The organism is Streptomyces termitum (assembly GCF_014650175.1).
GTDB classification, from domain to species: domain Bacteria; phylum Actinomycetota; class Actinomycetes; order Streptomycetales; family Streptomycetaceae; genus Streptomyces; species Streptomyces termitum.
This window is the reverse complement of the sequence record NZ_BMUL01000004.1, coordinates 394,740-509,267: the sequence shown is the minus strand read 5'-3', so window position 1 is coordinate 509,267 and position 114,528 is coordinate 394,740. Positions and strand designations below refer to the sequence as shown.

The following is a 114,528-nucleotide window of genomic DNA, read 5'->3' as shown; positions in this document are numbered from 1 at the left end:
CGATGGGCCACCACGGCCGACCAGGTCTCGAAGCTGCGGCGCAGGGTGAGGGTCCAACGGACCGCCGACCAGTTCACATGGTCCTCGTGGGGCGGCTCGACAGCACGATCGATCAGTTCATCGACGGGGGGCAGGATGCGGAAGGCCCACTCCAGCGAGGTGAGGATGGCACCGTGCCCGGCCCGTACGACGAGGCCGCCGAGCGAGACCTGGTCTACCCAGTGGTATTCGCCGTCCTGAACTCGTACCGACGCGGCCGGTCCCGGCGCGCCCGTCCTGCGCCGTAGTTCCTCGGCCTCACCCGTCTCGTACCAGCCCCGGGCCAAGGCGAGAAGTTCTTCACGGGCTGCTTCCGAAAGCCGCAGGCGGGGCTCATTGCCCAGCACCGCGGAGAAGACCGCCAGGGAGCCTCCGTCGACGGCGCGCCACAGCGGTGTGGTCCCGTCCGGCAGCGCCCGGTCAGGGTCCGCGCCTGCCTCCACCAACGCTTCGGCGACCGGCGCGTCATATGCCGCCACGGCCCCGCACAGCACCGGAAGCCCGTCCGCGTCCACCGTGTCCGGATCCGCGCCCCGATCCAACAGGTCCCGCACTGCCTCGGCGTCCCCCGCGCAAACCGCCGATCTGAGGCGAAAGCCCAGTCCAACCTCGCCCATACTCCCGTTCCCCCCACTCCGAATGACGTCGCCGGCCCGCCGAACAGAACCCTAACCACGGGGAGCCCCATCCGGCCGCCGGGTTCGTTGTCGGGATCGCGACCGTCCACCGCTGCATACGCGAAGCCGTCGAGGCCCTGGCAGGCCAAGGGGCCCTGGGGCCCGGCGTCCCCCTGGCCTACCGCGACGGCCCCCGGCCTCGTCACCGTTCGCTCCACGCGCGAGGACCGACGTGCGGCCGATGCCCGGCCGTCCCGTCAGCGCTCGATCCCGCGCAGGTACTCCGCGAACTTCTCCAGGCCGTCGATGGTGCGCGGCCCGCTGATGCCCTCGTTGTAGTCGAGGACGAAGAAGTTGTTCTTCCTGACGGCGGGCAGCCCCTTCGTGCGGGGGGACGTCCGCAGGAAGTCGATCTTCTTCTGTGCGGACAGGTCCCCGTAGTCGAGGATCACGACGACCTCCGGCTCCGCCTCGGCGACGGCCTCCCAGTTCACCTGTGTCCATCGCTGGTCGAGGCCGTCGAAGACGTTCCTGCCGCCGGCGGTCTTGATGATGTCGTTGGGCGGCACCTGGCTGCCCGCGGTGAAGGGCCGGTCGGTGCCCGAGTCGTAGAGGAAGACCGGGACCGGGGTGCCCCCGGGCGCCTTCGCCCTGACGGCCTCCACCCGCTTCTTCAGCCCCGCGACGACCTCCGCCGCCTTCTCCTCGACCCGGAAGATCGCGCCCAGCCGGTCGAGGTCGGTGTAGAGCGCTTCGAAGGGGGTGAGCCTCTCCGGGTACCCGGGGTAGTTGAAGCAGCTCTCGGCGTGCATGAAGCTCTGGATGCCGAGCCGGTCCAGGATCTCCGGGGTGATGCCCCGCTCGTCCTTGAAGCCCGAGTTCCAGCCGGCCAGGACGAAGTCGGCCTCGGCCTCGACCACGATCTCCTTGTTGAGGAGGTCGTCGCTGAGCATCTTCACCTTGGCGTAGTCGGCGGCCCACGGGGACTCCTCCACCGGCGGGTTCGCGGGCGGCATCACGTAGCCGTACACGTGGTCGGCCAGTCCGAGGCTGAACAGCTTGTCGGCGCTTCCGCCCTCGTACGCCACGGCGCGCCGGGGAAGCGTGTAGGAGACCGGCTCGCCGCACCTCTTGACGGAGACCTTCCCGGACGCGTCGGCGTCCGTCTCCACTTGGGCTCCGCAGCCGCCGAGCAGCAGGGCGGCCGCGAGCGCGGTGCCGAGGGCGGTGCGCCGGCGCGCCGGGCGGGGGGTTCGGGTCACATCCATGCTGGTGGTGCCTTTCACGGGGAGGGAGCGAGCGAGTACAGCAGCTGGGGGTCACCCGTCAGCGGGTGGGACACGACGGCGGCCCTGACGCCGAAGACCTCGTGCACGAGGTCCGTGGTGAGGACGGCCTCGGGCGTGCCGGCGGTGACGAGGCGGCCGTCGTGGAGGACCCCGAGGCGGTCGCAGGCGGCCGCGGCGAGGTTGAGGTCGTGCAGCACGATCAGGACGGTGAGTCCCGAGTCCCGCAGGAGCGAGAGCAGTTCGACCTGGTGGTGTACGTCGAGGTGGTTGGTCGGCTCGTCCAGCACCAGGATCGCGGGCTCCTGGACGAGCGCCCGGGCCAGCAGGACGCGCTGGCGCTCTCCGCCCGAGAGCGTCAGGACTCCGCGCCGGGCGAGGTGGCGGATGCCGAGCCGGTCCATCGCGCGTGCGCACAGGTCCCGTTCCCGGCGGCCGAGCGCCCGGTTGCCCCGGAGGTGCGGCGCGCGCCCGAGTGCGACGGCCTCCTCGACCGTGAAGTCGACGTCGACGGCGCCGTCCTGGACCATGGCCGCGACGAGTCGCGCGGAGCGGCGCGCCGTCAGCCGGGACAGGTCCTCGCCGCCCACCCGCACGGTGCCGGTGCTGGGGCGCAGGGCGCGGTAGACGCATCTGAGGGCGGTGGACTTGCCGCTGCCGTTGGGGCCGACCAGGCCCACGACCTGGCCGGTCCCCACGGTCAGGGACAGGTCGCGCACCAGGCTCCTGCCGTCGGTGACCACGGAGAGCCCTTCGAGTCCGAGTTCCATCTCAACTCCCCCCGAACAGGTAGGCCCTGCGGCGCATCAGCGTGAGGAACACCGGGACCCCGACGAGGGCGGTGATGACGCCCAGGGGCAGTTCGCGGGGCGCCATCAGAGTCCGGGACACCAGGTCGACCCCGACCATGAAGACCGCTCCGGCCGGCGGCGCGACGGCCAGCACGCGCGCGTGCGTGGCGCCGACGACCATGCGCACCACATGGGGCACGACCAGTCCGACGAAGGCGACGGCGCCGCTGACGGCGACCATCACGCCCGTCATGAGCGAGACGAGGGCGAGCAGGGCCTTGCGGTGCCGGTCGGGGTCGATGCCGAGGCTCGCGGCGGTCTCGTCCCCGAGGGCCAGCACGTCCAGCGCCCGGCCGTACCGGTACAGCACGACGAGACCGGGGAGGACGACCGCGGACACGACCGGGAGCGCGCCCCAACTCGCGGCGCCGAAGCCGCCCATGGTCCAGTACAGGACCATGCCGGTCGCCTCGCCGTCCGGTGCGGAGTAGATCAGCAGGCTCATCACCGCCTGGAGGCCCAGCGACACGGCGACGCCCGTGAGGATGAGGCGCAGGGGCGAGAGCGCGCCCCGGCCCGCGGAGACGGCGTAGACGAGGACCGACGCGGCCAGGGCTCCGGCGAAGGCTCCGGCCGACACCGCGTAGACGCCCAGCGCCGCCAGCCCTCCGGTGACGGTGACGGCCACGGCACCGGCGGAGGCTCCCGAGGAGACGCCCAGGACGAAGGGGTCGGCGAGCGCGTTGCGCACCATGGCCTGGACGGCCACGCCGACCGCGCTCAGTCCGGCTCCCACGAGGGCCGCGAGCAGCACCCGTGGCGTACGGATCTCCCAGACGATCTGATACGCGGTCACCTCGTGCGCGGCGACGCGGCCGCCGCTCACGGCCGCCCACAGGTACCGGGCGGTCTCCCCCGGCGTGATCACGGCGGCCCCCAGGCCGATGGCCGTCACGATCGAGACCAGGAGAACGGCGAAGAGGGCGGCGCAGACGAGTACCAGCCCCTTGCGGGAAGCGAGCAGACCCCTCGTACCGCTCGGGGGTTCGGGGAGGGGCTCGCCGGCCGACGGGTCGGCGGCGCTGCTCGCCGACGGCGCGGCGATCGCTGGCGGTGACATGGGAATCGACCTTCCGGATCGTACGGAACGGGCGGACGGGACGGGCGTACGGGACGGGCGGCACCCACCCGCGAGAGGGAACCCACTCGGGGCGGGCCGAAGAGGCGGGGCGTGCCGGAGAGCGGGGAAGTCCCGCCGTGCGGCTTCGGCCGGCCGGAATCCTTCTCGTCTCCCACCGGTCCGCACCCCCGCGGGGCGGTTCCGCACGGGCTCCCGTCCGGGATGACAGCGGGAGCTTATATGAAAACGATAACCACTACCAGCCCTCATCGGAGCCGCCGCGAGGGATGCACGGCGGGGGCGGTTCGACACCCGGGCACCTCGCCGCGGAGGGTCATTCCGATGTTGACAATCATTTTCATTATGCTTCATGCTGCTCAGGTTCCTCATCCGCCGCCCCGCACAACGGCGCGGCAGGAGAGGGCACTTCAGCTGTGCTCCCCCGGTGCGGACCAAGGAGCGGCGGTACGCCCCCGACGGCGCCGCGGCCCGTTCGTGCCCCTCGTCCTCATCTCTCCCCAGACCCACGGAGGATCCATGACCGACCGGACCGCCACGTCCCGGAGCGACCTGCGCGCGCTGCTGGACTCCCTGCCCGACACGCTGCCCCGGGACGAGATCCTGGCCGTCAACAGCGGCTCCGGGTCCGACGTCCACACCGAGCGGACGTACGCGTACAACGGCTGGTCCTTCACCCTGCCGCCGGGCGTCTTCGAGCCGGGCGACACCAGCCGCATCGTCCACGACCGCCTCCTGGACGGCACGATCCCGGTGAAGGGCCGCTCCTACGCGGCGATGGGCGTCGGCCTCGGCGTCGAGGCCGTCATCGCCGGCACCCTCGGCGCCCGCGAGATCTACGCGGCCGACGTCCACCCGGACAGCGTGGCCACCGCCGCCGCCCACTACGGGCGCATCGTCGGGGACCGGGCCGGCACCGTCTTCCGGCCGCTGGTGTCCCACCTCTTCGAGGAGTTCCCGGACTCCGCGCGGCTGGACGTCATCACCTTCAACCCTCCCGCCGTCAGCATCCGGACGAGCGACGACCCCACCGTGGTCCGGAACGTGTGCGTGGGCGCCGAGATCGTCCTGCGCTTCTTCGACCAGATCGCCGGCCGGGACCTGCTCGCCCCGGAGGGCGAGATCCACCTCGTCGTGTCCAACACCTCCGAGCTGAAGCGGATCGTCGGCCACGGCATCGACGCGGGCTTCCGTCCCTCCGTGCTCCACCGCCGGACCTGGGAGGGCGACGACTGCCAGGCGTACCTGTTCACGTTCGTCCGCGCCGACACCGCCTGACCGGGAGGGGGACGCCATGCACGAACACATCGCCGAGGCCGTCAAGGAACCCGACGTCGTCACCGTTCCGCCGGGCGCGATCTGCCTCCGCTTCGAGACCATGAAGCTGTACTCCGCGCTCGGCGCGGTACGGCACCTGCTGGAGACCGGGCAGATCCAGCCCGGCGACACCCTCGTCGACAGCTCCAGCGGCATCTACGCCCACGCGCTCGCCCTGGCCTGCCACCGCTACGGCCTGAACTGCCACATCGTCGGCTCGACCACCGTGGACCGCACCCTCCGCGTCCAGTTGGAGGTCCTCGGCGCGACCCTGGAACAGGTACGGCCCTCCAAGGACCTCCGCCTCGACCAGAACCTCCGCGTCCAGCGGATCGGCGAACTGCTCCGCGAGCGTCCGCACTACCACTGGATGCGGCAGTACCACGACGCCGTCCACTACCTCGGCTACCGCGACGTCGCCGACCTGATCCGCAAGGAAGTCCCCGAGGGCCCCCTCTCGCTCGCCGGCGGCGTCGGCACCGGCGCGTCCACCGGCGCCATCGCCACATACCTGCGCGAGGCCGGCCGCGACGTGACCCTCGTCGGCGTCCAGCCGTTCGGCAGCGTCACCTTCGGCTCCGAGCACGTCTCCGACCCGGACATGATCATCGCGGGGATCGGCAGCTCCATCCCGTTCCGGAACGTCCGGCACGACCTGTACGACCGCGTGCACTGGGTCAACTTCGACCACGCCATGTCCGGCGCCGTCGCCCTCCTCCGCGCGGGCGGCATCTTCGCCGGCCTCTCCGCGGGCGCCGCGTACCTGGCGACGCTCTGGGAGCGGGAGCGGGCCCCCGACCGCACGCACGTCTTCCTCGCCGCCGACACCGGGCACCGCTACGTCGACAGTGCCTACGCCCACCACGCCGCGGCACGGGGGCTCGGGACCATGCGGCCCCACGAGGTGACGACGAGGGGCGAACTGCGGCACCCGTGGTCCGTCATGGACTGGCCCCCCGCCGCCGGTGCTCCCCCACGCGGCACGCCCGCCCTCGTGCCCGGCACCGCCCGCCATCCGTGACGAAATACGGCCCCGCACCCGCACGCACCGGAAAACCCACCGTACCCACCAGAAAAGGAGAGCACCCATGCCTCCCGCACCACCGCGGTCCCTGCCGGAACTCCAACAGGCCGTCCTGGCAGGGGTCTTCGGGCCGCCCCCCGGCGAACTGACCGTCACCAGCGCCTTCTGGATCCACCACACCACCCGCCTGCCCGGCGGCCGGACCACCTATCGCAACCAGTACGTGCTGCTGCGCTCCGGGGACTCCTTCGGCGCCTGCTCCTTCGAGGCGGGCGAGATCGCCCCGGACTTCTGCGCCGACGCCTCCGGACGCGCCCTGGACGCCCTGATCCGCCACGCGTGCGCGCCGGTGCGCGTCGCCGCGCTCGACGCCTACCTCGGCCGTGTGCTCCCCCACCGTGACGCGGAGGACGCCGAGGCCGTCACCCTGCCGGCCGGCCCGCCGGAGCTGCGGGCCGGGGCGAGGGACGCGGCCGTCGCCGGTCTCCTCGACGTCGCGCCGGGGGCCAAGGTCGCCTTGATCGGCGTCGTCGACCCGCTGGTGGCCGCGATACGCGAGCGCGGCGGCGTCCCGCTGCCGTGCGACTTCAACCTGCGCGCCACCCGCTGGGGCGACCCCGTCACCGACGACATGGACCGGGTGCTGGCCGGGGCCGACGCGGTCGTCGCCACCGGCATGACCCTCGTGAACGGAAGCTTCGACCGGATCGTCGGACACTGCCGCGAGCGGGGACTCCCGCTGGTGGTGTACGCCCAGACCGGCAGCGCCGTCGCGCGCGCCTTCCTGGGCTCCGGCGTGACCGCACTGTCCGCCGAACCCTTCCCCTTCTCGCAGTTCAGCGCCGACGCCACCACGCTGTACCGGTACCGGGCGGAGCGGGCATGAGCGGCGGGACCGGCGGGCCGGGGCCGACCGCGCGGACGGGCGGGCGGCGGCCGAAGAGCGCGAGCGGCACGGGCCCCGGCACGTCGTCCGGGACCGCCGCCGTCCCCGGCGACCTGGCGATGGTCCGGGTCCTGTGGCCCTTCATGCTGGCCTCCGCCGTGGGTCTGGTGCCCTTCACCGTCTACAGCACCTTCCTCGTGCCGCTCGCCGAGGCGTCCGGCGGCGGTGTCGCGGCCCTGGGCCAGCTGCGCGGGCTCGGCGGCCTGGCCGCCCTCGTGGTGGGCACCGCCCTCGCGCCGCTGGTCGACCGGGTGCGCCGGGAGCGGGCGGCCGCGGGCGGCCTCGCGGTGCTCGCGGTGTCGGCGGCGCTCGGCGCGAGCGGCGAACTCCTGCTGCTGGCCGCGTTCTGCCTGCTGGTCGGCGCCGGCACGGCCGTGCTCAACCCCGCGCTGACCGCCGCCGCGGCGGACCGGTTCGCCGACGACGCCGCGGCGGGCCGCGCCGCCACCCTCGTCACCGCCACCCAGTCGCTGGCCGCGCTGCTCGCCGCGCCGCTCGTGGCCCTGCCCGCCCTGGTGTGGGGCTGGCGGGGCGACCTGTGGGCCGTCGCCGCGCTCTGTGCCCTCCTCGCCCTGTACTTCCTCCTGCGCGGACGCCGAAGGGCCGGACCCGGGGCCGCCGAGCAGCCGGAACGGCCCGGCTACCTGGAGTCCTTCCGGCTGCTCGGCGCCCTGCCGGGCGTGGTGCCGCTCCTCCTCGTCGCCCTGCTGCGCACGGCCGCGTTCATGGGGTACCTCGCCTACCTCGCCGCCTTCTACGACGAGCGGTTCGGGCTCGCCCCCGAGCCGTTCGCGCTCGTGTGGACGCTCAGCGGCGCCGCCTTCTTCCTCGGCAACCTGCTCGCCGGAAGGCTGCTCGGCTCCGGCGGGACCACGGTGTCGGCGGAACGCCTGATGGCGTGCGGGCTGGCCGTGGCACTGGCCTCGCTGGTCGGCGTCTTCCTCGCCCCCACCCTGTGGCTGGCCCTGCCCCTCACCGCCCTGGTGGGCGCCGGCCACGCGACGGCCGCAGCCTGCGTCACCACCTCGCTGGTACGGCGCTGCGGCTCCCTGCGCGGCACGGCCCTGAGCGTCAACGCCGCCGGAATGAGCTTCGGCGTCTTCCTCGGCGCCGGGCTGGGCGGTACGGGCCTGGCCCTCGGCGGATTCGCCGGTACGGCGGGCGCCCTCGGCGCACTGACCCTCGCCGCCCTCCTCCTCGCCCGCACCGCGGCCCGCGCTCCGGCACCCGCCGAGAACTGACCGGAAACCCGCCCCGGCCGAACCCACCCGCGCATCCCGCCGACCAGCCCACCCCCGACGTCACCCGGCGACACCCGACGGCACGACCGTCGCCACCGAACTCAAGGTGAAGGCCCGCCGGACTTGCCCCGGCATCTGTGGATTCCGGCATAAATTCCGCCAGGAATCGGACATTCACTGACGGACGGGTTGCCCGGGCCGGACGCGTCGGCAGACGCTCGCCGGGCGGCCTCCGACCGGCGGGGCGCCCGTACTCAGGGGGGATCGAACGCGATGGCACGTGAACGCGCGATGTGGCGAAAGGCCGTGGTGGGAGCCGCGCTGCTCGCCTCCGTACTCGGAGGGGCATGGCCCGCCTCGGCGGCGACCATGCCGGGGTTCCTGGACCCGTCGGAGATGCCGCCGGACCCGTTCTCCGCCTGGCACTGGTCCTCTTTCCCCTCCGAGGGCTTCTACGAGCCCCTGTGCATGGACACCCTGGCGTTCCCCGCGCAGGACATGTGGAAGGCCGAGTACTCCACCCCGGAGACCGCCGCCGGCGCCCAGGTGTCGGTGGTCCTGCCGTCCGAGGCCGAGGCGGCGCAGTTCGCCGCCCGGGCGGAGCAGGCGGTGGCCGGCTGCGCGGCCCGCCGTGAACAGCAGTACCCGGGCGTCCCCGTCGCCTTCACCGACCACGGCACGGTGGCCGTGGAGGAGGGGGCCCACGTCTACGGCATCGGGTACCAGGGCGGCTGGGGCTACCAGAACCAGTTGATCGCGGTGGGGCGCGACGGCGACACCGTGACGCTGGTGACGTGGGAGAGCAACTGGGGCACGCCCCCGGTCGCCGCCTTCAAGAGCACGGTCACCACGGCCGTGAACAAACTGCGCTGAGCGAGCGCCCGGCCGACTCCCCACCACACGGAGTCGGCCTCGGCGCACTTCACGCCGCCCCCCGTCGTCCAGCACCGGGGCCCGCCGGTGACGCGCCGGCCCCGGAGCCGCGGGCGACGCCGGGCGGGGCGGCGGCGTCGAGCCGGTGATCGACTCTGCCGGGACCGGGTTCGCCCGTGCAGCCGTCGGTGCCGCAGCACTTGGGCGGCTTCCGTATCGGCCGGTCGCGCGAGCCGAGGGCCGCGGTGAGGACCTGCGCCTCGTCCACCGCCAGGGGTTCCTTCGCGGCGGGCCGTGCGACCGGATCGCCCCCGCCGTGGTCGACGCACCGACCGAACCGGGCGCAGGCGGCATTCCAGACGGCGCGGCGGCCCTCGTCGACCAGGTTCCAAGAGCCCGGCGCGCATGAGTTGAATGAAGGCCGCGTCCCGAACTTGGCCGCACAGAACTCATCAAGAGAGCCGCCGATCTCGAAGTCCAAGAAAGTCGATAATCATATTGTTCGAATATTGCACTCGAACTGCACCCTTTCGGGGAGATGCCTCAGCACGAGGGAGATCCTAAGCTTGCATGCGAGACGAGAGGGGTTCCCCTATGGGAATCGTTCCCGTGAAGCTTGAGGGCGGAAGCCCTAGAGGAAAGGGATCTTTCAGGTGACTTTCGAGAACGGCGTGCGTGCCGACGAGATCAAGGGCGCCCGCTGGCGGAAGGCGAGCGCGAGTACCGGTAAAGGGGAGTGCGTCGAGGTGGCCGCACTGGGCAAGGGCGAAGTCGCCATGCGGAACTCCCGATTCCCCTCGGGGCCCGCGCTCGTCTTCACCCCCCAGGAGTGGACCGCCTTCCTTTCGGCCGCCAAGGCGGAGGAGTTCGACACTCTTACGTGACGAAGTGAACGTCGCGTAAGGCGTTGGCCATAATTTGTGGTGGCGGGCGTACTCCAGGCATTCTGGCGGTCAAGTGACGCCTCAATGCACGGAGATCGTATGCCCGCCGCCCGTCAGCAGCCGTTCGGCAGTGACGCTTCTGTCTTCCCGCTGCAGGCCGGCGGTGACCACCTCAGCGGCAGGATGCTCGGGGAAGAGCTTCGCGACCACAGGGTGAGGCGGGGGTACACCCTGGCCGAGGCGGCACGGGTGATCCGCGGGTCGACGTCGAAGGTCAGCCGGCTGGAGAGGGGGGAAAGCCCCGTCAAGTACCGGGACCTGGTCGACCTGGCGCGTTTCTACAACGTCTCACGCGCCGAGCAGGTGCACCTGGACCAGTTGTACCAGCAGACCTCGAACGAGGACCTGCACGCCAGGTTCGCGGACGTCACCCCCCACTACCTCAAGCGCCTCATCCGGCTGGAACGGACCGCGAGCTGGATCACGGTCTACGAGCACCGGGTGATGCCGGGGCTCCTGCAAACCGAGGACTACGCCCGCGCGGTGACCCGTCTGATAGAGATCGACCTCTCGGACGGCGACATCGACCGGGTCGTGCAGCAGCGGATACAGCGCCAGGAGATCCTCCAGTCCGCTCCGCCCGGCTTCGTGGCCCTGATCCACGAGTCCGCCCTCTACACCCAGTACTGCGACCCGGCCGCGATGGCCGAACAGATCCGTCACCTCATCCGGCTGAGGGGCCGTCCCAAGGTCAATGTGTGGGTCTTGCCCATGGAGTACATCGCCCCGCCCACGTCCATCTTCCACATGAAGTTCGACGACGGCGAGCACAAGGAGCTGGCGTACGCCGAGCATGCGGACGGCGCGCACTACATCACCAACAGAAGCCAGCTCGACCGCACCCGGAAGATGTTCGTGAGGCTTCGGGACGCCGCCTACGAAGACGACAGGGGAGGCGCGTCGGAGACCGACCGCAACCTTGAGGCGCTGGAGGCGGCCCTTTCCCACTGGGAGAAGCTGGTTCCTGCGGGGCGCCCGGAGTAGCGGTGCTCACTTCGGCCGCCCCGCGAGAAGTCACCGGGGCCCGGGAATGACGCCGACACCGCCCCACTCGACCCAGTCCTTCGCGCGGCGCTCCAGCGGCGGAGGGGAGGAGTCGGGCATCCAGTCGATCACGTCGACGAGACCGGGAGGCTCTATGGTCTCCAGACCGTCGAAGTAGCGCGCCACCTCGTCGCGTTCGCGGACGCGGCCCCAGTGCCCCGCGGTCGCCTCATCCATGAGGCGAGTGACCTCGTTCCGTACCACGGGGTCGTCGCTCACGAGCTGGCAGATCACCATGCAGCTGCCCGGAGCCAGCCGGCCGGCCACCTCTCTTATCACCGCAGCGGGGTCCGTCTCGTCGGGGCTGTCCGGAATGCAGTGCAGCACGGAGACGAACAGGGCCGCGATCGGCTTGGTCCAGTCGAGGAAACCGCTGGTCGCCCTGTGAATGGCTTCCGTTTCCCGGAAGTCGATGTCCAGAACATGAGTGTTGCTGTTGTCGTTCAGGTACGTCTTGGCGTGCGCGAGGACCATCGGGTCGTTGTCGACGTACACCACCTTGGCGTCGCGGTCGAAACGCTGGGCGACTTCATGCACGTTGTCCTGCGTCGGCAGGCCGCTGCCGTGGTCGAGGAACTGGGTGATGCCCCGTTCCTGCACGAGGTACCTGACGACGCGCCGCAGGAAAGCCCGGTTGTTCCGGGCGAGTTGCTGTGTGCTCGGTGCGATCCTCAGCAGCTCGCCACAGGCTTCACGGTCGACCTGGTAGTTCTCTGTTCCGCCGAGTAACCAGTCGTACATGCGCGCCGCGCTGGCGTAACTGCTGTCGATGGTGCGAGTTTGGGGTTTCTCCCCGTATGCCATATGTGTTCCCTACCCCGACGCGAGCCAACTCCTTCGAGCTGTAAGGGCTCATCGTAGGAGGGGGGAAGTGGGGGCGGCTAGCCGCTCGGAGGGGTGTAACGGTGTTCTACCCGCGAGGGTGTATATCCCGTGCACACCCGGCGCGCACCTGCTAGGAGAGGTGCGCGCCAGGTGCGTGTCAGTTTCCGCCGTCAGCCAGCCGGCGTTCCGCGCCCCGAAGAAGGGCCAGGGCTTCGGGCCCCGCCAGCCCCATCAGGCGGGCGGCACCCGCCAGGGGAAGGTGAAGCTCGTGGTGGAGCAGGAGGATGTCGGCCTGGTCGCTGGGCAGAAGCGAGTGGATCCGCCCCGCGGAGCTTCCTTTCGCCGCGGGGTGCTGTTCGGCCTTGGCGCGAAGTCCTCTCCACACCCATGCCGCTGGTGACACCGTGCCGAGAGCGGTGGTCCACTGTGGCTCCACGGCGTCGAGCGCAGCCTGTACGCAACGTCTGGCCTCGGAGCGGTCAGCCGTCCAGGTTTCGGCGTAGCGCACGTACCAGTGCTGATTCGATTCGCACATGGCTTCGTATGCGAGCCACAGCGATGTGCGGGACCGGCTCACCGTTTCCCGCCCTTCGCCCCTCGAACAACATCGCCGGGATCGCCCTGCGCGTCGTGCGGATCGGAACCCGCCGGGACGGAAGGGCAGCGAGATTCCGGAGGGAAGCCCCTGGCGGCCTTCCGGGCCCGCAGCAGTCGCCGCACCCGATTCCCGCCCCACCTGGCCCTGGCCGAGGCCGCGCTCATGCCGGCGGAACGGCCGATCTCCTCCCAACTCTCTTCCTGTCGGCGCGCGTTGTTGACCGCCACGGCAACCAGCGCCTCGATGTCGCTCGCCGCGGCGTCGGCCAGACGCAGGACGTCTTCCAGCGGCTTCTGCCGCCCCGAACGTAACTGGATCGCACGATCCAGCAGGTCGTCGGTAACCGGCCCCCACGCCTTACGAAGTCCGTCGGGATCGCGCCGGGCCCGGTCTCGATCTCGATCTCGCTGCGCCTCGCGGCGGCACCGGGGCTTGCAATACAGCTTGGGGCGCCCGGTCTTGGGCTGCTTGATAGGACCCCGGCACTGCTCGCACCGGACGGTCGGTGATGGCTGTGCCATCGGTGTCTCCCTTCGCCGCCCGGCCCGCGGGTCGCCCGGCGGGCCGGGACTCGGGCTGCCAAGGCCGGGTGGGGCCCAGAAGGGCCCCACCCGGAGCGGATCTTCAGATCCGGCGAGTACGCGCGAGGCGCAGCATGCTGCGGCGTGCCGTCAGGGCCAGCGGCAGCAGCCCCGGCGCGACCAGGGGCCACAGTTCCGGGGAGGGAGGGCGGGCGGACCACCACGATGACGACGACAACGACCGCCAGGCTGATGACGACCGGCGGACTGCCGCATACACGCGGATCCAGAAGCGTCTTAAAGGTTTCGCCCGGACGCTCGGCAGGGATAATCGGGAGGGGTCGGCCGGGCGGACCCTGTCAGGCACCCGGCTGATTTCACCAGTCACTTATTTCCTCTCCTATGAGGATCGAGTGGCGATACCGGCGGCCCCGGGCTGGACCCCGGGGCTGCCGGCACGCAGCACGGCATAAATCGAGCCGCGTGCCGACGGTCCTACGATATCGCTACCCACAGGCGTTTGCGACACTCCCTTTAAAGATCCCGCCGCGGGAAATAGTGTCCTATGCAAGCCTCCATTTCCGCTCGAATCAGATCCCTGATTCACCATCTCTTGATTAGATGACGCGAATCTCTAGATCGATTCTGATCACATTCGGTCGATCTGGATCGAGCCGATCCGAGTCGACCTCTAGAGGTGAGGTCGGAAGGCTTGAGGCTCTTCCACATGCCGAGATCCTCCCGATGCAAGTGGAGCCTTGCCGTCCCTGGCCGTTCGCCCGTGCAGATGGGAAAAATGCGAACGTGCACAAGCTAATTTTTGAGTGTGATCCACGAAGAGACTGCACGGTACGCCGAAGATGATGCCTTTGCGGATCTGCAGACGTTCCTCCCGTGGGAAGCTACGGGGGCAGCGCTGGGAAAGCGAAGCTTCTTCCGTGCAAGGCGATGATCTGCCAGGTTCTTCTGCCGACTTGCCCGAGCGGGCCGACCCCGGCCACGGCCCGAAGCCCCGCGCCGGACGCCGCTCGACGGCACCCCCGTCGGCGTGCGCCCAGTCGTCAGCGTGCGCCCAGTCGTCGGCGAGGGCGTGGGCCCCGTCCGGGCAGTGCCCGTGCACGCCGGTGATCATGCGGCGGTGCTGCTGCCACGGGAAAAGGGGGGACGATGCCGCCGACGAGGCCGGTGAAAGCGTCGGTGGCGGTGACGGTGACCATGGCGCCTCCTGGTCGATGAGACCGGCAAGGTGGCCTCGGCCGCCGCCTCGGTGGCAATGGCCCGGGCCCGGTCGGGACCGATCCCGGCATGCACCCCTTCGGGAAACGGCGCCGCCCCGCGCGGCCGAACTTCCCGGGAAGGACGACGTCGCCCCGGTACCGCCAGGGGACGAACCACCGGGCGAAGAGCCGGGCCGGCCGGTAGCCGCGTACCCGGGGCTTCACCGGGTGCCCCGCTTCAGGAAGACGTGGGCGGTGGCGATCGTGACCGCGAACTCCCCGTCGAGCAGTACGGGACCACCAGGCCGTGGTGGTCCCGTACGCGCACACCGTGGCGAGCGAATCCGGCACCGGCCGGTGCTTCAAGCCGCCGCCGCGCGGCTCGGCGACGAACGGCGGGACGACCACCACCGTCGGCATCAGCTTCGGGCGGATCTCGGCCAATCAGGGGCTGATGCTCTACCTGTTCGGTCTGCCGGGGCAGACCAGGCTCATGGAGCCGATCGCCCGCACCGTCCTGCACGGCACGCTCGGTGCCCTGGTCCTGGTCGACACCCGCGACCTGGACACCTCGCACCCCGTCCTCGGCCTCCTGGAGAAGCAGCGCGTGCCCTACGGCGTGACGGTCAACCGGTTCGACCACGTCCTGGCCCGCGACCCGCCGCTGGCGAACCACTGCTTCTCCCGCCCGCCCTCCCCCGTCGAGGTCGACGGCCGCCTCTTCCCCGCCCCGGAACACACCGAAGGAGCCACCGCGTGAACACCGTCCCGTCCCAGCCCATCGTCCTGGACCCCACCGGAGCCGCCCGGCACGCCGAGCACGCCCTGCTGCGCTCCCACGGCGCGGCCGTCCGCGTCGACGTCCTGGGCGTGACCGCCTGGTCCGTCTCCGACCCCAAGCTCCTCAAGCGGCTTCTGACCAGCAGCGACGTCTCCAAGGACGCCCGCACCCACTGGCCGGCGTACCAGGAGGTCGTACGGACCTGGCCGCTGGCCCTGTGGGTGGCGGTGAACAACATGTTCACCGCGTACGGCGCCGACCACGCCCGGCTGCGCCGCATGATCGCGCCGGCCTTCTCCGCCCGCCGCGTCCAGGCCCTCGCCGGTTTCGTCGACACCACCGTCCACGCCCTCCTCGACCGGCTCGGCACGCTGCCCGCCGGCGAGCGCGTCGACCTGCGCGAGCACTTCGCCTACCCGCTGCCCATCGCCGTCATCGGCCACCTCATGGGCGTCCCCGCCGACCAGCGCGACGCGTTCCGCACCGTCGTCGACGGCGTCTTCGACACCACCCTCACCGCCGAGCAGGCCACCGCCAACACCACGGCGCTGCAGACCATGCTCACCGGCCTCGTCGCCACCCGCCGCGAAACACCCGGCGACGACCTGACTTCCCTGCTCATCGACGCCCGCGACGAGGAGAGCGAGGACCGGCGGGGCCTGAGCGACGACGAACTGCGCGACACCCTCCTGCTCATGATCAGCGCCGGTTACGAGACCACCGTCAACCTCATCGACCAGGCCGTCGTCCTCCTCCTCACCCACCCCGAGCAGCTCGCCCACCTCCGCGAAGGCCGTACCGGCTGGGGCGACGTCGTCGAGGAGACCCTCCGCATGGAACCGGCCATCGCCCACCTGCCGCTGCGCTACGCCCTGAACGACATCCCCCTGCCCGACGGACAGGTCATCGCCCGGGGCGAGGCGATCCTCGCCTCCTACGCCGCCGCCAACCGCCACCCCAACTGGCACACCGACCCCGACACCTTCGACCTCACCCGCGCGAGCAAGGAACACCTGGCCTTCGGCCACGGCATCCACTTCTGCCTCGGCGCACCCCTGGCCCGCCTGGAGGCCGCCACCGCGCTCCGAGGACTCTTCGACCGCTTCCCCGCCATCGAACTCGCCGTCCCCACCCAGGACCTGCGACCGCTCGGCTCCCTCATCAGCAACGGCCACCAGACCCTCCCCGTCCACCTCACCACCCCACCGGCCTCCTCCCAGGTGTCGTGATGAACCTGGACGCCGTACGACACCTCCTCGCCGCGCACCCCCGCCGGGCCGAGATCGCCCGCGCCCTCCACCCGGAGACCGCGAGCCTCCTCCCCACACGTCCGCCCGGATCGTCGCGGTCGCCCGTTCCCTGGTCGACCAGGGCACGCCCTTGCAGCTGAACGACGTCGCCGGCCGCGCCGGGCTCGGAGTCGGCACCGTCTACCGGCACTTCGCCACCCCCGAGGTGCTTCTGGAGACCGTCGCCACTCCCTGCCGCGCACCACGGAACTCAAAGAGACGCTCCGATCGGTCGGGACCGCGCGCCTCGAAGGACTGCACGTCATGCCACAGCGCGCCTGAGAACACCGCCCCCTCCGCGTGCCCCGGCCCCTCCCCGGTCCCCTCACGACGGCCCGCTGACCGGCCAAGGGCGGCTGGTCCCCAGCCGGTCCCCAAGAACGACCGAAGGGCCGTTTCAGATTGCTCTGAAACGGCCCCTGATCTGCGACTCTCACGAGTCGGGACGACAGGATTTGAACCTGCGACCCCTTGACCCCCAGTCAAGTGCGCTACCAAGCTGCGCCACGTCCCGGTGCGCGTCGGCGGCGGGGTTTCTCCCGCGTCGGCGTGCAGGAGAACATTACCGCACTCCAGGGGTGGAGATCACGCGCCGGGGGTTTCGGGTGGGGCGGAGAATGGGGGGATGGATACGGGAGCGGGGCGGGTGCGGGATCGGGACGCGGAGGGGCGGGCGCGCAGTGCTCGGCCCCGGGACGGGTTGGGGCGGCCGTTGCCGTACGGGGCGGAGGGGGTGCCCCGGCAGCCCGAGGGGGTGGTGCGGGGGCCGGCGGGGACGGTGCGGGAGGCGCAGCGGCTGCTGGACGCGGGAATGCCGTTCCACGCGCACGAGGTGTTCGAGGACGCCTGGAAGTCGGGTCCTGAGGGCGAGCGGGAGCTGTGGCAGGGGCTGGCGCAGCTGGCCGTGGGGCTCACGCACGCCGCCCGGGGGAACGCGGCGGGCGGCGCCCGGCTGCTGCGGCGCGGGGCCGGCCGGGTCGCGGGGTACGCGGCCGGGGGCGGGGAGGCGTACGGGATCGACGTGGGCGGACTCGTCGGGTGGGCCGGGGGGCTGGCCGCGCGGGTGGAGCGGGGCGCCGACGAGGGCGCGGCGCCGCCGGACGCGGGCGTCGAGGCGCCCCGGTTGGCTCTGCCCGGGGGTGGCCTCGGGGCGTGACTCCGGGCGACTCCGCGAAGTGGTTCCGGGCTGACTCCGCGAAGTGACTCCAGAGGCTCCTGGGAGGGGGTGTTCCTGGCGGCCCTGGGAAGCGGCTCCAAGTGGCCCGGTGGAGTGACTCCGGTGGACTCTGGGAGGTGCTTTCCGGATGGCTCGGTGGAGTGGCCCCGGGTGGCTCGGTGGAGTGGCCCCGGCGGGTCCGGCGGTGGTGCCGGGAAGTGGTGCCGGGTGCCCCCGGAGTCATCCGGTCAGTTCTTCCCTGAGGACCGTCGTGTGGCTGGTCTCGGGGTGGCGGGTGGCGGTGAGGAGGGTGAGGGGGCCGGTCTCGGCGAGGGTGCGGAGGTGGTCGAGGGCTTCGGCGGCTTCGGGGGCGGCGAGTTCGGCCTCGTAGCGGCGGCGGAACTCCTCGTAGTCGCCTTGGCCGGGGCCGTGGAACCAGTGGCGGAGTTCCGTGGAGGGGCAGAGGGCCTTGGGCCAGACGTCGATGTGGGCGTCGGCCTTGGCGAGGCCGCGTGGCCAGAGCCGGTCGACGAGGACCCGGGTGCCGTCGCCGGGGGACGGGGGCTCGTAGACGCGGCGGACCCGGACGTCGGGGGCGGGTGCGGGGGTGGTGGGCATGGTTCCAGGGTGCGCGTCCCCGGGCCGTGTCACCCGTCGACGCGCAGGACGGGCAGGAGGACGGCGTCGACGAAGGCGCGGGTGGCGGAGGCGTCGGGGAAGCGGTCCTCCAGGAGCCGTTCGATGCGGAGCAGGCCCATGAGGCTGGGGGCGACGAAGGCGACGGCGGGGTTGTCGGCGGCGACCTCGCCCCGGTCGACGGCGCGCTGGACGACCGCGTCGATGGCGGCGACCTCGGGGGCGATGACGGTCTCCCGGAGGGCCGTGCGCAGATCGGGGTGCTGGAGGTACGCCTGGGCGACGGCCTCCATGAGTTCCGTGTCGCCGGCGTGGCGGGTGGAGGCCATGCGGGCGGCCTCGTGGAGGTCGCCGGCGAGGGTGCCGGTGTCGATGCCGCGGAAGACCGCGCAGCGGCGGGCGGCGAGGGCGGCGGTGACGAGGCCGGGTTTGGTGCCCCACTGGCGGTAGAGGGTGGCCTTGCCGCACTTGGTGCGGGCCGCGACGCCCTCCATGGTCACCGCGTCGTAGCCACCCTCGCGCAGGAGGCGGAGGACGGCTTCGTAGAGCTCCGCCTCGCGTTCCGGCGTGATCTTGCTGCGGCGGGCGGCGGCGGTGGCGGCCTGCGTGGACATCGGTTCCTCCCGGAGATCCCCGGACCGGTCTGCCGTGACGGGCCCGTCGCTCCACTCTCCGCACCTCTGTGCGTGCACCTGCGTGCACAGACGAGAGTAGGGGGCGCACAATCGAGACGCAAACGTATCGAGACGGTTGCGTCTCGATGAATTCGGATCTAGAGTTCCTCCGTTTGTTGCAGATGTGAACGATTGACCGATGAACCGATCGGTCGACGAACGGACGGAGGTCGCGTCATGGCCGGCCGGACAACCGGGGTACGGGGTACCCCTCCCGCCGGTCCGGGGGCCGCCCCGGACGGGACCGACGCGCCGGGCCGGAGACCGCCGCTCCTGCGCGAGCTGCTGCTCGTCGGCGGCCTCTTCCTCGTCTACAAGCTCGGCCGCCTCCTCGCGAACGGCCACGAGACCCGCGCCTTCCACAACGCCGACCGCGTGTGGGACGCCGAGCGGGCCCTCCACCTCCCCGGCGAGGGCGCCGTGCAGCAGCTGCTGCTGCACGGCGGCGAACCGCTGATCCGGATCGCGAACACGTACTACGCGGCCGTGCACTTCCCGGCCACGATCGCCTTCCTCGCCTGGCTGTACTGGCGCCGCCCCGCCCACTACCTGTGGTCGCGGCGGGTCCTGGCGCTGCTCACGGGCGCGGCGCTGGCGCTGCACATCCTGCTGCCGCTCGCCCCGCCCCGGATGCTCGCCGCGGCCGGCCTGGTCGACACCGCGCGGGTCTACGGCCCGTCCGTGTACGGCGCCGCGCCCGAGGCGGACTCGATGGCGAACCAGTTCGCCGCCATGCCGTCCCTGCACTTCGGCTGGGCGCTGATGGTGGCGATCGGCCTGATCGCCGCGAGCCGGTCGCGGCTGAGCCGCTGGTGGCTGCTGCACCCGGCGCTCACCCTGTTCGTGATCGTGGGCACCGCCAACCACTACTGGTTCGACGCGCTGGCCGCGGCCCTGCTGCTGGGCCTCGCCCTGCTGGTGGTGCCGCCGCCGGTGGGCCGGGCCGCCGCGTCCGCCGCGCCGCCCGCGCTCCCCCGGCGGCGGTCCGCCGGGGACGTCGTACCGGCCGGAGTGCCGCGATGAACGCCGCCGCAGGCACCGTGCTCGCGGTGCTCCTCTCCCTCGTCTCGGCCGCCGGGTACGCCCTCGCCGCCGTCGCCCAGGCCCGGCTCGCCGCCGCCTCCGCCGCCGCCGGCCCCTCGGGGCGGGGCGCGCTGCGGGCGCTGCTCGCGCGCGGGCGGTGGTGGGCGGCCGTCGGCCTGAACGCCGCCGGTGCCCTCGCCCACGTGGCCGCCCTCCACTACGGGCCGCTCACCCTGGTGCAGCCGCTCGGCGCGCTGACCCTGGTGGCGGCGCTGCCGCTGGGCGCGTACACGGCCCGGCGCCGGGTGACCCGCGCCGAGTGGCGGGGCGCGCTGTGGACGCTGGCGGGGCTGGTCGGCCTCGTCGCGGTCACCGGGCCCGCCGCGCCGGGCGAGTCGCTGAGCCTGCGCGAGGCGCTGGTCGTCGCCGCGCTGACGGCGCTGCTGATCGCGGGCCTGGCGGCGGGCCGGCTGCCGGGCGCCGAGGGCGCGACGGGCCGGGTCAGGGGCGGACTCGGGCACGCGACCGCCTCGGGGATCGCCTCCGGCGTCGGCTCGGCCCTCACCCAGACCCTGACCGTCGCCCTCGCGACGGGGCTGCCGGGCGGCGGGCCGTCCTGGTGGCAGACCGCGCTGCTGGCGGTGCTGATCTCGGCCTTCGCGATGGGCGGGCTGCTGCTCTCGCAGGCCGCCTACCGGGGCGGGCTCGCCGCGCCGCTCGCGGTGGTCAACCTGGCCAACCCGGCGGCCGCCGCCGTCATCGGCGTGGCGCTGCTCGGCGAGACCTTCCGGGCCGGCGCCTGGGGCTGGGCCGTCGCCGCCGCGGCGGCGCTGGTCGCGGCCCGGGGCGTGATCCTGCTGACCTCGGGCGGGCCCGTGGCACCGGCGGGGGAAGCGGTGCCCGCAGGCCGGGCCGCCGCCGGGGCCGAAGCGGGGCCGGCCGTACGGGCGTCCTCCCCGGCGGCCCCGTCCGGTGGCGCGGCGGCGGGCTCGGGCCGCACCGGCGCGCGGGGCGGCGCCCCCGCCCCCGTACCGCACCCCGATCCCCTGACGGACCTCGTTCCCGCGTCCCGTCCCGATCCCGTGGCGGGCCCTGGCCCCGTACCTCTTCTCGATCCCGTGCCGGGACTCGTTCCCGCGCCCCGGCTCGGGCCCGTGGTGGATCTCGGCCCCCTGGTGGAGGCCGAGCCCGCTCGCTGAGCCCCTTCCGGGCGGTTCGCCGTCCACCCCGAACCCCCTTAGCGTCAACTTGACGAAAAAGAGGAACGCCCTCTACCGTCGTGATGACGACAAGGGGGTTTCTCATGGCCGACATCACCCGCCGGGCCGGCTGGCGCCATCTCCGCTCCGCGCCCACCGCCCACATCCGCCACCACCGGCGCGGAGTCCTCGCGCACGACGGCACCGGCGCGAGCTTCTGGTTCCGGCCGCTCAGCGCCGCGCTCTCCGAGGTGCCGGTCGACGACCGCGAACTCACGATGGCCTTCCACGCCCGCACCGCGGACTTCCAGGACGTGAGCGTGCAGTCCACCGTCACGTACCGGATCGGGGACCCCGAGACCGCCGCCGCCCGGCTCGACTTCTCCATCGACCCCGACACCGGCGTCTGGCGCGGCACCCCGCTGGAGCAGATCGCGACCCTGCTCACCGAGACCGCCCAGCAGCACGCCCTCGACGTGCTCGCCCGCACCCCGCTCGCGCGGGCCCTGGTCGACGGCGTCGCGGCGGTGCGGGAGCGGATCACCGAGGGCCTCGCGGCCGAGCCCCGGCTGCCGGGCACCGGCATCGAGGTGGTCGCCGTCCGCGTCGTCGCCATCCGGCCCGAGCCGGAGGTCGAACGCGCGCTGCGCACCCCCGCCCGCGAGCAGATCCAGCAGGAGGCCGACCGGGCCACCTACGAGCGGCGCGCGGTCGCCGTCGAACGCGAGCGGACCATCGCCGAGAACGAACTCGCCAGCAAGATCGAACTGGCCCGCCAGGAGGAGCGGCTCGTCGAGCAGCGCGGCACCAACGCGCGCCGCGAGGCCGAGGAGTCCGCCGCCGCCGACGCGGTACGGGCCGAGGCCGAGGCGGTCCGCACGGTGCGGCTCGCGCGGGCCGAGGCCGAGGCGGCGCGCGAGGTCGGCGAGGCGCGGGCGAGCGCCCAGACGGCCTGGCTCCAGGCGCACGCGGCGGCCGACCCGGCCGTCCTGCACGCCCTCGCCCTCACCCGGGCCGCCGAGCAGCTGCCCCGGATCGAGCACCTCACCCTCTCCCCCGACGTCCTCACCGGCCTCCTCGCGAAGCTGGGCGGCGGCCCCGGCGGCGGGGCGTGAGCCTCGCGCCCCGGGCGGTCCTCGTCCACCGCAGGACGGAGTACGAGGAGCTGCTCGCCCGGCACGGGACGCACGGCCAGGCCGCCTTCTTCCTCGCCGCGCGCGGGCGGTCGGCCGACGAGGTCCGGCAGCGGCACGAGCGCGTCCACCGGGCGCTCGCCGCCGTCGCCGGGGCCGTCCCCCTGACCTGGCGGCAGACCCGGGTGGAACGCGCCGATCTGGACCGCTTCCTGTTCGGCCCCGAGGACGTCGTCGTGGTCGTCGGCCAGGACGGGCTGGTCGCCAACACGGCCAAGTACCTCACCGGGCAGCCCGTCGTCGGCGTCGACGCCGACCCGGGGCGCAACCCCGGCGTGCTGGTCCGGCACCGCCCGGCCGACGCCCGGCGGCTGCTGCCGTACGCGGCGGGCGGCGGGGCCTCGGCCGACGAGCTGACCATGGTCGCGGCGGCCACCGACGACGGGCAGCGGCTCCTCGCCCTGAACGAGATCTACGTCGGGCCGCCCGGCCACCAGACCGCCCGCTACACGCTCGGCACGGACGGCGGGGCGGACCGGAGCGGCGGGGCCGGTGCCGCGCCGGAGCCGCAGGCGTCCTCCGGGGTCCTCGCCGGCACCGGCACCGGCGCCACCGGCTGGCTCCGCTCGCTCTGGCGGCAGGGCTCGGGCGCCCTCGTCCTGCCCTCGCCCACCGAACCCCGGCTGGCCTGGTTCGTCCGGGAGGCGTGGCCGTCCCCGGCCACCGGCACGAGCCGGGTGGAAGGGCTCCTCACCGCCTCCGAGGGACTCCGCCTCACCGTCGAGTCGGACCGTCTGGTCGCCTTCGGCGACGGCGTCGAATCGGACGCCCTCGACCTCACCTGGGGCCAGACCGTCCGCCTCGCCGTCGCCGACACCCGCCTCCGCCTGATCGCCTGACCGCCGCGCGGAGCGGGGGCGGCGCGGCGGCCGGAAAGCGTCGGTGGTGGTCCCGGGGCCGGGGTGCCCGGCGCTAGGGTGGGGCGCTTTGCCCGGTTCGCCGTACGGGCGCGCCGCGGTCGTACGGCTCCGGCGGCGCCCGGCCCGCGCCCGCGGGCCCGCCCTCCCCCACCGGCACCGGAAGGACCCGCCGTGACCTCCCTCTCCCCCGGCTCGCTCACCGTCGCCCCCGCCACCCGCGACGACTGGGAACTCGTCCGCGCCTGGGCCGCCGAGGAGGGCTGGAACCCCGGCCGGTCCGACGCCGACGCCTTCTTCGCGCAGGACCCCGCGGGCTTCTTCCTCGGCCGGCTCGACGGCACGCCGGTCTCCGCCGTGTCGGTGGTCGCCTACGACGACGCGTACGCCTTCCTCGGCTTCTACCTCGTCCGGCCCGAACTGCGCGGCCGGGGCCTCGGGCTGGCCACCTGGCGCGCCGGGCTGGTCCACGCGGGCGGGCGGACGGTGGGGCTCGACGGGGTCCCCGCCCAGCAGGACAACTACCGGCGCTCCGGCTTCTCCACCGCCTACCGGACCGCCCGCTACGTCGGCGAGGTCCCCGCGTCCGGGCCCCCGGCGGCCGGGATCGTGCCGGCCGAACGGGTCGATCCGGCGCTCCTCGCCGCGTACGACACGGCCTGCCACCACGCCGAGCGGCCCCGGTTCCTCTCCGCCTGGCTCGCCACCCCCGGGCACCGCGCCCTCGCCCGGGTCGTCGACGGCCGGGTCACCGGCTACGGCGTGGTCCGGCCCTGCCAGGACGAGGCGCGCGTGGGGCCGCTGTTCGCGGACGGCCCGGCCGACGCGGCGGCCCTCCTCGACGCGCTGGCGGAGGAGGCCCGCGGGTTCGGCGCCCGGTCCGTCGCCGTCGACGTCCCCGACACCAACCCGGAGGCGGGCCGGCTCGCCGAGGAACGCGGACTGACCCCGACCTTCGAGACGGCCCGCATGTACACGGGCCCGGTACGGCCGGTCGCCCGCGACCGCGTCTTCGGCGTCACCACCCTCGAACTCGGCTGAACCCGCCGCCCCGGCCCGGCCGTACGGCCCCGGCGGCCGCCCGCCGGGGCCGTACGGGACGTGGAGGCGCCGGCGCCCTCGGAGGCGTACAGGAGTCGGGGGACGTTCCGGGGCCCGGGGGCGCGTACCGGGGTCGGGGGCGCTCCCAGGGGCGTACGAGGGGCGCGTGAGCGTCGGGCCCCGGGCCCGCGAGGGGAAGCACGGGACGGGGCGCGGGGTCTCGCGGGGCGTCCGGGCGGTCCCTAGGGCGACCCCCGTGGTCCCTCGCGGGGGGACAAGGGTTTTCCCCGTATCGCGTTCACCCGGCCGTTGCCTACTGTCCTGCCCACCGGCGGTTTCTCCTGCGCGGCGTCCCCCTGGGCGCGGTGCGGGACGGGCCGTTCCGGTGACGGCCTTGACCCGGGCCGTCGGCGCCGGTGGCGGCGCACGGGCCCCCCAGCCCAGGGACCACGACGGCGACCCCACCTCGCCCCGCGACTCCCGCGCCGCCGCCACTGCCCCGCCCCTCGCCCCGCCGACCGCTCCGCACCTGACGCACGCGCGCCCTGTCCGTCCGCGATGTGTGCGTCGTGACATCCGCCGCACCGGCCGCCCGGCGGCCGCCCCCTGAAACCCCGTCTCCTTCCTTCCCGGCTCCGTCGCTCCGACGTCTGCGCTGGTCAGCGGCGTGCGGCCGGTCTATACCACGGGAGTTCCGCCGGAGTCCGGGGAACGTCTCGCGCGTGCGCCCGTGTCCGTATGCCGGACGCGGGGCCTGGACGGGGACGCAGGGCTCCGTATCCTCTGCCCACAGGGCTCATGGGCGGGGCCCGCGGGCGGAGGTGGCTACCAGGTGACGACGGTTCCGCAGGGCCCCCTGCCCGCACGCGCCCCGGGCGCGGCCGGACCGCCCGCCCCGGTGGGCCGCGAGGAGCTCCTCGCCCGCCTCGAAACGGTCCTGCACGCCCGGGGCCGCGCCCTGCTCACCGGCCCCGCCGGGGTCGGCAAGACCGAGGTCGCGCTGGCCGCCGCCGCCCGGGCCGAGGCGCGCGGCGAGGCCGTGCTGTGGCTGGCGCCGCTCCCCGCCGACCGGGCGATACCCGGCGCCGCGGCGGCCGCCCTGGTGGCCTCCGTGGCGGCGCGGGTGGCCCGCCCGGCCGAGGGCACGGGCGCGGGCGGCGCCGGGGTGTTCGCCCCCGGCCTCCTCGACGACCTGCCCGAACCCCAGCGGGCCGCCGTCGCCATGCTCTGCCGCGAGGCACCCGTCCAGGAGGACCGGGACCCGATCGCGCTCCGCCTCGGCATCGCCCGCGTGCTGCGCGCCCTCACCCAGCGGGGCCCGGTCCTGCTGGTCGTGGACGGGGCGCAGTTCCTCGACGCGGACAGCTCGGACCTGCTGCGCTTCGCGCTCCACCTCGCCCCGCCGTCGCTGCGGGTGGTGGCCGTCGAGACGCCGGAGCCGTACGGGGAGACCGCCGAGTCAGGGCCGTACGGGGAGGCGGGGGCCGGGCACGAGGGGCACGAGGTCCCCCCGGGGCGTTCCGGCCGTCTGTGGGTGCCGTCCGAGGCGGACCTGCTGCTGGTGCCGCCGCTGCACGCCGACGAGATCGCCGAACTCCTCATCCACCACCGGCTGCCGTCCCGGATGGCCGGCCGCATCCACCGGGCCAGCGGCGGCAACCCCCGGCTGGCGCTCGCCGTGGGCCGGTCGCTCGCGGACGCCCGCACCCCCGTGCACCACGCGGAGGCGCTGACGCTCTCCGGCCGCGCCCGGGACCTGGCGCGGCAGCTCCTGGGGGCCGCGCCGCCGCCGGTGCGGGCGACGCTGCTGCTGGCCGCGCTGGCGCTGCGGCCGTCGGCGACGCTGGTGCGGCGGGCCGGGCGGCCCAACGCGGAGGCGGACCTGGCGGCGGCCGAGCGGGCCGGTCTGGTGTCGCTCGCCGAGGACGGTTCGGTCGCCTTCACCGCCGGGCTGCTGCCGTCGACGCTGGTGCACGACGCCTGCTGGGCGGAGCGCAGCGCCGGGCACGCGGCGCTCGCGGAGGTCGTCGACGACCCGGTGGAGGCGGTACGGCACCGGGCGCTGGCCGGGGACGGTCCCGACGAGGAGCTGGCCGCCGAGGTGGCGAGCGCGGCGGAGGCCGCCCGGCGGCGCGGGAACAGCGCGCTCGCGGCCGAACTGGCGCTGCTGGCGGCCGAGTCGACGCCGGGCCGGGACGGGGTGCGGCGGATCGCACGGCTGGTCGACGCGGCCGAGGAGGCGGCGCGGGCGGGGCGGGCGGACCTGGCGATGCGGGCGGCGACGGACCTGCTCGCGCGGGACGCGTCCCCGGCCGACCGGGTGCGGGCCCGGCTCGCGGTCCTGGACACCGCCGGGCAGGGGCTGACCGGGCTGGACGACATGTACGTGCACGCGATGGAGGATTCGGAGGAGGAGACCGCGCTGCGGGCCGCCGTACAGCTGCGGCTCGCCCTCAAGTACGTGCTGGCGGACGGGGATCCGGGCCGGTCGCGGCAGGCGGCGGTGGAGTCGGCGGCGCTGGCCGCGTCGGTGGGCGACCCGCTGACCGAGGCGCAGGCGCTGACCGTGCGGGCGCGGATGGAGCGGGCGCTGGGCTCGCCGGAGGCGGAGACCGTCCTGGCACGGGCGCGCGGCCTGGAGCTGGAGGAGCGTCCGCTCGGCATCCACAACGCCGCCCAGATCCTGACGATCCGTCACGCGCTGTTCGACGACCGGCTGTCCGACGCGCGGGACGAGCTGAACGCGCTGCTGCCGCTGGTGCAGCGGCGCGGTTCGGTGGAGGACGCGATCGAGCTGTTCCGCACCCTCGCGGAGATCGAGTCGCGGATCGGGGCCTGCGGGGCGGCCCTCGCGCACGCGGGGCAGTCGCTGGCGCTCACCCTGGAGGCGGGCCTTTCGCCCGGTCCGGCCTGGTACGCGCTCGCGCTCGCCGAGACCGCCGGGGGCGGCCTGGGCCGGGCGGCGAGCTACGCGCGGCGCAGCGTGCAGGCGTCGGAGGAGGAGGGCGACCGGGTCTTCCTGTCCCGCAGCCGCTACGCGCTCGGGCGGGTGCAGCTGGTCAACGGCGACGTGGCGGCGGCCCTGGAGACGCTGCGGCGGGTGCAGGCGGACGAGCGGGCGCAGTCGACGGTGGACCCGTCGATGCTGCGCTGGCACGAGGAGTTGGCGGAGGCGCTGCTCGCGCACGACGCGGTCGAGGAGGCGCGGGCCGTGCTGGACGAGGTGCGGCCGGTGGCGGAGCGGCTGGGGCGGTCGACGGTACTGCTGGGCTGCGACCGGGTGCGGGGGCTGTGCCTGGCGGCGGAGGGGCGGACGGACGCGGCGGCGGAGCTGCTGACCGGGACGGCCGGGCGGTTCGCGGAGGCGGGGCTGCCGCTGGAGCGGGGGCGGGCGCTGATGGCGCTGGCCCGGGTGGAGCGCAAGCGGCGGCGGCGGTCGGCGGCGCAGGCGGCGCTGCACACGGCGGCGACGGTCTTCGAGCGGGCCGGGGCGGCGCCGTGGCTGGCACTGGCCACCGAGGCGCCGGCCGGTGACCTGCCGGGCGCGGCGCCGGGCGTCGACGAGGCGGCTCCGGCGCTCGCGGCGCTGACGGAGGCGGAGTTGCGGCTGGCCCGGCTGGTGGGGCAGGGCGCCTCGAACCAGGAGGCGGCGGCGAAGCTGTTCCTGAGCGTGAAGACGGTCGAGGCGCGGCTGACCCGCATCTACCAGAAGCTGGACGTGCGCTCCCGCTCGCAGCTGGCCACGGCGCTGCGCCCGTGACCTGACCCCGCCCCGCTCCCGTCAGCCGGTGTGCAGGACCCGGAAGCGGGCGGGGTCGGCCGGGTCCCGGTCGGCGACCTGGACCGGCGGCTCCGGCCACTGCCACAGGCCGGTGCCGGGCGTGCGGGCGAGGCGGATCCGGCCCCGGGTGCCCTCGGTGTCGGTGTCCGGCCAGGCGCGGGCGACGGCCGCCCGGTCCGCGCCGTGGGCGCGCAGCAGGTCGGCGAGGACGGCGATCGTGTCGTACCCCTCGAAGGCGACGAAGGAGGGCGCGGCGCCGAGCCGGGCGCGCAGGGCGCGCTCCACGCGGGTGCCGAGCGGGCCGAGCCGGTCGGGGAGGTAGCGCAGGAAGGGGACGGCGGCGCCGTCGGTGCCGAGGAGTTCGGCCCAGGAGGCGAACTCGGGCTGCCCGGCGGGGGCTCCGACCAGCGTCCCGGCGAGGCGCGGGTCGCGGCGGACCGCGCGGACGATCGGCACGGCCGGTTCGGGGTGGCCGGCCAGGAGGAGGAGCGCGGTGGCGTCGCTCCCGGCGAGGGCGTCGCACACGCCGCCGGGGCCGAGGGCGGGGACGTCGAGGACGGTGACGGTGCCGCCGTGCGGGGCGAGGTGGTCGCGCAGGAGGCGGGTGCCCGCGGCCCAGTAGACGCTGGGCTGGGCGGCGACGGCGAGGTGGCGGTGGCCCGCGCCGAGGAGGAAGTCGCCGTACGCGCGCCAGCCCCGGGACTGCGGCGGGGCGAGCCGGGCGACGCCGTGCGCGGGGCTGTCGGTGAGGGCGTCGAGGACGGCCGAGGAGCAGAGGAAGGGCAGGCCGAGGGCGTCGGCGCGGGCGGCGGCGGCGCGGGCGGCGACGCTGTGGTACTCCCCCGCCAGCGCGACCGCGCCGAGCCGGTCGAGCTCGTCCACGGCCGCGGCGGCCCGGTCCGGGTCGGCGGCGGTGTCCCGGACGAGGAGTTCGAGCGGCCGGCCGTCGGCGCCGCCGGCGCCGTTCGCCTCGCGGACGCCCTCTTCGATCCCGGCGAGCAGATGCCGGCCGGCCTCGTCCCAGCCGGGGCGGGTGAGCGGGGCGAGGACCCCGATCCGTACGGTTTCCCGTCCCTCCGTCTCCGTCATCACGGCCTCAGACCGGGTGGACGGTGAGGAAGTCGCCCCGGACGGGGGAGCCGCCGCCGGGCGTCCACGCGGCGGTGACCCGCCCGACGGCCCCTGCCCCTGCCCCGGTCTCGGCGGGCCGCAGCACGCGGTGGAAGCGGAGGACGAGGGCCGTCCCGGACCCGTCCGTCCGGAGCCGGACGTCGGTGCGGTCGGCGCCGTCGACGATGTCCAGCGCCTCCGCGTCCCCGCCGGGGGCCGGGTCGAGGACGGCGGTGACGGTGGGGTCGGGGGTGTCGCTGAGGGACCGGTGCTGGGCGGCGGCGCGGCCGGCAAGGAGCGCGTACGCCTGCGCGACGAGGACCGGGTCGTGGGCGCCGTCGTAGATCCAGCGGGTGCCGAGCACCCCGTGCTCGGAGGTCCCGATGAGCGCGCCCTCCGCGCCGTCGAGCGGCTTGCCCCGGTACGTCATCGGCACCAGGTACACCACCGCGTCCGGGCCTTCCCCGTCGGCGACGGCCATGAACTCGACGCCGACCTCGCCCGCCGGGTCGTCGAGCCGGAAACCGCCGACCGCCACCGGCCGGACCTCTCCCGTCCCTGGCACGTACCACTCCCGGGTCGGCAGCCACGCCGCGACGAGCTCCTGCTTGGTGGGCCGCATGGTGGTGCGGTGGATGAGAGCCATGGACGGAACGCTTCCTCTCCTGGGGACCGGGACCGGCCGTCAACGTAACAGAGCGGCCCGGGGCGGCCGGTGGGTCAGCCGAGAGTGGCCGGGGCGGGGCCGTCGGGGCGGACGGTGATGCCGTAGGAGGTGCGGTCGGGGAGGGAGTGGAAGCGGGGGGCGGGGCCGGGGAGGAGGTGGGCGAGGAGGGTGGTGGACTCGCGCAGGGCGAACTGGAGGCCGAGGCAGGCGCGGGGGCCGATGCCGAAGGGGAGGTAGGCGCCGGGGTGGGCGGGGCGGCGGCCGGGGGTGGTGAAGCGGGTGGGGTCGAACCGCTCGGGGTCGGGCCAGAGTCCGGGGTCGCGGTGGGTGAGGTGGGGGCAGACGATCAGGTCGGTGCCGGCCGGGATCGCGTGGCCGTCGAGGACGTCGTCCTCGACGGCGTGGCGGGGCAGGATCCACGCCGAGGGGTAGAGGCGGAGGGTCTCGTGGAGGAGGGCCTGGAGGGCGCGGTGCCGTTCCTTGGAGCCCTCGGGTCCGGCGGCGAGGGCCTGCTCGCGGGCTTCCGGGTGGCGGTCGAGGAGGAGGTACAGCCAGGTCAGGGTGGTGGCGGTGGTCTCGTGGCCGGCCATGAGGAGGGTGACGAGTTCGTCGCGGATCAGCCGGTCGGTGTACTCGGGGCGGGTCGCGGACGCCTCGACGAGGACGCGCAGCAGGCCGGGGCCGTCGGGGCCCGCGCCGCCGTCCCGCGCGACGGCGACGGCCCGGTCGGCGACGGCGTCGATGCGGGCGATCCCCCCGGCGACGGCTCCGTGGGCGGCGACGGTGCCGGCGGGCAGGCTGGGCAGCGCCGTCATCACCTCGGCGACGGTGGCGAGTTCGCGTTCGGTCTCGGCGTCGAGGGGGTGGCCGGTGAGGGCCCGCCAGATGGTGTCGAGGGCGAAGCGGCGCATCTCCTCGCCGACGTCGAAGACCCGTCCGGTCCGGGCGTGTTCGGCCCAGCGGGCGGCCGTGACGCGGGCCGCGGCGGTGATCCGCTCCTCGTACCGGCGCATGCCCGGTCCGGTGAACTGGGACTGGAGGAGCTTGCGTTGGCGCCGCCACGCCTCGCCGGTGGCGGAGAGGACGCCGTCGCCGATGAGGACGCGGGCGCGGTGGGACCGCTTGACGTACCCCTCGGGGTGGCGGGCCAGGACGTGCTGGACGGCGTCGGGGCCGGTGACGAGCACGGTGGGCGGGGCGGCGGGGTCGAGGCGGAAGGCGCCGAGGCCGCCGGTCTCCGCCCGGACCTCGGTGAGGACGTCGACCAGTCCGCCGCCGTCCGCGAGCCGGCGCGCGACCCGGGCGGGGTCGAGCTCGGGGACCGGCCGGGGCTCCGGTCCGGGGGCCTGCCGGGGGCCGGGGGGTGCGGGAACGGCCACGGTACGGCTCCTGTTCGGCGGCGGCACGCCCGGGGCGCGGGGTGACGCGGGGTGGCGCGGGATCACCCCGCACTGTAGGGGCGCGGGCGCGCCGGACGACACCTCGGCCCGGCCGGGGGTGGCGGGAAAGAGACGGCGCGCGGGAGGGGCGCGTACGAACGGAACTGGTCCGGACCATTGACGGGGTCACAACAGTAAGGAAACCTGCCTATTCATCCGGGTAGGGAGTTCTCGAGGGCCGACCGACCCGGACCTCCACCACCCCCGTCCCGCACGAGGAGACGATCCACCATGCGCAGAGCGACACCGGCCGTCGTCGCGACGGCCGCCGCCGGGCTCATCGCGGCGGGGCTGCTCGCCCCGTCGGCCCGCGCCGACGCCCCCGCCCTCACCGCCTCGGTCGCCCGGGCCGGCACCTGGAGCAGCGGGTACGGCGCCGACGTCACCGTGGCCAACGGCGGCGACGCCCCGGCGAACGGCTGGACGGTCGAGTTCGACCTGCCGGAGGGCACCTCGGTCAGCAGCCACTGGTCGGCCACCAAGACCCAGAGCGGCCGGCACTACACCTTCACCAACGTCTCCTGGAACGGCTCGATCGCACCGGGCGCCACCCAGGGCTTCGGCTTCAACGCGAGCGGCCTGGGGCTGCCCCTGAACTGCACGGTCAACGGCTCCCCCTGCGGCGGCGGCAGCACCCCGACCCCGACGCCCACCCCGACGACCGCACCGCCCACCACCGCTCCGCCCACCACTCCTCCCACCAGCGGGCCGCCCGCCGGGCCCGTGGTGGACGTCGCCACCGCCGCCGAGCTGCGGGCCGCGCTCGCCTCCGCCGTACCCGGCCGGACGATCCGGATGGCGCCCGGCGAGTACCGGGGCTCCTTCGTCGCCCAGCGGCCCGGCGCGGCGGACCGCCCGATCACCCTGACCGGCCCGCGCGACGCGGTCCTCGTCAACGACGGCCCGTCCGGCAGCGGCCCCTCCTGCCCGGCGCCCACCGACGGCTGGGACTCCGGCTACGGCCTGTGGCTGTACCGGGCGCCGTACTGGAACCTGACCGGCTTCACCGTCCGGGACGCGAAGAAGGGCGTGGTCCTCGACGCCTCGCCGCACGTGACGCTGGACGGCCTGTACGTCCACCACGTCGACGAGGAGGGCGTGCACTTCCGGCGCTCGTCGGCCGACGGCGTGCTGCGGAACTCGACGGTGGAGTCCACCGGCCTGGTCCAGCCGGGGTACGGCGAGGGCGTGTACATCGGTTCGGCCGGGTCGAACTGGGGCTGCCACGGCAACCAGGACGGCGTCGACCGCTCGGACCGGGTACGGGTCGAGGGCAACCGGATCGGCCCGAACGTGGCCGCCGAGCCGATCGACGTCAAGGAGGGCACCTTCGGCGGCGTCGTCCGGGGCAACACCTTCGACGGGCGCGGGATCAGCGGCCAGAACTCGGCCGACTCGTGGATCGACGTGAAGGGCGTCGACTACCTGATCGAGGGCAACACCGGCACGTTCGCCGCCCCGGGCACCTTCGCCAACGGCTACGAGACGCACAATCCGGCCACCACCCCGTCCTTCCCCAACGGCTGCGGGAACGTGTGGCGGGACAACTCCTCCGACCTGGGCGGCGCGGGCGCGTACGCGATCCGGATCACCTCCACGTCGAAGTGCGCGGGCCGGCTCAACGTCGTCCACGCCTCCAACACGGTGAAGAACGCCACCGCCGGACTCACCAACATCGCGGTCACCCCCTGAGGACGGCCCCGCCGGAAACCCCTCCGGACCGTGGCGCAAAGTTCTGAAGGGTGGTTCACTTCTTGGGTGGCCTATCGGAAGACACCCGCCGAGCTCCGCCGGCTCGAAGCCGCCCGGGAGCACCTGATCGCCCGCGCCACCTCGGTCGTCGCCGAGGTGGGGTGGGCGCAGGCGTCCGTGACCGCCGTCGCCGACGCCGCCGGGATCGCGGCCGGCTCGGTCTACCAGCACTTCCCGTCCAAGGCGGCGCTCGCCGTGGAGGTCTTCCGGCGGGCCGCCGGGCGGGAGGTGGAGGTGCTCGGCGAGGTGCTGCGCGCGCCGGGCGATCCGGTCGAGCGGCTGGCGCGGGGCGTCGAGGTCTTCGCCCGGCGGGCCCTGGAGAACCCCGGGCTCGCGCACGCGCTGCTCGCCGCCCCGGCCGAGCCCGCCGTCGGCGCCGAGCGGCTCGCCTTCCGGCGCCGCTACCACGCGCTGTTCGCCGAGGTCGTCCGCGAGGGCGTCGCCGCCGGGACGCTGCCCGAGCAGAACGGCGCGATCACCGCCGCCGCGCTCACCGGCGCCGTCGGCGAAGTCCTGGTCGACCCGCTGGGCGCCCCCGGCAGCGCCTCCGCCGACGCCCTGCTCGCCGAGCTCACCGCCCTCGCCCTGCGCTGCGCGGGCGCTCCCTGACCACTCCTTCCGCACCTCGGAAACAGCCGTCCACAGCCGTCCTCAGGAGGCGCCCGTGTCCACCGCCGCCGCACCGCAGAGCCGTCCCGCCGCCACCACCCACGAGGTCGTCAACCAGCCGCCGCCGCTGGCCGGCCACGACGTCGCCGACGATCCGGTCCTCCTGGAGGGCGTGGCGCGCGAGGGCGCGGCCTGGCACCTGGAGGAGCTGCACCGGCTCGGCCGGACCGTCGGCGGCGAGGAGGCGCAGCGCTGGGCGGACCAGGCCAACCGGTACGAGCCCGAGCTGCGCACCCACGACCGGTACGGCCACCGGATCGACGAGGTCGACTTCCATCCGGCCTACCACCAGCTGATGGACCTGTCGGTGGGCGCGGGGCTCGCGGGCGCGGCCTGGGCGGACGGGCGGCCCGGCGCGCACGTGGCGCGCGCGGCGGGCTTCATGGTCGTCTCGACGCTGGAGGCGGGCCATCTGTGCCCGGTCTCCATGACGTACGCGGTCGTTCCCGCCTTGCGCCGCTCCCCCGAACTCGCCGCCGTCTACGAGCCGTTGCTGACCAGCCGGACGTACGACCCCGGGCTGCGGGTCCCGGCCGGCAAGCGCGGGCTGCTCGCCGGGATGGGCATGACGGAGAAGCAGGGCGGCAGCGACGTGCGGGCCAACACAACGACGGCCGAGCGGGCGGCGGACGGGAGTTGGCGGCTGCGCGGCCACAAGTGGTTCACCAGCGCGCCGATGAACGACCTGTTCCTGGTGCTCGCGCAGGCGCCGGGCGGCCTGTCCTGCTTCCTGGTGCCGCGCGTGCTGCCGGACGGGAGCCGCAACACCTTCCGCGTCCAGCGGCTCAAGGAGAAGCTCGGCAATCGCTCGAACGCCAGCAGCGAGCCGGAGTTCGACGACACGGTGGCCTGGCTGGTCGGCGACGAGGGGCGGGGGGTGCGCACCATCATCGACATGGTGACGATGACCCGTCTGGACTGCGTGCTCGGTTCCGCCTCCGGCATCCGCGCCGGGCTCGCGCAGGCCGTCCACCACGCCCGGTACCGCTCGGTGTTCGGCGCCAAGCTGATCGACCAGCCGCTGATGCGCAACGTGCTGGCCGATCTGGCGCTGGAGTCGGAGGCCGCGACGACGCTCGCGCTGCGGCTGGCGGGCGCCGCCGACCGGGCGGTGCGCGGCGACGCGGGCGAGCGGGCGTTCCTGCGGCTGGCGACGGCCGTCGGGAAGTACTGGGTGTGCAAGCGGCAGCCGGTGGCGGTGGCGGAGGCCCTCGAATGCCTGGGCGGCAACGGCTACGACGAGGCGTCGGGGATGCCCCGGCTCTACCGCGAGGCCCCGCTCAACGGCATCTGGGAGGGCTCCGGGAACGTCAACGCCCTGGACCTGCTGCGCGCGCTGGCCCGGGAGCCGGAGGCGCTGGAGGCGTTCGCCGCCGAGGTGGGGGCGGCGGCCGGGGCGGACCGGCGGCTGGACGCGGCCTGGGCGGAGCTGCGGGGCGAGCTGCGGCCCGCCGAGGACGCCGAGCTGCGCGCGCGGCGGATCGCGGAGCGGGCGGCGCTGGTCCTCCAGGGCGCGCTGCTGGTGCGGTACGCGCCGGGGGCGGTGGCCGACGCGTTCTGCGCGTCCCGGCTCGCCGGCGACCGGGGCCTCGCCTTCGGCACCCTGCCGCCGTCGGCGGACCTCGCGGGACTGCTGACCCGGCTCCCGGTCTGATCCGCGGGGCCCGCTGCCGGGCCGGGCCGGCTCCCGGTCCGGCCCCTCCGCGCCGGGCCCGTCACTCCGGCGGGCCGGTGCCGAGGCTGGCGCGGAGCAGAGCGGCCTCCTCGTCGAGGTGGCGCAGGAGGGCTTCGAGGGCGGGCGTGCGGGTGCGGTGGGCGGCCTCGGTGACGCCCACCGTGCGGCCCACCGAGGGGAGTTCGACCGGCAGCGCGGCGAGGTGCTCGTCGTCGCGCAGGACCAGTTCGGGCAGGAGCGCCACCATGTCGGTCTGGAGGAGCAGGGCCCGCATGGTGAGGATGGAGGTGCACTCCACCCGGTCGGCGGGGAGCGGCAGCCCCCGGTCGACGAAGAGGGCGCCCAGCTCCTGCCGCAGGGCGGTCTGCTCGACCGGCAGGATCCACGGGTGGGCGAGCGCGTCGGTGAGCGCGACGGCGCCCCCGGCCGCGCCCTCCGCCAGGAGCGGGTGCCCGGCGCGGACGGCGAGCCGGATGGGTTCGCGGTAGAGCATCCGCTGCCGCAGCGCCTCGCCGCCGCCGGGGGCGGGGCCGACCCGGCCGACGATGAGGTCGAGTTCGCCGCCGAGCAGGGCCGGGTGGAGGACGTCGAGGGTGCCCTCGCGGACCACGACGGTGAGCCGGGGGCGCTCCTTCTTGAGGCGGGCGACGGCCCGGGGCAGCAGGACGTTGGCCCCGGCGAGCAGGGTGCCCACGGTGACCGTGCCGTCCTGGCCCTGGCGCAGTCCGGTGAGGTGCTCCTCGGCCCGCCGGACCTCGGCGACCACCGCGCGGGCGTGGCCGACGAGGGCTTCGCCGTAGACGGTGGGCCGCATGCCGCGCGGGACGCGGGCGAAGAGCGGGAGTTCGGCGACGGCCTCCAGTTCGCGCAGGGTGCGGGTGGCGGCGGGCTGGGTGAGGTGGAGGCTCTCCGCCGCCCGGACGACGCTCCCGTGGTCGTACACGGCGATGAGCAGGGTCAGGTGCCGGAACTTCAGCCGGCCGTCCAGGAGGTCCATCGCCGGGGGCTCCTTCCGGGAAAGCGGTGCGGGCGCCGGGGCCCGCTACCGTGTCATACCAGGATCGCTATACCTCTCGTACCGATCGGCATTGGATCGGCATAGCTGGGTGGGCGCACTATACCGGCACGCCCCGGGGGCGAGTTTCGGACAGCTCCCGGCCCAGCAACGGAGGTCTGCAAGGTGAGTTCACCCGTGCGGCATTACGTAGGAGGCGGGTTCGACGCGTCCGGCGTGCCGCTCCCGCTCGTCGATCCGGTCACCGGCCGCACCGTCGGCGCGGTGCCGGAGGCGTCGCGAGAACTGGTCGACCGGGCGGTGGCGGCGGCCCGCGCGGCGCTGCGCGGGCCGTGGGCCGCGTGGAGCCCGGCGGAGCGGTCGCGGCTGCTGCACCGGATCGCCGACGGGATCGAGGCCCGCTTCGAGGAGTTCACCGCCGCCGAGTGCGCCGACACCGGCAAGCCCCGCGAGCTGGCCGCGACGGTCGACATCCCCCGCGCGGTGGCCAATTTCCGCTCCTACGCGGAGCTGCTGGCGGGCCGGAGCGAGCGGTCCTGGCACACCCCGACGCCCGACGGGCGGGGCGCGCTGAACTACACGGTGCGCAAGCCGCTCGGCGTCGTCGCGGTGGTCTCGCCGTGGAACCTGCCGCTGCTGCTGCTCACCTGGAAGGTCGCCCCGGCCCTCGCCACGGGCAACGCGGTCGTCGCCAAGCCGTCCGAACTGACCCCCGGCACGGCCTGCCTGCTGGCCGAGGTGATGGCGAAGGCGGGCGTCCCGGCGGGCGTGTTCAACCTGGTGCACGGGCGGGGCCCGGACGCGGCCGGCCAGTGGCTGACCGAGCACCCGGGGGTGGACGCCGTGGCCTTCACGGGCGCGTCCCGCACCGGTTCGGCGATCATGCGGGCGGCGGCGGACCGGCTGGCCCCGGTCTCCTTCGAGCTGGGCGGCAAGAACGCGGGGCTCGTCTTCGCGGACGCCGACCTGGAGGAGGCGGTGGCGGGCACGCTGCGGTCCGCCTTCACCCACAGCGGCCAGGTCTGCCTGTGCACCGAGCGGGTGTACGTGGAGCGGCCGGTGTTCGACGCGTTCGCGGCGGCGCTGGCGGCCGGGGCGAAGGAGCTGTCCGGGTACGGGCCGATGGTGTCGGCAGCCCACCGCGACAAGGTCCTGGGTCATCTGGAGCGGGCCGCCGCCGACGGCGCCGAGGTGCTGGCGGGCGGCGGGACGCCGCGCTTCGGGGACGAGCGGGACGGCGGCTTCTGGGTGGAGCCGACCGTGCTGGCCGGGCTGCCGGAGGACCATCCGGCGGTACGGGACGAGATCTTCGGCCCGGTCGTGCACCTGGCGCCGTTCGACACCGAGGAGGAGGCGCTGGCCCTGGCGAACGCGGGGCCGTACGGGCTGGCCGCCACCGTGTGGACCGGCGACGTGCGCCGCGCCCACCGGGTCGCCCCCGCCCTCGACGTGGGCATCGCCTGGGTCAACACCTGGAACCTGCGCGACCTGCGCACCCCGTTCGGCGGGGTGAAGGCGTCCGGCATCGGGCGCGAGGGCGGCGACCACTCCCTGGACTTCTTCTCGGAGCCGATGAACGTGTGCGTGAAGCTGTGACGACTCCCGACGACACGGCGGTGGAGGCCGCCGCCGAACGCCTGGACCGGGCGCGCCGCACCGGGGTGCCCTGCGCCCCCGTGCGGGACCTGCTGCCGGCCGGCGACCTGGACGCGGCCTACGCCGTGCAGTCCCTGCTGACCGGGCGGCGGCTGGCCGCGGGCCGCCGGATCACCGGCTGGAAGGTCGGCCTGACCTCGCCCGCCGTGCAGCGGCAGCTGGGCGTGGACACCCCCGACTTCGGGGCGCTCTTCGACGACACCGCCGTGCCGGACGGCGCGGAGCTGCCCTGGGGGGCGGTGCTCCAGCCGAAGGCCGAGGCCGAGGTGGCGCTCGTCCTGGAGCACGACCTGCCGCACGAGCGGCACACGGTGGCCGACGTGATCCGGGCGACCGGCTTCGCGCTGCCCGCCGTCGAGGTGGTCGGCAGCCGGATCCGCGACTGGGACATCACGGCCGTGGACACGGTCGCCGACAACGCCTCCGGCGGGGCGTACGTGCTCGGCACCCGCCCGGTGCTCCTGCGGGACGTGGAGCTGCGGACCGCCGGGATGGTGCTGGAGCGGCGGGGCGAGCCCGTCTCCACCGGCGCGGGCACCGCCTGCCTGGGCCATCCCCTGCACGCCGCCGTCTGGCTGGCGGACACCCTCGTCCGGCTGGGCACGCCGCTGCGGGCCGGGGACACGGTGCTCACCGGGGCGCTCGGGCCGATGGCGGCCGTGGCGCCGGGCGACGTGCTGGAGGCCCGTATCGACGGACTCGGTTCGGTGCGCGCGGCCTTCGGGCCCGCCGCCGAGGAAGGACAGCCCCGATGACCCTGACGCCCCCGACGACCCCGACGGTCGATCCGGCCGTGCTGGCCGAGGCGCTGGACACGGCCGCCCTGGAGGCGCGCCCGCTGCCCGGCGGCGGCAGCGGCCTGACCTCGGCCCCGGAGGCGTACGCCGTCCAGGAGGCCCTGCTGGCGCGGCGGTTCGCCCGGGGCGAGCGGCCCACCGGCGTGAAGCTGGGCTTCACCAGCGCCGCGAAGATGCGCCAGATGGGCGTCCGTGACCTGATCCACGGGCGGCTGACGGACCGGATGGAGATCCCGGACGGGGGGCGGTACGACGTCTCCGGCCTCATCCACCCCCGGGTCGAGCCCGAGATCGCCTTCCTGCTCGGCGCGGTCCTCGCGCCGGGCGGCGACCCGGCGGCGGCGGTCGCGGCGGTCGCCCCGGCCCTGGAGGTCATCGACTCCCGCTACGACGGCTTCCGCTTCTCGCTGCCCGAGGTGATCGCGGACAACACCTCCGCCGCCGGGTACGCGCTCGGCCCCTGGACCCCGGCGGGCGAGCCGGGCGGACTGCGGTTCCTGGCCAACCTGGGCGTGGTCCTGGAGGTGGACGGACGCACGGCCGAGACCGGTTCGACGGCCGCGATCCTCGGCGACCCGCTGCGCGCGCTGGCCGCCGCGGCCCGGCTGGCCGGTCCGCTCGCCCCGGGGACTGTCGTCCTCGCCGGGGCGGCGACCGCCGCCGTACCGCTGCCGCCCGGGGCACACGTGCGGGCCACCGTGGCCCGGCTCGGCTCCGTCGGCCTCACCACCGGGGAGGCGGCGTGATCGTCCCCGGCGCGGCCCCGCCGCGCGGCCGCTTCCCGCACCTGCGGCGCGCGGGCGACCTGGTCTTCGTCTCCGGTACGAGCTCCCGCCGGCCCGACGGCGGCTTCACCGGGGCGAGCGCCGATCCGATGGGCGTCACCGACCTCGACATCCGGGCCCAGACCCGGGCGGTCCTCGACAACATCGCGGGCATCCTGGCCGCCGCCGGCGGCGGTCTGGACGACCTGGTGTCGGTGACCGCGTACCTGGTCAGCATGAACGACTTCGGCGGCTACAACGAGGTCTACGCCGAGTACTTCGACGAGACCGGCCCGACCCGGACCACCGTCGCCGTCCACCAGCTCCCCCACCCCCACCTGCTGATCGAGATCAGCGCGGTGGCCCATCTTCCGCAGGACAAGGAACAGCACCGATGACCATGAGACCGTTCAACCTCCAGGCGTGGATCGAGGACCACCGCCACCTGCTGAAGCCGCCGGTCGGCAACGTGCAGATCTGGCAGGACGCCGACCTGATGGTGACGGTCGTCGGCGGCCCCAACCGCCGCACCGACTTCCACGACGATCCCATCGAGGAGTTCTTCTACCAGCTCAAGGGCGACATGGTGCTCCGGGTGATGGAGGAGGAGGGCGCGCCGCCGCGCGACATCCACATCCGCGAGGGCGACGTCTTCCTCGCCCCGGCGCACCTGCGGCACTCCCCGCAGCGGCCGGAGGAGGACAGCATCGGCCTGGTCGTCGAGTTCGCCCGGCCGCAGGGCCACCGCGACGCCTTCGAGTGGTACTGCGTCCGGTGCCACCACCTGGTGCACCGCAGCGAGGTCCAGCTCACCTCGATCGTCGACGACCTGCCGCCGGTCTTCTCCGCCTTCTACGCCGACGAGACCGCCCGCACCTGCGGGCACTGCGGCGCCCTCCACCCGGGCAAGGACTGGCCCGAGGAGCTGCGGCCCCGCACCCGGCGCGACGAGGCGGGCGCATGACCGTCGTCGACGTCCACGCGCACGTCTTCCCCGAGATCGGCCGCGCCGAGTCGCGCCGGATCACCGGCTCCGAGGACGGCCCGTGGCTGCGCACCACCGACGGCCCCGACGCCGGGATGATGATGGCCGGGGCCGCCGAGTACCGGCCGGTGCGCCGCACCCTGTGGGACCCGGCCGCCCGCGTCGCCGACCTCGACCGGCTCGGCGTCGACGTGCAGGTGCTGTCCAGCACGCCGCTGATGTTCGGCTACGGCCTGGAGGCGGCGCGGGCCGCCGACTGGTGCCGGACCGTCAACGGGCACCTGCTGCGGTACGCCGCGTACGCCCCCGGCCGGCTGGCCCCGCTGTGCCAGGTGCCGCTCCAGGACACGGAGGCGGCCTGCGCGATGGTCACCGAGGCGATGCGGGAGGGCTTCCACGGCGTCCACATCGGCAACCACCTCGGCGACCGCGACCTCGACGACGGCGCCCTCCTCGAATTCCTCGCGCACTGCGCGCACGAAGACGCGGCCGTCCTGGTCCACCCGTGGGACCTGCCGGCCGGGCCGCGCCACTCCCGCTACATGCTGGCCTGGCTGGCGGGCATGGCGGGCGAGACGCACCTGACGATCCTGTCGCTGATCCTCTCCGGTGCCTTCGAACGGCTCCCGGCGTCGCTGCGGCTGCTGTTCGCGCACGGCGGCGGCAGCTTCCCGTACCTGCTGGGGCGGGCGGAGAACGCCTGGCACCGGCGGGACATCGTGCGCGCCGACAGCCCGCACCCGCCGTCGCACTACACCGACCGCTTCGCGGTGGACTCCGCCGTCTTCGACCCGGGGGCGCTGCGGCTCCTGGTGGACGTGATGGGCGCGGAGCGGGTGCTGCTCGGCTCCGACCACCCGTTCCCGCTGGGCGAGGAGTCCATCGGCCGGCTGGTGCGGGAGAGCGCCCTGACCCCCGCCGAGCGGGACGCCGTCCTCGGCGGCAACGCCGTCCGCTTCTTCGGACTCACCCCCCTGCTGAAGGAGGCCGTGCGGTGAAGGCCGCCGTCATCGGATCGGGCAACATCGGCACCGATCTCCTCATCAAGATCCTCCGTGGCCGGGGGGTCGTGACCGCCGCCGCGATGGTCGGCATCGACCCGGACTCGGAGGGGCTCGCACGGGCCCGCCGGCTCAAGGTGCCCACCAGCTCCGACGGCGTCGCCGGGCTGATCGCCCTGGACGGCTTCGACGGGATCGACGTCGTCTTCGACGCCACCTCGGCCGCCGCCCACCACCGCAACGCCGCCGCGCTCGCCCCGTACGGGAAGACCCTGATCGACCTCACCCCGGCGGCCGTCGGCCCGTACGTCGTCCCGTCCGTCAACCTCGACGAGCACCTGGCCGCGCCCAACCTCAACATGGTCACCTGCGGCGGGCAGGCCACCGTCCCGGTCGTCGCCGCCGTCTCCGCCGTCACCCCCGTCCACTACGCGGAGATCGTCGCCTCGATCGCCTCCCGGTCCGCCGGGCCGGGCACCCGGGCCAACATCGACGAGTTCACCGAGACCACCTCCCGCGCCCTGGAGCGGGTCGGCGGCGCGGCCCGGGGCAAGGCGATCATCGTCCTCAACCCGGCCGAACCGGCGCTGCTCATGCGGGACACCGTGCACTGCCTCGTCGACGACGCGGACACCGGCCGGATCGCCGACTCGGTGCGCGCGAAGGCCGCCGAGGTCGCCGCGTACGTCCCCGGCTACCGGCTCAAGCAGGAGCCGCAGTTCCGGACCCTCGCCGCCGACGACCCACTGGTCCGGCTCGGCGGCGGCGCCCGGCTCCTCGTCTCGGTCTACCTGGAGGTCGAGGGCGCCGCCCACCACCTCCCCGCCTACGCCGGGAACCTCGACATCATGACCGCCGCCGCGCTGCGCACCGCCGAGCGGCTGGCCGAACGGAGCGGGAACCGATGACCCGGGTCTACGTCCAGGACGTCACCCTGCGGGACGGCATGCACGCCGTCTCCCACCGCTACACCCTCGACCAGGTGCGGGCCGTCGCCGCCGCCCTGGAGGCGGCCGGCGTCGACGCCGTCGAGGTCGCCCACGGCGACGGCCTCTCCGGCTCCTCCGTCACCTACGGCCCCGGCGCCCACACCGACTGGGAGTGGCTGGAGGCGGCCGCCGAGGTCCTCGACCGGGCCCGGCTCACCACCCTGCTGCTGCCCGGCATCGGAACCGCCGCCGACCTGCGCCGCGCCCACGCGCTGGGCGTCACCTCGGTCCGCGTCGCCACCCACTGCACCGAGGCGGACGTGTCCGCCCAGCACATCGCGCTCGCCCGCGAACTGGGCATGGACGTCTCCGGCTTCCTGATGATGTCCCACCTCGCGCCGCCCGCCGAACTGGCCGCGCAGGCACGGCTGATGGAGTCGTACGGCGCGCACTGCGTGTACGTCACCGACTCCGGCGGCCGGCTCACGATGGACGGCGTGCGGGACCGGGTGCGCGCCTACCGGGACGTCCTGGACCCGGCCACCGAGATCGGCGTCCACGCCCACCACAACCTCGGTCTCGGCGTCGCCAACAGCGTCGTCGCGGTGGAGGCGGGCGCGCACCGCGTCGACGCCTCCCTCGCCGGGCAGGGCGCGGGCGCGGGCAACGCCCCGCTGGAGCCGGTGATCGCGGTGTTCGACCTGATGGGCTGGGAGCACGGCTGCGACCTCTTCCCCCTGATGGACGCCGCCGAGGAGCTGGTCAGGCCGACGCAGGACCGGCCCGTGCGGGTCGACCGGGAGACCCTCACGCTCGGCTACGCCGGGGTGTACTCCAGCTTCCTGCGGCACGCGGAGGCGACGGCCGCCCGGTACGGCCTCGACACCCGGGACCTGCTCGTCGAGGCGGGCCGGCGGCGGCTGGTCGGCGGGCAGGAGGACCTGCTCACGGACCTCGCCCTGGACCTCGCCCGGACGGGTGCCGGTGCCGCGCCCGGCGCCGGTGCTGATGCCGGTGCCGTGCCCGGTGCCACGCCTGGTGCCGGTGCCGCGCCCGGTGCCGTGCCTGGTGCCGCGCCCGGTGCCGCCGCCCCTTCCTCTTCCGACCACGGAGCCCCCGCATGCTGACCGACCTCGCCGATCTCACCGCCTGTGCCGCCGCGCTGGACGCCGCCGACCCGCTCGCCGCCGTCCGGGACCGCTTCCTCCTCCCCGACGGGGTGGTCTACCTCGACGGCAACTCCCTCGGCGCGCTGCCCGCCGCCGTCCCGGCGGCCGTCGAGGACGCCGTGCACCGCCAGTGGGGCACCGACCTGATCCGCTCCTGGAACGCCAACGGCTGGTGGGAGGCGCCGGTGCGGACCGGCGACGCGATCGGCCGGCTGGTCGGCGCGGCCCCCGGGCAGGTCGTCGCCGGGGACTCCACCAGCGTCCAGCTCTTCAACACCCTGCTCGCCGCCGCCCGTTCGCGCCCCGGCCGCCGGCTGCTGCTGACCGACCCGGACCACTTCCCCACCGACCAGTACATCGCCGACTCGGTGGGCCGGCTCCTCGGCCTCGACGTCCGCCGGGTGCCGGCCCGGGACGCCGCCGCCGTGCTGGCCGCCGAGGCGGGGAACGTGGCCGTCGCCGCGTACGCCCCGGTCGACTACCGCACCGGCGAGCTGTACGACATGGCCGCGCTCACCGCCGCCGCGCACGCCGCCGGGGCCCTGATGCACTGGGACCTGTGCCACGCGGCGGGCGCGCTGCCGGTCGAACTGGACGCGGTGGAGGCGGACTTCGCGGTCGGCTGCGGCTACAAGTACCTGTCGGGCGGGCCGGGCGCCCCGGCCTTCGCGTACATCGCCCACCGCCACCAGGAGGGCTTCGACCATCCGCTGACCGGCTGGCACGGGCACGCCGAGCCGTTCGCGATGGCGGGGACGTACACCCCGGCGGCGGACGTCACCCGGGCCCGGATCGGCACCCCCGCCCTGCTCTCCCTGATCGCCCTGGAGGCCGCGCTCACCGCCTTCGACGGGGTGGAGATGACCGCCGTGCGGAAGAAGAGCCTGTCCCTGACCGGCTTCTTCCAGGAGTGCGCCGACCTGCTCCTCGACGGCCTCGGCTTCACCCCGGCCACCCCGCGCGAACCGGAGCGCCGGGGCAGCCAGGTCGCGCTGCGCCACCCGGAGGCGTACCCGCTGGTCGCCGCGCTCACCGCCCGGGGCGTGATCGGCGACATGCGCGCCCCCGACCTGCTCCGCTTCGGCTTCAACGCCCTGTACGTGACGCACGCCGACGTACTGCGCGCGGTACGGGAGTTGCGCGACATCGCCGTCACCGGAGCGCACCTCGCCCCCGAGTTCCGGCAGCGCCCCACCGTCACCTGATCCCTCTCCCCTCCCCCGCCCGTCCCGCCTCCCTCCCCTTCGAAAGGACCGTCCGATGCGCTTCACCCGCAGGAACACGGCTCTCGCCACCGTCGCCGCGGCCGCCGTCACCGCCGGCCTGCTCGTCCCCGGTGCCTCCGGCGCGTCCGGCGCGGCCGCCGCCACCGCGGGCGGCGACCCGAACGTCCCCGCCGCGTGCGCCGACCGCCGTCCCGGGCCCGCCGACCCGGGCGCGTACGGCATGCAGCTCGACGGCACGTTCCGGCACCCCGCCCTCACCCCCGTCGACGAGGAGTCCGACCACCCCTTCCCCGGCCGGAACGCGGCCTACGACACCCGTTCGTACATCAAGAACATGAAGGTCGAAGCGGCCTACGAGGGCGCCGACTTCACCCCCGACTACTTCCACACCTGGCAGAACGTCGTCGACTTCGACGGCCGCCGCTACCTCTTCCAGTACGACCGCTCCGAGGGCCGCGTCTACGACATCACCGATGTGCGGAAGGTGCGGGTCGTCGAGAAGATGAGCCGCGAGGACGTCGACGGCGACGAGACCCGGGCCAACGGCGACTGGGCGGCGCACGACTACTGGGGCGCCTCGACCGTCCAGTGGAACAAGAAGCTGAACGCGTACGTCATGGTGCAGAGCTTCGAGAGCAAGCGGCAGATCTCCGAACTCTCCGACCACCCGCCGCTCGACAAGTACAACAACCCCGACGGCGTCCGGAAGTTGCGGGAGAAGCCGGGGCTCAAGGGCTTCAAGGTGTACCGCCTCGACGGCCCGCGCAAGAAGGACTGGAAGCTCCTCGCGACCGTCTCGACCGACTCCACCCAGACCGACCCGCTGCGCAGCGACCCGGCCACCGCCCAGCAGGGCTCCGGCTCGATCGACGTGCCGTACTGGACGGGCGAGAAGTACATGTTCATCGCCACCGCGCCTGACGACACCTACTCCGGCACCGAGTACCCCACCAACCTCCACTCGGCCGGCTACCAGTCCTGGGACATGTCCGACCCGGCGCACCCGAAGCTCCTCGACACCTGGCACCTGCCGGGCCAGCGCACCGGCGAGGACGCGGCCTACCGGCAGAACCCGCGCTGCGGCAACCGCACCAGCTGGATGGGGGCCCGGATGCCCCTCTTCCTCCCCAAGCCCGTGGAGAAGGGCGGGCGTTACGCCTTCGCCGCGATGGGCGGTTACGGCCTGACGGTCCTCGACGTCTCCGACCCGTCGAACCTGCGGACCGTGAGCCACCTGGACCTGCCGGCGTCGGTCTCGGGCACCGAGGGCGACAACATCGACGTCTCCCAGTACGAGAAGACCGGGATGATCTACTACTCCGGCTACCCGCTCACCGAGGACTGCTACGAGCCCTACAAGGACGTCTACCAGATCGACGCGAAGGACCCGAGGAAGCCCCGCGTCGTCGGCGCCCTGCCCCGCCCGGTGCCGCCCAGGTCGGCCGGGTTCACCGACTACTGCCAGCGGCGCGGCAGCTTCGGCCCCAAGCGGACCGGCTACTACACCAACCCGGGCAAGCACGACGCCGGTGTCCTCGGTTACGGCTTCTACAACGCGGGCGTGCAGTTCTTCGACGTGTCGGACCCGGCCGACCCGGAGATCTCCGCGTACTTCGTGCCGAAGGCGTACGGCCGCGACACGGCGGACTACGCGTACGGCAACCAGACCCACGGGGTCTACGTGGAGTGGGACCGGAACATCGCCTGGGTCCTGACCAACCACGGCATCTACGCCCTGTCGTCGAAGGTCCTGGGCAAGCCCGACCTCGACGCGCCCGCGAAGCCGTTCCGCAACAGCGAGTTCTGACCCTCCCCCTCCCCCTCCTCCCCGATCCCCCGTGCAGAAGGGCCCCACCGCCATGGCCGCACCCAGCGACTCCGCACCCCCCACCCCGGCCGCCGCCGACGGCGCCAGACCCGCCACCGCCCCCGGCTCCGACTCCGGTGCGGGACTGGTCCGTTCCCTCACCCACCGGCAGACCACCATGATCGGGCTGGGCTCGGCGCTCGGCACCGGCCTCTTCCTCGGCTCCGGTTCGGCGATGTCCGTCGCCGGACCCGCCGTGATCGTCTCGTACGTGATCGGGGCGGTCCTGGTCGCGATCATCGCCGTGCTGCTCGGCGAGATGTCCGCCGCCCACCCCGTCCAGGGCTCGTTCGGCACCATCGCCCGCCGCTACCTGGGGCCTTGGGCGGGCTTCCTCAGCAGCTGGCTGTACTGGTTCAGCGCGGTCGTCGTCATCGGCACCGAGGTCGTCGCCTCCGCGCTCTACATCCGCTGGTGGTGGCCGGGCGTGCCGATGTCGGTGGCGATCCTGGCCGTCGCGGCGGTCGTCCTCGCGGTCAACGTGATCAGTGTGAAGTCCTTCGGCACCACCGAGTTCTGGCTCTCCACCGTCAAGGTGACGGCCCTGTGCGCCTTCATCCTCTGCGCGGCCCTGCTGGTCTTCTTCGGGCTGCCGGACACCGAGGCCAGCGGCTTCGCGCACCTCACCGACGACGGCGGCTTCCTCCCGCACGGCGCGAGCTCGATCTGGCTGGCCATGTCCGTGGTCATGTTCGCGTACGCCGGCTTCGAGGTCGTCGCCATCGCCTCCGCCGAGGCCGCCGACCCGCAGCGCACCATACGCACCGCGATGCGCCAACTGGCCTGGCGGCTCAGCTTCTTCTACCTGCTCTCCATCACCCTGGTGCTGGCCCTGATCCCGTGGCGCCGGATGGCGGACGGCGACGGCAGCGTCGAGGCGAGCCCCTTCGTCCGGGTCTTCTCCGAGATCGGCGTGCCCGCCGCCGCGACCGTCACCAACGCGGTCGTGCTCATCGCCGCCATGTCCGCCGCCAACGCCCATCTGTACGGCGCCTCCCGGCTGCTCCACTCGCTCGGCGACGACGGCCTCGCGCCGAAGCCGCTGGCCCGGCTCAACCGCCGGGGCGTCCCGGCGGTCGCGATCGGCGCGTCCACCCTGGGCATCGCGGCGGCGGCCCTGCTCGCCTTCTACGACGTCAGCGGCCTCTTCGGCGTCATGATGTCGATCGCGATCTTCGCGGTGATGCTGGTGTGGCTGCTGATCCTGGCCTCGTACGTCGCCTTCCGCCGCCACCGCACCGCGCACCCCGAGGAGTTCACCGGCTTCGCCGTCCGGGGCGGCGACAAGCTCGCGGTCGTCGCGGGGCTCGGCGTCCTCGCGGTCGCGGCGACGGCGGTGAAGGTGCCCGACATGCGGCAGGCGGCCGCCATCGGCATCGCCTTCACTCTCGCCCTCCTCGCCTGCTATGCCCTGACGGCCCGGCGGCGGCGCGCCTGACACCTCTCCCCGCACGCACGGAGCCCACGACGTCCGATCCACTGGACGTCGTGGGCTCCGTGCGTGCGGGAACCGGTCAGGAGGCGGGCTCGGGCTCCGGCTCGGTCTTCGCGGGGGCGTCGGCCGCCGGGGCGGGGGCCCGGTGGGACGGCAGGAGCGCGGCGCCGAGGAGGGCCGTGGCGACGCCGAAGAAGGCGACGGCGGTGGCGAGGCCGCCGACCGCTCCCTTGGCCGCGAGCAGCACCAGCGGGCAGAGGAACTGGCCGAGGAAGAAGGACGCGGTCCACAGGCCCATGCCGCGCCCCCGGTCGGCGAAGGCGAGGCGGCCCATGGCGCGGGTGACCAGCGACGGCAGCAGCAGACCGGTGCCGACGCAGTTGACGACGGCGCCGACCACCAGGAGCGGCAGCCCGTCGGCGAGGCCCATGATCAGGAACCCGGCGGCGCAGAGCGCGAAGAGCGCGGGCAGGTGGTGCCGCAGCCGCTGGGGGACGCGGGTGAAGAGGACGGAGCCGAGGACGGTGGCCGCGCTGGCACCGGCGGTGACGGCGCCGATGACGCCGGTGGACTCGACGCCCACGTCGTCGAGGAGGTAGGCCATCTCCACCGGCACGGTGTAGAAGACGGCGGCGCCGAAGACGGTGATCAGGCAGACCCCGGCCATCCGGCGGATCGGGAAGGGCCGCCGTACGGCCTCCGGCTCCCCGGGCGCCTCCCCGTGCGGGGAGCTCGGGGCCGGCAGGGCGCGGGCCATGACCGGGGCGATGAGCAGGCCGACCGCGTACAGCCAGAACGGGGCGCGCCAGTCGGCCGCGCCGAGCGCGCCGCCGACGACGAAGAAGAGGGTCGCGGAGATCGCGGCGCACATGGTCTGGAGGGCGAGGTAGCGGTCGCGGAGCTCGCCGCTGTAGTAGTCGCCGATGAGCGTGGTGCAGGCGGTCATGATGGCCGCCTCGGTGATGCCGACGAGAACGCGGCTGGCGATGATGGCGGGGAGCGAGTCCAGCCACAGCGGCGCGGTCCCGAACACCGCGTAGAGCGCGGTGGCGGCTATGAGCAGCCGCTTACGGCCGAGCCGGTCGACGATCACACCGGCGAAGGGCGCGAGCAGGGCGAGGGAGAGCGCCGGGATCGTCAGCATGACGGGGACCAGCGCCTCGCTGCCCGGCACGTGCGCGAAGTGGTCCTGGATGCGGGGCAGCACGGGGGCGAGGAGCACCGCGCCGAGGACGGGCAGGCAGCTGCCCACCATGAGGAGGACGGCCGGGAGGCGCCCGGCGGGGGCGGTGCCCCGGTGCGGGGACGAGACGGCGGACGATGCGGACATGCGGGACTCCGAAGCACGGGGACGGGGACGGCGGCACCCCGGTCGGGGGCGGCCGGCCCGTGCCGGTGGGCGTCGGGGCCGGGAGCGGACGCGGTCTCGACCGTGGGCGCCCGTGGAGGCGATGCCCGCCCCGGGGGTCGTCAGGGTTCGCGATGGGCATGATCCACTGGAGGATGATAACCGGCCAAGCCCTTACGGGAAGGGCCGATCGCCCACGAGTTCGAAAAGCCGTCAGATGGTCACCCCGGGGCCACTTCACCGGCCTGTACACCGGATCGCGCGCCGGATCTCACACCGAGGGCCTCCCCGGGGAGTGGCCGATTCGGTACGCCGCCGTCCCGGAGCGCACGGAAGGGGCGAGAGGGCGCCGTATGCCCCGGATGCCCGTTCCGCCGCACGGAGGCGCACACTGGCAGGAGGGAGCGGGAAGCCGGTCCCGCCCACGCGTGGGAAGAGGGTGCGCGCATGACCAGGACCCGGCCGTCGTCCCGCTCGCGCTACGCCCCCGACCGGGGACTCGCGGCCCGCATGGCGACGACGATGTTCCTGATCGGGCTGCTGTACGTGGTCTTCGTCGGCGTCCTGCTGGTGCTGCTGCGCGGTTCCTGGCCCGTCATCCTGCTGATCGCGGGCGCGCTGTTCGTCGGGCAGTTCTGGTTCAGCGACCGGATCGCCGCACTGGGGATGGGCGCGCGCGAGGTGTCCCGCGAGCAGGCGCCGGAGCTGCACGGCACCGTGGACCGGATCTGCGCGCTGGCCGACATGCCGAAACCGAAGGTGGCGATCGCCGAGAGCGACGTGCCGAACGCCTTCGCCACCGGCCGGGGCGAGCGGACCGCGCTGGTCTGCGTCACCACCGGACTGCTGCGGCGGCTGGAACCGGACGAGCTGGAGGGCGTCCTCGCGCACGAGATGGCGCACGTGGCGCACCGGGACGTCGCGGTCATGACCATCGCCTCCTTCCTCGGCGTCCTCGCCGGGCTGATGACGCGGGTCGTGCTCTACAGCGGCCTCGGGCGCAGCCGGGACAGCACGATGGGCGCCGCCGTGATCCTCGTCCCCGTCGTCAGCGCCGCCGTCTACATCGTCAGCTTCCTCCTCACCCGGGTGCTGTCCCGCTACCGCGAACTGGCCGCCGACCGCGCCGCCGCGCTCCTCACCGGCCGCCCGTCGACGCTGGCCGCCGCGCTCACCAAGGTGAGCGGCGAGATGGCCCGGATCCCGGGGAAGGACCTGCGCAAGGCGGAGCCGTACAACGCCTTCTGGTTCGCCCCCGCCTTCTCCTCCAAGGAGAGCCTGGGCCGGCTGCTCTCCACCCACCCCACCCTGGAACAGCGCCTCGACCAGCTCGCGCGGATCTCGGCGCGGCTCGGCGAGGAGTGACGGCATGGGCCTCCTCGACAGCATCCTGGGGCGCAGCCGCCCGGTGCGGCCCGACCTGGACCGCCTCTTCGGCCTCCCGGCCGCCGCGCTCACCCTCCAGGCGGGCACGGGCCTCACCCCGGCGGGGACGGGCTCGGTGTGCTTCGCGGCGGTGGAGGGCGGCGCCTTCGCGCGCCTGAAGGAGGAGATACGGGACCTCCTCGGCACCGGGGCGGCCCCGGGCCCGCCTCCCGTGGCGTACGTCCCGGACGCGTACGGCTACACCTGGATCACCGTCCGGCGCCCCGCCGACGACCTGATCACTCTGGTCAACGACCTGCACGCGGTGAACTCGCTCCTGGAGGAGGCCGGCTTCGGCCCGAACCTGCTCTGCTCCCTGACCGCTTTCCGGGACCCGGAGACGGGGACGGAGCTGGGAGCGGAGGCAGGAGCGGGAACGGGCACGGGGGCAGAGGCGGGGGCGGGGGCTCGTGAGCTCGCCCTCGTGTACCTCTACAAGCGCGGCACCTTCTACCCCTTCGCCCCGCTCTCGGACCGTGCCGAGACCCGTGACGGCGCCCTCGAACTCCAGGTGCGGGGCCTCCTCGCGGACGACCTCGCGATGGAACCGGACCTGGAGCGCTGGTTCCCGGTCTGGGACGCGCCGGGCCTCCGTCCGGACAGCGGCGCATGATCGCATACGGACAGTGACACCGCAGCTTTTGGCGAACCCTCGCCAGACCTTTCCCGGGAAACTGCCACGAAGAATCGTTTCACTCTCCCGATCACTCAACCCACCAGGAATTATGCGAAGTTGAGATGATCTCCGGTGGTGAGCCAGGGGCGCGCGGGGAGCGCGGAACGAGCGCCCGCTGCACCGCGCGCCGGGGGGCAACCGGTTGCTGTCCGTAATCTCGTGGCTCCATACTGGTGATCACGCCCCCGTTCGCGCCATGGCTGGGAGCGCTCTCATCCACCCCCTCGCCCCTCCCCCCGTGCTCCCGCACGCTCCCGCGTTCTCGTCCTGCCCGTGAGAACCCGTGAAGCCCATGAAGACCCGTGAAGCCCGTCATGCCTGCGAAGGAGGAACGACATGCCCCGGCCATCCGCGCGAGACGCGCTCACCGTCGCCGTGCAGCCGGCCCTGCTGCTCGCCACCGGCACCGTCTTCGCCCTCACCCAGTGGCGCGGCTGGGACCCGGGCACGGCCGTCTTCCTCTTCCAGTTCACGGTGCTCGGCCTCCTCGTGGGGCTGGAGTTCCTGATCCCGTACGACCCCGCGTGGCGGCCGAACCGGCGGGAGTGGGGGTACTACGCCGTCTACTACGTCCTCACCGCCACCGGCGGCGCGCTCGGGCAGAACCTGGTGATGCTCGGCGTCGGCGCGCTGGCCGACCCCCGGCCGCTCTTCCCCCTGTGGGCCGAGATCCCGCTGGCGCTGCTGGTCGGCTCGCTCGCCAGCTACGCGGTGCACCGGGCCGGCCACACCTACCCCTGGCTGTGGCGGCTGCACGGCGTGCACCACGTCCCGGAGAAGGTCAACGTCGCCAACAACGGCGTCAACCACGTGGCCGACGTGCTCATCTCCCAGGGGTTCGTCCAGCTCGCCCTCGCGCTGATCGGCTTCTCCGAGCGCGCGGTGTTCGCCGTGGGCCTCTTCGTCGTGGCCCAGGGGTACTTCGTGCACGCCGACATCCGCGTCCGGCTCGGGCCCCTCAACCACGTCCTCGCCGGTCCCGAACAGCACCGGCTGCACCACAGCACGGACCTGTCCGAGGCCGGCCACTACAGCTCCGACCTGTCCCTGTGGGACAGGGTCTTCGGCACCTTCACCTGGCGTCCCGGCCGCGAACCGGCGGCGGTCGGCCTGACCGACCCCCGCTCCTTCCCGGCCACCGGGCGCATCCTCACCACCCTCGTCCACCCCTGGCGCCGCTCCGCCGGGTGACCGGACCCCCGCTCCCCGCTCCCCGTTTCCCCTTTCCCCTCTCTCCCCTCCCGCTCTCGTCCGTACGGCGCGCGCCCGCTCACGCGCGCCTGCTCCGCGGCCCTCAAGGAAGGCTCATGTCCACACACGCCCGCACGTCCCCGCCGTCCCCGCCGTCCACTTCCCCCGCACCTCCCGAGAAGGTCGCCGTCATCGGCATCGGCTGCCGCTTCCCCGGCGGAGCCAACGACCACCGTTCCTTCTGGCGCAACCTGGTCGACGGGAAGGACTGCATCACCCCCACCCCGGCCGACCGGTACGACGTGGCGAGCCTGGGCAGCGGCGACAAGGCCAAACCGGGCCGGCTGGTGGGCGGGCGCGGGGGCTACATCGACGGGTTCGACGAGTTCGACCCGGCGTTCTTCGGCATCAGCCCCCGCGAGGCGCACGCCATGGACCCCCAGCAGCGCAAGCTCCTGGAGGTCGCCTGGGAGGCCCTGGAGGACGGCGGGCAGAAACCTGCCGAGCTGGCCGGGCGGGACGTGGGCGTCTTCGTCGGGGCCTTCACCCTCGACTACAAGATCCTCCAGTTCGCCGACCTCCGCTTCGACACCCTCGAAGCCCACACGGCGACCGGCACCATGATGACGATGGTGTCGAACCGGCTCTCGCACTGCTTCGACTTCCGCGGCCCGAGCCTCTCCATCGACTCCGCGTGCAGTTCCTCCCTCGTCGCCGTCCACCTCGCCTGCGACAGCCTCCGCCGCGGGGAGAGCTCGCTGGCCCTGGCCGGCGGCACCCTGCTGCACCTCACCCCGCAGTACACGATCGCCGAGACCAAGGGCGGCTTCCTCTCGCCGCAGGGCCGCTCCCGGACCTTCGACGCGGGCGCCGACGGCTACGTGCGGGCCGAGGGCGTGGGCATCGTGGTCCTCAAGCTCCTCTCCGAGGCGCTGCGCGACGGCGACCCGATCCACGCCGTCGTCACCGAGACCGGGGTCAACCAGGACGGCCGGACCAACGGCATCACCGTGCCCAGCGCCGAGGCGCAGACCGCGCTCATCGAGCAGGTCTGCGCCCGCGCCGGAATCACCCCGGGCAGCCTCCAGTACGTGGAGGCGCACGGCACCTCCACCCCGGTGGGCGACCCCATCGAGGCCAACGCCCTGGCGACCGCCCTGGCCGTCGGCCGCGAGCCCGGCGCCCGGTGCTACGTCGGCTCCGTCAAGACGAACATCGGGCACACCGAGTCCGCCGCCGGCATCGCCGGCCTCATCAAGGCGGCGCTCAGCCTCGAACACCGGCTGATCCCGCCCCACATCAACCTGGAGCGGATCAACCCGGCGATCGACCTGGACGCCGCGCCCTTCGAGATCCCGGACCGGCCCACGCCCTGGCCCGCGCACGAGGGCCCCGCCCGCGCCGGCGTCAACTCCTTCGGCTTCGGCGGCACCAACGCGCACGTGCTCCTGGAGGAGGCCCCCGCGCGCCCCGCCGAAACCTCTCCGGAGCCCGCACGGGTGCCCGCGCCGGAGTCCGTGCCGGAGGAGCCCGCCGCCGCCGACGGCCTCCCGTTCCGGGTGCTCCCGCTCAGCGCCCACGACGCCGCGGTCCTCCCCGCTCTCGCCGACGCCGTCCGCGCGGAACTGGCCCCCGGCGCCCCCTCCCCCGTCGCCCCGGCCGACCTCGCGTACTCGCTCGCCCGCCACCGGCAGCACCACGACGCCCGCCTCTCCGTCGTGTACGGGTCCGCCGCCGACCTCGACGAGGCGCTGGCCGCGTGCGCCCGGGGCGAGGAGCACCCCCGCGTCCTGTCCGGCAGGCGCCGCGAGGGGCAGCGGGCCGAACCCGCCTGGGTCTTCACCGGCATGGGACCGCAGTGGTGGGCCATGGGCCGCGAGCTGTTCGCGGCCTCGCCCGTCTACCGGCGGGCCGTGGAGGCTGTCGACCGGGAGATCACCGCCCAGGCCGGCTGGTCGCTGACCACCGAGCTGAACGCCCCCGAGGAGACCTCCCGGATGGCGGAGACCTGGCTCGCCCAGCCCGCCAACTTCGCCGTGCAGGTGGGCCTTTCCGCCCTCTGGCACGCCCACGGGGTGCACCCCTCCGCGATCGTCGGGCACAGCACCGGCGAGATCGCCGCCTTCCACGAGGCCGGGGTCTACGACCTGCGGGACGCGGTGCGGATCGTCCTGGCGCGCAGCCGCCTCCAGCAGCGGCTGGCGGGCACCGGCACCATGCTGGCCGTCGGGCTGCCCGAGGCCGAAGCGGTGCGGCGCGCCGCGCCCTTCGGCGACCGGCTCTCCGTGGCCGCCGTGAACAGCCCCGGCGCCCTGACCCTGGCCGGGGAGCGGGAGGCGCTCGCCGCGTACGCCGAGGCGGCCCGCGCGGACGGCGTGTTCGTCCGCTTCCTCGACGTGGAGGTGCCGTACCACAGCGCCGTCATGGAGGAGATCCGGGACGAGCTGCTGGCGGAGCTGGCCGGGATCGAGCCCCGGCCCGCCCGGCTGCCCCTGTACCTCACCGGGCGGGAGGGCCGCGCCGAAGGGCCCGAGCTGGACGCGGCGTACTGGTGGGGCAACGTCCGCGACACCGTGCGGTTCCGGGCGGCCGCCGACGCCCTCCTCGACGACGGGCACCGCACCTTCCTGGAGATCGGCCCCCACCCGGTCCTCGGCCACTCCCTCAAGGAGTGCGCCGCCGCCCGGACCGACGGGCCCGTGAGCGTCACCGCGCTGCCGTCGCTGCGCCGCGCCGAGGACGAGGCCCTGCGCTTCACCACCTCGCTCGCCGCGCTGTACGCGCACGGCTGCGCCGTGGACTGGACGGCGCTCCACCCGGGCGGGCGCCGGGTGCCGCCGCCCCGCTACCCGTGGAAGCGGGACCGGTACTGGACCGAGCCCGCGCCCGTCGCCCAGGTGCGGCTCGGCCGGACCGACCATCCGCTCCTCGGCCGCCGCCTCGCCACGGCGGAGCCCGCCTGGGAGGTCGCGCTCGACGTGGAGACCGCCCCCTACCTCGCCGACCACCGCATCCAGGGACAGGCCCTCTTCCCCGGCGCCGGATACGTCGAGATGGCGTACCAGGCGCTCCGGGCGCTGACCGGGGGCACGGACGCGGAGCTGGGGGACATCGAGCTGCGCAAGGCGCTGTTCCTGCCCGAGGACGCCGCCCGCTCCGTGCAGGTGACGCTCTCCGCGCGGACCTCGGCCTTCACCGTGGCCACCGACGGCGACACCCCCACCGTGCACGCCCTCGGCGTGGTGCGCGCCGGGCCGCCCGCCGACCGGCCTGCACCGCTCGACCCGGAGGCCGTCCGGGCGCGGGCCGGCCGGCACCTCGACGCGGCCGGCTGCTACCGCGCGCTGGGCGCCCTCGGATACGACTACGGCCCTGCGTTCCGGGGCATCGCGGAGGTCTGGCGGACCTCCGGCGAGGCCCTGGCCCTGATCCGCCCGACCGTGGACGGCGCCGCCGGCCACCACGTCCACCCGACGCTCCTCGACGCCTGCTTCCAGGCCCTCCTGGTGGCCGGCCTCCCCGACCCGGCGGACGGCCCCGGGAGCGGCGGGATGCTGCTGCCGCTCACCATCGAGGCGGTGCGCACCGTCCCGGTGGGCGACCGACCGCTGTGGGCGCACGCCACCGTCACCCGCCGCGCGGACGACGAACTCGTCGGCGACATCGCCCTCTACGCGGAGGACGGCGAGCCGCTGGGCCACGTGCGCGGCTTCCGCGCCGCCGACGTGGAGCAGGTCTCCTCGACGGTCGCGGTCTCCACCATCGACGGCTGGCTCGCCGAACTCGCCTGGACGGAGGCGCCCCTGGAGGAGGGTGCCGACGCCGCACGGGGCGACTGGCTGCTGTTCGCCGACCGGCCGGGCGGGGTGGCGGACCGGCTGGCCGCGCTCGCGGCGGCGGACGGCGCCCGCTGCCACCTGGTCCGGCCCGGCGACCGCTACGCCTTCGACCCGGCCGGGCAAGACTCCCGGGTGGTCCCGGGCGACGCCGGGGACCTGCGCCGGCTGCTGGCCGACCTGGCCGGGGCCGACCCGGACCGGCCCGCGCCGGACACCGTCGTCCACCTGTGGAACCTGGACCTGCCCGCCCTGGAGGACGCCCGGCGCGAAGAGCTCGACGCACACGCCACGCGGGGCGCCTACTCGGTGATCGCCCTGGCCCAGGCGCTCCAGGACGATCCCCGGCAGGAGGCCGCGCCCGCCGTGCTGCACCTGGTCACCCGGGGCGCCCAGGCGGCCGTCCCCGGCGAGCCGGTGGCACCGCTCGGCGCACCCGCCTGGGGCGTCGGCCGGGTCCTGCGGCACCACGAACTGACCGCCCACCGGGGCAAACTCGTCGACCTGCCGCTCCGGCCGGCCACGCGGACGGCCCCGGGCGCGGACACGGACACGGAGGCCGACGCCGGGGCACTGTTCCGCGAGCTGCTCGCCCCGGACGCCCCCGGCCTCCCGCAGGACGAGGTGGCGCTGCGCGACGGGCGGCGCCTCGTCAGCTCCCTCGTCCGCCCCGAGGGCCTCACCCGGCCCTTCCCGCCCCGGCTCCGCCCGGACGGCGCGTACCTGGTCACCGGGGCCTTCGGCGCCCTGGGGCGGCTGCTGTGCCGCTATCTCGTCGAGCGGGGCGCCCGGCACCTGATCCTCGTCGGCCGCACCCCGCTCCCCGACCGGTCCGGCTGGCGCGCGCTCGCCCCGGACTCCCCGGCGGCCGGCGCGGTGGGCTTCGTCAAGGAGCTGGAGGCCCTGGGCGCCCACCCCGTCCACGCCGCCCTCGACGTCTCCGACGAGGAGGCGCTCACCCGCTGGCTGGCCGCCCGCCGGGACCGGGACGCGCCCCCCGTGCGGGGCGTCTTCCACCTCGCCGGCCACGTGCGGGACACGCCCGTCCGGGCCATGGACCGGGCCGCCTTCGGCGCCGTCCTCGACCCGAAGGCGGCGGGAGCCTGGCTCCTCCACCACCACCTGCGCGACGAGCCGCTGGACCACTTCGTCCTCTTCGCGTCCGTCGCCTCCCTGCTCACCACCACGGGCCAGACGAACTACGCGGCGGGCAACGCCTTCCTCGACGCGCTGGCGCACCACCGCAGGGCCCTGGGGCTGCCCGCGCTGAGCCTGGACTGGGGCCCGTGGGCGACCGGCATGATCGAGGAGCTGAGCCTGGTCGAGCACTACCGCGCGGTCCGGGGCATGAGCTCGCTCTCCCCGACGGCCGGCACCGCCGTCCTGGAGCGGGTCCTGGGCCAGGACCGGGCCCAACTGCTGATCGCCACCGTCGTCGACTGGCCGACCTTCCTCGCCTGGTACCCGTCGCCGCCGCCACTCGTCCGGGGCCTGGCCGCCGAGGCCGAGGAGGCCGCGGACCCGGCGGCCGGGGGCGGGGAGCGGGGCGGCTACCTGGACCGGTTCCGCGCCGCCGCGGACGAGGAGGAGCGCACCGCGCTGGTCTCCGGGGTGCTGACCGGCTGCGCGGCGGCGGTGCTGCGGACCGGCGCGGACCGGCTCGACCCGGAGGCGGGCCTCGGCGCGCACGGCCTCGACTCGCTCCTCGCCATGGAGCTGCGGGCCCGGCTCCAGGCGGCGACCGGGGTCGCGCTGCCGGTCGTGGCGCTGCTGAGCGGGACCCCGCTGCGCGAGCTGGCCGCGCAGCTGGGCGAGGCGACCCGGGAGCTGGCCGCGCGGGCGGCGGGCCCCGGGACCGGGGCGGAGGTGGAGGTGTACGAGGACGCGTCCCGGCATCCGCTGACGCAGAACCAGAAGGCCCTGTGGTTCCTGAAGCAGCTCCACCCGGACGGCTTCGCTTACAACATCGGCGGCGCGGTGGAGGTGCGCACCGCGATCGATCCGGAGCTGATGGCCGCCGCCGTGCGGACCCTGGTGGCCCGGCATCCGGTGCTGCGGGCCAACTTCGTCATGGAGGACGGCCGGCCGGTCCAGGTGGTCTCCGAGGACGTGGAGCCCGACCTGCGGGTCTTCGACGTCGAGGGCCGGGAGTGGGAGGAGATCCGCGCCCTGATCGTGGAGGAGTACCGCAGGCCGTACGACCTGGCGCGGGACCGGCTGATGCGGTTCCGGCTGTTCCGGCGCGGGCCGGACCGCTGGGTGCTGATGAAGGCGGTGCACCACATCGTCTCGGACGCGATCTCCACCTTCACCTTCATCGAGGAGCTGCTCGCCCTCTACGAGGGGATGCGCGCGGGCCGTCCGGTGGAGCTGCCGCCGGTGCGGGGCCGGTACGTCGACTTCCTGAACCGGCAGAACCTCTTCCTGGCCTCGCCGGAGGCGGACCGGATGCTGGAGTACTGGCGCGGCGCGCTGCCCGCCGAGGTGCCGCCGCTGGCGCTGCCGACCGACGGCCCCCGGCCCGCCGTGCAGAGCCACAACGGGGCCTCGGAGTTCTTCGTCCTGGACGAGGAGCTGAGCGCCCGGGTGCACGCCCTGGCCCGTGAGCACGACGTGACCGTCTTCATGGTGCTGCTGTCGGCGTACTACCTGCTGCTGCACCGGTACTCCGGCCAGGACGACCTGGTCGTCGGCAGTCCGGTGACCGGCCGCACCGACGGGGACCTGGCGTCGGTGTACGGCTACTTCGTCAATCCGCTGCCGCTGTACGCGAGTCTGGCGGGCGACCCGACCGTGGCCGAGCTGCTGGCGCAGGTGCGGGGGACGGTCCTCGGGGGGATCGACCACCAGGAGTACCCCTTCGTGCTGCTGGTGGAGAAGCTGGGCCTCCAGCACGACCCGAGCCGGTCGGCCGTCTTCCAGGCGATGTTCATCCTGCTCGCCCACAAGGTGTCCTCGCAGCAGTACGGATACCACCTCGACTACATCGAACTACCGGAGGAGGAGGGCCAGTTCGACCTGACGCTGTCGGCGTACGAGGACGAGTCCGAGCACCGCTTCCACTGCGTCCTGAAGTACAACACCGACCTGTTCCGGCCGGAGACCGCCGCACGGCTGGCCCGGCACTACCGCAACCTGCTGGACGCGCTGACCCGCGCTCCGGGCGCCGGTCCGGTGGCGGATCTGGAGCTGCTCGGCGAGGAGGAGCGGCACGAGCTGCTGCACGGGCCGGCCGCCCGGGGCCCGGTGCTGGCGCCGGAGCCGCCGGTGCACGAGCTGTTCGCGCGGGCGGCGGCCCGCACCCCCGGGGCGGTCGCGGTGACCGTCCCGGCCCCGGCGGAGGGCGGCGACGCCCGGCGGCTGACCTACGCGGAGCTGGAGCGGGCCTCGGCCGTGCTGGCCGGGCGGCTGCGGGCCCGGGGCGCGGGCGGCGGCGTCGTCGCGGTGTGCCTGCCGAAGTCGCCGGAGCTGATCGTCGCGCTGCTCGCCGTGCTGCGGGCGGGGGCGGCCTATCTGCCCCTCGACCCGGACCATCCGGCGGAGCGGCTGGCCTTCATGGCGGGCAACGCGTCGGCGCGCCTGGTCCTCACCGACCCGGCGGGCGCGGAGCGCCTCGACGTGCCGGGGGCGGTGTTCCTCACCGACGTCCTGGCCGGGGAGGCCGGCGTACCGGCCGCGTCGGGCGAGGAGTCCGGCGTACCGGCCGGCGGCGGGGACGTGCCGGTGGCGGCGGAGGATCTCGCGTACGTCGTCCACACCTCCGGTTCGACGGGCCGGCCGAAGGCCGTCGAGGTGTCCCACGGGGCCCTCTCGGCGCTGTGCGCGGCCTGGCGGGAGGAGTACGGCCCGGACGGGGAGCCGGGCGTCCACCTCCAGATGGCCGGGGTGTCCTTCGACGTGTTCACCGGCGACCTGGTGCGGGCCCTGACCTCGGGCGGCCGGCTGGTCCTCGCCGACCGGGACCTCCTGCTCGACCCGGCCCGGCTGTACGGGGTGATGGCCGCGGAGGGGGTCGACCGCGCCGAGTTCGTGCCCGCCGTGGCGCGCGCCCTGATGGCGCACTGCGAGGAGGGCGGCCACCGGCTGGACTTCATGCGGCTGGTGATCGTCGGCTCCGACACGTGGAAGGTCGCCGAGTACGACCGGCTGCGTGGGCTCTGCGCGCCGGACGCCCGGGTGGTCAACTCGTACGGGCTGACCGAGGCCACCGTGGACAGCGCCTGCTTCGACGGCCCCACCACCGGTCTCGATCCGAACGGCGCGGTCCCCGTCGGCGCCCCGCTGCCCAACTGCGTACTGCACGTCCTCGACGCCCGGATGCGGCCCGTGCCGCCGGGGGTGACCGGGGAGCTGTGGGCCGGCGGTGCCGGGCTCGCCCGGGGGTACGCGGGCGATCCGGAGCAGACCGGGCGGCGGTTCCTGACCCTCGCGCTCGACCCGGGGCCCGGGGCCGTTCCCGAGCGGCTGTACCGCACCGGGGACCTGGCGCGGCGGGACGCCGGGGGCCGGCTCCACCTGCTGGGCCGGGCCGACGCCCAGATCAAGCTGCGCGGCCACCGGATCGAGCCGGGGGAGATCGAGTCGCTGCTCACCGCGCTCCCGGAGGTCGCCGAGGCGTACGCCCTGGTGCGGACCGATCCCGGCGGGGAGCCCGCGCTCTGCGCCTACGTGGTCCCGGCGGCCGGGGCCGAGCCCGATCCGCGGGTGCTGCGCCGCCACCTGGCCGCCCATCTGCCCACGTACCTGATCCCGTCCTTCCTGGAGACGGTGGGGGCACTGCCCCTGACGCCGAACGGGAAGGTGGACCCGAAGGCGCTGCCGGCGCCGCGCGCCCAGGCGGTGCGGGAGGACCACGAGCCTCCCGTCACGCTCTACGAGGAGCGGGTGGCGGCGCACTGGAGGGAGGTGATCGGGCTCGACCGGGTCGGCCTGCACAGCGACTTCTTCGAGTCGGGCGGCAGTTCCATCACCCTCATCGCGCTGATCCACCGGCTCCAGAAGGAGTTCGGCATCGCGATCCCGGTGGGCCTGCTGTTCAAGGTGACGACCCTGCACGGGATGGCCAGGACCGTCGAGTCGATCGTCACCGGCCGGGTCTCGGGGAACCTGTCCCACCTGTCCTTCAACACGGGCGAGGGGCCGCTGCTGTTCTGCTTCCCGCCCGCGGGCGGGCACGGCCTGGTCTACCGCCACTTCGCCGCGCACCTGCGGCCGTACGAGCTGATCGCCTTCAACCACGTGGACGGGGACAAGGGGGTGCGGTACGCCGACCTGGTGGAGTCGCTCCGGCCCGAGGGGCCCTGCCTGCTGCTGGGCTACTCGCTCGGCGGCAACCTGGCCTTCGAGGTGGCCAAGCGCCTGGAGGAGCGGGGCCGGGAGGTCGCCCACGTCGTGATCATGGACTCGTACCGGATCGAGGAGGAGTACGGCATCTCCGACGAGCACGCCGAGGCGTTCGAGCACGAGCTGCGGGACCACCTGCGGCGCCACACCCACTCCGAGACCGTCACCGCGCAGACCCTCGAACAGGCCAGGGACTACCTGGAGTACTGCGGGCGGACCCCGAACCACGGCGCGGTCGCCGCTCCGGTGACGGTGATCGCCGACGAGGCGAAGGCGGCGCTGTACGGGGCGGGCCGGCGGGGCAGCTGGCACACCGCCTCCACCGGCCTCAGCCGGGTGGTGCGCGGGGCGGGCCTGCACGCGGAGATGCTCGACGAGAAGCCCGCCGGGCGGAACGCGGCACTGGTGCGCTCCGCCCTCACCGACGAGGCCCTCACCGGCGGAGCGTTCACCGGCGGAACGGCCTCCGGCGAAGCGGCTGTCCACGGAACGAGCACGGACGGAGCGGCCGATGACGCGTGACGACAGGCCCGTGTGGGAGGACCGGGGGCCGTGGCGGCCCGGGGGCCGCACGCCGGGTGAGGCGCCCCGGGTGATCGTGATCGGCGCGGGCATCGGCGGCCTGTCCACCGGCTGCTACGCGCAGATGAGCGGCGCGGAGACGCGGATCTTCGAGCGGCACGTGCTGCCCGGCGGCTGCTGCACGGCGTGGGCGCGGCAGGACTACGTCTTCGACTACTGCATCGAGTGGCTGACCGGCACCGGGCGGAACAACGACGCCAGCCGGGTCTGGCGGGAGCTGGGCGCGCTGGACGGCAAGACGATCGCCAACTTCGAGATGTTCAACACCGTCACCGACGAGACGGGCCGCTCGGTCACCTTCTACAACGACCCGGACCGGCTGGAGGCGCACCTCCTGGAGCTGTCGCCCGGCGACGCGCGGCCGATCCGGGCGTTCTGCCGGGACCTGCGGCGCTTCACCCGGATCAACCTCTACCCGTTCCTGACGCCGCCGCCGCTCCAGTCGGCCGGCGAGAAGCTGGCCGCGCTGCGGGCCGTGCTGCCCTCCTTCGCGCTGCTGTGGCGGACGGCGGTGACCCGCATGGAGTCGTTCTGCGAGCGGTTCGAGGATCCGCTGCTGCGGCGGGCGTTCCCGTTCATCTTCTTCCAGGACCACGAGGTCTTCCCGCTGCTGCCGTACCTGTTCAACATGGCGAGCGCCTACCACCTCAACGCCGGTTTCCCGCAGGGCGGTTCGCTGGGGCTGGCGCGTTCGGTGGAGGAGCGCTACACGGCGCTCGGCGGGCGGGTCGACTACCGGGCGCGGGTGGAGCGGATCCTGGTGGAGAACGACCGGGCGGTCGGGGTGGAACTGCGGGGCGGCGAGCGGCACTTCGCCGACCACGTGGTCTCGGCCTGCGACGGCGTCACCACCATCGAGCGGCTGCTCGGCGGCCGCTACAGCAGCCCGAAGATCGACAAGCTGTTCAAGGAGATGATGACGACCGGCCCGGACGTGCTGTACCCGGGGGTGGTGTCGGTCTTCGTCGGGCTGGACGGCGAGCTCGATCCGGCGGCCCGGCACAGCACCACGTACCTGCTCTCCGACGAGGACAGCGCGGCGCTGCCGGGCGTCCTCCAGAAGAGCCTGGTGGTGCAGATGCGGTCGCGGTACTCCGACGGCTTCGCGCCGCCGGGCAAGTCGGTGGTCCACTGCACCTACTTCAGCGACTACGAGTCGTGGAAGAAGCTGCGGACCACCGACCGGAAGGCGTACTGGGCCCGCAAGCAGGAGGCGGCCGACTTCGTCCGGGCGTTCCTGGAGCGGCACCATCCGGGGATCGGCGCGTCCATCGAGGTGGTGGACGTGGCGTCGCCGACGACCACGGAGCGGTACACCGGCGTGCGGGGCGGCAGCATCCTCGGCTGGAAGTCCTTCACGCCGGCCGACGACGTGATCACCGGCCTGATCAACAAGGACCGGATGCGGCTGCCGGGGCTGGACGGCTTCTCCCTGGCCGGGCAGTGGTTCGGCGGCGGGAGCCTGATCCGGGCCGCCGCGAGCGGCCGGTTCGTCACCCAGTACCTGTGCCGGGAGCTGGGCCTGGACTTCCGGGCCTGGGAGAGCGGCGGCACGGTCCCCTGGCATCCGGACCGGCTCGGCCGGCTGCCCCAGCTCGAATCCCGCAGGGTGAGGTGACGGTCGGGTGACCGCGACGACGGCACGCAGGAAAAGCATGATCATCATCGGGGGCGGGCTCGGCGGGCTCTCCACCGGTGCGTACGGGCAGATGAACGGCTACCGCACCCGGATCTTCGAGATGCACGAGATCCCGGGCGGCTGCTGCACCGGCTGGGGGCGGGGCGAGTACACCTTCGACGCCTGTATCAGCTGGCTCCTCGGCAACGGGCCGGGCAACGAGATGCACCAGATCTGGCTCGAACTCGGGGCGCTCCAGGGCAAGGAGATGCGCCACTTCGACGTCTTCAACACGGTGCGCGGCCAGGACGGGCGGACCGTCTACTTCTACTGCGACCCGGACCGGCTGGAGCGGCACCTGCTGTCGCTCTCCCCGGCCGACGCGCGGACGATCCGGAGCTTCTGCGCGGGGCTGCGCAAGTTCATCGCCTGCCTGCCCTCGTACCCCTTCCTGAAGCCGGTGGGGCTGATGGGGCGCCGGGAGCGGTGGCGGATGCTGGCCGGCTTCCTGCCGTACTTCAACCTCTTCCGCACCTCGATGTCCGTGCTGATGACGGAGTACTCGACCCGCTTCAAGGACCCGCTGCTGCGGGACGCCTTCAACTACATCCTGTACGAGAGGCACCCCGGCTTCCCGGTGCTGCCGTTCTACTTCCAGATGGCCGCGCAGGCGCACCGCTCGGCCGGGGTGCCGGAGGGCGGCTCGCTGGGCCTGGCGCGCTCGATCGAGCAGCGCTACCTGCGGCTCGGCGGCGACATCACGTACAACGCGCGGGTCGAGGAGATCCTCGTCAAGGACGACCGGGCCGTCGGCGTGCGGCTGTCGAACGGGGAGGAGCACCACGCGGACATCGTCGTGTCGGCCTGCGACGGCCCGGCGACGCTCCTCGGTCTGCTCGACGGGCGCTACCTGGAGGGCGAGTACGCCACCCTGTACCGGGAGACGCTGCACCGGCCGGGCATGGTCTTCCCCGGCTACACGAGCGTCTTCCTGGGGCTGCGGCGGCCCTTCCCGGACGCCGATCCGACCACCACCCACCTGCTCGACGAGGAGACGGCGTCCCGGCTGACCGGCATCCGGCACCCCAGTCTCAACGTACAGTTCCGCAACCGCTTCTATCCGGAGCTGTCGCCCGAGGGCACCGGCGTCGTGTACGCCACGTACTTCTCCGACACGGCGCCCTGGCGGGAGCTGGCGGAGGGGCCGGAGCGGCTGAGCCGGGTCCGCCGGGGCACGGAGCTGCACACCCTCCCGGTCAAGCGCGGCAAGCCGTACGTCCTCGCGAAGCGGCGGACCCTGAACGCCGTCGTCGACTACCTCGACGGGCTGTACCCCGGTCTGCGGGACGCGGTCGCGGTCCGCGACACCTGCACCCCGCTCACCCAGATCCGCTACACCGGCGCCTTCGAGGGCACCTTCCTGGGCTGGCAGCCCTTCGTGGAGAGCGGCGAGGCGATGGAGGAGCTGGTCAAGAAGAACGGGCCGGTCCTGCCCGGTCTGCGGAACTTCTACCTCTCCGGGGTGTGGGCGACCACCGGCGGCCTGATCCGCGCGGCGGCCGCCGGACGCCAGGTCATGCAGTTCATCTGCCGGGACGACGGGATCGGCTTCACCGCCTCCGTCGACACCAGCGCCCCCCTCCCGACCCACGTCGACGTGCCCGTCGGCCCGCACCGCTGAGAAAGGCGACCCCGTGTCCCTGCCCCCCGACGTCCGCACCGCACCGCCCGCCGCCGCCGACCCCGGCCAGGAGCCCCTCGCGTACCCCTTCTGGACGAGCGGCGGGCTGGGCCTGTCCGAGGGGTACGGGCCGCTGCGCGACCGGCCGCCCGTCCGCGTCCGGCTGCCGTACGGGGACGAGGCCTGGCTCGCGACCGGCTACGACGACGTGCGCGCCGTCCTGTCGGACCCCCGCTTCAGCCTCGCCGAGGCCGTCCGCCGCGACCAGCCGAGGATCGGTCCGATGCCCCGGGCCGGCGGGGGGCTCATCGCGCTCGACGCCCCCCGGCACACCCGGCTGCGCGCGCTGCTCGCGAAGGAGTTCACCGCCCGCCGGGTGGAGCCGCTGCGCGGCCGGATCCGCGAGGTCGCCGACGGGCTCCTGGACCGGATGGCGGCGGCGGGCCCGCCCGCCGACCTGGTGGAGGACCTGGCCTTCCCGCTGCCCATGACGCTGATCTGCGAGATCGTCGGGGTGCCCGAGGAGGACCGGCCGCTGCTGCGGACCTGGGCGGACGCGGTGTGCTCGGGCGGGGTGACGCCCGAGGTGGTGGGGCGGCACGCCCAGGACTTCTTCGCCCGCATGGCCGGCTGGGTGGAGGCCCGCCGCCGGGTCCCCGCCGACGACCTGATCAGCGTCCTGGTGCGGGCCGTGGACGAGGGCGCGCTGACCGGCGAGGAGCTGACGGGGCTGCTGAACGAGGTCCTCATCGGCGGCTTCGTCACCACCACCAACCAGATCGCCAACTTCTTCGCGGTCCTGCTGCTGCCCCGCGAGGCGGGCGGCGGCGGGGCGGAGCTGTGGGCGTCCCTGCGCGCCCGGCCCGAGCTGGTGCCGCGCGCGGTCGAGGAGCTGCTGCGCCTCGTCCCCCTGCTCAACGGCCTGACCCTGCCCCGGTACGCGGAGGAGGACGTGGAGCTGGGCGGGGTCCTGGTGCGGGCGGGCGAGCCGGTGGTGGTCTCCCAGGCGGCGGCCAACCACGACCCCGCCGCCTTCCCGTCGCCCGGACGGATCGTGCTCGACCGGCCGGGGACCCCGCACATCAGCTTCGGCCACGGCATCCACTACTGCCTGGGCGCCCATCTGGCCCGCCTGGAGCTGCGGACGACGCTGGAGCGGGTGGCGGACCGGCTGCCGGAGCTGCGGCTGGCCGTGCCGGAGGAGGAGCTGTGCTGGCGCTCGAAGGAGTTCTTCAGCGGCCTGCGCTCCCTGCCGGTCACCTGGTGACCGGGCCCGGGTCCGGCCGCGGGGCCGGACCCGGGGCGGGGGCTACAGGGGGGTGTTCAGGGGGATGGTGACCTGCTTGATCCAGGTGCCGGCGGCGAAGTCGCGGGCGCCGACGGTGACCCGGTCGCGGTGGACCGTGACCTGGAGGCCCTGGTTGAAGGTGCCCGGGACGGCGACCTCGCCGCCGCTGCCGTCGTCCGTGAAGCCGGTCTGGACCGCGCCGGTGTTGAGGACGTTGAAGCCCTCCAGGTTGCCGGTGCCGGGGACGACCCGGCGGACGTACCAGTCGGAGAGGGCCAGGTCCCAGTGGGTGTGGCCGCAGAAGAGGAAGACGTCGCGGTGCCGGCCGAGGATGCCGAGGAGGCGCTCGGCCTGGAGGTAGTCCCGCGCGTACAGCTTGTTGTGGCTGCCTGAGACCGTGTTGGGCAGCGGGTGGTGGGTGACGACCATGACGGGCCGTCGGCGGCGCGCCCAGTGGGCGAGCCGGTCCTCCAGCCAGGCGAACTGGGCGTCGCTCAGCCACACCTCGTCCCACAGCTTGGGGTCGTGGTAGTGCATGTACTTCTCGGTGCCGATGCTGAGCACGGGGATGCCGCCGAAGGAGTGCTCGGCGTGGACGGTGCTCCGGCCCGCGAAGCGGTAGAAGCTGCGGAAGAGGGAGTCCTCGGTGGTGCCGTTGGGCCAGGTGGCCTGCGCGAGGGTGTCGGGGTCGCGGTACTTCGGCACGTAGAACTCGTGGTTGCCGATCGCCCAGGCGACCGTCGAGGGCCGCGCGTGCTTGCGGAACTCGGCGGTCAGGGCCGCGTATTCGAAGTCGTAGCCGCGCGGGGTGAGGTCCCCGGCGACGGCGAGGCCGGCGCTGTGGGGGTTGGTGGCGCGCATGTCCTCCATGGCCACGCCCAGGTCGCGCAGGTCGCCCTGGATGTCGCTGATGACGTTGAACGTGGCGACCGGGCGGTCCGGGCGGCCGTGGCCGTGCGGGGGCGCGGCCGGGGAGGGGCCGGGGGCCGCGGCGGCGGGCGCCTGCCCCGCGGCGAGCAGGCCCGCCGCTCCGGCCGCGGCGGTGGTGGTGAGGAGGGATCGGCGATCCACGGGGTTTTCCCTTCACGTGCGGAGGCCCGCCCCCGGACGGGACGCCGGACGCGGGACCCCTTCGGTCCAGACCCGTTATGGATACGAGTTCGAACCGAACCCCCGTGGGGCGGCACGTGGCCGCCCGGTGAACACCGTCCCCGGAGTGCGGGGCCGACGGTCAGGAGGGGGAGGCGACGGGGGACGGGACCTCCTCGGGGCGCTTCGGGACCGCCAGCGGGAAGGCGAGCAGGAGCAGGAGGACCAGGGCAGACAGGCCGGCGCCGACGAGGAAGCCGGTGCCGATGGTGGTGGCTCCGATGACCGGGCCGAGGACGAGGGGGGCGACGAACTGGCCCGTGAAGTTGGCCGTTCCGGACAGGGACATCGCCTGGCCGCGCCGGGCCGCCGGTGCCGTCTCGCCGATCATCATCGCGAGCGCGGGCACCACGACGCCGCTGCCGAGGCCGAAGACCAGGGCGGCCAGGGTGAGGAAGACCCACTGCCCGCTCAGGCCGATGAGCAGGAAGGCCAGCGCCCAGGCCACGGTGGCGGTGCGGAGCAGGTTCGCGTAGCCGAGGCGGGCCTTCATCTTGGCGTAGAAGAGGCCGATGAGGGTGCCGCCGACGGAGGTGCTGACGGTGATGAGCGCGATCAGGAAGGGTTCCTCGACGTCCACCTCGGTGAGCCGCTGGGGCAGGAAGACCGCCAGCACGTAGAGGAGGAAGGAGGCGAAGAAGGAGAAGGCGTAGAAGGCCAGGAGGTTCGGGTGGCGGCGCAGCAGATCGACGATGCCGCCGGCCTTGGCCCGGCCCTCGGCGGGCAGCCGGGGCATCACGAGGAGCGTCAGGAGGCCGACCGGGACGCCCAGCAGGTAGACGGCGAACGGGGCGTGCCAGGAGATGCCGCCGAGCGCGCCGCCGATCAGCGGCCAGACGATGCCGCCGAGGCTGAGGGCGGTGGAGCGCCAGCCGGCGACCCGGTCGCGCTCCTCGCCCTGGTAGAGCGCGAGAAGGGCCACGGTGGTGCCGATGAAGACGGCCGCCGCGCCGACGCCGAACACGAACCGGCTGATGATCAGGGCCGGGTAGGAGTCCGTGACCAGTCCGGCGCCGCCGGCGACGCCGTACAGCAGGAGTCCGCCGACGAGCGGGGCGCGCAGGCCGAAGCGGTCGACGGCCCGGCCCACGAGCGGACTGACGAGGGCGAGCGAGAGGCCGTGCGCGGTGAGGATGAGGCCGGCGCCGGTGCCGCTCACCCCGAGGTCGTCGCGGATGACGCCGACGACGGGGGCGATGACGGCGCCGGCCATCAGCGTGAGGGTGGAGGCGAGGAGCAGGACGAGCAGCATGGAGCGGTGGGGCGTGGGCGGTGCGGGGCGGGGGGCGGGGTCGGGTAAGGCCATGGCGGTTCTCCTTGGGCGGGGTTGCCGGAGGGGGCGACGCGGTGCGGTGTCGCCGTGATCGCCATCGTGCAACCTGAAGCGCGGTTCAGGTCAACCGCGGGGGTGGCGGCCTCGACGGGGGTTCGAGCCGGGCTCCAGCGTTTCTCGTCCGGCCCGTTCAGGAGTCCAGCAGGGGCTTCCACCATCCCGGGTTGTCGCGGTACCAGGCGACGACCTGCCGCAGCCCCTCGTCCAGGGGGCGGCGCGGGGCGTAGCCGAGTTCGGCGCGGATCTTGCCGTCGTCGATGGCGTAGCGCAGGTCGTGGCCCTTACGGTCCTCGACGTGGCGGACCAGCGACGGGTCGGCACCGCACAGGTCGAGCAGCCGGTCGGTCATCTCGCGGTTGGTGAGGGCGGTGGCGCCGCCGATGTTGTACGTCTCGCCGGCCCGGCCGCCGGCCAGGACGAGCTGGACGGCCCGGCAGTGGTCGTCGACGTGCAGCCACTCCCGGACGTTGCTCCCGTCGCCGTACAGCGGGACGGGCAGGCCGCGCAGCAGGTTGGTGACGAACAGCGGGATCAGCTTCTCCACGTGCTGGTGGGTGCCGTAGTTGTTGGAGCAGCGGGTGACGCGGACGTCGAGGCCGTGGGTCCGGTGGTAGGCGCGGGCCAGCAGGTCGCTGCCGGCCTTGGACGCCGAGTAGGGCGAGTTGGGCAGCAGGGGGGACTCCTCGGTCCAGGAGCCCTCGGCGATCGATCCGTACACCTCGTCGGTGGAGACGTGGACGACGGTGGGCACGCCGGTGTGCAGGCAGGCGTCGAGGACGCTCTGGGTGCCGAGCACGTTGCTGTGGACGAAGGCGACGGAGCCGTCCACGGACCGGTCGACGTGGGACTCGGCGGCGAAGTGGACGACGGCGTCGTGGCCGGGCAGCACGCGCCGCATCAGCGCCTGGTCGCAGACGTCGCCGTGGACGAAGGCCAGCCGGTCGTGGCCCATCGGCAGGTTCTCCGTGTTGCCCGCGTAGGTGAGCTTGTCGACGACGGTGACCTCCGCGTCGCCGTAGCCCTCGTAGCCGCCCGCGAGCAGGGTGCGCACGTAGTGGGAGCCGATGAATCCGGCCCCGCCCGTGACCAGGATCCTCATGCCGGTACCTCCGCCTGGGTGTGGTCTCCGATGATCAACCGATTGTGCGTGCCGCCGTCACGGGCGCGGACCTGGGCCCAGCGGCCGATCACGCAGCCGCTCAGGTCGGGGACGTCGGTGATGGTGGCGCCCTCCAGGATGATGGAGTTGCCGACACCGGCCGACTCCAGGACGCAGTCCCGGCCGACGGCCACGTCCGGGCCGATCCGGCAGTCCCGGACGACGCTGCCCGCGCCGATCACCACGGGGCCGGTGAGGTGCGAGCCGGTGACGCGGGCGCCGGGCTCGACGACCACGTGGCCCTCCACCACTGTCGTGGCGTCGACCTCGCCGGCGGCCGCGGGGGCGGCGGTGCCCAGGCGTTCCAGCAGCACCCGGTTGCACTCCAGCAGGTCGTCGATCTTGCCGGTGTCCTTCCAGTACCCGTCGTACGCGCGGGCGGTGACCGTCCGGCCGTCCTCGATGAGGTGCTGGAGGGCGTCGGTGATCTCCAGCTCGCCGCGGGCGCTGGGGGCGATGGCCCGGGTGGCGGCGTGGACCGCGGCGGTGAAGAAGTACACGCCGATGACCGCCAGGTCGCCGCGCGGTTCGGCGGGCTTCTCGACCAGGGCGCTCACCACGCCGTCGGCGCCGACCTCGGCCACGCCGTACTGCCGGGGGTCGGGGACCTTGGTGACGAGGAGCTGCGCGGCGGGGCGGACCCGGCGGAACTCGTCGGCGGCGTCCGCGATGCCCTCGGCGAGGACGTTGTCGCCGAGGTACATCACGAAGTCCTCGTCGCCGAGGAACTCCTCGGCGAGCGTGACGCAGTGGGCGAGTCCGAGCGGCGCCTCCTGACGGAGGTAGGTGATCCGCATGCCGAAGCGGGAACCGTCGCCGATCGCCTCCTCGATCTGCGCGCCGTGGCCGCCGACGACGATTCCCGTCTCCTTCACTCCGATATCGCGCAGGTTCTCCAGGCAGTGCACCAGGACGGGTCTGTTGGCCACGGGAACCAGTTGTTTCGCCATCGAGTACGTGAAGGGACGTAAGCGCGTCCCCTCGCCTCCGGACAGTACGAGCGCTTTCATGGGCTTCCCAGCGGTTCTCGAACGGAGATGCGGTCAGGGACAACCTCCGGTCCCCCGCTCGACTCCGGTTCGAGCCACCGTCGAATCGCGCCTGACAGCGTCCGTGGCACCACGCACCGGACGACAAGGAGCAGAGTCGATGGCGGAGAAGGCCCTGACCCCCGACGAGGTCGGCGAGTTCTACGACGACCGGGGGTGGCTCTGGGAGATCTTCATGGGGCAGAACCTGCACATCGGTTACTGGGACGACGCCGATCCGGACGTCGACCCCAAGGACCGGCTGACCGACGTGCTGGTGGAGCGGGTGGCGCTCGGGCCGGGGCGGCGGCTGCTCGACGTGGGCTGCGGCCAGGGCCGGCCGGCGATCCGGCTGGCGGCCGCCACCGGCTGCGACGTGCTGGGGATCACGGTGAGCGCCGACCAGGTGGAGACCGGCACCCGGCTGGCGCGGGAGGCCGGCGTCGCCGACCGGGTCCGCTTCGAGCGGGTCGACGCCATGGAACTGCCGTACGAGGACGGGTCGTTCGACGCCGTCTGGGCGGTCGAGACGCTGATGTACCTCTCCGACCGGGGGGCCGCGCTGCGGGAGATCGCCCGGGTGCTCGCGCCGGGCGGGGTGTTCGTCCTCGCCGACTACACCGAGACCGGGACGCTGACCGAGGAGTGGCGGGCGGTCCTCACCGAGGGCTTCACCGTCGACGGACTGCCGACGGCGGAGGCGTACACCCGCATGATCGGCGAGGCGGGGCTGGAGATCGCGCACCACGAGGACGCCACGCCGCACCTGCGCCGGTCGGCGGCCCGGATCGACCGGCTCGTCGCCGACAACTACCCGAAGGTCGTGGAGAAGGGCGGCCGGGAGTTCGCCGAGGAGTTCCGGGCGATGATCGGCAAGATCTCGGAGCTCGAACGGAACCTCCTCGGCTACGTCATCACGACCGCGCGCAAGCCGGTGTCCTGAAGCCCGGTGCCGGGCGGGCGGGTCCAGCGGGTGTCGAGCGGCGTTCGAGGCCGGTTCCGGACGATCCGACGCATGAGGATTCTCTTTGTGGCGGGCGGCACCTCCGGAGTCATCTTCGGCGTCGTCCCGCTGGCCCAGGCCGCCCGCAACGCCGGACACGAGGTCTTCATGGCCGCGCCGGAGAACGTGATGCCCACCATCACCCGGGCGGGCGTGCCCGGCGTCGCCGTCTCGTCGAAGGTGATGCACGACGCGCTCGTCGACCGCCGGGGCGTCCGGGTGCCCATCCCCGAGGACCTGCACGAGCGCTACCTCTTCAACGGCCGGACCTTCGGCCGGTACGCGGCCTCCTGCCTGGACGGACTGCTGGAACTGGCCGACCGGTGGCGGCCCGACGTGGTGGTCGGCGGGGCGCTGGCCTTCGCCGCGCCGCTGGTCGCCGCGTACGCGGGCGTGCCCTACGTCAAGCAGGCCATCGACATGGGCGAGCCGCGCACCATCGACCTGGGCGCGGCGGCCGAACTCGGACCCGAGCTGGAGCGGCTCGGCCTGTACGACATGCCGCGCGCCGACCTGTTCGTCGACATCTGCCCGCCCAGCCTCCGCCCGGCGGACGCGCCGCCCGCGCAGATGATGCGCTACGTGCCGTACGCGACGCAGAAGCGGGTCGAGCCCTGGACGCTGGCCCGGGGCGACCGGCCGAGGGTCCTGGTGTCGGCCGGCAGCCGCGTCACCCCCGAGTCCGACTTCGACATCCTGAGCGGGCTGGTGGAGAAGGTCGGACGGCTGGACGTGGAGCTGCTCGTCGCCGCCCCGGAGACCGTGGCGGAGAAGCTGCGGCCGCTCGCGCCGCACGTGCGGGCCGGGTGGATCCCGCTGCACCTGGCGGCGCCCACCTGCGACCTCGTGGTCCACCACGCGGGCGGCAACACCACCATGGGGTACGTGTCCTACGGCGTGCCGCAGGTCCTCGTCCCGTACCTGCCCTACTGCGTCGACTACAGCAGGCGGCTGAGCGAGTACGGCGCGGCCCGGATGGTGGATCCGGCGGACGACTCCGCCGGGACGATCGCGCGGGTCTGCGCGGAGATGCTCGCCACGCCGTCCTACCGGGAGCGGGCGCGGGAGCTGGCCGACGAGGTGGCCGGGCTGCCCGGGGCGGCCGAGGCCGTAACGGCGATCGAACGGCTGGCGGCCTCCGGGCGGTGACGTCCCGGCGGCCCCGGCCACCCCTTCAAGGACACCAGAGGGCGAGAAAGGCACTCACGTGATCAATCTGTTCCAGCCCGCCGTCGGCGACGAGGAACTCGCCGCCGTCGAGGCCGTGTTCCGCGACAACTGGCTCGGCCACGGGCCCCGGACCAAGGCGTTCGAGGCGGCGTTCGCCGAGCACCTCGGCGTCGCGCCGGACCGGGTCGTCTTCCTGGCCTCCGGCACCGCCGCCCTCTTCCTCATCGCCGAGTCCCTCGGCCTCGCCGCGGGCGACGAGGTGGTCATGCCGTCGATGAGCTTCCTCGCGGCGGCCAACGCCGTGCTGGCGGCCGGCGGGCGGCCGGTCTTCTGCGACGTCGACCCGCGGACCATGAACCCGGGCCGGGAGGACGTCGAGGCGGCCCTCACGCCCCGCACCCGGGCGGTGCTGCTGCTGCACTACGGCGGCCAGCCCGGACAGGTCGCGGAGATCGCCGCGCTCTGCCGCGAGCGGGGCCTGACCCTGATCGAGGACTCGGCCTGCTCGATCGCCTCGACGGCCGGCGGCCGGGCGGCGGGCACCTTCGGCGACCTCGCCATGTGGTCGCTGGACGCGGCGAAGATCCTGACCACGGGGGACGGCGGGCTGCTGTACGTGCGGGACGCCGAGCAGGCCGCCCGGCTGCGGCGGCTGGCCTACCACGGCCTCGCACAGGCCACCGGCTTCGGCTACGCCAAGGTGTCCCACCGGTGGTGGGAGCTTGAGGTGCCGGAGATCGGGCGGCGCGTCATCGGCAACGACCTGACCGCCGCGATCGGCGCGGTGCAGCTGCGCCGGCTGCCGGAGTTCATGGCCCGCCGACGGGAGGTCGTCGCCCTCTACGACCGGGAGCTCGCCGACGTGCCGGGGCTGCGGCTGCCGCCGCCGCTGCCGGAGGGCCACGTCTCCTCGCACTACTTCTACTGGGTGCAGATGGACGCCGCGATCCGCGACGGCGTCGCCGCCGACCTGCTCGCCGCCGGTGTCTACACCACCTTCCGGTACGCGCCGCTGCACAAGGTGCCGGCCTACGGCTCCGACCGGGTGCTGCCCGCCACCGACCGGGCGGCCGGCGAGACCCTGTGCCTGCCGCTGCACCACGGGCTGACCGACGACGACGTCCGCACGGTCGCCGGGCGGGTGCGCGCGGCGGTGGCGGAGCGCGGCCGGGCCGCCGGGGCGGCCTGAGCGGGCCCGGGCACCGCACGGGACCACCGGAGAAAGGGAGACGGGAGAAGGACATGCGCCTGCTTTTCATGGCGACGCTCGGGCAGACCCTGCACGAGGTGACCCTCGGCCTCGACCTGGCCGCGCAGCTGAAGGACGCCGGGATCGCGTCGCACTTCGTCGTCGACCGGTACAACGAGGGCCAACTGGCCGCCGCCGGGCATCCGTACACCCTGGTGGACACCTCCCTGGGGCCCGGGGTGCGCGAGGTCGTCGCCCGCGCGGTGCGGGAGGCGCGGCCGGACGCGATCGTCCTCAGCGACTACATGGCCCACTGGCTGACCCACGTCGTGAACTACGGGATCGACCCGTGGTTCGTCGACGACTTCGGCCTGCCCGTCATCGCCCTCGACTCGGTGCACCTGGAGGACACCGATCTGGAGGTGGAGGTGCTCGGGCGGACCACCCGGGTCAGCGACCGCATCCTGACCGCCCCCGCCCATCTGCTGCCGGTGCCCGCCAACCGGCCGGACGCCGGGGGCGGGCGGGGCCTGCCCTACCGGGCCGACCGGACCCTGGCACCGCCCTCCGCGGCCGCCCGCCGGGAGCTGCGCCGGTCGCTGGGGGTGCGGGACGGCGAGCGGCTGCTGATGCTGCCCACCCTGCCGTGGCAGCGGATCATGCAGACGCAGGCGGGGCCGCGCACCCGCGAACTGGCCGTCCGGGTGCCGGAGCTGGTCGGCCACTACCTGCGCAGGCTGCCGCCGGAGACCCGTTTCCTGGCGGTCGGGCCGTACCTCGACGGCTTCGGGCTGCCGTCGGACCGGCTGCACGTCGAGGAGACGTACACCGCCGGCCGGTACACGGACCTGCTCGGGGCGGCCGACGGGGTGCTCGGCCTGTTCCTGCCCTCCTTCGCGCTGGAGCGGGCGGTCCTGGCCGACGTGCCGGGCCTCTTCACCGTCAACACCTTCGACGTGGACGGCGAGCCGGGCGCGCGCCGGCTGGCCGGTGCCTTCGGCGGCCTCACCCCCGCCGTCCGCTCCTGGCTGGCCGCCTTCCCCGGGCCGGTGCCGCCGTTCCACATGTGGCCGCTCCAGTGGAACGCGGTGGTGAGCCGCCTGCTGGAGGACAATCCGCTGACCACGACCGCGCTGCGCGCCGAACTCCTCGACGAGGAGTCGGTGGTCGCCGGGCTGTCGGCCGTCCTGTACGACGACGGGGTGCGGGACCGGCTCGCCGCGGCCCGGACCGACTACCGCGACGCGCTCGCGCGGCTGCCGGAGACCGCCGAGGTGTTCCTGACGGCGGCCCGGCGGTGCGGGGTCGGCGTCTGACGGACGGGGGAGGCCCGGAACGGCGCGTGCCGTTCCGGGCCTCCCCCGTTCCCGCCGCCGCCCGGCTGCCGCGTCAGGCCCCGGCGAGCAGGGCGCGCAGCGAGTCGTCCAGGCCGCGGCGGGGCCGCCAGTCGAGGAGCCGCCCGGCGAGGGCGACGTCCAGGGCCTGCCAGGCGGCGGCGGAGCTGGCGGAGCCGCCGGGCCCGGCGCCGGGCGCGGGCGGCGCGGTGGCCGTCCGGCGGACCGGGACGCCGCTCAGCTCGACCAGGCGGTCGATCACGTCCTCCACCAGGACGGCCCGCCCGCTGCCGACGTTGACGATCCGGCCGGTCACGCGCGCGCGGGGGGCGCGGGCGCAGGCGACGACCGCGTCGGCGACGTCCCGGGCGTCGACGAAGTCCCGCCAGGCGGTCGCCGGGGGCAGGTCCAGCTCCATCGGGCCGGGTCCCCGGTGCGCGGTGAGCCGGGCGGCGAGGGCGCCGAGCAGGCTGCCGGGGGGCGCGCCGGCCCCGCAGACGTTGGAGATCCGCAGGACCACGCCGTCGGCGCCCGGGGTCCCGGCGGCGTCCAGCACGGTCCGGGAGGCGCGCAGCTTGGTCCGCCCGTAGGCGGTGTCGGGCGCGGGCGGGCCGTCCTCGGCGAACGGCCGGCCGGCGGTCCCGGGGCCGTACTCGTGGATGGTGCCGAGCTGGATCAGGCGGGGGCGCCGGGGGACGGCGGCGACGCTGTCCAGGAGCAGTCCGACGAGGTCCGCGTTGGCGGCCTCCTGCTGGCGCGGGGTGGCGCCCCAGACCCGGCCCGCGGCGTTCACGACCGTGTCGGCCGCGACGTCGTCGAGGAGCCGGGCGAGCCGGTCCGGCGGCCCGTCCAGCGGGTCGAAGTGCTCCCGGCGCCGCGCGGGCGGCGGGGCGGAGCCGTCGGGGGGCCTGCGGGAGACCGCCGTCACCCGCGCGCCCGCGGCGTCGAAGGCGGCGCAGAGGTGCCGTCCGAGGAAGCCGGTGGCGCCGAGGACGACGACCGAGGTGCCCGTCACCGGCTCACCCCCGCCACTCGGCGAGGACGCCCGCGGCGAGCGTCTCGCGCAGCGAGGCCGCCCCGGCGTCCCGGTCGGAGATCAGCGGCGGTTCGGTGAAGCCCCACGGCAGGTCCAGGTCCGGATCGAGGGGGTCGATGTTGATCTGCGTCCCCGGTACGTAGGTGGTGGAGACGACGTAGCAGATGCAGGTGTCGTCGGCGAGGCTGAGGAAGCCGTGGGCCACCCCCTCGGGGATGAAGAGGCAGCGGCCGGACTCCGCGTCCAGCTCCGTCACGGCGTGGGTGCCGAAGGCGGGCGAGCCGGTCCGCAGGTCGACGATGACGTCCCGCAGCGCGCCGCGCACGCAGGAGACGTACTTGGCCTGGCCGGGCGGGAGGGCGACGCCGTGCAGTCCGCGCAGGACGTTGCGGTGCGAGACGGAGTAGTTGATCTGCCGGGGCAGGAAGGGGCGGCCGATCGCCTCGGCGAGCAGGTCGGTCCGCAGGGACTCGTGGAACGTCCCCCGGTCGTCGGCCAGTCGGTCCGGGGTGATGACGTAGGCGCCGGGCACGGCCGTCGGTGCGACACGCACGGTGGGGCCCCCTCACTTCGCGGCCGTGGATTCCCGGTGGGCGGCGGCCAGGCGTTCCAGTTCCTCCACCACCCGGGCGGGGGTGGGCATCGCGGCCGTCTCGTCGCGCAGCCGCCGGGCCTCGGCCCGGTACGACGGGTCCTCCAGGAGGTCGCGGACGGCGCCGGCGATGTCGGCCGCGCCGTGGTCGGCGGGGTCGACCAGCCGGGCGGCGCCCCGCTCGGCGATGCGGGCACTGTGCTCCTCCAGTCCCGGCAGGTACGGGACGAAGACCTGCGGCACCCCGTTGGCCAGGCAGGTGAGGGTGATGTTGCCGCCGGCGTGGTGGACCATCACGTCGCAGGTCGGGGCGAGGACGTCGACCGGCAGCCAGCCGGCGCGGGCGCCCGCGGGGAGGTCGAGCCGGGCGGCGACGTCGTCGGGGGTGGCGATGAGCAGCTCGATGTCGAGCGGGGCCACCTTTTCGACGAGGCCGCTGAGCAGCTCGAAGTCGTCGTCGGGGGTGACCCGGCTGCCCGCGCTGACCAGGACGCGGGGCCGGTCGCCCTTGGTGTACATCCAGGGTTCGAGGGCGCTCTGCGTGCTGCACGGGATGTGGCGCAGCGGCAGGGCCACGGGGGCGGTGGGCGGGCGGACGCTCTGCGGCATGACGGTGACGGAGAAGGCCGGCGGCGGGGTCGCGGTCAGGCCGAGGCGCTCCATCTCGGGGGCGAGTTCGGCGGCGGCGGCGAGGTCGATGGAGAGGGGTTCGCCGATGTCGGTGGCGAAGCGGACCCAGGGGACGCCGGCGTGGTGGGCGACGAGGGGGCCCGCGTAGGCGAGGACGTTGCTGACCACGAGGTCGGGGCGCCAGCGGTCGGCCAGTTCGAGCAGGCCGTCGAGCGAGTGCGCCGCGAGCCTGCCGAACATGCGCCCGATGGCGATGTTGCGTTCGGGGCCGCCGGCCGGTGTCGGGACGAGGACGCCCTCCCGGTTCACCCGGCAGTCCTGGATCGTGCGCTCGGTCACGGAGACGGCGGGGATGCCCGAGCCGAGGATGGCGGACATGGTGATCTCGGGGCCCGTCATGATCACTTCGTGGCCCGCGTTGCGGGCCGCCTGGGCCAGCGGCACGTCCGGGAAGATCGTCCCGGCGCCGTTGCCTCCCACGAAAAGAATCTTCATGGGCGCATCGTCGGCGCCGCCCTTCGAGCCTCGCTCGAACCCGCCCCGCGCGGCGCCCCGTACCCCTGTCCCCCCCTCGTAGGCGGGGCGCGACCCGGGCCCACGCGCTTTCGAGCGGATCTCGAAGGCGGTGGCGAACCCTGGGCGGGACCGAGGGAGCCGCGAGCCGCCGCCCGGCCTCCCCTCACGAGAACGCACCCCATCCTTCGAGGAGGCTGCCGTGTTCCGGCACTTGTCCGAAGTCCACGGCTGGTTCGCCGAGCGCGGGCGGGCCCAGCGGCACGTGGTCACCCTGACCCGGCTGGACCGCCTCGACGGCTGGTCCTTCGACCCGGTCACGCACGACCTGCGGCACTCCAGCGGACGGTTCTTCACCGTCGAGGGGCTCGGGGTGGAGACCGACCACCGGGAGGTCGGGTCCTGGCAGCAGCCGATCATCGTGCAGCCGGAGTCCGGCATCCTGGGCATCCTGGTCAAGGAGTTCGGGGGCGTCCCGCACTTCCTGCTCCAGGCCAAGATGGAGCCGGGGAACATCAACCTGCTCCAGCTGTCGCCGACGGTGCAGGCGACCCGGAGCAACTTCACCCGGGTCCACCGCGGCGGCTCGGTGCCCTACCTGGACCACTTCCTGGCGCCGCGCCGCGGCCGGGTCGTCTTCGACTCCCTCCAGTCCGAGCAGGGCTCGTGGTTCCTGGGCAAGCGGAACCGCAACATGATCGTCGAGACGACGGAGGACATCCCGCTCCGGGACGACTTCTGCTGGCTGACGCTGGAGCAGATCGGCGGGCTGCTGCGGGAGGACAACCTCGTCAACATGGACACCCGGACCGTCCTGTCCGGCCTGCCCGGCGCGTACGGGGGGCGGTTCGGCCCGGAGGGCGCCGAGGACCGCGGGCTGCACCGGATGGCGGAGCTCCTCAGCTGGTTCACCGAGGAGCGGGTGACGCGCCGGCTGGAGCGCCGCCGCCTGCCGCTCTCCGAGGTCGCGGGCTGGTCCGTCGGCGGCGGGCGGGTGGAGCACGAGGAGGGCCTCTACTTCTCGGTGGTCGGCGTGGACGTGGAGGCGGAGGGCCGCGAGGTGAGCCGCTGGTCGCAGCCGATGCTCGCGCCCGCCTCCCGGGGCGTCGTCGCCTTCCTCACCCGCGCCGTCGACGGCGTGCCGCACGTCCTTGCGCAGGCCAGGACCGAGGCCGGTTCCCGCGACGTGCTGGAGCTGGGCCCGACCGTGCAGTGCGCCCCGGAGAACCACCGCCGGCTGCCCGCCGGGCGGCGGCCGCGCTTCCTCGACGACGTGCTCCACGCGCCGCCGTCCCGCGTCACCCTGGACGTCGTCCACTCCGAGGAGGGCGGCCGCTTCCACCACGCCGAGAACCGCTACATGGCGGTGGAGGCCGAGGACGTGCCGCTCGACCCGGGCGACGGCTTCGTCTGGATGACGCCCGAGCAGCTCGGCGCCCTGATCCGGCACGGCGGCCAGGTCAACGTCGAGGCCCGGAACCTGCTGACGTGCCTGCGGTACCTGCGGTGAGCGGGGCCGCCGTGACCGGCCGGCCGGTGCGCCTGGGCGTGCTGGGCTGCGCCGACATCGCGGTCCGCCGGGTGCTGCCGGCCCTGGCGGGCGTGCCGGGGGTGCGCCTGGCGGCGGTGGCCAGCCGGGACGGCGCCCGCGCCGCCCGCGTCACCGGCGTGTTCGGCGGCGATCCGGTGGAGGGGTACGGGGCGCTGCTCGCCCGCCCCGACGTGGACGCGGTGTACGTCCCGCTGCCGGCCGCGCTGCACGCCCCGTGGGTGGAGCGGGCGCTGGCGGCCGGCAAGCACGTGCTGGCGGAGAAGCCGCTGACGACGCGGGTGGCGGACACCGTGCGGCTGGTCGGCGCGGCCCGCGCGGCGGGCCTGGTGCTGCGGGAGAACGTCATGTTCGTCCACCACCCCCGCCACCACCGGGTGCGGCGGCTGCTGCGGGAGGGCGCGATCGGCGAACCGCGCGCGCTGATCGCGGCGTTCGCGATCCCGCCCCGGCCCGCGGACGACATCCGCTACCGGCCGGAGCTCGGCGGCGGCGCGCTCCTCGACGTCGGGTCGTACCCGCTGCGCGCCGCCCGCTTCCTGCTCGGCGACGGGCTCGGCGTGGTCGGCGCGACCCTGCGGACCGACGGCGCGCGCGAGGTCGACGTGTCCGGCACGGCGCTGCTGGCCGGGCCCGGCGGGGTGACCGCGCAGGTGTACTTCGGCATGGAGCACCACTACACGTCCCGGTACGAGGTGGTGGGCAGCGCCGGACGGCTCACCGTCGACCGGGCCTTCACCCCGCCCGCGGACCTCCCGACGACCGTGGTCGTGGAGCGCGCCGACGGCACCGAGCGGCTGGAACTGGAGCCCTTCGACCAGTGCGCGGGCACCGTCGACGCCTTCGTACGGGCCGTCGCGGCGGGGGCCGGCACGACCGGCGACGCGATCGTCCGGCAGGCGGAGCTGATCGCAGATGTCCACCGGAGCGCGGGCCGCGAGGCGCGGCCCGCTCCACGACCGGCGCGAGACGCCGCGGAAGGCGAGGACCGATGAAGGACGCCAAGGCCCGCATCCTGGAGCAGGTGCGGGACTACCACGGCACGGAGGAGAAGGAGTTCGAGCCGGGCGTGACGGCGGTGTGGCCCTCGGGCGCGGTGTTCGACGCGGCGGACCGGGTCGCCCTGGTGGAGGCCGCGCTGGACATGCGGATCGCGGCCGGGGTCAGCTCGCGGCGGTTCGAGCGGGAGTTCGCCCGCTACTTCCGGCTGCGCAAGGCGCACCTGGCCAACTCGGGCTCGTCGGCGAACCTGCTGGCGCTGTCGGCGTTCACCTCGCCGCAGCTGGAGGACCGCAGGATGGTGCCCGGCGACGAGGTGATCACCGTCGCGGCGGGCTTCCCTACCACCGTGAACCCGATCATCCAGAACGGCATGGTGCCGGTCTTCGTCGACGTGGAGCTGGGCACCTACAACACCACGGTCGAGCGGATCGAGGCGGCCATCGGCCCCCGCACCAAGGCGATCATGATCGCGCACGCGCTCGGCAACCCCTTCGCCGTCGAGGAGGTCGCCCGGCTCGCCGAGGAGCGCGGCCTCTTCCTGATCGAGGACAACTGCGACGCGGTCGGCTCGACCTACCGGGGCCGGCTCACCGGCACCTTCGGCGACGTCTCGACCACCAGCTTCTACCCGGCCCACCACATCGCGATGGGCGAGGGCGGCTGCGTCCTGACCGACAACCTGGCGCTGGCCCGGATCGTGGAGTCGATGCGCGACTGGGGCCGCGACTGCTGGTGCGAGCCGGGCGAGGACAACCGCTGCTTCAAGCGGTTCGACTACCAGATGGGCACGCTGCCGCACGGCTACGACCACAAGTACATCTTCTCGCACGTCGGTTACAACCTGAAGTCCACCGACCTCCAGGCCGCGCTCGGGCTGAGCCAGCTCTCCCGGCTCGACGCGTTCGGCGCGGCCCGCCGGGCCAACTGGAGCCTGCTGCGGGAGGCGCTGGACGGCGTGCCGGGACTGATCCCGCCGCGCGCCACCGAGGGCGGCGACCCGAGCTGGTTCGGCTTCGCGCTGACCGTCGAGCCCGGCGCGGGCTACACCCGGGAGGGCCTGGTGGCCTTCCTGGAGAGCCGCAAGATCGGCACCCGGCGCTTCTTCGCCGGGAACCTCACCCGCCACCCGGCCTACCTCGACCGGCCGCACCGGGTCAGCGGCACGCTCACCAACAGCGACATCGTCGCCGGGCACACCTTCTGGGTCGGGGTCTACCCGGGCCTGACCGAGGAGATGGTCCGCTACATCGCGGAGTCCGTCCGCGACTACGCGAGGAAGAACTCCTGACGCCCGCGCCGGGCCGCGACGTCGCGGCAGAAAGGTCCACCATGCTCCAGGCACACGAGTCGGCCCTGACCACGGCGGCCCGCGGCATGGCGCCGCTGGCCGCCGCCCACGCCCCGGCCGCCGAGGAACGGCGCCGGCTGCACCCCGAGGTGGCCGAGGCCCTGACCGACGCGGGTTTCCCGCACCACTTCGCCCCCGGCCCGCCCGGCCACTCCCCCGGCACGTTCGCCGAACTGGTGGAGGCCGTGGCCGTCCTCGGCGAGGAGTGCGCGTCGGCGGCGTGGGTCGCCTCGGTCACCGCGAGCGCGGGCCGGATGACGGCGCACCTGCCGCCGGAGGGCCGGGCCGCCGTGTGGGAGAAGGGCCCCGGCACGGTGGTGGTGGCCGGGCTGATGCCCGCCGGGACGGCCGAGCGGGTCCCCGGGGGCTGGCGGGTCCGGGGCGAGTGGGCCTACGTCAGCGGGGTCGACTTCGCCGACTGGACCCTGGTCGCGGCGCGCACGCGGGAGGCGGACCATCCGACCGTGCGGGTGCTCGCGGTGCCCCGGGCCGACCACGCCGTCGTCGACGCCTGGTCGGTGGTCGGGCTGCGCGGCACCGGCAGCCACACCGTGGTGCTGGAGGACGTCGTCGTGCCGGACGAGCGGTCGGTGCCGCTGGCCTCGGTGCTGCGGGGCGACGCGGAGGGGGCGTCCGCGCCCTGTCACCGGGCGCCGCTCAAGGCGGGCAACGGGCTGACGCTCGCGGCGCCGCTCCTGGGGGCCGCGCGCGGCGCGCTGCGGCGCTGGCGGGAGCTGACCGCGGCGAAGCTGGCGGCGCCGGGCGGGGCGATCTCCGGCGGGCCCGATCCCGGCCCGTACGAGCAGGCGCTGGCGCGGGCGGAGGGCGAGCTGGACGCGGTGGGGCTGCTGCTCGGCCGGGCGGCGGGCGTCGTCGACCGGGGCGCGGTGTCGGGCCTGGAGACGGCGCGGAACGCCCGGGACTGCGCGCTGGCGGCCGAGCGGCTGGCCGGGGTGGTCGACGGGCTGCTGCGCACCGCCGGCACCCGGGGCCAGGCCGAGGCGGAGCCCCTCCAGCGGCACTGGCGCGACGTGAACTGCGGCGCGGGGCACAGCGGTCTCCAGTGGGCCCCGGCCGCGAGCGCGTACGCCCGGCTGGCCGGCGGACCGCGCGTCTAGGCCCTGTCCGGCACGGGCCGTCTCCTCACGGGGCGGCCTGGTTCCGGGTACGCCGACGGCCACGGCCGGCCCCCCGCGGGGGCGGTCGTGGCCGTCGGCACGCCCGGCGCCAGGCCGGTGGTGCGTCTCATACGGCGGTGGCCGTGCGGTGGCCGTGCGGAGAGGGGACACGGCGCGCCGGGGAGGGGTGGGGGGACGACGGGGGGTTCAGCACCGCGAGCTGGAGCCGCTGGAGTTCCGGCGAGGGTTCCAGGCCCAGTTCGCGGTCGAGGATGCGGTGCAGGGTGCGGTAGGCCTGGAGCGCCTCGGCCCGGCGGCCCGACTGGTTGAGGGCGGAGATGAGCTGGCCGTGGAACCACTCGTTGAGCGGGTACTCGTTGACGAGCACGGAGAGTTCCGGAATCGCGTCGCGCTGCCGGCCGAGCTGGGTCTCGGCCTCGATGCGGAGCTGGAGGGCCCTGATGCGCAGCTCCTCCAGGTGGACGATGCGGCCGGTGAGGACGTCCCCGGCGGGGATGTTGGAGAGCGCGGGTCCCCGCCACAGGGCGAGCGCCTGACGCAGGAGTCCGACGGCCCGTTCCGGTTCGCCCGAATGCAGTGCGGTCTGTCCGCGCGTGATGAGATTCTCGAATATCTTGACGTCCACCTCGTCGTCATCCACCTGAATGACGTATCCGGGCGCCCGGGTTACGAGGAGGGTACGTTCAGGTGCCATCACCCCTTCGCTGACAAATAATTTACGCGCGTGATAGATATAGGTCTGAAGGGTCGTCAGAGCGCTTTTCGGAGGTGCTTCGCCCCAGATTTCCCGGATGAGAAGGTCCGAGCTCACCGTCTCGTTGGGCCTGGTGAGGAGCAGAGCCAGGGATTGACACACTTTCGGTGTGCTGGGCAGATAGGAGCGGCCTTCATCCGTGATGATCTCGAATGGCCCGATTAGGTTGAACCGCATTGGATGACTCCCATGGTGTCGTTCAGTCGACCATGCCATTCAGGTTTCTCCCGACCTCTCAACAGTAGATCAGCCCGCGCACACCCGAAGTGCCGCGCGGGCAAAATGTCATGTCCTTACGGCCTGAGGTGTCAAAAGCGCCAGAGCTCGCGAGATCCGGCCGTTCTTCCGCCGCCGAGGAATTTTTCCGGCCCGCCCCCGGTTCCGCCGGGGACGGGCCGGGTGGCCGGGCCGTCCCCGGCGGATCTTCGTGGATCAGCCGGACAGGGCCTACGCGTGGCAGGCGGGGAGTCCGCCGTGGTGGGCGACCATCTCGGAGAACAGCAGGCCGACGTCCATCGGTTCGCCGGGGGTCGCGCCCCGCGCCTCGGCGTACGCCCGGTGCAGGTTGGGCACGATCCGCTCGGAGTCGAGCAGACCGGCGTACGGACCGAGGTCCGCCCCGCGCGCCGCCTCCAGCGGGCCGATCCCGGCCCCGATGCCCTCCGCGGCCAGCTCCTGGACGCGCCGCAGGTACCCCTCGGTGGCGTCGAGCAGTTCGGGACCGCCCACGGGGCCGTGCCCGGGCACGACGGTCTCGGCCCCGAACCCCCTCAGCCGCGCCATCACGTCGATGGTGCCCGCCACGGACCCCATCAGGCAGAACGGCGTCGCCCCCGACATCACGAGGTCACCGGCGAACAGCACCTTCCGCTCGGGGAGCCAGACGACGGTGTCGCCCGCGGTGTGCGCGGGCCCCAGGTGGACGAGTTCGGCGCGGACCGCGCCGACGTGCAGGGTGAGCCGGTCCCGGAAGGTGAGGTCCGGCAGGGTCACGGTCGGCCCGCCCCACTCGACGCCGGGCCACAGGCCGGTCAGGTGCAGGCCGGCCGCGGCCATCTCCGCACGGGCGGCCTCGTGGGCGACGATCACGGCGTCGGCGGCGAACAGTTCGTTGCCGAAGGTGTGGTCGCCGTGCGAGTGGGTGTTGACCACGTGGGCGGGCGGGCGGGGCGAGACCCGGGCGACGGCCTCCTTCAGGGCCCGCGCCCGGACCCGGGTGGCGGCGGTGTCGACCAGCGCGGCCCGCCCGTCGGAGACGACGAGCCCGGCGTTGTTGAGGCACCAGCCGCCGTCGGGCTGCACATAGGCGAAGACGCCCTCCGCGACTTCCTGGAGCCGCGCGGCCGAAGGACTGGTGGAACGGGTGGTCACTGCGGACTCCCTGGGATGCGGCCGGCCCCCGCGCGGGCGTCGCCGCCGCGCGGATCACCGGGACGGGATACGGAACGGGGGTGGGAAAGGGAAAGGGGAAGGGGATGAGGAAGGGGGTGCGGGACGGGGCGCGGGGGCGCGGGATCCGGCCGTACGGGCCCCGGGGATCGGAGTCGTACGAGATCCGGTCGTACCGGCTCCGGGGGCGGTGGGCGCGCGGGCGGCGGGGCCGCGAGGGCCGCGCCGACGCTCCAGCCGCAGGGGGTGCGGTGGGTGACGAAGCGCCAGCCCCGGTCGGCGACCGGGGTGCCGTCCGGGCGGTGCAGCGGGACGGTGGTCCCGGCGGTGGCGGGGACGGCGAAGCCGAAGGACCGGGCGGGCAGCCTCAGGCCCAGTCCCCACGCCTTGCCGTACGCCTCCTTGAGGGTCCACAGGCGCACCGCCGCCGCGTTCCGCCCGGCCTCGGGGAGGCGGCGCAGCGCGGCCCGCTCCGGCGCGGTGAACACCTCGCGGGTGACGGGCCGTCCGTACAGCGGGCGGTCCTCGGCCTCGGCGTCGACGCCGATCCGGCCGAGGCGGCTGAGGCCGAGGGCGAGGAAGGCGCCGGAGTGGCTGAGGCTCACCTCCAGGCCGGGGCAGCCCCGCAGGTACGGTTTCCCGCCCGGCTCGCGGGCGAGTTCGGGCACGTCGGGCGCGACCCGCAGGACGGTCGCGGCGGCGTGCGCGAGGAAGGCCCGCGCGGCGGTGCGGGGGTCGGCCGCCGGCCAGTCCCCGGCTCGGCCGTACAGCAGGGCGTACCCGTCGTCGTCCAGGTGCCGGAGCAGGGCGCCGGTCCAGGCGCCGCCGGGTCCCGGCGCGTGCAGCGGCGGCGGGGCCGTCATGGGGCCGCGGCGGGCCGCCGGCCCCCGGCCGACGGCGCCGCGCCCAGGCCGAGGGCGAGCCCTCCCCGGACGCGGGCGACCGCTTCGGCGAGGAGGAGGCGGGCCCGGTCCGGGTCCGGGGCGGCGGGGCGTGGCCCGTCGAGGCCGAGGCGGGTCGCGGTCCGGTCGAGGGCCGTGAGCAGCCACGCCGGGTGGGCGAGGAACCCGGCCCCGTCACGGGCCGTCGCCGCGGCCCAGACGCCCGCGCAGGACGCGGCCGAGACGAGCAGGGCGTACCGCTCCCCCAGCGCACCCGCCCGGACCGGGTCCCCGTCCCCGTCCCCGTCCCCGAGCCCGTCGAAGGCCGCACCGAGGAGCGCGAACCGGTCGCGCAGGGCCGGCGCGTGGGGCCCGGCCGCCCGCCGGGCGGCCATGCGCAGCGCTCCGGCGAGCGGATCGGGACCGGGCACGGCCCCGGGCCGGTGGGGGGCGGGCGGCGGCAGCGGCCCGCCCGGGGTGAAGAGCGCGTCCGGCGGCTCCCCGGCCGCGCGGGGCGGCGGAGTGGGCGGCGGGCCGGGCCTGACGGTGGTCTCCAGGTGCTGGAGGTGGCGGTGGAAGACGCCGTGCCGGTGCTCCTGGCGGAGCCAGTCGGCGCCGAGGGCGGCGAGGAGGCCGGCGGTGGCGCGCGGGAGCAGCCGGGGCACCAGGTGGTCGGCGGCGGTGGTCCACGGCCCGGCGGCGCCGGGCAGCAGGTGTCCCCCGCGCGCGGCCGTCCGGACGAGGGCGTCGGCGGCCAGGAGGTCGGCGAAGGCCCCGGCGACGGCGGTGCGGGTGCCCGGGGAGCCGAGGGGCCGCTCGCCGCCCCGCCCGGCGAGGACCGCCGCCAGGACGGCCCGCAGGGCGCTGTCGGCAAAACCGGCGGCGGCCGCCGCGCGGGCGGGCAGGCGCGGGTCCGCGGCGGCGGTGCGGGCGAGGGCGGGCGGGAGGTCCCGGCGGGCGGCCGCGCGCAGCAGCGCGGCCGCCGTGTCCAGGCGGGCGGGCCGGCCGGTGCCGCCCGGCGCACCGGGCCCGCGCTCCGGCACGACCGGCGAGGCACCGGGTCCCACGGGTCCTGCCGGTCCTAGGGGTCCCGTCGCCCCCGCCGGTTCCGTCACGTCCGGGTCAGAAGACCTGGTCATGGCTGATGGTCCGGGACTTGAGCGCGGGCCTCCCCCCGTCGAGGACCAGCACGTCGTGGACCGTGCAGCTGGGGCTGATCTCCGGCTTGCCGCCCGGACGGACGGTGACGACGAGCGCGTACACGGTGGAGCGGACGGTGCCGTCGGGGCGCGGGTCCAGGGCGGTCTGGTTGAACCAGTGCCGGCGGCGCACCGGGTCGCCGTCGAACTTCTTGTGGAACCGGACGAGTTCGTCGACGATCCCGGCCCGGCCCCGGGCGGGCTCGACGCCCGGGGAGTGCTGGAACTCGCCGTCCTCGGTGAAGGTGGCGGCGTACTCCTCGAACCGGCGCTCGTCCAGGTGGTGCATCTGATGGGCGTAGAAGTGCTGGACCAGGGAGTGGAGTTCGGTGAGGGAGGCGAAGTCTGCGGTGATGCTCAAGGGATCTCCTCGGATGGGGGCGTCAGGCCGAAGTCCCGGCCCCGGACGCGGACTCGGACGCGGACTCGGACGCGGACGCGGCGAAGGCGGCGGCGTGCCGCAGGGTGGCGAGGCTGTTGCGGCCGAGCGCGTCGCGGACGTGGGCGCGGGCGTCGGCGAGGGTGCGGCCCGCGCCGAGGACCTCGGGCACGGCGGACGGGTCGAGGAGCACGGTGTGCCGGGCGGTGGCGACGGTGGTGCCGTCCCCGCCGGGCGCGAACTCCCACAGTCCGCTGTGCCCGAGCAGCAGGCGCGGGGTGATCCGCTGCTTGTACGCGATCCACGACGGCTCCTCGCAGACCCGCACCGAGCGGGTGGTGTGCGCGGAGCCGTCCGCCGTGACGGTGTCCATCTCCAGGTCCTGGACGCCGGGCGGCTCCTCGGTCAGCCGGACCCGGCTGACGTGCGGCAGCCGCCGCGCCCACAGGTCCGCGCGGTGCACGAAGGCGTACGCGTCGGAGACCGCGCCGGGGAAGCGGAGGGTGTCGGTGAAGGTGAGGACCACCTCCCGGGCGGGGTGGCCGAGTTCGGCCACCCGGGCCAGGGCGTCCAGTTCCGCGGCGCTGTTGCGGTCGAGCGCCGCCCGGATCCACCGCACCGTCTCCGGGTCGTCGTCCTCGGCGGCGAAGTCGTGCAGCAGCACGAGGCGGGTGCCGCCGCCCGGCCGGGGTTCGAAGCGCCACTCCCCGCCCATGGCGGCGATCGGGGCCCGGCTGCGCTCCTGCCGGAAGGTGACGCGCAGGCCCTCCGGGTCCAGGGTGCGGCGGGAGGTCCAGTCGGAGACGGCGCCGTTCACGGTGGCCCAGATCCGGAACCGTTCGGCGCGGTCGCCGCGCTCCAGGTGCCGTACGTGCACGGTCGGGCCGAAGACGGCCGGCCAGGCGGCGGCGTCGGCCACCAGCTCGTACAGGACCTCGGGGCGGGCGGCCACGTCCAGGGTGTGCTCGGCGGTGTGCCGTCGCGGTGTCATGCGGTCGCGCTCCTCGGGCGGGCTCGGGGAAGGGGAAAGGTGCGGACGGGGTGTCAGGCGGCGCGGGTGACGAGGCCGTTGACCAGGTCGGCGAGTTCCTTGGGGGTGGTGACCTCGGTGATCTCGTCGTCGGAGACGTCCACCCCGAAGTCCTGTTTGATCTGCGCGGCGCTCTCCATCAGGGCCAGCGAGTCGTAGCCCAGCTCCTCGAAGGTGAGGTGGGTGATGTCGGCGTCGGGGCCGAGGCCCTCCATGCCGCCCGCGCACGCGACGAGGATGCGGCGGATGTCGTCGACGGTGATCTGTGCCATGGGTGTTCTCTCCTTGGTCGGTACGAAGGGCTCACGACGGGCTCTCGAAGGGCCCTGAAGGTTTGCGAAGGGTCCGTGGAAGGGCCGGACTACCGCTCGCCGGCGGCGCTGACCACGACGGCCGAGTTGAAGCCCCAGCGGCCCCGGGCGAGGACGAGGGCGTGGCGGACCCGCCGTTCGCGGGGTTCGCCGCGGACGACGTCGATGCCGTAGCCGTCGGGAACGGGGCCCGCCGCCGGGGTGGGCGGGACGACGCCGTCGCGGATGGCGAGGGCCGCGGTGACGACGTCGAGCGGGCCGCCGCCCGCGTACAGGCGCCCGGTGAGGGCCTTCGGCGCGGTGACGGGCACCCCGTCCGGGCCGAAGACCGCGCGCAGGGCGTCGGCCTCGGCGGCGTCGAGTTCGGGGGCGCCGGCGCCGTCGGCGAAGACCGCGTCGATGTCGGCGGGGGCCAGTCCGGCGTCGGCGAGGGCGTTCTCGGCGGCGCGGCGCAGTCCCGGCGGGCGGCCGGAGCCGGGCGCGGGGTCGAAGGTGGAGCTGTAGCCGGTGAGCGCGGCGTGCACCCGCTCGGCGCCCCGGGCGCGGGCGCGCTCCTCGTCCTCCAGGACGAGCATCGCGCCGCCCTCGCCGGGCACGTGCCCGGAGGCCAGGCTGTCGAAGGGCAGGTAGGCGCGGGCCGGGTCGGTCTCGGCGGTGACGCGGCCGTCGGAGAGCTGGGCGACGTATCCCCACGGGTCGAGGGCGGAGTCGACGCCGCCGGCGAGCATGAGGGGGGTGCCCCGGCGGATGCCCCGGCGGGCGTAGCCGAGGGCGTCGAGCCCGCCGGCCTGTTCGCCGACGAGGGCGACACCGGGGCCGCGCATGCCGTGCCGGATGGATATCTGGCCGGTGTTGACGGCGTAGAACCAGGCGAAGGACTCGTAGACGCTGACGAACTCGGGTCCCTTTCCCCAGAGTTTGGCGAACTCGCGGTGGGTGAAGTCGAAGCCGCCCAGCGCGTTGGAGGTGACGACGCCCATGTCGTAGTCGGCGAGGTCGCCCGGGGAGACGGCGGCGTCGGTGAGGGCCCAGGCGGCGGCGGTGAGGCCGAGCCGGGTGGAGTGGTCGGTCTGCGGCAGCAGCCGGCTGGGCAGGTGCTCGGCGGCGTCGAAGTCGTCGATCTGCCCGGCGAGGGTGGCGGGGTAGCCGGAGACGTCGAAGCGGGTGACCCGGCCGATGCCGCTGTGGCCCGCGAGGACCGACTTCCAGTAGGTCTCGGTGCCCAGGCCGTTGGGGGCCGTGACGCCGATTCCGGTGATCACCGTGCGGGCGGTCATGCGGCGGCTCCTTCCGGGGCGCGCAGCACCATCGCGCTCTGGAAGCCGCCGAAGCCGCTCCCGACGGTGAGGACGGTGTCCACCCGCTGTTCGCGCGCGGTCAGCGGCACGTAGTCGAGGTCGCACTCGGCGTCCGGGTCGTGCAGATTGGCCGTGGGGGGCACGACGTTGTCGCGGATGGCGAGGGCGCAGGCGGCGATCTCCAGGGAGCCGATCGCGCCGAGGGAGTGCCCGACCATCGACTTGATGGAGCTGATCGGCACCCGGTGGGCGTGGTCGCCGAGGCTGCGCTTGAAGGCGGCGGTCTCGTGGCGGTCGTTCTGCTTGGTGCCGGAGCCGTGGGCGTTGACGTAGTCGATGCGCGTCGGGTCGATGCGGGCCTCGTCGAGCGCGACCCGGATCGCCTCGGCCATCTCGCGGCCGTCCCGCTTCAGTCCGGTCATGTGGTAGGCGTTGCAGCGCGTGGCGTAGCCGGTGATCTCGGCGTAGATCCGCGCGCCGCGGGCCCGTGCGGTGGCGTACTCCTCCAGGACGAAGACGGCGGCGCCCTCGGCGAGGACGAAGCCGTCGCGGGAGGCGTCGAAGGGCCGGGAGGCGTGCGCGGGGTCGTCGTTGCGGGTCGTGGTGGCCTTGATGGCGTCGAAGCAGGCCAGCACGATCGGGGAGATCGGGGTGTCGGCGGCTCCGGCGACCATGACGTCGGCGCCGCCCTCGCGGATGAGCTGTACGGCGTGGCCGACAGCGTCGAGTCCTGAGGTGCAGCCGTCGGAGACCATGGTGACCGGGCCCTCGGCACCGGCCACCCAGGCGATCTCGGCGGGCATCACGCCGGGGCTGAGGTAGTCGAACATGTGGGGGGACAGGTAGCCGGGGTCGACCCGCCACTGGCGTCCCCGGTCGGACATGACCAGGTACTCGTTCTCCAGGCTGGTCGCGGAGGCGACCGCGCTGCCGAGGCTGACGCCGATCCGGTACGGGTCGACGCCGCCGAACTCCAGGCCGCTGTCGGCCACCGCCTCCCGGGCGCAGGCGACCGCGAACTGGGTGGCCCGGTCCATCCGGCGGATCTCGCGCGGCGTCAGGCCCTCGTCCTCGGGCCGGAAGTCGACCTCGCCGGCCACCTGGGACCGGAAGGGGGCCGGGTCGAAGAAGGAGATGCGCCGGGTGGCGGTGCGCCCGGCGGTGAGCAGGTCCCAGAACGCCTTCGTGCCGGACCCGCCGGGGGCGCGGACCCCGATGCCGGTGATCACCACGCGGCGGCTCATCGGAGGCCCCCCGCAGGGCCGTTCGCCCCGGATCCACCGTGCCTGCAGCTGAACGTCACGTCTCTTCCCTCTCGTCTCGCGCGGCGGTTCCGCCCCGCCGCTCCCGTGGGGAGGGGGGACCGCCGTCGGCTTCTCACACCCTGCGGACAGGGCCTGGAAAACGGCTCGAAGCCCGGTCACCGGGGCCGGGGCGGTGCGTGGTCAGGCGACGTACGGCCGCCGGGCGCGGGCCTCGCGGAGCGCGTCCGCCCACCACAGGAGCTGGTCGAGCAGCTTCTTGGCGGCGGCTTCGGCCTCCGGCGCGTCGACCGGTTCGCCGTCCTCGCCGAACCGGCCGTACACGTGCGGGAAGTTGACGCTGTCGCGCAGCGGGACGGCGTGCAGTTCGGCGAAGACGGACCGCAGTTGCTCGATGGCGCGCATGCCGCCGGAGAGGCCGCCCGCGTAGCCGACGAAGGCGACGGGCTTGGCCTGCCACTCCGTGTAGAGGGAGTCGACGGCGTGCTTGAGGGCGGCGGGGTAGCCGCGGTTGTACTCGGGGGTGACGACGACGAAGACGTCGGCGGCGGCGACGCGTTCGGCGTAGGCGCGGAGTTCGGGCGAGGCGTGGCGGCCGTGCTCGTCGGGCGGTGTCAGGACGGCGGGCAGCCGGGCCTCGGCGATGTCGACGACGTCGACGGCGATGTCGTCGCGGGCGCGGGCCCGGCGGGCGATCCAGTCGGCGACCACGGGGCCGACGCGGCCCTCGCGGGTGCTGCCGACGATGACGGCGAGGCGGACGGGTGCGGCGGACGGCATGGGTGTGCTCCTAGCGTGGGAAAGGCGGCCGGGGGCGGGGGCGCGGGGCGGTTCAGCCGGTCCGGCCCGTCAGCAGCACCACCCGGCCGGTGTGGGCGCGGGACTCGACGGTCTCGTGGGCCTTCGCGGCCTCTTCGAGGGGCAGCGCGGCGTGGACCGCGTGCCGGACCGTGCCGTCGGTGAGGTGGCGGACCAGCGTGTCGTGGTGGTCCAGGTAGGTCCGGCGGCGGCTGGTGCGCCACTGCCCCAGGGCGAAGCAGGTGAGGGACCGCATGCCGATGAGTTCCATGGGCGAGACGGCGGGCAGCGCGCGGCCGCCCGCGGAGGAGCCGTAGAAGACGAGCCGGCCGAAGGGGGCGAGGAGGCCGATGCCGGTCCGCAGGCCCTCGCCGCCGACGCTGTCGAGGACGATGTCGACGCCCTGGCCTCCGGTGGCCTCCCGGACCCGGTCCGGCCAGTCGTCGCGGGAGTAGTCGACGAGGACGTCGGCGCCGAGTTCCCGTACGAAGTCGAGCTTGGCCGCGGAGCCGGCGGTGGCGATGATCCGGCCCGCGCCGGCCGCCCTGGCCGCCTGGACGGCGAGGTGGCCGATGCCGCCGGCGGCGGCGTGCACCAGGACGCTCTCGCCGGGCCGCAGGGCGGCGGTGGCGAGGACGCCCATCGCGATGGGGCCCGAGCCGGGGAGGGCGGTGGCCGTGGCCGCGTCCATCCCGGCGGGGACCGGCAGGACGGTGTCCGCGTCCACGGCGACGTACTCGGCGTACGCGCCGTGCAGGGTGAAGGCGCCCACCCGGTCGCCCTCCCCCAGGCCGGTCACTCCCGCGCCGAGGGCGGCGACCGTGCCGACGACGTCGCCGCCCAGCACGATCGGGAAGGACGGCCGCCACATGGGGGCGGGGAAGGCGTCCCGCCGCATCTGGGTCTGGGCGAAGCCCACGCCCACCGCCTCGACGGCGATGAGCACCTGCCCCGGGCCGGGGCTCGGGACGGGGGTCTCCTCGGCCCGCAGGACCTCCGGGCCCCCGAACGCGTGGATACGGACGGTGCGCATCTTTTCCTCCGGTCGTCGTCGCCGGGACCAGCCTCCCGAGCCGGGCTTGAGCACGGCTCGGGGAGGACTCGGGGAGGGCTCGGGAACGGATCGAGGGACGCGCGGGGGCGGGTCAGCGCACGGTGCGGGGCTCCGGGCGGTCCGAGCAGCGCTTGAGCTCGAAGAAGGCGGGGTCGGTGGCGAGGGTGTGCAGCGCGTCCCACAGCCGCAGGGCGCGCTCGCCGGTGGGGATCTCGCTGAGGACCGGCCCGAAGTGCGCGGCGCGGCCGTTGACGGAGACGGCGGGGACGCCGATGAGTTCCCGGCGGAGGCCGTCGGACGGCACCCGGGCGTGGGAGGCCCGCAGCGCGTCGTCCCAGCGCTCCGAGTCCGCCTCCTTCGCCAGGGCGGCGGGGAGGCCGGCGTCCCGGAGCGCGGCCTCGACGACGGCGCCGACTCCGGCCATCGACTCGGCCATCACCTGCTGCCAGGTGTCGGCGGTGGCGTCGCGCACGGGGGCGAAGATGCCGTCGGGGGCGTGCAGGCGGCCGCCGAGGGCGGTGTAGAGGCGGCCGACGGCCTCGTCGCCGTGGGCGTGCCGGGTGGCGGCCACGACCCGTATGGGGCCCCAGTAGGCGTCCAGCATCCTGCGGCGCTGTTCGGACATCTCCGTGCCGCTGTTGAGGAGGGCGAGGCTCATCTCGTGCCAGCGCACGGTGAGCGGGCGGAGCGCGGCGACCTCGGTGATCCAGCGGGAGGTGATCCACGCCCAGGGGCAGAGCGGGTCGAACCAGAAGTCGACGGTGTCCCGGCCGACTTCGGCGGCCGGCCCGGTCGCGGTGGTCGCGGCGGTCTCCCCGGTCCCCGCGACCCCGGCGGCCTCTGTGGGCTCGGTGGTCCCTGCGGTCTCGGTGGGCTCGGTGGTCCCTGCGGTCTCGGTGTGCTTCATGAAGGGCCTTTCCCCTGTCGCTGTTCCGTCGGGGCCGTCGCCGGGGGCACCGGCGCGGGCCAGGGCCTCCAGGACGGCGTTCTGCCGGGCGTCGCGGGCGGCGGCGCGGTGCGCGTACCCGTCCTTCCCGTAGGTCTGGTCGGCCGTGTCGGCGAGGTGCTCGACGGTCCGTGCCGTCATGCGGGGGCGGCCGAGGTCCCGCCAGGCGCCGTCCATCCCGGGTCCGGCCGCCGCCAGCCAGCGGCGCAGACCGCCCTCGCCGCCGCCGAGGTGGAAGGCCTCGAAGGGGCCGACGGCGGCCCAGCGCACCCCGAGTCCCCGGGAGACGACGGTGTCGAGTTCGGCCATGGTGACGACGCCCTCCTCGACCAGGTGGACGCTCTCCCGGAGGACGGCGGCCTGGATCCGGTTGGCGACGAACCTCGGCACCGGCCGGCGCAGCACGACGGGCGTCCGGCCCACCGACCGGTAGAAGGCGGCGCACGCCTCGACCGTCGCCGGGTCGGTCCGGCTGCCGCCGAGGACCTCCACGAGCGGGACGACGTGCGGCGGGTTGAGGGGGTGGCCGACGACCACCCGGCCGGGGTCGGCCATCGCGGCGCCCATGGCGTCGGGCAGCAGCCGGGAGGTGGAGGAGAGCAGCAGGGCCGCCGGGGGCGCGGCGGCGCCGACGCGGCGGAAGAGGTCCCGCTTGAGTTCCAGGTCGTCGGGGAGGTTCTCCTGGACGGCGTCGGCGTCCCGGACGGCCCGTTCGAGGTCGGGTTCGATCTCCAGCAGGCGGGTGAGCCGGTGCGGGTCGCGGCCGCCGCCGGGCAGCCCGGGGGCCATCCGCTCCAGGGCGGCGGTGACGGTCGCGCGGGCGTCGGCGCGCCGGCTGTGGACGCGGACGCGCAGGCCGTGGGCGAGGAAGAGGGCGGTCCAGGAGAGTCCGATGACGCCGGCCCCGAGGACGGCGACCGTGCGCGGGGCGGGGCGGTCCGGTGCGGTGTTCATGTCTCACCCGTCGTGGTCGGTGGGGGGGGACGGCGCCGGGCGTCGGGGCCCGTACGTCCGGCGACGGCCGCCGGAGCGGTGCTCCGGCGGCCGTCGGGTTCATCCGTTCCGGCCCGTCAGGGCTGGACCGTGGTGGTGGAGAAGACCACCGGCTGGGCCGGGTCGGCGTAGCACTGGAAGGGGTCCCACTCGTTGGTGGTGGGCTGCAGGCGGTACCAGTAGAACGACGGGTCGTCGAAGCCGGTGCCGCCGGCCGTGGTCGTGAGCGTGCCGGAGCCGGGGGCGCGCAGGACGACCTCCAGGTTCGGCAGGTCGTACTCGACGCCGCCCTGGAAGGCGTCGTCGGACCGGACGACGAAGGTGTCGCCGTGCCGCTCGACCCACTGGCCGCCGCCGAGGTTGGAGCTGCCGCCGGTGAGCCGGTAACCCAGCACGGTGGCGCCGGCCGGCACCCGGTAGGCGATCCGCACGTCGGTCAGCGTCTTGTTGTAGGCGGCGACCGCGTTGATCGGCGCCGAGTCGAACGTGACCTTGAAGGTCTTGTTCGGGGCGACGGTGGCCGGCGCCGTCACGGTGAACGTACGGGAGTAGTCCACCGGGATCCACGAGCCCGTCACGCGGGTCTGGCACACGTACGGCAGCGTGCTCGTGGTCGTGGTGGCGGTGCCGCCGCCCGCCGCCGAGGCGGAGCCGCTCGACGCCAGGACCCCCGTGACGGCCATGCCCACCGAGGCGAGGAGGCCGGCTGCCTTCTTCCAGTTCGTCTGCACTGAGTTCCCCTGTTCTTCGCGCCTGGACGCTCCGGGCGCGCCTGGCCCAATCTGATCGGTCCGGCTGGAGCCGCGATCGAGCCCGCGTCCAGGCGCCGCGTCACGCCCCGGCGCGGGACCGGGCGCTCTCCAGGTGCTCCGCGAGCGCGGCGGGGGCCATCACCCCGGAGACCGGGGGCCGGCCGTCGATGACGACGGACGGGACGCCGGAGACGCCGAGTTCGCGGGCCCGCTCCTGGTCGGCGCGGACGTCGTCGGCGTAGGCGTCACCGGCGAGGACCGCGCGCGCCTCGGCGGCGTCGAGGCCGGCCTCCTCGGCGAGGCGGATCAGCACGTCGTGGTCGGTGATGATCAGCGCCTCGGTGTGGTAGGCGTGGAGCAGCCGCTCCACCATCGCGTCGGTGCGGCCGTACTTCCCCGCGAGGTGGGTGAGCCGGTGGGCGTCGAAGGAGTTGACCGGCCGGGAGAGGTGCATGTTGAGCTCCAGGCCCTCCTGCCGGCCGTGGCCCTGGATCTGGGCGACCCGGGCGGGGACGGCGGCGGGGTCCATCCAGGTCTCCATGACCTTCGCGGCCGTCGGGCCGGGCTCGCGCTCGGCCTCGGGGCCGAGCTCGTAGCTGCGCCAGACGACCTCGACCTCGTCCTGGTGGCCGAAGAGGTCGAGGGCGGCCTGGATGCGGCGCTTGCCGACGAAGCACCAGGGGCAGAGGATGTCGGAGAAAATCTCGATCTTCACGGGGGTCTCCTCGGAGGGGTCGGGCGGGTTTTCCCGGGGTGGTACGGGGGTGCCCCGGGAGCGTTTCCGGGGTGGTCCCGGGGGCCCGGGAGGTTCCCGGGGCGGGCGTTTCCCCCGGCCCCGGGGGCGGGTGGCGTCCCGAGGGGTCAGTCGATCGCCAGGACGATCTTTCCGCGCACGTGCCCGGTCTCGACCTCGTGGTGGGCCTCGGGGGCGGCGGCCAGCGGGAAGACCCGGGAGACCTCGACGCGGATCCGGCCCTGGGCGTAGAGCCCGGTCAGTTCGCGCAGGCGCTCGGCGGACCGCTGGCTGAAGATCGCCCGGACGCCGAGCTCCTCGACGCGGGCGAAGTCGACGAGGGTGCCGATCCGGCCGCGGTCCTTGACCAGCTCGACGGAGACGTCGAGGGCCGGGCCGCCGATGCCGTCGAGGGCGGCGGTGACCCCGTCGGGGGCGAGGGCGCGGACCCGGTCGGCGAGCCCGTCGCCGTAGGTGACGGGGATCGCGCCGAGGGAGCGGAGGTAGTCGTGGTTGCGCTCGCCGGCGGTGCCGATGACCGTGGCGCCCCACTCCTTGGCGAGCTGGACGGCGATCGTGCCGACGCCGCCGGCGGCGGCGTGCACGAGCAGGGTGTCGCCGGGGCCGACCTCCAGCGCCCGCAGGGCGGTGTGGGCGGTCTGCGCGGAGGCGGAGAAGGCACCGGCCTCCTCCCACGGCATGTTCGCGGGCTTGGCCACGACCTGGTCGGCCGACACGACCAGGTACTCGGCGTAGCAGGACAGCACGGCCCAGCCCAGGACCTCGTCGCCGGGGGCGAAGCCGGTGACGCCCTCGCCGAGTTCGTCGACGACGCCCGCGAAGTCGTTGCCGAGGACCTGGGGGAAGGCCAGGGTCATGCCGGGCGGGTTCCAGCCGGCCCGGACGGCGCAGTCGTAGGCCTGGACTCCGGCCGCCCTCACCCGCACCCGCACCTCGCCGGGGGCCGGACGGGGGGTGTCGAGCTCCGTCACCTCGATCGCCTCGGGGGCGCCGAAGGCTCGGATGGCTGCTGCCAGCATGGGTGGTTCCTTCCTCGTACGAATGGGGTCACGGGCGTGCCGGGGTTCTCCGGCGGGCCCGTGACCCCATCGTGCAACCTCAACCGCGGTCGAGGTCAATTGCCTTGATCAGGAAGGGAGTTGTTCCCGAGCGAACGTCGAGCGGACTTCGAGCGGACCTCGACCGGAGCCCGACCGCCCTTCGAGCGGACCTCAAGCGGACCGCGGTACGGCTCCGATCCGCACGGTCCCGGCCGGACCGTCCGTCGCCGCGCCGTCCGCGTCCCCCGCCGCCGCACCGTGCGCCCGGCCCTCGGCGGGGTCCGGGGGTGTGGCCCGGGCGAGGGCGACCGCCGCGATGACGGCGTTCTGCACCGCGTCGCGGTCGGCCGCGAGCTCCTCGTAGGAGCGGTCGCCGAACGCCTCGTCGGCCTGGGCGATCACCGTGCCGACGGTGGCCTCGTCGACCGGCGGCGCGCCCAGCCCGGCCCAGCCGCGCTCCAGGCCGACCCCGAGGTGCTGGAACCAGTGGCGCAGTCCGCCGGGACCGCCGCCGAGGTGGAAGGCCCGGAAGGGGCCGACGGCCGCCCAGCGCGGTCCGATGGAGGCGGTCACGATCCCGTCCAGTTCGGCCACCGTCACCACCCCCTCGCGGACCAGGTGGACGCTCTCGCGGAGCAGGGCCGACTGGAGCCGGTTGGCGACGAAGCCGGGGACGGTCCTGCGCAGCACCACGGGCGTCTTGCCCAGGCCCCGGTAGAAGGCGACCGCGTCGTCCACGGCCGCCGGGTCGGTCCGCTCCCCGGCGACCACCTCGACCAGCGGCACGATGTGCGGCGGGTTGAAGGGGTGGGCGACGAGCAGCCGGGACGGGTCGGCCGTCGCCGCGCCGAGGTCGTCGGGCGACAGGGTGGACGTCGAGGAGAGCAGCAGCGCGCGGGGGCCGGCGGCGGCACCGGCCCGCGCGAAGAGGTCCCGCTTGAGCGCGAGGTCCTCGGGGGCGTTCTCCTGCACGGCGTCCGCGCCCTCGACCGCCCGGGCGAGGTCCGGTTCGAAGCGCAGCCGGGCGGCGAGCTCCTCGGGGTCCCTCGGCCCGTCGGGCAGGGTGGCCGCGTACCGGCCGAGGGCGGCGCGCACGTGCCGTTCGGCGTCGGGGCGGCGGCTGTGGACGCGGACCGCGAGGCCCGCCGCGGCGAAGAGGGCGATCCAGCCGAGGCCGATGGTGCCGGTGCCGATCACCGCCGCCGTCCGCACGGCACCGGTCCCGGTGCCGCTGCCGGTGTCCGTGCCTGTCGTCTCGCTCACGGGTGCTCCTGGGATACGGGGGGAGGGCGCGGATCAGTAGGTGCCGAGGGCTCCGCAGACGTTCATGGCCTGCGCGGTGACGGCCCCGGCGGCGTCGGCGACGAGGTAGTCGACCATCGCGGCGACCTCCGTGACGTCCACGTAACGGCCGATCGGCACGCGGGTGGTGACCTTCTCGGCGGCCTCGTCCTCGGTGATGTCCCACATGTCCGCGTAGTGGCGGCGGACCCGCTCGGCCATCGGGGTCTCGACGAAGCCGGGGCAGACCGCGTTGACGGTGATCCCGGTCCTGGCGAGGTCCAGGCCCAGCGCCTTGGTGAAGCCGACCACGCCGTGCTTCGAGGCGGAGTAGGGGGCCGCGGTGACCGCGCCCTGCTTGCCGGCGGTGGAGGCGATGTTGACGATCCGGCCCCACTCCTTGCCGAGCATGCCGCCGCCGGACAGGACCTCGCGGGTCACCAGGAAGACGCTGTTCAGGTTGGTGTCGATGACGTCGTACCAGAGCTCGTCGGTCATCTCGGCGATGGCGCCGCCGCCGTTGCGTCCGGCGTTGTTCACGAGGATGTCGATCGTGCCGTACCGCTCCACCGCCGCGCGGACGAAGCCGCGGACGTCCTCCTTGTCGGTGACGTCGCAGCGGACCCCGTCGACCTCCAGCCCCTCGTCGCGCAGGGACTTGACGGTCCCGGCCAGCCGGTCCTCGTCCCGCCCGCACACGAAGACCCGGGCACCGCCCCGGGCCAGCCGGGCGGCCACGGCGAGGCCGATCCCGCTGGTCGCCCCGGTCACCACTGCCACCCGCTGCTGCCGCTCGGCCATTGTTCCTCCGTAGAACCGTCTGCTCGAAGCACGCTTGACGGTGCCCAGAGTCGGTTCCGGCCCTCGACGGGCGGTCGAAGAGGAGTCCAGCCGGACCCGACGCGCGCGCCGGCCCCGGAGCCGTACCGCTTCGTGCGGCTCCGGGGCCGGTCGTCGTAGTCGCGGGTCAGCCGCCGCGGGCCGCCGGGAGGGCGGCGGCGCGGGTCGCCGGGAAGGTGCGGGGGCCGGCGAGGACGGCCGCGAGGTGGGCCACGGAGGCCATCGTGACGTGCCGGTGCCAGCCCTGGAAGGAGCGGCCGCCGAAGTCCCGCAGGCCGACGCCCTCGGCGATCGGGAGGAAGTCGCGGGTGACCGTCTCGGCGAGCTCGACCAGGGCGATCACGTCGGCCGGCGGGAGGTCGGCGGCGTTGGTGAGCCACATCTTGGCCGGCCGCCGCTCCCGGCCCTGCCAGTGGGCCATCAGCAGCAGCTGGCGGCCGGGCTCGCGCCGGGGTCCCGGCATGCTCGCGGGCACGACCGGGATGACGGACACCACGGCGTCCTGGAGCGGCCGGCCCCGCGCGTCCTGGCATTCGAGGGGGCGGCGCATCCGCTTCATCGACTCGACGAGCTGTTCCGCCTGGATCTCCCGGTCGCTGTAGCCCTGGAGGGCCGTGCAGTCGATCCGCAGCGGGGTCGACGGACAGACCCGCATGACGAGGGGCACGCCGGCCCGGTCGAAGTGCCGGAGGCACTCCGCGACGTCGAGCCCCTCGCTGTCGACGACCACCGGCCACGGGGGCACGCCCCAGTCGCGGAGCGGTTCGAGGGCGGTCTCGCTCGCGCACGCCTCCAGGGTCTCCGGCCGGACCGTCTCGGGGATGCTCGCGCCGCGCCGCCGCGCGGCGTCCTCCGTCCACTCCGGGGGCAGGACCAGCCGCCAGTTCACCGGCACCGCGGCTTCGGCCGACGCCAGCCACGCCCCGTACGACTGCTGGCCGAGGACGGTCTGGCGCAGGTGGGGGACGAACTGCTCCCCGACCCCCACCGAGCGGGTGCCGACCCTCGGGACGACGGTCGGCAGCACCACCAGGGCGCGCGGTTCGGTCATCCGTCCGGCCGTGGCGGCGAGGGCGCGCCGGACCCGGGTCCATTCCCAGGAGGAGCCGCTGATGAAGTGGTGGGTGCTCTGGCGGGCGGCCTCCCCGCCGACCTGGTCCGCGATGTTGCGGAGGGTCTTGCGGCCGGTGGCTCTGAGCAGCCCGCGCGTGTACCGCTCGGCCTGGATCCGCTGGTCCCGTCTGCCCAGGGGGGCGAAGACGGAGTCGCCGAGTCCGGCCACCCACGCGTCGACGTCATCGGGTCCGGTGGAAGGTTCCTCGCCGACCGGGGCACCCCGGTCTGGCCGTCCGCCGTTCATGGTTCTCCCCCTGCTCATGACAATCACATGCCGCTTGAACATTTTCGGCATAAAATCCAATCGGCTGCATTCAAAAAACGACACAAGCAACCGAATTTGGCTAGAAACCAACATCGGCCGCTGTGGCGCCCCAGCCGCCGACGGCCTCGGGGACGACGGCCGCTCCCCCGCTCCCCGGATCTGGCCGGATCCGCACCGTCCCGGTCGGCGCGGACCGCACCGGCCCGCCGCTCGCCCCGCCGATTGGCCCCGGACCGGCCCGGTGAGGTAGAAAGCCCCGTCGATCAATCATGATCACGTCAGTGCGCCGGCTTCCGGCGCCGTCTCATTCGGGGGAATGAAGCAATGACATCGACTCGCCGCGCCCTCGGCGCGCTCGCCCTCCTCGCCGCGCTGAGCGGCGTCACCGCCTGCGGCCCGGACGGCTCCGAGGCCGCCGGCACCACCGCGGGCACCGGCGGCGGAACCTCGGCACCGGCCGCTCCGTCGGCCACCGCGTCCGGGACCCCGGCCGCCGACCCGGCCACGGGCGGCGAACCGACCGACGACGTCAACGGCGACGGAAAGGGCGGGGACTGCGGCAACCCCCCGGTCCTGCCCGCCGGGATCCAGAAGGTGAAGATCACGCTGATGCGTGACGCCGGCGGCTTCGAGGCCGCCGAGGCCACGCCGCACTGCACGCCGAACGACTGGATCTACGGCGCCGAGAAGGACGCCCCGACCAAGCACTACGTGCTCCCCACCAGCGTCACGGCGGACCTGGCCCTGGCCGACGGCCCCGGCCGGTGGAAGCGGGTGAACCACGAGCAGCTGGCCCTGCACGTCGACCGCTGCCTGGCCCGGGAGATCGGGGCGCCCGACGACTACCCCAAGGTGGAAGCGCCCTTCGGCTGCTTCGGCAACGTCTACGAGATCACCCTCGGCGCCCAGGGCGAAGTGAAGACGATCAAGGAGATCTGGAGCGTCTAGACCCCCCTCCCGGTCCGTGCCCCGGGGCGATCCGACGTCGCCCCGGGGCATGCGCCGCATCAGGCCCGCCACACCTCGGCCGCGGCGAGGAACGCCGACGACGACGGGCGCTCCGGGGTCCCTCCCCGGCTGATCGCACCGGGCAGGAGGCGGCCGTCGACGTGGGCCCGGGCCCGCTCGCACGGGCCCAGCACCAGGCTCAGGCTGTGTTCCGTGTCGCCCAGCGGGAACCGGTCGGTGGCGAAGGCGCGCCGGTCGAGGACCCCGGCCATGCTCACGTCGACGCCGCCGCCCCGGGCCCGCAGCCCGGACGCGAGGTCGATCCCGACCAGGACCTCTGACCGGTGGAACCGGGGGGCGGACCACGGCAGGCCGTCGAGTTCGGGGAAGTGGCGGACGAAGTGGTCGGCCAGCCAGAGCGCGAGGCGCGGGTCCTCCCCGACGACCCGCACGCCGTCCGGCCGCCAGAGCACGAGGACGTTCCCCGCCCCGTGGGTGGACCAGTCCACCTGCCAGGTCGAGAGGTAGGCGGTGCACGCGCCGGCCCCGTCGAAGAGCTGGAGGCCGGGGTTGGCGCCGACCAGGATCGGCTTGCGCGCCGCGGGATCGCCGGCCGTCGGCACCGGCGCGGCACCGGCCGCCGACGCCGGGGCGGCGGCGGCCAGGAGCCCCAGCGAGCCGAGGACGGCGCCCATGCGCACGATGCCGCGGCGGCCGACGGAGGCGGCGGCGGAAGGACGGTCCCAGCCGGGATCCGCGGCCGTCCCACGGGTGCTCTCGGTGCTCTCGGTCGTCAGGTCGGAGCGCAAGGCGCCTCCTCGGTCGGGGTGACACGGTCGCGGCCCACGATCCGGTGAGCACGGCGGCGGCCTCCACGCATTCGAGGGTCTTCGAATCCATCGGCCCGCCCCGGCCGCGGTGGGACACTCGCGGGATGGCGATGAGGGTGCGGCTGGACGCACGGGCTTGGAGCAGGTCGCGCTTCGCCACGTCCGCGGCCATGGAGGTGCTCGGTGTGCTGCGGCACCGCGGCCGGCATCCGGCCGCCCACGCGCGGGAGTGGCACGCCCGCGCCCGGCGGGCGCTTCCGCCGGGGCGGCTGGCGCTCCTCGAAGCCCTGGTGCCCGTCGACCACAGCTACATCCCGGACTTCCTGACGCCCGTGCCGCGCCCCGGCGAGTCGCTGCCTGAGGTGGTCGCCCGCATCGCGGCGACCCCGGTCGAGGAGGTCGACTACCAGCTCGACATCGCGATACGCGGCCGGCGCGTGTGGCCCCAGGTCCTCGCGCTGCACCCGAGCGCGGCGGTGTACGAGCGGTGGCGGCGGCCGATGCCCCCGGCGCTCGCGGCTCCGGCCCGCGACGGCGGCGGCGCCGTGGCGGCCGCGGCGGCGGAGGCGATGGCGGTCCTCTTCGAGGCCGTCCTGGCGCCGGACTGGCCGCGGGTCCGGGCGGTCCTGGACGCCGACATCGGCAACCGCGCCGACCGGATGGCGGCGCACGGCGCGGCGGCGGTGCTCGACGACCTCGGCGAGCGGATGCGCTGGACGGGCACCGAGCTCGTCCTGGAGCGCGCCTACTCCGGGGTCATCGACTGGGCCGACGAAGGGGTCCTCTTCGTGCCGACCACGACGCACGTCGGCCCGGTGCTGTTCGCCGCCGAGTATCCGCACACGCCGGTGCTGTTCTACCGGGCGCGCGGCATCGGCGCCCTCGGAGAGCGCCCGGCGAGCCCGGCGGAACCGGCCCTGACGGGACTCGTGGGCACGACCCGGGCCGCGCTCCTGACCACGCTGGAGACGCCCGCGTCCACGGTCGAGCTGAGCCTGCGGACCGGCTGGAGCAGTGCGACCGTCTCGTACCACCTCGGCATTCTGCTGCGGGCGGGGCTGGTCGACCGGCACCGCCGGGGCCGGGTCGTCCGCTACGCGCGCACCGGCCTCGGCACGGCGCTCGCGGCACCCCGGGCGGACCCGTAGGCGCCGCGTACCCCCGCGACCGCCACCCGAGCCCCGTACCGACCTGTCCGGCCGGATCAGCCCGTGCCCTCGGCCCTCCGCTCCACCGCCCGCGCACCGGCGCGGTGCAGCATCCTGAGCGCGACCAGCAGGACGCCGATGTCGTCGAGGAGGACGGGGTCGGGCAGCAGGTCCACCGGGCTCACCAGGTAGACCAGCGCGCCCCAGAAGAGCATCTTGCGGGACATCGGGATGCCGGAGTCGGCGAGGAGCCTGCGGGCCCGGAACAGGCGCACGGCCAGGACGGCCGCCACCGCCAGGGTCGCGGCGACGAGCACCCACCAGAACACACCCGTGCGGTCCGTACCGACCACCTCCTCCTCCGTACCCGGGGGCGCGCCCCGGCCGACCCGTCCCCTCCAGGGTACGTACGCCCCCGGTCCCGCCCCCCGTCCCGTGATCGGATCGCACCGCGCGGCACCGGTCCGGCACCTTCGGGACCGGGGGTCCCCGCGCCGTTCCGCGTGCCGCGCGCGGGTCCGACCGATCCGGTCCGGAACGATCGGGCGCGGCCCATACCCCCGCCGCCAGAGTGGGAACCGCAAGGAAGAAGGAGGCCCCATGATCGCGGCACTCAACCGCCTCGTCGATCTCGTCGAGGAGCACCTCGGCGAAGAGCTCGACGTGGACGCGCTGGCCGGGACGGTCGGCACCACCGGGTACCACCTGCGCCGGATGTTCTCGTCGCTGGCGGGCATGCCGCTGTCGGAGTACGTGCGGCGGCGGCGCATGACCGTGGCCGCGGCCGACCTCGTCCGGGGCGAGCGGGACCTGCTGGGCGTCGCCGTCCGGTACGGGTACGGCTCGACCGAGGCGTTCGGCCGCGCGTTCCGGGCGGTGCACGGCGCCGCACCCGGCGACGTGCGCCGGGACGGGGGCCCCTTGAGGACACAACCACGGCTCAGGTTCCGCCTGACCGTCGAAGGGAGCACTCCCATGGAAACCCGTCTCGTCGACCGCCCCGCGTTCCGCCTGGTCGGCCACGCGGCCCGCGTCCCCCTCGTCCACGAGGGCGTCAACCCGCACATCCAGCGGCACATCGCCGCGCTGCCGCAGGAGGAGCACGCGCGACTGAAGGCCCTCGGCGACACCGAACCGGCGGGCCTGCTCCAGGTCAGCGACGGCGTCGACCCCGACGCCCGGGAGGGCAGCGAGCTCACCTATCTGCACGGGGTCGCCCTGGACGGGGCCACCCCGGTCCCGGACGGGCTCGACTCCGTCGAGACGGCGGCGGGGACGTGGGCGGTCTTCCGCACCAGCGGCCCCCACCCGCAGGCCCTCCAGACCGCCTGGGCGGCGACCGCGACCGAGTGGTTCCCGTCCAACCCGTGGCGGCTGCGGCCGGGCCCGTCGATCGTCGCGTTCCTCGACCGGTCGGCCGACTTCACCACCGCGACCTGCGAGCTGTGGCTGCCCGTCGAGCCCGCGTAGGACACCGCCGGCCGCCCGTCCTTCCGGCCGTCACCGGGAGGCGGGCGGCCGGACGCCGTGTCCGAGCAGCCCGGCCCACAGCCGGGCCCTGCCCCGGCCGTCGAGGGCCTCGTGGGCGGCGAGCAGGCCGCCGGTGACCGCGCCGAGGAAGCCTCCGGCCAGACAGTCCTGGCCGGCCAGGTAGAGGCCGGGGACCCCGGTGCGCGGGCGGATCCAGTCCGCGAGGCCGGGGCCGCGGCCGTCGCCGAAGGCGGCGACGTCCTTGGCGAGGCCGTAGAGGCTCCCGCCGGGCCAGCCGGTGAAGTGCTCGGCCGACAGCGGCGTACCGAGCTCGTGGTACGCCACCCGGCCCCGGGTGCGCGGCAGTCGGCGGTGGAGCACGGCGAGGAGTTCCGCGCTCAGTTCGTCCTTCAGCCGGAGGTAGGCGGGGTCCCGGTGGCGCGGGCGGGAGCCGTGGAAGGGGGCGAACAGGTCCGGGCGGACGTACGCGAGGACCTCGCCGGTGGACCGGCCGGGGTGACGCGCCTCCCAGGTGGGGTCCTTGGCGCAGGAGAAGGAGAGGAAGCATCCGCTGACGCGTCCGGCGGGGCCGTCGAAGAAGGCGTCGCAGTCCCCTTCGGTGACCATCATGTTGTGCCGGGGCAGGCCCAGTTCCCCAGGCGTGCCGTCGAGGCCGAGGAAGAGCACCACGAACGGGAAGCCGCGCCGCATGCCGTCCAGCCGCTCCGCCCCGGCGGCGGGCGGGCCCGGCAGCAGGGTGCGGTAGGTGTGGTGGGCGCCCGCCGCGCCGACCACGACGGGGGCCCGCACCCGGGTGCCGTCGGCCAGGACCACCCCCGTCGCCCGCGCCCCGGCGCGCTCCCCGTCCCCGTCCCGTACGATCCGGGCGACCGGGGCCCGTACGAAGACCTCGCCGCCCGCCTCCCGGATCGGGCCGAGCATCGCGCGGGCGATGGCGGCGCTGCCGCCCACCGGATACCAGGCGCCGGTGCGGAAGTGCTCGAACAGCACGGCGAGGAGGAAGAACGGCAGCCGGCGGGTGGAGTCGGCCAGCAGCAGCGCGCTCTGTGTGAGCAGCACCTGCCGCAGCCGCGCGTCGCGGACCTTCTCCTCCACCACCTCGCGGGCGGGGCGCAGTGCCTCCGGCGGGACGGCCACCGTCCGCAGGACCCGGGCGAGCCGCCGCGCCACCGGCCCCGACAGCCGCCCCAGCGCGAGCGCGGGCAGCACCCCCCGGCACCGCCGGATCAGCGCGAACAGCTCCCGTACGCCGTCCCGTTCGGCCGGGAAGCGGGCGATCAGGGCGGCCTGCTGGGCGTCGAGGCCGACGGGCACGGGGTGGTCCTCCCCCGCGATGCGGTACTCGTCGTACGGGTCCCCGAGCGGCGCCCACTCCAGCGCGCCGCCGGTCAGGTAGTCGGACAGCACCCGTACCGGCTCGCCCCTCCCCAACTGGCCGACGTAGTGGATGCCGACGTCCCACTCCCAGCCGCGCCGCCGGTAGGCGTGGGTGTAGCCGCCGGCGGTGTAGTGCCGCTCGAAGACCGCGACCCGCCGCCCCTGCCGGGCCAGGCAGACCGCCGCCGTCAGCCCGCCGGCCCCCGACCCGACCACCACCGCGTCATACGCCCCCGCCACCCCGCCGGCCCCCCACGGCCGCCCCACCAGCACCCCTCGGGGCGGGGCACCGGAATCACGGCGGGGGGACCGGGGCGGAAGGGAACTGACCATGGGTACGACTCCGGAGACGGGACGAGCGGAAAGGACGAACGACACCCGATCGAACGCCCCGCACCCACCCGGGTTCCGGCCCCGCCCCCACCATCACCTGGACGGCCCCGGCCGAACACCGACCGCCCCCGCCCCCTGCCCCACCGCTCCCGGCCAGATCCCCACTGCTCCCGCCCCGCTCCCGGCCACTCCCGACCGCTCCCGACCGGCTGCCGGTCGGCTCCCGGCCGCTCAGAGCGCGATGAGACCCGCCGCCGTCGGCCTGAACCCGCAGGCGTCGAGGTAGAACGGCCGCAGGTCGTCCTCGAAGTCGACGTGGAGCCACCCGCATCCGGCCTCACGGGCCCGCCGCACGGCCTCGGCGACGAGCCCGGCCCCGATCCCGGCCCGGCGGCGCCCTCCCGCGACCACCGTGTCGAGGAGGAACGCGTGAACTCCGCCGTCCCACACGACGTTGACGAACCCGACGAGCTCGCCCTCCTCCCACGCACAGACCCACCCGAGGCTGTACCGCCGCACACGGGCCACCCAATCGACGCCCGAAGCCGCCCCGCCGAACCCCTCCGCGTGCAACGCGTCGACCGCGACGTTGTCGAAGTCGCCCCGCCATTCATAACTGATCGCCATATGCCGAGCGTAGAACGCCCCTTCACCGCGATCCCGCGGTCACCTTCCGCAACTCCCTTGGCCGACGGGCGGGTCAGCCGAGGGCGGGGGTCGTGAGGTCAAGGGTCAGCAGGTTCCCCCAGTCGTTGGTGAAGACGGCCCGCATGCCCTCGTAGCGCACGCCGACGAACGGGTTGGAACGAAACATGACGGCGACCCACCGCAACGAGGAGTCAGCGTCGAGGCGGGCGAGATAACCGATGTTGCCCATCCCGCCGCCCCCGCCGGACATCCACCCCGATCCGTCCGGCAGCGGCACCTCGAAACAGGGATCCACCTCGTCGACGTGGTACTCCTCAAGGGCCCGGGCCACATCGAGCACCCCTCCGACACGAAAGGGAATCGGCTGCCCGGCATCCGGGTGATGCGCCCCCGGTCCGTCGACGTGCAACTCCAGCCCGGTGTCGTCCGGTCGATACAGACCGTCCCGAAGCGGGATCTCTCCCGCTTTCCAAAGCCTCTCGACCATTCCCATGCCCGACTCCACCGCCCCTCAACGATTCTCCCGGCTCGCCGGAGGATTCGAACGTGGCAACGTGACCTGCCGCACCCCTACACCACGGACTCGGGCCTCGTCCGCAGATACCGACCCCAGACCTGGGCCTTGCGATAGGGGCCGTCCCCGTCGCTGTCGTACTGCGGTGCGTCAAAGGTGACCCAGTACAGCAACTCGCCGCTGAACGCCTGGGCGTGTTCGTTGGGCACGGCTGCACCCACGGCATCGATCGTTCCGGAGAACTCCGCCTGCCAAGGGCCGTCCCAGTCAGGATCCCGAACGACCGTGACCCGGGTGCCCGGCGCCCATGCACCCGCCGGCCACGCCCGGCTCAAGGGACGGCCGAGGACGTGCTCCACGGCCTGGCGATCTTCTGCCTCCGCGGGAACGGATGCGGAGCGTCCTGTCATGCCACCCACCCTGCCCGCACCGCTTCGGAATCGCCAGAGAATAAGACGTCGTTTCTTATGGTGTGAGAGTTCGTTGATCCGTGCATGACGGATCTCGTGGAGCGACTGGTGCCGGACGAGTTGTGGGTGCTGTTCCGGCGGGTGGTGCCACCGACTGAGGTGATACGCCCCCAGGGCGGTGGCCGACGCCGGGCCGGTGACCGCGAAGCCCTGGCCGCGATCATCTTCGTGGCGACGTCGGGCTGCACGTGGCGGCAGCTGCCGCCGGTGTTCGGCCCGGCCTGGCCCACGGTCTACCGCCGGTTCGCCCAGTGGAGCCGGGACCGGGTCTGGGCCAGGCTCTACCGCGTGATCCTCGACGAACTCGGAGCGCGGGGCGAGCTGGACTGGTCGCGGTGTGCGATCGACTCCGTCAGCCTGCGGGCGACAAAAGGGGGCCACTGACGGGACCGAATCCGACCGACCGCGGCAAACTAGGATCGAAAATCCACCTGGTCTGTGACCGCAACGGGCTTCCGCTGTCCTTGGGCATCTCCGGCGCGAACATGCACGACAGCTTGGGCCTGGAGCCGCTCGTCCGGGGCATCCCGCCCATCCGCTCCCGCCGCGGACCCCGGCGCCGGAAGTCGGCGAAACTGCACGCCGACAAGGGGTACGACTACGACCACCTGCGGCGATGGCTACGCCAGCGGGACATCCGTCCTCGCATCGCCCGCAGGGGGGTCGAGTCCTCACAGCGGCCGGGCCGGCACCGGTGGGTGGTCGAGCGAACCGTGTCCTGGCTGGCCGGCTGCCGAAGGCTCCACCGCCGCTACGAGCGCAAGGCCGAACACTTCCTTGCCTTCGTCGGCATAGCCGCAGCCCTCATCGGCTTCCGAAGACTGGCAGGCTGAGACGCCGGTTATCCGATGAACTGTTCCGTCGTCTGGCGATACTGCTTTGATCGATCTTCCGTCAGTTTCCACAGAGCAGGAAGACCGCCCTCCCGCATCTGGGCTTCCGCCTCTTGCTGGCACGCTGCCTCGAAGCGGAGCAGGCTGTCGGAGGAGCCGATACGGACGGCAATCGGCCAGGATGCCGCCGCCTTCGAGGCAAACTCCAGGGTCTGCGCTGACGTAATGTCCTGCTGCTTCGGCCGGGTCAGCACCACCGTGCCGAAGACCAGAGAGGACCATCCTGCGACAAAGGCGTGGCCGGCGAGCTCTGCCGGATACCTGGCATCCAGGGACCAGCTCTCGGCGAACGCAGAGCCGAGCAAGTCGTCATCGAGCCCTCGACCGTCGAGAAACGCTGTGATGTTCTCCAGCCCCGCCATGATCGGGCTGTAGTGGTCAAGCAGGCCAGATCGCGTGGTCAGTACCTGCACGGCTCCGCCCAGCCGGATGGCTGCGGCGCAACACAGCGCCGTTCCCGCAACGTCAAACGCCTCGTCCACGAGCCCCCACCCCTTGCCCAACCCCAACGATGGCCCCCTCCGGCACGATAACCGCAAGAGCGCCATAAGAAACGACGTCTAAGCACCGTTGCAGTACTAGACGCCCCCCTTCTGCGAGGTGCCGCCGCCGGTCAGGGGCCCAACCGGGGTCAGCCGAAGCGGGGTTCGAGCGCCTGTCGACCGAGCAGGAGGAACAGCGCGGCAGCGTGGTGTGATAGCCATATGCGAGCCCGCTTCCACCGTTGAACGGAGCCGAGTCCGCCGCGAGGCCGGGAGGGGCCTGCGGCGGGGCGTTCTCCCCAACCGCTCGACCTGCTCCTGGAGTTGACGATGGCTGATTCCGCGACGTCCGAAACCCACGCCCATGCCCCACCCGTCGGCACCGCCTCCGGCGGGGACTTGGCGCTGCGTCCGCCCAGTCATGCACCGGACCGGCGCTCGATCGGCTGGTGGACCGTCCAGGCACTGGTCACCGTGCTCCCGCCGACGCTGATCCTGGTGCTGCTAGGGGTGCTGATCACACCGGCCCGCTACTGGCTGATGCTGGCGGCGGCCGTGATCGGCGCGCCCGGCCTGCTGTACACGGCCGTGATGCCAGCCTGGCGGTACCGGGTGCACCGCTGGGAGACCACTGAGGACGCCGTGTTCACCCGGGCCGGGTGGGTGCGCCAGCAGTGGCGGATCGCGCCGCTCTCGCGGATCCAGACCGTCGACACCGTACGGGGCCCGATACAGCAGATGTTCGCGCTGTCCACCCTTGTCGTCACCACCGCGTCGGCCGCGGGGGCGGTGCGGATCGACGGCCTGGCACAGGACAAGGCCCGTGATCTCGCGGAGGAACTGACCCGGATCACGCAGGCCACTCCCGGAGACGCGACATGAGCGCCCGGGGCCGGAACGGCACCGCGGACTCGCCACAGGCGGGCGCCGTGCCCGGCGATCCCACGAACGCCGCGCAGTCCGGTGCGGGACGGGCGGACGCGGAGGCCGCGTGGCGCCGACTCGACCCGCGGATCATCGCCGTGACCAGCACCGGGAGCGGGCTGCTGATCATCACCGCCGCCGTCATCATGTGGTGGCGGGACGCACCGTGGTGGCTGCACGCGGCGGTTCCGCCGCCGCTGCTCTGCTTCCCCGTGTACGAATGGTGGCGCTGGCTGAAGACCACCTACCGGCTCACCCCGGAACGCATCGAGCTGCGGACGGGCGTCCTGGTGCGCAGCCACCGCTCCATCCCCCGGCATCGGGTGCGCAGCGTCGACGTGTCCGCGAACCCGCTACGCCGGATCTTCGGCCTCTCCACCGTGAAGGTGGGCACGGGCCACCGGGTCGGCTCCGCGGACAACGCCGTACTGACGCTGGACGCGCTGTCCCGCCGGGACGCCGAGACACTGCGCCAGGACCTGGTGCGCCGTACGGCCGTGGAGGAGGACCAGGACACCATCGGGCGGATCGACTGGAAGTGGCTCCGGTACGCACCCCTGTCGAGCTGGGCCGTCTTCCTGGGGCTGAGCGCGGTCGGCGGAACGTACGAGGTGCTGGACACGGTGGGCGCCGACCCGGATGCGGTCCTGATCCCGCAGCTGTTCTCCTGGCTGAGCCGGGCCGACCTCCTGCCGGTGATCGTACTGGGGCTGCTGGGCCTCGTGGTCGTCGGAGCCTGCGGTGCGACGGGCCTGTACGTGGAGATGTGGTGGGACTTCCGCCTGCTGCGGGAACCGAACGGCGCACTGCGGGCGACTCGCGGTCTGTTCGTGACCCGGTCGGTGACGCTGGAGGAGGAGCGGCTGCGCGGGATGGAGATCGCGGAGCCGCTGCTGCTGCGCTGGGGCGGAGGGGCGTACACCTACGCGGTGGCAAGCGGCACCGGCTCGGCCGAGGAGGAGATCAGCAGCTACGTCACGAGCGCGATGCTGCCGCCCGCCCCGCTCGCGGAGGCACACCGGGTGGCCGCGGCCGTACTGCGCGAAGAGGAGGACCCGACCGCTTCCGTACGGCTCGTTCCGCACACCCGCCACGCGCTGCTGCGCAGGCTGCGCTGGGCGTTCTTCACGGGCACGGGGCTGGGTGGCCTGCTGGTCCTGCTCGGGGTGCTGCTGACGGACGTACTGATCCACATCGGCTGGACCACGGCGTTGGTGGCGTACGCCGCGGGGGCCCTGTTCGCGCGGGACGCGGCCCGCAGTCTCGGGCACGGCGTCACCGGGCGGTACCTGGTGACCCGGCACGGTTCCGTGAAGCGCCGCACGATCGCGCTGCGCCGGGACGGGGTGATCGGATGGAACGTCACCCAGTGGGCCTGGCACCGCCGTTCGGGCCTGTGCACCCTGACGGCCACCACGGCCGGCGGGCGCGGGGCCTACGACGTGAAGGACGTGCTGATGCCGGAGGGGCTGCGCTTCGCCGACGAGTCGGTGCCCATCCTGCTGGACCACTTCGTGACCCGCGGACAGGACCGGACCGGGACCGCCCCGTGAGGGCGACCGAGGACAGCGGCGGCCGGATGCTCCCGGGCCTCCGGCCGCCGCCGTGCTCGGACGTGCCCGGCTCAGACGTCGTTTCCTTTGGTGTCTTGGCGTGAGAAGGCGTTCTTGTTTGGGTGTGATCCCTGGGTGAGGATCGGTTCCATGAGCCGTGTCTATGACGATGAGCAGCTGGCCGGCGCCTACGAGCGTGGCAACGA

General features: G+C 74.3%; 99 protein-coding genes, 1 tRNA gene and 1 pseudogene (2 of these 101 running past the window's edge). 52 read left to right on the top strand and 49 right to left on the bottom strand.

Annotation, left to right across the window (positions count from 1 at the left end; genetic code table 11):
• The 4 genes from IE219_RS10865 to IE219_RS10850 all read right to left on the bottom strand — a co-directional run.
• Positions 1–656, bottom strand: partial view of an ankyrin repeat domain-containing protein gene (locus IE219_RS10865; protein WP_189976382.1) — the 5' end (the start) only. It extends 694 nt beyond the left edge of the window; only the first 656 of its 1,350 coding nucleotides appear in the window; it begins with the start codon at positions 654–656; its stop codon lies beyond the left edge, outside the window.
• Positions 657–913: 257 nt separating this feature from the next.
• Complete coding sequence (locus IE219_RS10860; protein ID WP_189976381.1) at positions 914–1,924, bottom strand: ABC transporter substrate-binding protein; 1,011 nt, start codon at positions 1,922–1,924, stop codon at positions 914–916.
• A gap of 14 nt (positions 1,925–1,938) precedes the next feature.
• Positions 1,939–2,712: an ABC transporter ATP-binding protein gene (locus IE219_RS10855; protein ID WP_189976380.1), complete on the bottom strand. Its 774-nt coding sequence runs from the start codon at positions 2,710–2,712 to the stop codon at positions 1,939–1,941.
• A gap of 1 nt (position 2,713) precedes the next feature.
• Complete coding sequence (locus IE219_RS10850; protein ID WP_189976379.1) at positions 2,714–3,853, bottom strand: FecCD family ABC transporter permease; 1,140 nt, start codon at positions 3,851–3,853, stop codon at positions 2,714–2,716.
• A gap of 537 nt (positions 3,854–4,390) precedes the next feature.
• Between IE219_RS10850 and IE219_RS10845 the strand changes: the two genes are divergently transcribed.
• The 5 genes from IE219_RS10845 (at position 4,391) to IE219_RS10825 (ending at position 9,272) form a co-directional block, all read left to right on the top strand.
• The gene (locus IE219_RS10845; protein ID WP_189976378.1) at positions 4,391–5,149 is read left to right on the top strand and encodes a class I SAM-dependent methyltransferase; all 759 of its coding nucleotides are present in this window, start codon (positions 4,391–4,393) and stop codon (positions 5,147–5,149) included.
• Between the two features lie 16 nt (positions 5,150–5,165).
• On the top strand, positions 5,166–6,209 hold the full coding sequence (locus tag IE219_RS10840) for a pyridoxal-phosphate dependent enzyme (protein WP_189976377.1): 1,044 nt from the start codon (positions 5,166–5,168) through the stop codon (positions 6,207–6,209).
• Positions 6,210–6,276: 67 nt separating this feature from the next.
• Entirely contained in the window at positions 6,277–7,098 is an 822-nt protein-coding gene (locus IE219_RS10835) for a Rossmann-like domain-containing protein (RefSeq protein ID WP_189976376.1), read from the top strand.
• Complete coding sequence (locus IE219_RS10830) at positions 7,095–8,399, top strand: MFS transporter (protein WP_229849699.1); 1,305 nt, start codon at positions 7,095–7,097, stop codon at positions 8,397–8,399. Before IE219_RS10835 ends, IE219_RS10830 begins: the two co-directional genes overlap by 4 nt.
• Before the next feature lie 273 nt (positions 8,400–8,672).
• A complete protein-coding gene (locus tag IE219_RS10825; RefSeq protein WP_189976375.1) occupies positions 8,673–9,272 on the top strand; it encodes a hypothetical protein in 600 nt (199 codons plus the stop codon).
• Between the two features lie 49 nt (positions 9,273–9,321).
• On the opposite strand, the gene IE219_RS10820 is transcribed toward IE219_RS10825, so the two are convergent.
• Positions 9,322–9,753, bottom strand: coding sequence for a hypothetical protein (locus IE219_RS10820; RefSeq protein ID WP_189976374.1), 432 nt, complete (start codon positions 9,751–9,753; stop codon positions 9,322–9,324).
• Positions 9,754–9,925: 172 nt separating this feature from the next.
• On the opposite strand from IE219_RS10820, the gene IE219_RS10815 reads away from it, so the two are divergent.
• Positions 9,926–10,156 carry a DUF397 domain-containing protein gene (locus tag IE219_RS10815; RefSeq protein WP_189976373.1) on the top strand — a complete coding sequence of 77 codons (231 nt, stop codon included), beginning with the start codon at positions 9,926–9,928 and terminating at the stop codon, positions 10,154–10,156.
• 99 nt (positions 10,157–10,255) lie between these two features.
• On the top strand, positions 10,256–11,200 hold the full coding sequence (locus tag IE219_RS10810) for a helix-turn-helix domain-containing protein (protein WP_189976372.1): 945 nt from the start codon (positions 10,256–10,258) through the stop codon (positions 11,198–11,200).
• 30 nt (positions 11,201–11,230) lie between these two features.
• Here the strand turns inward: IE219_RS10810 and IE219_RS10805 are convergent, their stop codons facing one another.
• From IE219_RS10805 to IE219_RS10795, 3 genes are all read right to left on the bottom strand, one after another.
• On the bottom strand, positions 11,231–12,064 hold the full coding sequence (locus IE219_RS10805) for an SAM-dependent methyltransferase (RefSeq protein ID WP_189976371.1): 834 nt from the start codon (positions 12,062–12,064) through the stop codon (positions 11,231–11,233).
• 178 nt (positions 12,065–12,242) lie between these two features.
• A complete protein-coding gene (locus IE219_RS10800; RefSeq protein ID WP_189976370.1) occupies positions 12,243–12,662 on the bottom strand; it encodes a hypothetical protein in 420 nt (139 codons plus the stop codon).
• Positions 12,659–13,204 carry a hypothetical protein gene (locus IE219_RS10795; RefSeq protein ID WP_189976369.1) on the bottom strand — a complete coding sequence of 182 codons (546 nt, stop codon included), beginning with the start codon at positions 13,202–13,204 and terminating at the stop codon, positions 12,659–12,661. Before IE219_RS10795 ends, IE219_RS10800 begins: the two co-directional genes overlap by 4 nt.
• A 1,548-nt stretch (positions 13,205–14,752) precedes the next feature.
• Between IE219_RS10795 and IE219_RS10790 the strand changes: the two genes are divergently transcribed.
• Both IE219_RS10790 and IE219_RS10785 read left to right on the top strand, forming a co-directional pair.
• On the top strand, positions 14,753–15,181 hold the full coding sequence (locus IE219_RS10790; protein ID WP_189976368.1) for a hypothetical protein: 429 nt from the start codon (positions 14,753–14,755) through the stop codon (positions 15,179–15,181).
• Positions 15,178–16,431 (top strand): cytochrome P450 family protein, encoded by a 1,254-nt coding sequence (locus tag IE219_RS10785; RefSeq protein WP_189976367.1) that lies wholly within the window; start codon positions 15,178–15,180, stop codon positions 16,429–16,431. Before IE219_RS10790 ends, IE219_RS10785 begins: the two co-directional genes overlap by 4 nt.
• A 500-nt stretch (positions 16,432–16,931) precedes the next feature.
• On the opposite strand, the gene IE219_RS10775 is transcribed toward IE219_RS10785, so the two are convergent.
• A tRNA-Pro gene (locus IE219_RS10775) sits at positions 16,932–17,005 on the bottom strand.
• Positions 17,006–17,116: 111 nt separating this feature from the next.
• Here IE219_RS10775 and IE219_RS10770 point away from each other — a divergent pair.
• The gene (locus tag IE219_RS10770; protein ID WP_189976366.1) at positions 17,117–17,647 is read left to right on the top strand and encodes a DUF309 domain-containing protein; all 531 of its coding nucleotides are present in this window, start codon (positions 17,117–17,119) and stop codon (positions 17,645–17,647) included.
• Positions 17,648–17,887: 240 nt separating this feature from the next.
• On the opposite strand, the gene IE219_RS10765 is transcribed toward IE219_RS10770, so the two are convergent.
• Both IE219_RS10765 and IE219_RS10760 read right to left on the bottom strand, forming a co-directional pair.
• Positions 17,888–18,265 carry a DUF488 domain-containing protein gene (locus tag IE219_RS10765; protein WP_189976365.1) on the bottom strand — a complete coding sequence of 126 codons (378 nt, stop codon included), beginning with the start codon at positions 18,263–18,265 and terminating at the stop codon, positions 17,888–17,890.
• 29 nt (positions 18,266–18,294) lie between these two features.
• Positions 18,295–18,897 carry a TetR/AcrR family transcriptional regulator gene (locus tag IE219_RS10760; protein ID WP_189976364.1) on the bottom strand — a complete coding sequence of 201 codons (603 nt, stop codon included), beginning with the start codon at positions 18,895–18,897 and terminating at the stop codon, positions 18,295–18,297.
• Positions 18,898–19,134: 237 nt separating this feature from the next.
• Between IE219_RS10760 and IE219_RS10755 the strand changes: the two genes are divergently transcribed.
• The 6 genes from IE219_RS10755 to IE219_RS10730 all read left to right on the top strand — a co-directional run bounded on the left by IE219_RS10755 (position 19,135) and on the right by IE219_RS10730 (position 28,030).
• Positions 19,135–19,980, top strand: a complete 846-nt coding sequence (locus IE219_RS10755; protein WP_189976363.1) for a phosphatase PAP2 family protein — start codon at positions 19,135–19,137, stop codon at positions 19,978–19,980.
• Positions 19,977–21,179 (top strand): DMT family transporter, encoded by a 1,203-nt coding sequence (locus IE219_RS10750; RefSeq protein WP_189976362.1) that lies wholly within the window; start codon positions 19,977–19,979, stop codon positions 21,177–21,179. The genes IE219_RS10755 and IE219_RS10750 overlap by 4 nt, the downstream gene beginning before the upstream one ends.
• A gap of 104 nt (positions 21,180–21,283) precedes the next feature.
• Positions 21,284–22,294 carry an SPFH domain-containing protein gene (locus IE219_RS10745; protein WP_189976361.1) on the top strand — a complete coding sequence of 337 codons (1,011 nt, stop codon included), beginning with the start codon at positions 21,284–21,286 and terminating at the stop codon, positions 22,292–22,294.
• On the top strand, positions 22,291–23,211 hold the full coding sequence (locus IE219_RS10740; protein WP_189976360.1) for a hypothetical protein: 921 nt from the start codon (positions 22,291–22,293) through the stop codon (positions 23,209–23,211). The genes IE219_RS10745 and IE219_RS10740 overlap by 4 nt, the downstream gene beginning before the upstream one ends.
• A 192-nt stretch (positions 23,212–23,403) precedes the next feature.
• A complete protein-coding gene (locus tag IE219_RS10735) occupies positions 23,404–24,270 on the top strand; it encodes a GNAT family N-acetyltransferase (RefSeq protein ID WP_189976359.1) in 867 nt (288 codons plus the stop codon).
• A gap of 832 nt (positions 24,271–25,102) precedes the next feature.
• Entirely contained in the window at positions 25,103–28,030 is a 2,928-nt protein-coding gene (locus IE219_RS10730; RefSeq protein WP_229849698.1) for a LuxR family transcriptional regulator, read from the top strand.
• 21 nt (positions 28,031–28,051) lie between these two features.
• On the opposite strand, the gene IE219_RS10725 is transcribed toward IE219_RS10730, so the two are convergent.
• The 3 genes from IE219_RS10725 to IE219_RS10715 all read right to left on the bottom strand — a co-directional run bounded on the left by IE219_RS10725 (position 28,052) and on the right by IE219_RS10715 (position 31,207).
• Positions 28,052–29,140: an ABC transporter substrate-binding protein gene (locus tag IE219_RS10725; protein WP_189976358.1), complete on the bottom strand. Its 1,089-nt coding sequence runs from the start codon at positions 29,138–29,140 to the stop codon at positions 28,052–28,054.
• 7 nt (positions 29,141–29,147) lie between these two features.
• A complete protein-coding gene (locus IE219_RS10720) occupies positions 29,148–29,807 on the bottom strand; it encodes a maltokinase N-terminal cap-like domain-containing protein (protein WP_189976357.1) in 660 nt (219 codons plus the stop codon).
• A gap of 74 nt (positions 29,808–29,881) precedes the next feature.
• A complete protein-coding gene (locus IE219_RS10715) occupies positions 29,882–31,207 on the bottom strand; it encodes a cytochrome P450 (protein ID WP_229849697.1) in 1,326 nt (441 codons plus the stop codon).
• Between the two features lie 291 nt (positions 31,208–31,498).
• On the opposite strand from IE219_RS10715, the gene IE219_RS10710 reads away from it, so the two are divergent.
• The 3 genes from IE219_RS10710 (at position 31,499) to IE219_RS10700 (ending at position 35,342) form a co-directional block, all read left to right on the top strand.
• Positions 31,499–32,959 carry a cellulose binding domain-containing protein gene (locus IE219_RS10710; RefSeq protein ID WP_189976356.1) on the top strand — a complete coding sequence of 487 codons (1,461 nt, stop codon included), beginning with the start codon at positions 31,499–31,501 and terminating at the stop codon, positions 32,957–32,959.
• A gap of 66 nt (positions 32,960–33,025) precedes the next feature.
• A complete protein-coding gene (locus IE219_RS10705) occupies positions 33,026–33,628 on the top strand; it encodes a TetR/AcrR family transcriptional regulator (RefSeq protein ID WP_189976355.1) in 603 nt (200 codons plus the stop codon).
• A gap of 55 nt (positions 33,629–33,683) precedes the next feature.
• A complete protein-coding gene (locus IE219_RS10700; protein ID WP_189976354.1) occupies positions 33,684–35,342 on the top strand; it encodes an isovaleryl-CoA dehydrogenase in 1,659 nt (552 codons plus the stop codon).
• 61 nt (positions 35,343–35,403) lie between these two features.
• On the opposite strand, the gene IE219_RS10695 is transcribed toward IE219_RS10700, so the two are convergent.
• A complete protein-coding gene (locus tag IE219_RS10695; protein WP_189976353.1) occupies positions 35,404–36,360 on the bottom strand; it encodes a LysR substrate-binding domain-containing protein in 957 nt (318 codons plus the stop codon).
• A 195-nt stretch (positions 36,361–36,555) separates the two neighbouring features.
• Here IE219_RS10695 and IE219_RS10690 point away from each other — a divergent pair, with 195 nt between their 5' ends.
• Genes IE219_RS10690 through IE219_RS10640 form a run of 11 tightly spaced genes read left to right on the top strand, consistent with a single transcriptional unit; the run spans position 36,556 to position 48,210 of the window.
• Positions 36,556–37,974, top strand: a complete 1,419-nt coding sequence (locus tag IE219_RS10690) for a 2-hydroxymuconic semialdehyde dehydrogenase (RefSeq protein ID WP_229849696.1) — start codon at positions 36,556–36,558, stop codon at positions 37,972–37,974.
• Positions 37,971–38,789, top strand: coding sequence for a 2-keto-4-pentenoate hydratase (locus IE219_RS10685; RefSeq protein ID WP_189976351.1), 819 nt, complete (start codon positions 37,971–37,973; stop codon positions 38,787–38,789). The genes IE219_RS10690 and IE219_RS10685 overlap by 4 nt, the downstream gene beginning before the upstream one ends.
• Complete coding sequence (locus tag IE219_RS10680) at positions 38,786–39,577, top strand: 2-keto-4-pentenoate hydratase (RefSeq protein WP_189976350.1); 792 nt, start codon at positions 38,786–38,788, stop codon at positions 39,575–39,577. The genes IE219_RS10685 and IE219_RS10680 overlap by 4 nt, the downstream gene beginning before the upstream one ends.
• Entirely contained in the window at positions 39,574–39,993 is a 420-nt protein-coding gene (locus IE219_RS10675) for a RidA family protein (protein WP_189976349.1), read from the top strand. Before IE219_RS10680 ends, IE219_RS10675 begins: the two co-directional genes overlap by 4 nt.
• A complete protein-coding gene (locus IE219_RS10670) occupies positions 39,990–40,559 on the top strand; it encodes a 3-hydroxyanthranilate 3,4-dioxygenase (protein WP_189976348.1) in 570 nt (189 codons plus the stop codon). The genes IE219_RS10675 and IE219_RS10670 overlap by 4 nt, the downstream gene beginning before the upstream one ends.
• Positions 40,556–41,578 carry an amidohydrolase family protein gene (locus IE219_RS10665; protein ID WP_189976347.1) on the top strand — a complete coding sequence of 341 codons (1,023 nt, stop codon included), beginning with the start codon at positions 40,556–40,558 and terminating at the stop codon, positions 41,576–41,578. The genes IE219_RS10670 and IE219_RS10665 overlap by 4 nt, the downstream gene beginning before the upstream one ends.
• Complete coding sequence (locus IE219_RS10660; protein WP_189976346.1) at positions 41,575–42,489, top strand: acetaldehyde dehydrogenase (acetylating); 915 nt, start codon at positions 41,575–41,577, stop codon at positions 42,487–42,489. The genes IE219_RS10665 and IE219_RS10660 overlap by 4 nt, the downstream gene beginning before the upstream one ends.
• A complete protein-coding gene (dmpG, locus tag IE219_RS10655) occupies positions 42,486–43,637 on the top strand; it encodes a 4-hydroxy-2-oxovalerate aldolase (protein WP_229849695.1) in 1,152 nt (383 codons plus the stop codon). Before IE219_RS10660 ends, dmpG begins: the two co-directional genes overlap by 4 nt.
• Positions 43,631–44,884, top strand: a complete 1,254-nt coding sequence (gene kynU, locus IE219_RS10650; protein ID WP_189976345.1) for a kynureninase — start codon at positions 43,631–43,633, stop codon at positions 44,882–44,884. The genes dmpG and kynU overlap by 7 nt, the downstream gene beginning before the upstream one ends.
• A gap of 55 nt (positions 44,885–44,939) precedes the next feature.
• On the top strand, positions 44,940–46,712 hold the full coding sequence (locus IE219_RS10645; protein ID WP_189976344.1) for an LVIVD repeat-containing protein: 1,773 nt from the start codon (positions 44,940–44,942) through the stop codon (positions 46,710–46,712).
• Between the two features lie 52 nt (positions 46,713–46,764).
• Positions 46,765–48,210 (top strand): amino acid permease, encoded by a 1,446-nt coding sequence (locus tag IE219_RS10640; RefSeq protein ID WP_189976343.1) that lies wholly within the window; start codon positions 46,765–46,767, stop codon positions 48,208–48,210.
• A gap of 76 nt (positions 48,211–48,286) precedes the next feature.
• Here the strand turns inward: IE219_RS10640 and IE219_RS10635 are convergent, their stop codons facing one another.
• Positions 48,287–49,537, bottom strand: a complete 1,251-nt coding sequence (locus IE219_RS10635; protein ID WP_189976342.1) for an MFS transporter — start codon at positions 49,535–49,537, stop codon at positions 48,287–48,289.
• Between the two features lie 465 nt (positions 49,538–50,002).
• Here IE219_RS10635 and htpX point away from each other — a divergent pair, with 465 nt between their 5' ends.
• The 7 genes from htpX (at position 50,003) to IE219_RS10600 (ending at position 67,174) form a co-directional block, all read left to right on the top strand.
• Complete coding sequence (gene htpX / locus IE219_RS10630) at positions 50,003–50,920, top strand: zinc metalloprotease HtpX (protein ID WP_189976341.1); 918 nt, start codon at positions 50,003–50,005, stop codon at positions 50,918–50,920.
• Positions 50,921–50,924: 4 nt separating this feature from the next.
• The gene (gene pspAB / locus IE219_RS10625) at positions 50,925–51,593 is read left to right on the top strand and encodes a PspA-associated protein PspAB (protein WP_189976340.1); all 669 of its coding nucleotides are present in this window, start codon (positions 50,925–50,927) and stop codon (positions 51,591–51,593) included.
• 399 nt (positions 51,594–51,992) lie between these two features.
• Positions 51,993–52,847, top strand: coding sequence for a sterol desaturase family protein (locus IE219_RS10620; RefSeq protein WP_189976339.1), 855 nt, complete (start codon positions 51,993–51,995; stop codon positions 52,845–52,847).
• 116 nt (positions 52,848–52,963) lie between these two features.
• Positions 52,964–62,548 (top strand): non-ribosomal peptide synthetase/type I polyketide synthase, encoded by a 9,585-nt coding sequence (locus tag IE219_RS10615; RefSeq protein WP_189976338.1) that lies wholly within the window; start codon positions 52,964–52,966, stop codon positions 62,546–62,548.
• Positions 62,538–64,226 (top strand): phytoene desaturase family protein, encoded by a 1,689-nt coding sequence (locus IE219_RS10610; RefSeq protein WP_189976337.1) that lies wholly within the window; start codon positions 62,538–62,540, stop codon positions 64,224–64,226. The genes IE219_RS10615 and IE219_RS10610 overlap by 11 nt, the downstream gene beginning before the upstream one ends.
• Before the next feature lie 37 nt (positions 64,227–64,263).
• A complete protein-coding gene (locus tag IE219_RS10605) occupies positions 64,264–65,907 on the top strand; it encodes a phytoene desaturase family protein (RefSeq protein WP_189976336.1) in 1,644 nt (547 codons plus the stop codon).
• A 13-nt stretch (positions 65,908–65,920) separates the two neighbouring features.
• Positions 65,921–67,174: a cytochrome P450 gene (locus IE219_RS10600; protein ID WP_229849694.1), complete on the top strand. Its 1,254-nt coding sequence runs from the start codon at positions 65,921–65,923 to the stop codon at positions 67,172–67,174.
• 42 nt (positions 67,175–67,216) lie between these two features.
• Here the strand turns inward: IE219_RS10600 and IE219_RS10595 are convergent, their stop codons facing one another.
• From IE219_RS10595 to IE219_RS10580, 4 genes are all read right to left on the bottom strand, one after another.
• Positions 67,217–68,266 (bottom strand): metallophosphoesterase family protein, encoded by a 1,050-nt coding sequence (locus IE219_RS10595; RefSeq protein ID WP_189976335.1) that lies wholly within the window; start codon positions 68,264–68,266, stop codon positions 67,217–67,219.
• A gap of 160 nt (positions 68,267–68,426) precedes the next feature.
• Positions 68,427–69,650 carry an MFS transporter gene (locus IE219_RS10590; RefSeq protein WP_189976334.1) on the bottom strand — a complete coding sequence of 408 codons (1,224 nt, stop codon included), beginning with the start codon at positions 69,648–69,650 and terminating at the stop codon, positions 68,427–68,429.
• A gap of 157 nt (positions 69,651–69,807) precedes the next feature.
• Positions 69,808–70,776, bottom strand: a complete 969-nt coding sequence (gene rfbB / locus IE219_RS10585; RefSeq protein ID WP_189976333.1) for a dTDP-glucose 4,6-dehydratase — start codon at positions 70,774–70,776, stop codon at positions 69,808–69,810.
• Positions 70,773–71,846, bottom strand: a complete 1,074-nt coding sequence (locus IE219_RS10580; protein ID WP_189976332.1) for a glucose-1-phosphate thymidylyltransferase — start codon at positions 71,844–71,846, stop codon at positions 70,773–70,775. The genes rfbB and IE219_RS10580 overlap by 4 nt, the downstream gene beginning before the upstream one ends.
• A gap of 139 nt (positions 71,847–71,985) precedes the next feature.
• On the opposite strand from IE219_RS10580, the gene IE219_RS10575 reads away from it, so the two are divergent.
• The 4 genes from IE219_RS10575 (at position 71,986) to IE219_RS10560 (ending at position 76,542) form a co-directional block, all read left to right on the top strand.
• Complete coding sequence (locus IE219_RS10575) at positions 71,986–72,807, top strand: class I SAM-dependent methyltransferase (RefSeq protein ID WP_189976331.1); 822 nt, start codon at positions 71,986–71,988, stop codon at positions 72,805–72,807.
• Positions 72,808–72,879: 72 nt separating this feature from the next.
• Positions 72,880–74,016 (top strand): nucleotide disphospho-sugar-binding domain-containing protein, encoded by a 1,137-nt coding sequence (locus IE219_RS10570; RefSeq protein WP_189976330.1) that lies wholly within the window; start codon positions 72,880–72,882, stop codon positions 74,014–74,016.
• Between the two features lie 58 nt (positions 74,017–74,074).
• Positions 74,075–75,226: a DegT/DnrJ/EryC1/StrS family aminotransferase gene (locus tag IE219_RS10565; protein WP_189976329.1), complete on the top strand. Its 1,152-nt coding sequence runs from the start codon at positions 74,075–74,077 to the stop codon at positions 75,224–75,226.
• A 53-nt stretch (positions 75,227–75,279) separates the two neighbouring features.
• Positions 75,280–76,542, top strand: coding sequence for a DUF6365 family protein (locus IE219_RS10560; protein ID WP_189976328.1), 1,263 nt, complete (start codon positions 75,280–75,282; stop codon positions 76,540–76,542).
• A gap of 73 nt (positions 76,543–76,615) precedes the next feature.
• Here IE219_RS10560 and IE219_RS10555 read toward each other — a convergent pair whose 3' ends face one another.
• The 3 genes from IE219_RS10555 to IE219_RS10545 are packed head-to-tail and all read right to left on the bottom strand — an operon-like array spanning position 76,616 to position 79,313.
• On the bottom strand, positions 76,616–77,575 hold the full coding sequence (locus IE219_RS10555; RefSeq protein WP_189976327.1) for an NAD-dependent epimerase/dehydratase family protein: 960 nt from the start codon (positions 77,573–77,575) through the stop codon (positions 76,616–76,618).
• Between the two features lie 4 nt (positions 77,576–77,579).
• Positions 77,580–78,149: a dTDP-4-dehydrorhamnose 3,5-epimerase family protein gene (locus tag IE219_RS10550; protein ID WP_189976326.1), complete on the bottom strand. Its 570-nt coding sequence runs from the start codon at positions 78,147–78,149 to the stop codon at positions 77,580–77,582.
• Positions 78,150–78,161: 12 nt separating this feature from the next.
• Positions 78,162–79,313: a nucleotide disphospho-sugar-binding domain-containing protein gene (locus tag IE219_RS10545; RefSeq protein WP_189976325.1), complete on the bottom strand. Its 1,152-nt coding sequence runs from the start codon at positions 79,311–79,313 to the stop codon at positions 78,162–78,164.
• A gap of 220 nt (positions 79,314–79,533) precedes the next feature.
• Between IE219_RS10545 and IE219_RS10540 the strand changes: the two genes are divergently transcribed.
• From IE219_RS10540 to IE219_RS10525, 4 genes are read left to right on the top strand one after another with little or no spacing between them, the layout of a single operon-like run.
• A complete protein-coding gene (locus tag IE219_RS10540; protein ID WP_189976324.1) occupies positions 79,534–80,841 on the top strand; it encodes an NDP-hexose 2,3-dehydratase family protein in 1,308 nt (435 codons plus the stop codon).
• A complete protein-coding gene (locus IE219_RS10535) occupies positions 80,820–81,875 on the top strand; it encodes a Gfo/Idh/MocA family protein (RefSeq protein ID WP_229849693.1) in 1,056 nt (351 codons plus the stop codon). The genes IE219_RS10540 and IE219_RS10535 overlap by 22 nt, the downstream gene beginning before the upstream one ends.
• Positions 81,872–83,170, top strand: coding sequence for a lipopolysaccharide biosynthesis protein RfbH (gene rfbH / locus IE219_RS10530; protein ID WP_189976323.1), 1,299 nt, complete (start codon positions 81,872–81,874; stop codon positions 83,168–83,170). The genes IE219_RS10535 and rfbH overlap by 4 nt, the downstream gene beginning before the upstream one ends.
• Before the next feature lie 41 nt (positions 83,171–83,211).
• Positions 83,212–84,348: an acyl-CoA dehydrogenase family protein gene (locus IE219_RS10525; RefSeq protein WP_189976322.1), complete on the top strand. Its 1,137-nt coding sequence runs from the start codon at positions 83,212–83,214 to the stop codon at positions 84,346–84,348.
• Between the two features lie 127 nt (positions 84,349–84,475).
• On the opposite strand, the gene IE219_RS31680 is transcribed toward IE219_RS10525, so the two are convergent.
• The 19 genes and pseudogenes from IE219_RS31680 to IE219_RS10430 form a co-directional block, all read right to left on the bottom strand.
• Positions 84,476–85,009: an AfsR/SARP family transcriptional regulator gene (locus IE219_RS31680; RefSeq protein WP_229849714.1), complete on the bottom strand. Its 534-nt coding sequence runs from the start codon at positions 85,007–85,009 to the stop codon at positions 84,476–84,478.
• An 18-nt stretch (positions 85,010–85,027) separates the two neighbouring features.
• Positions 85,028–85,300, bottom strand: a pseudogene (locus IE219_RS31675) (AfsR/SARP family transcriptional regulator); the annotation flags it as partial.
• A 270-nt stretch (positions 85,301–85,570) separates the two neighbouring features.
• Positions 85,571–86,494, bottom strand: coding sequence for an MBL fold metallo-hydrolase (locus IE219_RS10515; protein ID WP_189976320.1), 924 nt, complete (start codon positions 86,492–86,494; stop codon positions 85,571–85,573).
• Complete coding sequence (locus IE219_RS10510) at positions 86,491–87,375, bottom strand: 4'-phosphopantetheinyl transferase family protein (protein ID WP_189976319.1); 885 nt, start codon at positions 87,373–87,375, stop codon at positions 86,491–86,493. The genes IE219_RS10515 and IE219_RS10510 overlap by 4 nt, the downstream gene beginning before the upstream one ends.
• A complete protein-coding gene (locus tag IE219_RS10505) occupies positions 87,372–88,460 on the bottom strand; it encodes a hypothetical protein (RefSeq protein ID WP_189976318.1) in 1,089 nt (362 codons plus the stop codon). The genes IE219_RS10510 and IE219_RS10505 overlap by 4 nt, the downstream gene beginning before the upstream one ends.
• Positions 88,461–88,515: 55 nt before the next feature.
• Positions 88,516–88,953, bottom strand: a complete 438-nt coding sequence (locus tag IE219_RS10500) for a nuclear transport factor 2 family protein (protein ID WP_189976317.1) — start codon at positions 88,951–88,953, stop codon at positions 88,516–88,518.
• Positions 88,954–88,975: 22 nt separating this feature from the next.
• On the bottom strand, positions 88,976–89,962 hold the full coding sequence (locus tag IE219_RS10495; protein ID WP_189976316.1) for an aromatase/cyclase: 987 nt from the start codon (positions 89,960–89,962) through the stop codon (positions 88,976–88,978).
• Positions 89,963–90,015: 53 nt separating this feature from the next.
• Positions 90,016–90,273, bottom strand: a complete 258-nt coding sequence (locus tag IE219_RS10490) for an acyl carrier protein (RefSeq protein ID WP_189976315.1) — start codon at positions 90,271–90,273, stop codon at positions 90,016–90,018.
• An 89-nt stretch (positions 90,274–90,362) separates the two neighbouring features.
• Positions 90,363–91,589, bottom strand: coding sequence for a ketosynthase chain-length factor (locus tag IE219_RS10485; RefSeq protein ID WP_189976314.1), 1,227 nt, complete (start codon positions 91,587–91,589; stop codon positions 90,363–90,365).
• Positions 91,586–92,854, bottom strand: coding sequence for a beta-ketoacyl-[acyl-carrier-protein] synthase family protein (locus IE219_RS10480; RefSeq protein ID WP_189976313.1), 1,269 nt, complete (start codon positions 92,852–92,854; stop codon positions 91,586–91,588). The genes IE219_RS10485 and IE219_RS10480 overlap by 4 nt, the downstream gene beginning before the upstream one ends.
• A 201-nt stretch (positions 92,855–93,055) precedes the next feature.
• Positions 93,056–93,652, bottom strand: a complete 597-nt coding sequence (locus tag IE219_RS10475; protein ID WP_189976312.1) for an NADPH-dependent FMN reductase — start codon at positions 93,650–93,652, stop codon at positions 93,056–93,058.
• A gap of 52 nt (positions 93,653–93,704) precedes the next feature.
• Positions 93,705–94,703: a quinone oxidoreductase family protein gene (locus IE219_RS10470; protein ID WP_189976311.1), complete on the bottom strand. Its 999-nt coding sequence runs from the start codon at positions 94,701–94,703 to the stop codon at positions 93,705–93,707.
• Between the two features lie 112 nt (positions 94,704–94,815).
• On the bottom strand, positions 94,816–96,624 hold the full coding sequence (locus IE219_RS32410) for a mycothiol-dependent nitroreductase Rv2466c family protein (RefSeq protein WP_308434018.1): 1,809 nt from the start codon (positions 96,622–96,624) through the stop codon (positions 94,816–94,818).
• Positions 96,625–96,740: 116 nt separating this feature from the next.
• The gene (locus tag IE219_RS10455; RefSeq protein ID WP_189976310.1) at positions 96,741–97,394 is read right to left on the bottom strand and encodes a hypothetical protein; all 654 of its coding nucleotides are present in this window, start codon (positions 97,392–97,394) and stop codon (positions 96,741–96,743) included.
• Between the two features lie 100 nt (positions 97,395–97,494).
• On the bottom strand, positions 97,495–98,130 hold the full coding sequence (locus tag IE219_RS10450; RefSeq protein ID WP_189976309.1) for a DsbA family oxidoreductase: 636 nt from the start codon (positions 98,128–98,130) through the stop codon (positions 97,495–97,497).
• A 146-nt stretch (positions 98,131–98,276) separates the two neighbouring features.
• Positions 98,277–99,188, bottom strand: coding sequence for an NADP-dependent oxidoreductase (locus tag IE219_RS10445; protein WP_189976308.1), 912 nt, complete (start codon positions 99,186–99,188; stop codon positions 98,277–98,279).
• 192 nt (positions 99,189–99,380) lie between these two features.
• The gene (locus tag IE219_RS10440; RefSeq protein WP_373298807.1) at positions 99,381–100,472 is read right to left on the bottom strand and encodes a 3-hydroxyacyl-CoA dehydrogenase NAD-binding domain-containing protein; all 1,092 of its coding nucleotides are present in this window, start codon (positions 100,470–100,472) and stop codon (positions 99,381–99,383) included.
• Positions 100,473–100,505: 33 nt separating this feature from the next.
• Positions 100,506–101,291, bottom strand: a complete 786-nt coding sequence (gene fabG / locus IE219_RS10435; protein ID WP_189976307.1) for a 3-oxoacyl-ACP reductase FabG — start codon at positions 101,289–101,291, stop codon at positions 100,506–100,508.
• A 166-nt stretch (positions 101,292–101,457) separates the two neighbouring features.
• Positions 101,458–102,690, bottom strand: coding sequence for an IS701 family transposase (locus IE219_RS10430; protein WP_189976306.1), 1,233 nt, complete (start codon positions 102,688–102,690; stop codon positions 101,458–101,460).
• 345 nt (positions 102,691–103,035) lie between these two features.
• Between IE219_RS10430 and IE219_RS10425 the strand changes: the two genes are divergently transcribed.
• A complete protein-coding gene (locus IE219_RS10425; protein WP_189976305.1) occupies positions 103,036–103,659 on the top strand; it encodes a hypothetical protein in 624 nt (207 codons plus the stop codon).
• 59 nt (positions 103,660–103,718) lie between these two features.
• On the opposite strand, the gene IE219_RS10420 is transcribed toward IE219_RS10425, so the two are convergent.
• The gene (locus tag IE219_RS10420; protein WP_229849692.1) at positions 103,719–104,468 is read right to left on the bottom strand and encodes a hypothetical protein; all 750 of its coding nucleotides are present in this window, start codon (positions 104,466–104,468) and stop codon (positions 103,719–103,721) included.
• Positions 104,469–104,593: 125 nt separating this feature from the next.
• On the opposite strand from IE219_RS10420, the gene IE219_RS10415 reads away from it, so the two are divergent.
• Entirely contained in the window at positions 104,594–105,637 is a 1,044-nt protein-coding gene (locus IE219_RS10415; RefSeq protein ID WP_189976304.1) for a helix-turn-helix domain-containing protein, read from the top strand.
• 56 nt (positions 105,638–105,693) lie between these two features.
• On the opposite strand, the gene IE219_RS31670 is transcribed toward IE219_RS10415, so the two are convergent.
• Positions 105,694–105,966 carry a YkvA family protein gene (locus IE219_RS31670; RefSeq protein ID WP_229849712.1) on the bottom strand — a complete coding sequence of 91 codons (273 nt, stop codon included), beginning with the start codon at positions 105,964–105,966 and terminating at the stop codon, positions 105,694–105,696.
• A gap of 271 nt (positions 105,967–106,237) precedes the next feature.
• Here IE219_RS31670 and IE219_RS10405 point away from each other — a divergent pair, with 271 nt between their 5' ends.
• Positions 106,238–107,107 (top strand): AraC family transcriptional regulator, encoded by an 870-nt coding sequence (locus tag IE219_RS10405; RefSeq protein WP_189976302.1) that lies wholly within the window; start codon positions 106,238–106,240, stop codon positions 107,105–107,107.
• Positions 107,108–107,137: 30 nt separating this feature from the next.
• On the opposite strand, the gene IE219_RS10400 is transcribed toward IE219_RS10405, so the two are convergent.
• The 4 genes from IE219_RS10400 to IE219_RS10385 all read right to left on the bottom strand — a co-directional run bounded on the left by IE219_RS10400 (position 107,138) and on the right by IE219_RS10385 (position 110,410).
• Complete coding sequence (locus tag IE219_RS10400; protein WP_189976301.1) at positions 107,138–108,745, bottom strand: phytoene desaturase family protein; 1,608 nt, start codon at positions 108,743–108,745, stop codon at positions 107,138–107,140.
• Positions 108,746–109,069: 324 nt separating this feature from the next.
• The gene (locus IE219_RS10395; RefSeq protein WP_189976300.1) at positions 109,070–109,465 is read right to left on the bottom strand and encodes a GNAT family N-acetyltransferase; all 396 of its coding nucleotides are present in this window, start codon (positions 109,463–109,465) and stop codon (positions 109,070–109,072) included.
• Between the two features lie 73 nt (positions 109,466–109,538).
• On the bottom strand, positions 109,539–109,979 hold the full coding sequence (locus IE219_RS10390) for a hypothetical protein (RefSeq protein WP_189976299.1): 441 nt from the start codon (positions 109,977–109,979) through the stop codon (positions 109,539–109,541).
• Between the two features lie 77 nt (positions 109,980–110,056).
• Complete coding sequence (locus IE219_RS10385; protein WP_229849691.1) at positions 110,057–110,410, bottom strand: ferrous iron transport protein A; 354 nt, start codon at positions 110,408–110,410, stop codon at positions 110,057–110,059.
• Positions 110,411–110,494: 84 nt separating this feature from the next.
• On the opposite strand from IE219_RS10385, the gene IE219_RS10380 reads away from it, so the two are divergent.
• Positions 110,495–111,303 (top strand): IS5 family transposase gene (locus IE219_RS10380; protein ID WP_189976298.1). Its coding sequence is split into 2 segments (ribosomal slippage): positions 110,495–110,842 and positions 110,845–111,303, totalling 807 coding nucleotides; the frame shifts between segments, so codons are not numbered across the junction.
• Between the two features lie 8 nt (positions 111,304–111,311).
• Here IE219_RS10380 and IE219_RS10375 read toward each other — a convergent pair.
• Positions 111,312–111,845, bottom strand: a complete 534-nt coding sequence (locus IE219_RS10375; protein ID WP_189976297.1) for a hypothetical protein — start codon at positions 111,843–111,845, stop codon at positions 111,312–111,314.
• Between the two features lie 330 nt (positions 111,846–112,175).
• Between IE219_RS10375 and IE219_RS10370 the strand changes: the two genes are divergently transcribed.
• The 3 genes from IE219_RS10370 to IE219_RS10360 all read left to right on the top strand — a co-directional run.
• On the top strand, positions 112,176–112,727 hold the full coding sequence (locus tag IE219_RS10370; RefSeq protein ID WP_098011969.1) for a PH domain-containing protein: 552 nt from the start codon (positions 112,176–112,178) through the stop codon (positions 112,725–112,727).
• Entirely contained in the window at positions 112,724–114,322 is a 1,599-nt protein-coding gene (locus IE219_RS10365; protein ID WP_189976296.1) for a PH domain-containing protein, read from the top strand. The genes IE219_RS10370 and IE219_RS10365 overlap by 4 nt, the downstream gene beginning before the upstream one ends.
• Positions 114,323–114,472: 150 nt before the next feature.
• Positions 114,473–114,528, top strand: partial view of a class I SAM-dependent methyltransferase gene (locus IE219_RS10360; RefSeq protein ID WP_189976295.1) — the start only. Its footprint extends 709 nt past the window's final position; the window shows 56 of its 765 coding nt (coding positions 1–56); it begins with the start codon at positions 114,473–114,475; its stop codon lies off the right edge, out of view.

What these genes read in the sequence shown, in the direction of transcription:
- IE219_RS10860 (WP_189976381.1), bottom strand. Translation starts at nt 1,924, where the DNA reads ATGGATGTGACCCGAACCCCCCGCCCGGCGCGCCGGCGCACCGCCCTC.
- IE219_RS10855 (WP_189976380.1), bottom strand. Translation starts at nt 2,712, where the DNA reads ATGGAACTCGGACTCGAAGGGCTCTCCGTGGTCACCGACGGCAGGAGC.
- IE219_RS10850 (WP_189976379.1), bottom strand. Translation starts at nt 3,853, where the DNA reads ATGTCACCGCCAGCGATCGCCGCGCCGTCGGCGAGCAGCGCCGCCGAC.
- IE219_RS10845 (WP_189976378.1), top strand. Translation starts at nt 4,391, where the DNA reads ATGACCGACCGGACCGCCACGTCCCGGAGCGACCTGCGCGCGCTGCTG.
- IE219_RS10840 (WP_189976377.1), top strand. Translation starts at nt 5,166, where the DNA reads ATGCACGAACACATCGCCGAGGCCGTCAAGGAACCCGACGTCGTCACC.
- IE219_RS10835 (WP_189976376.1), top strand. Translation starts at nt 6,277, where the DNA reads ATGCCTCCCGCACCACCGCGGTCCCTGCCGGAACTCCAACAGGCCGTC.
- IE219_RS10830 (WP_229849699.1), top strand. Translation starts at nt 7,095, where the DNA reads ATGAGCGGCGGGACCGGCGGGCCGGGGCCGACCGCGCGGACGGGCGGG.
- IE219_RS10825 (WP_189976375.1), top strand. Translation starts at nt 8,673, where the DNA reads ATGGCACGTGAACGCGCGATGTGGCGAAAGGCCGTGGTGGGAGCCGCG.
- IE219_RS10810 (WP_189976372.1), top strand. Translation starts at nt 10,256, where the DNA reads ATGCCCGCCGCCCGTCAGCAGCCGTTCGGCAGTGACGCTTCTGTCTTC.
- IE219_RS10805 (WP_189976371.1), bottom strand. Translation starts at nt 12,064, where the DNA reads ATGGCATACGGGGAGAAACCCCAAACTCGCACCATCGACAGCAGTTAC.
- IE219_RS10795 (WP_189976369.1), bottom strand. Translation starts at nt 13,204, where the DNA reads ATGGCACAGCCATCACCGACCGTCCGGTGCGAGCAGTGCCGGGGTCCT.
- IE219_RS10770 (WP_189976366.1), top strand. Translation starts at nt 17,117, where the DNA reads ATGGATACGGGAGCGGGGCGGGTGCGGGATCGGGACGCGGAGGGGCGG.
- IE219_RS10765 (WP_189976365.1), bottom strand. Translation starts at nt 18,265, where the DNA reads ATGCCCACCACCCCCGCACCCGCCCCCGACGTCCGGGTCCGCCGCGTC.
- IE219_RS10760 (WP_189976364.1), bottom strand. Translation starts at nt 18,897, where the DNA reads ATGTCCACGCAGGCCGCCACCGCCGCCGCCCGCCGCAGCAAGATCACG.
- IE219_RS10755 (WP_189976363.1), top strand. Translation starts at nt 19,135, where the DNA reads ATGGCCGGCCGGACAACCGGGGTACGGGGTACCCCTCCCGCCGGTCCG.
- IE219_RS10750 (WP_189976362.1), top strand. Translation starts at nt 19,977, where the DNA reads ATGAACGCCGCCGCAGGCACCGTGCTCGCGGTGCTCCTCTCCCTCGTC.
- IE219_RS10745 (WP_189976361.1), top strand. Translation starts at nt 21,284, where the DNA reads ATGGCCGACATCACCCGCCGGGCCGGCTGGCGCCATCTCCGCTCCGCG.
- IE219_RS10725 (WP_189976358.1), bottom strand. Translation starts at nt 29,140, where the DNA reads ATGACGGAGACGGAGGGACGGGAAACCGTACGGATCGGGGTCCTCGCC.
- IE219_RS10720 (WP_189976357.1), bottom strand. Translation starts at nt 29,807, where the DNA reads ATGGCTCTCATCCACCGCACCACCATGCGGCCCACCAAGCAGGAGCTC.
- IE219_RS10710 (WP_189976356.1), top strand. Translation starts at nt 31,499, where the DNA reads ATGCGCAGAGCGACACCGGCCGTCGTCGCGACGGCCGCCGCCGGGCTC.
- IE219_RS10695 (WP_189976353.1), bottom strand. Translation starts at nt 36,360, where the DNA reads ATGGACCTCCTGGACGGCCGGCTGAAGTTCCGGCACCTGACCCTGCTC.
- IE219_RS10680 (WP_189976350.1), top strand. Translation starts at nt 38,786, where the DNA reads ATGACCCTGACGCCCCCGACGACCCCGACGGTCGATCCGGCCGTGCTG.
- IE219_RS10670 (WP_189976348.1), top strand. Translation starts at nt 39,990, where the DNA reads ATGACCATGAGACCGTTCAACCTCCAGGCGTGGATCGAGGACCACCGC.
- IE219_RS10665 (WP_189976347.1), top strand. Translation starts at nt 40,556, where the DNA reads ATGACCGTCGTCGACGTCCACGCGCACGTCTTCCCCGAGATCGGCCGC.
- dmpG (WP_229849695.1), top strand. Translation starts at nt 42,486, where the DNA reads ATGACCCGGGTCTACGTCCAGGACGTCACCCTGCGGGACGGCATGCAC.
- kynU (WP_189976345.1), top strand. Translation starts at nt 43,631, where the DNA reads ATGCTGACCGACCTCGCCGATCTCACCGCCTGTGCCGCCGCGCTGGAC.
- IE219_RS10645 (WP_189976344.1), top strand. Translation starts at nt 44,940, where the DNA reads ATGCGCTTCACCCGCAGGAACACGGCTCTCGCCACCGTCGCCGCGGCC.
- IE219_RS10640 (WP_189976343.1), top strand. Translation starts at nt 46,765, where the DNA reads ATGGCCGCACCCAGCGACTCCGCACCCCCCACCCCGGCCGCCGCCGAC.
- IE219_RS10635 (WP_189976342.1), bottom strand. Translation starts at nt 49,537, where the DNA reads ATGTCCGCATCGTCCGCCGTCTCGTCCCCGCACCGGGGCACCGCCCCC.
- htpX (WP_189976341.1), top strand. Translation starts at nt 50,003, where the DNA reads ATGACCAGGACCCGGCCGTCGTCCCGCTCGCGCTACGCCCCCGACCGG.
- pspAB (WP_189976340.1), top strand. Translation starts at nt 50,925, where the DNA reads ATGGGCCTCCTCGACAGCATCCTGGGGCGCAGCCGCCCGGTGCGGCCC.
- IE219_RS10620 (WP_189976339.1), top strand. Translation starts at nt 51,993, where the DNA reads ATGCCCCGGCCATCCGCGCGAGACGCGCTCACCGTCGCCGTGCAGCCG.
- IE219_RS10615 (WP_189976338.1), top strand. Translation starts at nt 52,964, where the DNA reads ATGTCCACACACGCCCGCACGTCCCCGCCGTCCCCGCCGTCCACTTCC.
- IE219_RS10610 (WP_189976337.1), top strand. Translation starts at nt 62,538, where the DNA reads ATGACGCGTGACGACAGGCCCGTGTGGGAGGACCGGGGGCCGTGGCGG.
- IE219_RS10605 (WP_189976336.1), top strand. Translation starts at nt 64,264, where the DNA reads ATGATCATCATCGGGGGCGGGCTCGGCGGGCTCTCCACCGGTGCGTAC.
- IE219_RS10590 (WP_189976334.1), bottom strand. Translation starts at nt 69,650, where the DNA reads ATGGCCTTACCCGACCCCGCCCCCCGCCCCGCACCGCCCACGCCCCAC.
- rfbB (WP_189976333.1), bottom strand. Translation starts at nt 70,776, where the DNA reads ATGAGGATCCTGGTCACGGGCGGGGCCGGATTCATCGGCTCCCACTAC.
- IE219_RS10580 (WP_189976332.1), bottom strand. Translation starts at nt 71,846, where the DNA reads ATGAAAGCGCTCGTACTGTCCGGAGGCGAGGGGACGCGCTTACGTCCC.
- IE219_RS10575 (WP_189976331.1), top strand. Translation starts at nt 71,986, where the DNA reads ATGGCGGAGAAGGCCCTGACCCCCGACGAGGTCGGCGAGTTCTACGAC.
- IE219_RS10570 (WP_189976330.1), top strand. Translation starts at nt 72,880, where the DNA reads ATGAGGATTCTCTTTGTGGCGGGCGGCACCTCCGGAGTCATCTTCGGC.
- IE219_RS10560 (WP_189976328.1), top strand. Translation starts at nt 75,280, where the DNA reads ATGCGCCTGCTTTTCATGGCGACGCTCGGGCAGACCCTGCACGAGGTG.
- IE219_RS10545 (WP_189976325.1), bottom strand. Translation starts at nt 79,313, where the DNA reads ATGAAGATTCTTTTCGTGGGAGGCAACGGCGCCGGGACGATCTTCCCG.
- rfbH (WP_189976323.1), top strand. Translation starts at nt 81,872, where the DNA reads ATGAAGGACGCCAAGGCCCGCATCCTGGAGCAGGTGCGGGACTACCAC.
- IE219_RS10525 (WP_189976322.1), top strand. Translation starts at nt 83,212, where the DNA reads ATGCTCCAGGCACACGAGTCGGCCCTGACCACGGCGGCCCGCGGCATG.
- IE219_RS10510 (WP_189976319.1), bottom strand. Translation starts at nt 87,375, where the DNA reads ATGACGGCCCCGCCGCCGCTGCACGCGCCGGGACCCGGCGGCGCCTGG.
- IE219_RS10495 (WP_189976316.1), bottom strand. Translation starts at nt 89,962, where the DNA reads ATGACACCGCGACGGCACACCGCCGAGCACACCCTGGACGTGGCCGCC.
- IE219_RS10490 (WP_189976315.1), bottom strand. Translation starts at nt 90,273, where the DNA reads ATGGCACAGATCACCGTCGACGACATCCGCCGCATCCTCGTCGCGTGC.
- IE219_RS10485 (WP_189976314.1), bottom strand. Translation starts at nt 91,589, where the DNA reads ATGACCGCCCGCACGGTGATCACCGGAATCGGCGTCACGGCCCCCAAC.
- IE219_RS10480 (WP_189976313.1), bottom strand. Translation starts at nt 92,854, where the DNA reads ATGAGCCGCCGCGTGGTGATCACCGGCATCGGGGTCCGCGCCCCCGGC.
- IE219_RS10475 (WP_189976312.1), bottom strand. Translation starts at nt 93,652, where the DNA reads ATGCCGTCCGCCGCACCCGTCCGCCTCGCCGTCATCGTCGGCAGCACC.
- IE219_RS10470 (WP_189976311.1), bottom strand. Translation starts at nt 94,703, where the DNA reads ATGCGCACCGTCCGTATCCACGCGTTCGGGGGCCCGGAGGTCCTGCGG.
- IE219_RS32410 (WP_308434018.1), bottom strand. Translation starts at nt 96,624, where the DNA reads ATGAACACCGCACCGGACCGCCCCGCCCCGCGCACGGTCGCCGTCCTC.
- IE219_RS10445 (WP_189976308.1), bottom strand. Translation starts at nt 99,188, where the DNA reads ATGCTGGCAGCAGCCATCCGAGCCTTCGGCGCCCCCGAGGCGATCGAG.
- fabG (WP_189976307.1), bottom strand. Translation starts at nt 101,291, where the DNA reads ATGGCCGAGCGGCAGCAGCGGGTGGCAGTGGTGACCGGGGCGACCAGC.
- IE219_RS10430 (WP_189976306.1), bottom strand. Translation starts at nt 102,690, where the DNA reads ATGAACGGCGGACGGCCAGACCGGGGTGCCCCGGTCGGCGAGGAACCT.
- IE219_RS10425 (WP_189976305.1), top strand. Translation starts at nt 103,036, where the DNA reads ATGACATCGACTCGCCGCGCCCTCGGCGCGCTCGCCCTCCTCGCCGCG.
- IE219_RS10415 (WP_189976304.1), top strand. Translation starts at nt 104,594, where the DNA reads ATGGCGATGAGGGTGCGGCTGGACGCACGGGCTTGGAGCAGGTCGCGC.
- IE219_RS10405 (WP_189976302.1), top strand. Translation starts at nt 106,238, where the DNA reads ATGATCGCGGCACTCAACCGCCTCGTCGATCTCGTCGAGGAGCACCTC.
- IE219_RS10395 (WP_189976300.1), bottom strand. Translation starts at nt 109,465, where the DNA reads ATGGCGATCAGTTATGAATGGCGGGGCGACTTCGACAACGTCGCGGTC.
- IE219_RS10390 (WP_189976299.1), bottom strand. Translation starts at nt 109,979, where the DNA reads ATGGGAATGGTCGAGAGGCTTTGGAAAGCGGGAGAGATCCCGCTTCGG.
- IE219_RS10385 (WP_229849691.1), bottom strand. Translation starts at nt 110,410, where the DNA reads ATGACAGGACGCTCCGCATCCGTTCCCGCGGAGGCAGAAGATCGCCAG.
- IE219_RS10370 (WP_098011969.1), top strand. Translation starts at nt 112,176, where the DNA reads ATGGCTGATTCCGCGACGTCCGAAACCCACGCCCATGCCCCACCCGTC.
- IE219_RS10365 (WP_189976296.1), top strand. Translation starts at nt 112,724, where the DNA reads ATGAGCGCCCGGGGCCGGAACGGCACCGCGGACTCGCCACAGGCGGGC.